General features: G+C 72.0%; 79 protein-coding genes, 1 pseudogene and 2 riboswitches. Of the genes and pseudogenes, 33 read left to right on the top strand and 47 right to left on the bottom strand.

Annotated features, from left to right (window positions below):
- Positions 1-224: 224 nt before the first annotated feature.
- Positions 225-743 (bottom strand): serine hydrolase, encoded by a 519-nt coding sequence (locus AB0I59_RS39380; RefSeq protein ID WP_358141616.1) that lies wholly within the window; start codon positions 741-743, stop codon positions 225-227.
- Positions 744-868: 125 nt separating this feature from the next.
- Between AB0I59_RS39380 and AB0I59_RS39375 the strand changes: the two genes are divergently transcribed.
- Both AB0I59_RS39375 and AB0I59_RS39370 read left to right on the top strand, forming a co-directional pair.
- Positions 869-1,399, top strand: coding sequence for a superoxide dismutase family protein (locus tag AB0I59_RS39375; RefSeq protein ID WP_061261573.1), 531 nt, complete (start codon positions 869-871; stop codon positions 1,397-1,399).
- 28 nt (positions 1,400-1,427) lie between these two features.
- A complete protein-coding gene (locus AB0I59_RS39370) occupies positions 1,428-1,550 on the top strand; it encodes a hypothetical protein (protein ID WP_358141609.1) in 123 nt (40 codons plus the stop codon).
- 102 nt (positions 1,551-1,652) lie between these two features.
- Here the strand turns inward: AB0I59_RS39370 and AB0I59_RS39365 are convergent, their stop codons facing one another.
- From AB0I59_RS39365 to AB0I59_RS39340, 6 genes are read right to left on the bottom strand one after another with little or no spacing between them, the layout of a single operon-like run.
- A complete protein-coding gene (locus AB0I59_RS39365) occupies positions 1,653-3,281 on the bottom strand; it encodes an amidohydrolase (protein WP_358141606.1) in 1,629 nt (542 codons plus the stop codon).
- A gap of 57 nt (positions 3,282-3,338) precedes the next feature.
- Positions 3,339-4,208 carry an ABC transporter permease gene (locus tag AB0I59_RS39360; RefSeq protein ID WP_358141603.1) on the bottom strand — a complete coding sequence of 290 codons (870 nt, stop codon included), beginning with the start codon at positions 4,206-4,208 and terminating at the stop codon, positions 3,339-3,341.
- Complete coding sequence (locus AB0I59_RS39355) at positions 4,205-5,140, bottom strand: ABC transporter permease (RefSeq protein ID WP_061261568.1); 936 nt, start codon at positions 5,138-5,140, stop codon at positions 4,205-4,207. The genes AB0I59_RS39360 and AB0I59_RS39355 overlap by 4 nt, the downstream gene beginning before the upstream one ends.
- A complete protein-coding gene (locus AB0I59_RS39350) occupies positions 5,137-6,291 on the bottom strand; it encodes a polyamine ABC transporter substrate-binding protein (RefSeq protein ID WP_061261567.1) in 1,155 nt (384 codons plus the stop codon). The genes AB0I59_RS39355 and AB0I59_RS39350 overlap by 4 nt, the downstream gene beginning before the upstream one ends.
- On the bottom strand, positions 6,288-7,457 hold the full coding sequence (locus tag AB0I59_RS39345) for an ABC transporter ATP-binding protein (RefSeq protein ID WP_358141598.1): 1,170 nt from the start codon (positions 7,455-7,457) through the stop codon (positions 6,288-6,290). The genes AB0I59_RS39350 and AB0I59_RS39345 overlap by 4 nt, the downstream gene beginning before the upstream one ends.
- Entirely contained in the window at positions 7,454-7,957 is a 504-nt protein-coding gene (locus tag AB0I59_RS39340; RefSeq protein WP_061261565.1) for a gluconokinase, read from the bottom strand. The genes AB0I59_RS39345 and AB0I59_RS39340 overlap by 4 nt, the downstream gene beginning before the upstream one ends.
- A gap of 141 nt (positions 7,958-8,098) precedes the next feature.
- Here AB0I59_RS39340 and AB0I59_RS39335 point away from each other — a divergent pair, with 141 nt between their 5' ends.
- The gene (locus AB0I59_RS39335; protein ID WP_358141595.1) at positions 8,099-8,839 is read left to right on the top strand and encodes a FadR/GntR family transcriptional regulator; all 741 of its coding nucleotides are present in this window, start codon (positions 8,099-8,101) and stop codon (positions 8,837-8,839) included.
- 174 nt (positions 8,840-9,013) lie between these two features.
- Here the strand turns inward: AB0I59_RS39335 and AB0I59_RS39330 are convergent, their stop codons facing one another.
- The 11 genes from AB0I59_RS39330 to AB0I59_RS39280 all read right to left on the bottom strand — a co-directional run bounded on the left by AB0I59_RS39330 (position 9,014) and on the right by AB0I59_RS39280 (position 19,367).
- Positions 9,014-10,222: an acyl-CoA dehydrogenase family protein gene (locus AB0I59_RS39330; protein ID WP_061261563.1), complete on the bottom strand. Its 1,209-nt coding sequence runs from the start codon at positions 10,220-10,222 to the stop codon at positions 9,014-9,016.
- Positions 10,219-11,406 (bottom strand): CaiB/BaiF CoA transferase family protein, encoded by a 1,188-nt coding sequence (locus AB0I59_RS39325; RefSeq protein ID WP_358141592.1) that lies wholly within the window; start codon positions 11,404-11,406, stop codon positions 10,219-10,221. Before AB0I59_RS39325 ends, AB0I59_RS39330 begins: the two co-directional genes overlap by 4 nt.
- The gene (locus AB0I59_RS39320; RefSeq protein WP_358141589.1) at positions 11,403-12,233 is read right to left on the bottom strand and encodes a gamma-glutamyl-gamma-aminobutyrate hydrolase family protein; all 831 of its coding nucleotides are present in this window, start codon (positions 12,231-12,233) and stop codon (positions 11,403-11,405) included. The genes AB0I59_RS39325 and AB0I59_RS39320 overlap by 4 nt, the downstream gene beginning before the upstream one ends.
- Positions 12,230-12,943 carry a gamma-glutamyl-gamma-aminobutyrate hydrolase family protein gene (locus AB0I59_RS39315; RefSeq protein WP_358141586.1) on the bottom strand — a complete coding sequence of 238 codons (714 nt, stop codon included), beginning with the start codon at positions 12,941-12,943 and terminating at the stop codon, positions 12,230-12,232. Before AB0I59_RS39315 ends, AB0I59_RS39320 begins: the two co-directional genes overlap by 4 nt.
- Before the next feature lie 2 nt (positions 12,944-12,945).
- Positions 12,946-13,665 carry a substrate-binding periplasmic protein gene (locus tag AB0I59_RS39310; protein WP_358141583.1) on the bottom strand — a complete coding sequence of 240 codons (720 nt, stop codon included), beginning with the start codon at positions 13,663-13,665 and terminating at the stop codon, positions 12,946-12,948.
- Positions 13,662-15,053 (bottom strand): glutamine synthetase family protein, encoded by a 1,392-nt coding sequence (locus tag AB0I59_RS39305; RefSeq protein ID WP_061261559.1) that lies wholly within the window; start codon positions 15,051-15,053, stop codon positions 13,662-13,664. The genes AB0I59_RS39310 and AB0I59_RS39305 overlap by 4 nt, the downstream gene beginning before the upstream one ends.
- A gap of 21 nt (positions 15,054-15,074) precedes the next feature.
- Entirely contained in the window at positions 15,075-16,295 is a 1,221-nt protein-coding gene (locus tag AB0I59_RS39300) for an NAD(P)/FAD-dependent oxidoreductase (RefSeq protein ID WP_358141580.1), read from the bottom strand.
- A gap of 1 nt (position 16,296) precedes the next feature.
- Positions 16,297-16,485 (bottom strand): ferredoxin, encoded by a 189-nt coding sequence (locus tag AB0I59_RS39295; RefSeq protein ID WP_358141577.1) that lies wholly within the window; start codon positions 16,483-16,485, stop codon positions 16,297-16,299.
- A 26-nt stretch (positions 16,486-16,511) separates the two neighbouring features.
- Positions 16,512-17,714, bottom strand: a complete 1,203-nt coding sequence (locus tag AB0I59_RS39290) for a cytochrome P450 (protein WP_358141574.1) — start codon at positions 17,712-17,714, stop codon at positions 16,512-16,514.
- A 143-nt stretch (positions 17,715-17,857) separates the two neighbouring features.
- The gene (locus tag AB0I59_RS39285; RefSeq protein WP_358141572.1) at positions 17,858-18,607 is read right to left on the bottom strand and encodes a cache domain-containing protein; all 750 of its coding nucleotides are present in this window, start codon (positions 18,605-18,607) and stop codon (positions 17,858-17,860) included.
- Positions 18,597-19,367: a FadR/GntR family transcriptional regulator gene (locus AB0I59_RS39280; RefSeq protein WP_061261554.1), complete on the bottom strand. Its 771-nt coding sequence runs from the start codon at positions 19,365-19,367 to the stop codon at positions 18,597-18,599. Before AB0I59_RS39280 ends, AB0I59_RS39285 begins: the two co-directional genes overlap by 11 nt.
- Before the next feature lie 204 nt (positions 19,368-19,571).
- On the opposite strand from AB0I59_RS39280, the gene AB0I59_RS39275 reads away from it, so the two are divergent.
- The 3 genes from AB0I59_RS39275 to AB0I59_RS39265 all read left to right on the top strand — a co-directional run bounded on the left by AB0I59_RS39275 (position 19,572) and on the right by AB0I59_RS39265 (position 22,454).
- Complete coding sequence (locus AB0I59_RS39275) at positions 19,572-21,056, top strand: APC family permease (RefSeq protein WP_061261553.1); 1,485 nt, start codon at positions 19,572-19,574, stop codon at positions 21,054-21,056.
- Between the two features lie 249 nt (positions 21,057-21,305).
- Positions 21,306-21,647: a hypothetical protein gene (locus tag AB0I59_RS39270; RefSeq protein ID WP_061261552.1), complete on the top strand. Its 342-nt coding sequence runs from the start codon at positions 21,306-21,308 to the stop codon at positions 21,645-21,647.
- A gap of 546 nt (positions 21,648-22,193) precedes the next feature.
- Complete coding sequence (locus tag AB0I59_RS39265; protein WP_358141567.1) at positions 22,194-22,454, top strand: hypothetical protein; 261 nt, start codon at positions 22,194-22,196, stop codon at positions 22,452-22,454.
- A gap of 44 nt (positions 22,455-22,498) precedes the next feature.
- Here the strand turns inward: AB0I59_RS39265 and AB0I59_RS39260 are convergent, their stop codons facing one another.
- Positions 22,499-23,512, bottom strand: a complete 1,014-nt coding sequence (locus AB0I59_RS39260) for a nucleoside hydrolase (RefSeq protein WP_358141564.1) — start codon at positions 23,510-23,512, stop codon at positions 22,499-22,501.
- A 118-nt stretch (positions 23,513-23,630) separates the two neighbouring features.
- Here AB0I59_RS39260 and AB0I59_RS39255 point away from each other — a divergent pair, with 118 nt between their 5' ends.
- The 6 genes from AB0I59_RS39255 (at position 23,631) to AB0I59_RS39230 (ending at position 30,020) form a co-directional block, all read left to right on the top strand.
- Positions 23,631-24,158 carry an RNA polymerase sigma factor gene (locus AB0I59_RS39255; protein ID WP_061261549.1) on the top strand — a complete coding sequence of 176 codons (528 nt, stop codon included), beginning with the start codon at positions 23,631-23,633 and terminating at the stop codon, positions 24,156-24,158.
- On the top strand, positions 24,155-24,970 hold the full coding sequence (locus AB0I59_RS39250; RefSeq protein WP_358141561.1) for a zf-HC2 domain-containing protein: 816 nt from the start codon (positions 24,155-24,157) through the stop codon (positions 24,968-24,970). The genes AB0I59_RS39255 and AB0I59_RS39250 overlap by 4 nt, the downstream gene beginning before the upstream one ends.
- Entirely contained in the window at positions 24,967-25,809 is an 843-nt protein-coding gene (locus AB0I59_RS39245) for an ATP-binding cassette domain-containing protein (protein WP_358141558.1), read from the top strand. The genes AB0I59_RS39250 and AB0I59_RS39245 overlap by 4 nt, the downstream gene beginning before the upstream one ends.
- Positions 25,810-25,835: 26 nt before the next feature.
- On the top strand, positions 25,836-27,962 hold the full coding sequence (locus tag AB0I59_RS39240; RefSeq protein WP_358141555.1) for a histidine kinase: 2,127 nt from the start codon (positions 25,836-25,838) through the stop codon (positions 27,960-27,962).
- Positions 27,959-28,612 carry a response regulator gene (locus AB0I59_RS39235; protein ID WP_061261271.1) on the top strand — a complete coding sequence of 218 codons (654 nt, stop codon included), beginning with the start codon at positions 27,959-27,961 and terminating at the stop codon, positions 28,610-28,612. Before AB0I59_RS39240 ends, AB0I59_RS39235 begins: the two co-directional genes overlap by 4 nt.
- 109 nt (positions 28,613-28,721) lie before the next feature.
- Entirely contained in the window at positions 28,722-30,020 is a 1,299-nt protein-coding gene (locus tag AB0I59_RS39230) for an alpha/beta fold hydrolase (RefSeq protein ID WP_358141552.1), read from the top strand.
- A 39-nt stretch (positions 30,021-30,059) separates the two neighbouring features.
- On the opposite strand, the gene AB0I59_RS39225 is transcribed toward AB0I59_RS39230, so the two are convergent.
- From AB0I59_RS39225 to AB0I59_RS39200, 6 genes are read right to left on the bottom strand one after another with little or no spacing between them, the layout of a single operon-like run.
- On the bottom strand, positions 30,060-30,992 hold the full coding sequence (locus AB0I59_RS39225) for a S66 peptidase family protein (protein WP_358141549.1): 933 nt from the start codon (positions 30,990-30,992) through the stop codon (positions 30,060-30,062).
- A gap of 14 nt (positions 30,993-31,006) precedes the next feature.
- Entirely contained in the window at positions 31,007-31,960 is a 954-nt protein-coding gene (locus AB0I59_RS39220) for an ABC transporter ATP-binding protein (RefSeq protein WP_435831183.1), read from the bottom strand.
- Complete coding sequence (locus tag AB0I59_RS39215; protein ID WP_358141546.1) at positions 31,957-32,985, bottom strand: ABC transporter ATP-binding protein; 1,029 nt, start codon at positions 32,983-32,985, stop codon at positions 31,957-31,959. Before AB0I59_RS39215 ends, AB0I59_RS39220 begins: the two co-directional genes overlap by 4 nt.
- Positions 32,982-33,884 carry an ABC transporter permease gene (locus AB0I59_RS39210; RefSeq protein WP_061261276.1) on the bottom strand — a complete coding sequence of 301 codons (903 nt, stop codon included), beginning with the start codon at positions 33,882-33,884 and terminating at the stop codon, positions 32,982-32,984. The genes AB0I59_RS39215 and AB0I59_RS39210 overlap by 4 nt, the downstream gene beginning before the upstream one ends.
- Before the next feature lie 25 nt (positions 33,885-33,909).
- A complete protein-coding gene (locus AB0I59_RS39205) occupies positions 33,910-34,950 on the bottom strand; it encodes an ABC transporter permease (protein ID WP_061261277.1) in 1,041 nt (346 codons plus the stop codon).
- Positions 34,943-36,805: an ABC transporter substrate-binding protein gene (locus AB0I59_RS39200; RefSeq protein WP_358141542.1), complete on the bottom strand. Its 1,863-nt coding sequence runs from the start codon at positions 36,803-36,805 to the stop codon at positions 34,943-34,945. Before AB0I59_RS39200 ends, AB0I59_RS39205 begins: the two co-directional genes overlap by 8 nt.
- A gap of 380 nt (positions 36,806-37,185) precedes the next feature.
- On the opposite strand from AB0I59_RS39200, the gene AB0I59_RS39195 reads away from it, so the two are divergent.
- From AB0I59_RS39195 to AB0I59_RS39180, 4 genes are all read left to right on the top strand, one after another.
- Complete coding sequence (locus AB0I59_RS39195) at positions 37,186-37,587, top strand: putative zinc-binding protein (protein WP_358141539.1); 402 nt, start codon at positions 37,186-37,188, stop codon at positions 37,585-37,587.
- A gap of 167 nt (positions 37,588-37,754) precedes the next feature.
- Positions 37,755-39,896: an alpha-galactosidase gene (locus AB0I59_RS39190; protein ID WP_358141536.1), complete on the top strand. Its 2,142-nt coding sequence runs from the start codon at positions 37,755-37,757 to the stop codon at positions 39,894-39,896.
- Positions 39,893-41,152, top strand: coding sequence for an MFS transporter (locus tag AB0I59_RS39185; protein ID WP_358141533.1), 1,260 nt, complete (start codon positions 39,893-39,895; stop codon positions 41,150-41,152). The genes AB0I59_RS39190 and AB0I59_RS39185 overlap by 4 nt, the downstream gene beginning before the upstream one ends.
- Positions 41,149-42,912, top strand: a complete 1,764-nt coding sequence (locus AB0I59_RS39180) for a sulfatase family protein (RefSeq protein ID WP_358141530.1) — start codon at positions 41,149-41,151, stop codon at positions 42,910-42,912. Before AB0I59_RS39185 ends, AB0I59_RS39180 begins: the two co-directional genes overlap by 4 nt.
- 31 nt (positions 42,913-42,943) lie before the next feature.
- Here AB0I59_RS39180 and AB0I59_RS39175 read toward each other — a convergent pair whose 3' ends face one another.
- On the bottom strand, positions 42,944-44,377 hold the full coding sequence (locus tag AB0I59_RS39175) for a lipase maturation factor family protein (protein ID WP_358141527.1): 1,434 nt from the start codon (positions 44,375-44,377) through the stop codon (positions 42,944-42,946).
- A gap of 3 nt (positions 44,378-44,380) precedes the next feature.
- Positions 44,381-45,850, bottom strand: a complete 1,470-nt coding sequence (locus AB0I59_RS39170; protein WP_358141524.1) for a phytoene desaturase family protein — start codon at positions 45,848-45,850, stop codon at positions 44,381-44,383.
- Between the two features lie 92 nt (positions 45,851-45,942).
- Between AB0I59_RS39170 and AB0I59_RS39165 the strand changes: the two genes are divergently transcribed.
- On the top strand, positions 45,943-46,257 hold the full coding sequence (locus tag AB0I59_RS39165; protein WP_358141521.1) for a hypothetical protein: 315 nt from the start codon (positions 45,943-45,945) through the stop codon (positions 46,255-46,257).
- Here AB0I59_RS39165 and AB0I59_RS39160 read toward each other — a convergent pair.
- Positions 46,234-46,386 (bottom strand): hypothetical protein, encoded by a 153-nt coding sequence (locus tag AB0I59_RS39160; protein WP_358141518.1) that lies wholly within the window; start codon positions 46,384-46,386, stop codon positions 46,234-46,236. The genes AB0I59_RS39165 and AB0I59_RS39160 overlap by 24 nt on opposite strands.
- Positions 46,387-46,637: 251 nt before the next feature.
- On the opposite strand from AB0I59_RS39160, the gene AB0I59_RS39155 reads away from it, so the two are divergent.
- Complete coding sequence (locus AB0I59_RS39155) at positions 46,638-46,820, top strand: hypothetical protein (RefSeq protein ID WP_358141515.1); 183 nt, start codon at positions 46,638-46,640, stop codon at positions 46,818-46,820.
- The gene (locus AB0I59_RS39150; protein WP_358141512.1) at positions 46,813-47,229 is read left to right on the top strand and encodes a hypothetical protein; all 417 of its coding nucleotides are present in this window, start codon (positions 46,813-46,815) and stop codon (positions 47,227-47,229) included. Before AB0I59_RS39155 ends, AB0I59_RS39150 begins: the two co-directional genes overlap by 8 nt.
- A 147-nt stretch (positions 47,230-47,376) precedes the next feature.
- Here AB0I59_RS39150 and AB0I59_RS39145 read toward each other — a convergent pair whose 3' ends face one another.
- From AB0I59_RS39145 to AB0I59_RS39135, 3 genes are all read right to left on the bottom strand, one after another.
- On the bottom strand, positions 47,377-50,064 hold the full coding sequence (locus AB0I59_RS39145; protein ID WP_358141509.1) for a glycoside hydrolase family 3 N-terminal domain-containing protein: 2,688 nt from the start codon (positions 50,062-50,064) through the stop codon (positions 47,377-47,379).
- A gap of 278 nt (positions 50,065-50,342) precedes the next feature.
- Positions 50,343-52,397 (bottom strand): catalase, encoded by a 2,055-nt coding sequence (locus AB0I59_RS39140; protein ID WP_358141506.1) that lies wholly within the window; start codon positions 52,395-52,397, stop codon positions 50,343-50,345.
- A 94-nt stretch (positions 52,398-52,491) separates the two neighbouring features.
- Complete coding sequence (locus AB0I59_RS39135) at positions 52,492-57,720, bottom strand: ThuA domain-containing protein (protein ID WP_358141503.1); 5,229 nt, start codon at positions 57,718-57,720, stop codon at positions 52,492-52,494.
- A 344-nt stretch (positions 57,721-58,064) separates the two neighbouring features.
- Between AB0I59_RS39135 and AB0I59_RS39130 the strand changes: the two genes are divergently transcribed.
- On the top strand, positions 58,065-59,282 hold the full coding sequence (locus AB0I59_RS39130) for an ROK family protein (RefSeq protein WP_061261287.1): 1,218 nt from the start codon (positions 58,065-58,067) through the stop codon (positions 59,280-59,282).
- Between the two features lie 172 nt (positions 59,283-59,454).
- Complete coding sequence (locus AB0I59_RS39125; protein ID WP_061261288.1) at positions 59,455-60,603, top strand: sugar phosphate isomerase/epimerase family protein; 1,149 nt, start codon at positions 59,455-59,457, stop codon at positions 60,601-60,603.
- 28 nt (positions 60,604-60,631) lie between these two features.
- On the opposite strand, the gene AB0I59_RS39120 is transcribed toward AB0I59_RS39125, so the two are convergent.
- Positions 60,632-61,639 (bottom strand): TerC family protein, encoded by a 1,008-nt coding sequence (locus AB0I59_RS39120; protein WP_358141497.1) that lies wholly within the window; start codon positions 61,637-61,639, stop codon positions 60,632-60,634.
- Positions 61,640-61,794: 155 nt separating this feature from the next.
- On the bottom strand, positions 61,795-62,286 hold the full coding sequence (locus AB0I59_RS39115; RefSeq protein ID WP_358141494.1) for an Ldh family oxidoreductase: 492 nt from the start codon (positions 62,284-62,286) through the stop codon (positions 61,795-61,797).
- 207 nt (positions 62,287-62,493) lie between these two features.
- Here AB0I59_RS39115 and AB0I59_RS39110 point away from each other — a divergent pair, with 207 nt between their 5' ends.
- The 4 genes from AB0I59_RS39110 (at position 62,494) to cobM (ending at position 65,599) form a co-directional block, all read left to right on the top strand.
- Positions 62,494-62,937 (top strand): NUDIX hydrolase, encoded by a 444-nt coding sequence (locus tag AB0I59_RS39110; protein ID WP_358141491.1) that lies wholly within the window; start codon positions 62,494-62,496, stop codon positions 62,935-62,937.
- A gap of 190 nt (positions 62,938-63,127) precedes the next feature.
- The gene (locus tag AB0I59_RS39105) at positions 63,128-63,544 is read left to right on the top strand and encodes a pyridoxamine 5'-phosphate oxidase family protein (RefSeq protein ID WP_061261291.1); all 417 of its coding nucleotides are present in this window, start codon (positions 63,128-63,130) and stop codon (positions 63,542-63,544) included.
- Positions 63,537-64,853, top strand: a complete 1,317-nt coding sequence (gene cbiE / locus AB0I59_RS39100) for a precorrin-6y C5,15-methyltransferase (decarboxylating) subunit CbiE (RefSeq protein ID WP_358141488.1) — start codon at positions 63,537-63,539, stop codon at positions 64,851-64,853. The genes AB0I59_RS39105 and cbiE overlap by 8 nt, the downstream gene beginning before the upstream one ends.
- Entirely contained in the window at positions 64,850-65,599 is a 750-nt protein-coding gene (cobM, locus tag AB0I59_RS39095; protein ID WP_358141485.1) for a precorrin-4 C(11)-methyltransferase, read from the top strand. Before cbiE ends, cobM begins: the two co-directional genes overlap by 4 nt.
- Here the strand turns inward: cobM and AB0I59_RS39090 are convergent.
- Positions 65,572-66,678 (bottom strand): cobalt-precorrin-5B (C(1))-methyltransferase, encoded by a 1,107-nt coding sequence (locus AB0I59_RS39090; RefSeq protein WP_358141482.1) that lies wholly within the window; start codon positions 66,676-66,678, stop codon positions 65,572-65,574. The two genes, cobM and AB0I59_RS39090, sit on opposite strands and share 28 nt — an antisense overlap.
- A gap of 44 nt (positions 66,679-66,722) precedes the next feature.
- On the opposite strand from AB0I59_RS39090, the gene AB0I59_RS39085 reads away from it, so the two are divergent.
- Positions 66,723-67,481: a cobalt-precorrin-6A reductase gene (locus AB0I59_RS39085; protein ID WP_358141479.1), complete on the top strand. Its 759-nt coding sequence runs from the start codon at positions 66,723-66,725 to the stop codon at positions 67,479-67,481.
- Here AB0I59_RS39085 and AB0I59_RS39080 read toward each other — a convergent pair.
- From AB0I59_RS39080 to AB0I59_RS39070, 3 genes are read right to left on the bottom strand one after another with little or no spacing between them, the layout of a single operon-like run.
- The gene (locus AB0I59_RS39080; RefSeq protein ID WP_061261295.1) at positions 67,469-68,983 is read right to left on the bottom strand and encodes a precorrin-2 C(20)-methyltransferase; all 1,515 of its coding nucleotides are present in this window, start codon (positions 68,981-68,983) and stop codon (positions 67,469-67,471) included. The genes AB0I59_RS39085 and AB0I59_RS39080 overlap by 13 nt on opposite strands.
- A 5-nt stretch (positions 68,984-68,988) precedes the next feature.
- Positions 68,989-69,615 carry a precorrin-8X methylmutase gene (locus tag AB0I59_RS39075; RefSeq protein ID WP_061261296.1) on the bottom strand — a complete coding sequence of 209 codons (627 nt, stop codon included), beginning with the start codon at positions 69,613-69,615 and terminating at the stop codon, positions 68,989-68,991.
- Positions 69,612-70,970, bottom strand: a complete 1,359-nt coding sequence (locus AB0I59_RS39070) for a ferredoxin-like domain-containing protein (RefSeq protein ID WP_358141475.1) — start codon at positions 70,968-70,970, stop codon at positions 69,612-69,614. The genes AB0I59_RS39075 and AB0I59_RS39070 overlap by 4 nt, the downstream gene beginning before the upstream one ends.
- Before the next feature lie 19 nt (positions 70,971-70,989).
- A riboswitch (cobalamin riboswitch) is annotated at positions 70,990-71,191 on the top strand.
- Between the two features lie 32 nt (positions 71,192-71,223).
- Between AB0I59_RS39070 and cobN the strand changes: the two genes are divergently transcribed.
- Positions 71,224-74,835 carry a cobaltochelatase subunit CobN gene (gene cobN, locus AB0I59_RS39065; RefSeq protein ID WP_358141472.1) on the top strand — a complete coding sequence of 1,204 codons (3,612 nt, stop codon included), beginning with the start codon at positions 71,224-71,226 and terminating at the stop codon, positions 74,833-74,835.
- Here the strand turns inward: cobN and AB0I59_RS39060 are convergent.
- Positions 74,832-75,008 carry a hypothetical protein gene (locus AB0I59_RS39060; protein ID WP_358141469.1) on the bottom strand — a complete coding sequence of 59 codons (177 nt, stop codon included), beginning with the start codon at positions 75,006-75,008 and terminating at the stop codon, positions 74,832-74,834. The genes cobN and AB0I59_RS39060 overlap by 4 nt on opposite strands.
- Positions 74,989-75,714, bottom strand: a pseudogene (locus AB0I59_RS39055) (LysR family transcriptional regulator); the annotation flags it as partial. The pseudogene AB0I59_RS39055 and the gene AB0I59_RS39060, both read right to left, overlap by 20 nt.
- Positions 75,715-75,800: 86 nt before the next feature.
- Here AB0I59_RS39055 and AB0I59_RS39050 point away from each other — a divergent pair.
- Positions 75,801-77,156 (top strand): aspartate aminotransferase family protein, encoded by a 1,356-nt coding sequence (locus AB0I59_RS39050; RefSeq protein ID WP_061261299.1) that lies wholly within the window; start codon positions 75,801-75,803, stop codon positions 77,154-77,156.
- Between the two features lie 9 nt (positions 77,157-77,165).
- On the opposite strand, the gene AB0I59_RS39045 is transcribed toward AB0I59_RS39050, so the two are convergent.
- From AB0I59_RS39045 to AB0I59_RS39035, 3 genes are read right to left on the bottom strand one after another with little or no spacing between them, the layout of a single operon-like run.
- Positions 77,166-78,530 (bottom strand): cobyrinic acid a,c-diamide synthase CobB, encoded by a 1,365-nt coding sequence (locus AB0I59_RS39045; RefSeq protein WP_358141466.1) that lies wholly within the window; start codon positions 78,528-78,530, stop codon positions 77,166-77,168.
- On the bottom strand, positions 78,524-79,126 hold the full coding sequence (gene cobO / locus AB0I59_RS39040; RefSeq protein WP_061261301.1) for a cob(I)yrinic acid a,c-diamide adenosyltransferase: 603 nt from the start codon (positions 79,124-79,126) through the stop codon (positions 78,524-78,526). Before cobO ends, AB0I59_RS39045 begins: the two co-directional genes overlap by 7 nt.
- Before the next feature lies 1 nt (position 79,127).
- Positions 79,128-81,164, bottom strand: coding sequence for a putative cobaltochelatase (locus AB0I59_RS39035; protein ID WP_435831185.1), 2,037 nt, complete (start codon positions 81,162-81,164; stop codon positions 79,128-79,130).
- Between the two features lie 599 nt (positions 81,165-81,763).
- Positions 81,764-81,981, top strand: a riboswitch (cobalamin riboswitch).
- 8 nt (positions 81,982-81,989) lie between these two features.
- On the opposite strand from AB0I59_RS39035, the gene AB0I59_RS39030 reads away from it, so the two are divergent.
- The 4 genes from AB0I59_RS39030 to AB0I59_RS39015 all read left to right on the top strand — a co-directional run bounded on the left by AB0I59_RS39030 (position 81,990) and on the right by AB0I59_RS39015 (position 84,769).
- Complete coding sequence (locus AB0I59_RS39030; protein ID WP_228649031.1) at positions 81,990-82,691, top strand: energy-coupling factor ABC transporter permease; 702 nt, start codon at positions 81,990-81,992, stop codon at positions 82,689-82,691.
- Positions 82,688-83,089: an energy-coupling factor ABC transporter substrate-binding protein gene (locus AB0I59_RS39025; RefSeq protein WP_358141457.1), complete on the top strand. Its 402-nt coding sequence runs from the start codon at positions 82,688-82,690 to the stop codon at positions 83,087-83,089. Before AB0I59_RS39030 ends, AB0I59_RS39025 begins: the two co-directional genes overlap by 4 nt.
- A 9-nt stretch (positions 83,090-83,098) precedes the next feature.
- Positions 83,099-83,848 carry a cobalt ECF transporter T component CbiQ gene (gene cbiQ, locus AB0I59_RS39020; RefSeq protein WP_358141453.1) on the top strand — a complete coding sequence of 250 codons (750 nt, stop codon included), beginning with the start codon at positions 83,099-83,101 and terminating at the stop codon, positions 83,846-83,848.
- Positions 83,849-83,932: 84 nt separating this feature from the next.
- Positions 83,933-84,769: an energy-coupling factor ABC transporter ATP-binding protein gene (locus AB0I59_RS39015; protein ID WP_358141450.1), complete on the top strand. Its 837-nt coding sequence runs from the start codon at positions 83,933-83,935 to the stop codon at positions 84,767-84,769.
- Positions 84,770-84,942: 173 nt separating this feature from the next.
- Here AB0I59_RS39015 and AB0I59_RS39010 read toward each other — a convergent pair whose 3' ends face one another.
- Together AB0I59_RS39010 and AB0I59_RS39005 are read right to left on the bottom strand one after the other, a co-directional pair.
- Positions 84,943-85,602: a copper resistance CopC family protein gene (locus AB0I59_RS39010; protein ID WP_358141448.1), complete on the bottom strand. Its 660-nt coding sequence runs from the start codon at positions 85,600-85,602 to the stop codon at positions 84,943-84,945.
- A gap of 204 nt (positions 85,603-85,806) precedes the next feature.
- Positions 85,807-86,454 carry a hypothetical protein gene (locus AB0I59_RS39005; RefSeq protein WP_358141445.1) on the bottom strand — a complete coding sequence of 216 codons (648 nt, stop codon included), beginning with the start codon at positions 86,452-86,454 and terminating at the stop codon, positions 85,807-85,809.
- A 149-nt stretch (positions 86,455-86,603) separates the two neighbouring features.
- Here AB0I59_RS39005 and AB0I59_RS39000 point away from each other — a divergent pair, with 149 nt between their 5' ends.
- Complete coding sequence (locus AB0I59_RS39000; RefSeq protein WP_228648826.1) at positions 86,604-86,819, top strand: hypothetical protein; 216 nt, start codon at positions 86,604-86,606, stop codon at positions 86,817-86,819.
- A 175-nt stretch (positions 86,820-86,994) separates the two neighbouring features.
- On the opposite strand, the gene AB0I59_RS38995 is transcribed toward AB0I59_RS39000, so the two are convergent.
- The 3 genes from AB0I59_RS38995 to AB0I59_RS38985 form a co-directional block, all read right to left on the bottom strand.
- Positions 86,995-87,858 carry a hypothetical protein gene (locus AB0I59_RS38995; RefSeq protein WP_358141442.1) on the bottom strand — a complete coding sequence of 288 codons (864 nt, stop codon included), beginning with the start codon at positions 87,856-87,858 and terminating at the stop codon, positions 86,995-86,997.
- Positions 87,859-87,947: 89 nt separating this feature from the next.
- Positions 87,948-90,332, bottom strand: a complete 2,385-nt coding sequence (locus AB0I59_RS38990) for a glycoside hydrolase family 65 protein (RefSeq protein ID WP_358141439.1) — start codon at positions 90,330-90,332, stop codon at positions 87,948-87,950.
- Between the two features lie 637 nt (positions 90,333-90,969).
- Positions 90,970-91,149, bottom strand: a 180-nt coding sequence (locus AB0I59_RS38985; protein WP_358141436.1) for an HNH endonuclease signature motif containing protein, incomplete at its 5' end; no start/stop codon positions are given.

Raw genomic sequence — 91,149 nt, 5'->3', positions numbered from 1 at the left:
ATGTCCTCGACGTACGATCCCGCCACCTTCACCCCCGAACGCGCCGGGCGCGCCGTCCGGGCCGGTGCCGCGGCCGTGCTCAACGGCTTGACCGGTATCGTGATCTGGCTCGACTAGGTCATATCTGACAAATCACGCCCTGCCGCGCACGGCCACCATGAGCGCCCGGCGACATCCGTCGTCGTCGCCCGAGCCTCGGGGCGTTGTGGCCCTGCGCCTGGCGTTCATGACGACGTGCAGGTGGTCCTTCTGCCGCTCCGTCTTGTCGACCTTTGCAACTTTCCGGGGCCGGGCAGACGGCGATTCGGTCTGGCCCGCCGTGGCGTCGGCCGGGCTGGGCGACGCGGGAGTGTCGGCCGGACTGGGCGACGCCGGGGTAGCGCCACCGGAGGGCGCACCGAAGATTCAGCGGACCCGCCTGGCCGCCCTGCCGCCCAGGTGCAGGAACGCGACCTCACCCGCGTCGTCTCGAAGGAAGCGGCCGACGGCACGCCGCGGGTCGGCGGCGATCGCCGGCCGCGCTCGACGAGATGCATGATCGATGTCGCGGTGACCGTCTTGGTGGTTGACCCGATCTGGAACAGTGTGTCGCCCGTCACGGGGGCCGGCGTGTCGACGCTGGTGACGCCGGTGGTGAGGATGTGGTCCGCGCCGTCGAAAAGCACGCCGACGGCGGCACCGGGGACGTGGAGGGATTTCGCCTCGCTGTCGAGCAGGCTCTGCAGGTGGTTGAGGTCAGCCATTCGTTCATCCTGCTGACAGCGAGAGCGATGGTCTTTGTCCGCCCGCGCCATTTCCGCCGCGCCCTTCGTCGAGGAGGCATGGCAAATCCCTGAAGACAACGACGTGCGCGTTGGTCGTGGCAGGCATGGCCCTGTCCACCGCGTCCGCGGCCGCGGCCGACTCCGGCCGGGAACACGGCCGCCACCAGCGGACCGTCTTCGCACGGGGGACGTTCGCTTCCCCTGCGACCGCGCGCAACGCGTTCACCTATGACCAGGACGCCGTGCCCGCGGGTGCGCGCGCTCAGGTGTTCGCGTCCTATCCCTCCAACGGCAGGACGATCGTCCGGCTGGCCGTCCACGGCCTGCTCCCGAACCGGGAGTACGGTGCGCACGCCCACGTCAACCCCTGCGGCGCCACAGGGGCCGCCGCGGGAGGCCACTTCCAGCACGTGCCGAGCGCCGACCCCTCCGCGGCCAACCCCGCCAACGAGATCTGGCTCGACTTCACCACCGACCGTCGCGGCAACGGGTTCGCCTCTGCCGTGCAGGACTGGAGGTTCGACTCCCGTTGCCCGGCTTCCGTCATCATCCATGAGCACCACACCAGCCATGGAGACCCGCCACCCCCGGGGAGCGCGGGCGCGCGGATGGCCTGTCTGACGGTTCCGTTCTAGCAAGGGGAACCATGGACGAGCACGGCGCGTGCGATACGGGCGACCTCTCCAGGCCGTCGCCGACGGCGACGAGCGCCCGGAGACGCCGCACGACGGGCACGCGCCGTCGCTCGTCCTGCGTCGCCGCCTTTCCATGGGCGAGCTGTCGTGAACCGTGGGGAAGCCGCGGCGCGACAGAGGACCGAGGAGCTATCGAGACACAGACCGTCAGGCAGAGGCGATGAACGACAAGGCGGAGTGCTCAGGGAAGCGGTCACCGCGCCCAGACGGGTTCGCCGTCGACCAGCGTCAGATCAACCCGTGTCCGGCTGATCTCGCCGAGCACGGTCTCGTCGAGGCGGCGGTCCAGGATCACCACGTCCGCTCGGGCGCCCTGCGCCAGCGTGCCCCCCTCATGATCGCGCCGGAGCGCGTGGGCGGATCCCGCCGTGGCGGCCCGCAGTGCCGACCGCAGGCTCATCGCCTCCTCGGGAGCGAACAGCGGGGCGTCCGGCTCGCCGGGGTGGGCCCGGTTGACCGCGACGTGGATCCAGTCCATCGGGTCGGGGGTGCTGACCGGCCAGTCGCTGCCGAAGGCCACGCGGACGCCCGCGTCCTCCAGCGTGCGGAAGCGGTATTGCAGCGCGGCGAGTTCGCCCGGCAGGTACGGGATCGTCAGGTCGAGCATCTGCGGGTCGGCCTGCGCCCAGTACGGCTGGACGTTCGCGATGACGTCGAGCGCGGCCATGCGCGCGACGCTGCGGTCGTCCGCGATCTGCAGATGCGCGAGCTGGTGCCTCCGGTCGCGCGGCCCGTTGGCCCGATGCGCCTCCTCCACCAGGTCGAGACACTCGCTGACCGCCCGGTCCCCGATGGCGTGGAAGTGGAGGTCGAACCCCGCCGCGTCCATCTCCGGCACCGTCCGGGCCAGGTCGGCGGGGTCGAAGAAGGTCAGGCCGGTTCCCGCGCCCGTGACGCCGACGTACGGGCGCGACAGGGCGGCCGTGTGGGTCTCGCACACACCGTCGTACATGATCTTGATCGCGGTGCAGGAGAACCGTGATCCCGACGGGCAACCGCGGCGCTGCTCGACCAGCTCGGCCAGGGTGTCCCCGGAGGCGTCGCGGGGCCACCACAGGGCACCGGTGACCCGCGCCCGCAGGCCGCCGTCGGCGGCCGCCCGCCGGTAGACGTCGTAGATGTCGGTGGTGGGGACGAACGGCCCGACGATCGCGTCCTGCCACGACGTCACACCGTAGGAGAACATCCGCCGCTGCGCCTCCAGCAGGCCGCGCAGGAGGTCGTCCTCCCCCACGGGCGGGATGAGGTCGGAGACGAGCTGCATGGCCGACTCGTGGAGCAGTCCGTTCGGCGTGCCGTCGGCGTCGCGGTCGACCCGGCCGCCGGGCGGCGGGTTCCGGAGGAGCTCCGGCGCCACCCGGTCGAGCGCGGCCGTACTGACCCAGGCGCTGTGCCCGTCGCGGTTGGCCAGGTAGGCGGGACGGGCGCCGCAGACGGCGTCGAGCTCCTCCCGGGTGGGGGGACGCTCGGCGAAGTGGGGCAGCGCCCAGCCGCGCCCGATGATCCACTCCTCCTCGGGATGGGTGCGCGCGTAGTCGGCGACCGCGGCCAGCACCTCGTCGCGGCTCTCACAGGCGGTGAGGTCGCAGCGCAGCAGCTCGACTCCGGACTCGGGCACGTGAACGTGGGAGTCGGCGAAGGCGGGCAGTACGGAGCGTCCCGCCGCGTCCAGCGTCTCCGTGCCGGCGGGGACCTCGGGGACTCCGGCCTCGGCCGGGACGACCTCGGCGATCCGGCCGTCCGCGACGCGGATCGACCACGACGCGGCCTCCCGGCCGGCCAGCGGCAGGTGGGCGTTGCGGATCAACAGGTTCGCCGCCATCGGATGCACATCTCGCTTTCTGCGGGCTGGGAACACGGGGAATGCCGGGATTGGGGGTCAGCGGACGCCGGACAGGGCGTTGACGGCGTCCTTGGACCCGCCGGCCCGGCGCAGGACGAGCGCCACGACGGCCAGCGCGGCCAGTGTCAGCAGCAGCATCACCGCCGACATCGCGGCGAGCTCCGGCCGGAGTCCCGCGCGGACCGCGCTGAACACGTACACGGGCCACGGGGTGGACCCGGAGACCTGCACGAACGCCGAGATGATCGTGTTGTCGAGGCTCAGGGTGAAGGCCATGAGCGCGCCGGCCAGAACCGACGGCATCAGGATCGGCAGGGTGATCAGACGGAAGCGGCGCAGCGGCGGCGTGTAGAGGTCGGCCGCCGCCTCCTCCAGCGAGGAGTCCATGCCCTGCATACGGGCGCGGACGAGGAAGGTCACCACCGCGGTCGCGAACAGCGAGTGCGCGACGACCAGACGGACCCACCCGCTGTTGAAGAGGCTCAGCTCCTGGTCCACCCCGAGGGAGACGAACCACGGGAGCAGCGCCACGCCGGAGACGATCTCCGGCGTCACCAGGACCAGGGCGAGCAGTGCGGTGACCAGCCGGCCGATCCGCCCGCCTGGATGGCGCGCCAGCGCGTAGCCGCACAGAGTGCCGAGGACCACGGCGATCAGCGCCGCCCCCGCTGCCGCGCGAACGGACACCGACACCGCGGAGACGATGTCCGCGTTGGACAGCGCCGCGGCGTACGCGTCGAACCCGAACCCCTCCCAGGACGCCAGCAGCCGCCCGCTGTTGAAGGAGTAGACGACGATGACGGCGATCGGCGTGAAGAGGAACGCGATCACGAGGAGGCCCCACACGTTCAGGGCCCGGTCCGCCATCGGCCGTCCGCTCATGCCGGGCCGCCTCCCGCGAGTCATGCCGGGCTCCCTTCCGCGAGGCCGGCGAGCTCGCTGCGCCGCCGGCGTGTGAGAAGCCAGGTGCACACGGCACCGGCCAGGGCCGTGGCGAGGATCGTCACGGCGATGACGAGGATCAGCACGACCGCCATCGCCGAACCGAGGGCCCAGTTCTGGGCCTGCTGGAACTGGCTGGCGACGAGCTGGCCGACCATGGTGCCGCGCGCGCCGCCGAGGACCGCCGCGGTGACGTAGTCGCCCATGAGCGGGATGAAGACGAGGAGCAGTCCCGCGGCGATGCCCGGCCGCGCGAGCGGCAGCGTGACCTGCGCCATCGTCCGCCACCGGTTGGCGCCGAGGTCCTTGCTCGCCTCGCGCAGCGAGCCGTCGATCCGGTCCAGGGCGACGTACAGCGGGAGGATCATCATGGGCAGGTAGTTGTAGACGACGCCCAGCAGTACGGCCCCTCGGGTGAAGAGCATCGAGAACGGCGCGTCGGTCACCCCGAGGCTCTGCAGCGCCCGCGAGGCGAACCCCTCCGGGGAGAGGACGACCTGCCAGCCGATCGTGCGGATCAGGAAGTTGGTCCAGAACGGCACGAGCACCAGCGCCAGCACCACGAAACGCCGGTGGGGCCTCACCTTGACCGCCAGCCAGTAGGCGAAGGGGAGGCCGATCGCCAGGCAGAGCGCGGTGCCGGCCAGGCCGATGCGCAGGGTGCCGGCGAAGCTCGTCATGAACGTGTCGCCGAGCGCCTCGCGGTAGCGGTCCAGCGTGAGCACGTCGTTGGCGTGGGTCTGGTACAGCCCCGGCTTGCGGCCGAGGGAGTACCAGAACACCAGCCCGACCGGGGCCACGAAGAACAGGGCGATCCACGCCAGCGCAGGCGTGGCGAGCAGGCCTGCGGGGGCGGCTCGCCACGCCGTACGCGGACCACGGTGGGCGGAGGTCATGCGCCGGCCTTGGCCTTCATCCTGTTGACGATGGCCATCCGCCGCTCCTGGCCCTCGTTGATGACCCCTGTGTACATCGTGGCGAGCTGCTCGGCGGACGGGAAGATCATGTCGATCTGTCCGAGCTTGAGCTTCCTGGCCTCCTCCTCGGAGCCCGTGACGCCGCTGCCGTAGCCCACGAAGTCCACCTGCTTGACGGCCACGGCGGGGTCGAGCACGTAGTTGATGAGCTCGTGGGCGGCGTCGGCGTTCTTGCTGCCCTTCACGATCGCCCAGTTGTCCATCCAGAGGTTGGTCTTCGGGCCGGGCAGGACCCACTTCCACCGGTCCTGCTCACTGCTCGCCAGGATGCCGCGCCGGGCGTCGCCGTTCCAGCAGTGCATGAGAACGTGGGTGCCCTGCGGGATCGCGCTGCTGCCGGGCGAGGAGTCGAAGGCGGCGATGTGCGGGGCGAGCGTGTCGACGAGGAACGTCTCGATCTGGTCGAGCTGGGCCTTGTCGGTGGTGCTCTGGTGCCATCCCCTGGCGAAGCACAGCATGGCGCAGATCTCGCCCGGGTCGTCGACCAGCGAGGTCTTGCCGCTGGCCTCGCGCGCGGCGGCGTCGAAGAAGTCGTCCCAGGTCGTCAGGTCACGCGTGATGACCTTGGTGTCGTAGACGAAGCCCGTGGTCCCCCAGTACTTCGTGACGGTGTACGTGTTGCCCTTGTCCCATTCCTGGTTCCGGAAGGCCGTGTCCAGGTTGGCGAGGTTGGGCAGCTTGCTGTGGTCCAGCTTCTCCAGCAGCCCGTTCGCCGCCATCTGCGGCACGAAGACGCCGGTCGGGATGACGATGTCGTAGCCGCTCGTCCCCTTGGCCGCCGCCAGCTTCGCGATCATCTCCTCGTTGGAGCTGTAGGAGTCGACCAGCACCTTGGGGCCGTACTTGGCGGCGAACTCGGCCAGCACCTTCGGATCGTCGTACGCGCTCCACGAGTAGGCGCGCAGCTCGGCGGCCGCCGAGCCCGAGCCGCCGGAACCCGAGGATCCGCCGCAGGCCGCGAGCAGGGGCGCGCCGGCCGCGGCCGCGAGGCCGGCGAGGAAGGTACGGCGGGGCAGACCGGCCACGCGCGCCGCGGGCGCGAGAAGGCGGGGGGTCTCGTTGTGGGTCACTTGGCGCTTCCAATCGGATCGCGGGTCGAGTCACGGGGAGTGGCTTCGGCGGGAAAGACATGGACGTCGGCGGGGGCCCAGGAGCACCACACCCGGGCGCCCTCGGCGAGGCGGCCGGCCTGGCGGCGCGGCACGCGGGCCAGCAGCTCGTGCCCGGCGTCGGCGTGCACGACGTACTGCAGGACGTCGCCGAGCAGGGAGACCGCGGCGACGGTGCCGGGCAGGGCGTTGGCCGGTTCGGCCGGCGGCGTCTCGGCGACCCTGACGGCCTCGGGCCGGACCGCGACGCGCACCGGGCCGGGCGTCGTGACCGGCTCTCCGGGGTGGATCGTCCCACCGTCGATCTCGATCGCCCGTCCGCCGTCGGCGGGGGTGCCGGGCAGGAAGTTCTGCTGGCCGATGAAACCGGCGACGAACGCGGTGGCCGGCCTCTCGTAGACGGTGTAGGGGTCGGCGATCTGCTCGATCCGGCCGTCCAGCATGACGGCGACCCGGTCGCTCATCGACAGGGCCTCCTCCTGGTCGTGCGTGACGAAGATGAACGTCGTGCCGAGACGGCTCTGCAGGAGCTTGAGCTCGACCTGCATGTCCTCGCGGAGCTTGCGGTCGAGGGCGCCGAGGGGCTCGTCGAGGAGCAGCACGCTGGGCCGGTTGACCAGGGCCCGGGCGAGGGCGACGCGCTGCTGCTGGCCGCCGGAGAGCCGGCTCGGCCTGCGGTCGGCGAAGCGCGTCATCTGCACCATATCGAGTGCCTCGGACACGCGGGACCGGATCTCCGCGCGGTCGATCCCGCGGCGCTGGCGCAGCCCGTACGCGATGTTCGCCGCGACGCTCATGTGCGGGAAGAGGGCGTAGGACTGGAACACGGTGTTGACGTCGCGCTTGTGGGGCGGCAGGTGCTGGACGGCCGCGCCCGAGATGAGCACCTCGCCGCTGTCGGGCTGTTCGAAGCCGGCGAGCATGCGCAGCGTGGTCGTCTTGCCGCATCCCGAGGGGCCGAGCAGGGAGAGGAACTCCCCCGGCCGCACCGAGAGGTCGAGCTCCTTGACGACGGTCACGCCGCCGAAGGACTTGCTGATCGAGCGGAGCTCGACGGAGCCGCTCCCTTCACCGGCGTCCGCCCGGCGAACGGACGTGACGGCGGGCTGGGTGGGTGAGCCGCTCATACGACCTCCTTCGTGGTTTCGGCCTGGGGCGCGTCGAGGGCGCTCAGCGCGCGCTCGACGATCCGCCCGGGGGGAAGGACGAACTCGACGGTGAGCCCGGGCTCGTCGCCGGCGAGGGGTTCGAGCGCGGCGTACTGCGCGGTGACCAGGGAGACCGGCATGAAGTGCCCCTCGCGCTCCCCGACCCGGGCGGCGGCCACATCCGCGGGGCCGGCCAGGTGGAGGAACCACACCCCCGGATCCCGCTCGCGCAGGATGTCGCGGTAGGACCTCTTGAGCGCGGAGCAGGACACGACGCCACCGGCCGGGCCGCGCGCCGCGAGCCAGTCGCCGACCGCCCCGAGCCAGGGCTCGCGGTCGGAGTCGTCGAGCGGCTCGCCGGCGCTCATCTTGGCGACGTTGCCCTCGCTGTGGAACGCGTCGGCGTCGGCGTAGTCGGCGCCGAGCGCCTCGGCCAGGGCATGTCCCACGGTCGTCTTGCCGGCGCCTGTCACGCCCATGACGACAACCAAAGGTGCTACAAATTGAGAAGAGCTCACGCGATCCGGTCCCCGATGAGATGATGTCTGAGCATCTTGAAGTAAAAGTGTGATCAAACACAAGAGATCAGCGTAAAAAGCATACTTATGAGAGGCAGGCGCATGCCCGGCGAGTCAGACAGACCGCAGCCGAGCGACCGCTCAGGAGGGCTGCACGATCGTGTGCTCGACCAACTCGGGCTGGCGATCGTCTCCGGGGAGACGCCCGAAGGCGAGGTGCTGCGGATCGAGCGGCTGGAGGAGACCCTCGGGGTGTCGCGCACGGTCATGCGCGAGGCCGTGCGCGTGCTGGAGTCCATGCAGATGGTGGCGAGCAGACGGCGCATCGGCGTCACCGTGCTGCCCCGCGCGCAGTGGAACCTCTTCGACCCGCGGATCATCCGCTGGCGGCTGGCCGGGCCCGACCGCATGACCCAGCTCGAGTCCCTGAGCCAGCTGCGCTGCGGCATCGAGCCGGTCGCCGCCTCCCTGGCGGCCACGCGGTGCACGCCCGAACAGTGCGGCACGCTCACGTCCGCCGTGATCGGCATGTCCGTGACCGCGAAACGCGGCGACCTGGACGCCTACCTGGAGCACGACATCACGTTCCACCGCACGATCCTGGAGGCGTCCGGCAACGACATGTTCTCCGGCCTCGCCCAGGTCGTGGCGGAGGTCCTGGCCGGGCGGACCCATCACAACCTGATGCCCGCCGAGCCCGAGACCGCCGCGATCCGGTTGCACGGCGACGTGGCCGAGGCCGTCCAGCTCGGACGCCCCCAGGAGGCGGAGACGGCGATGCGCGCGATCGTGCTGGAGTCGATCGAGGCCATGTCGTTGAACACCGGCCTGGGGGTCGGCTGAAGGGAGAGATCGCCACCCGGGTTCCGGTGGCCTGCCTCTCCACGCCGGGGGCCGCCGCCGGGTGCCCATACCCGGACGACGACTTCCCATGTCACGGCACTACGCCGCCGAACGGGCGAGCGCCTTTACGTTGTAGATCACAATCTCTCGTCCGCGAGACTGGGCTCGCGTTCGTCAGCGGAAGGCGGCGTGGCCGGTGAGCGCCTGGCCGATCATGAGGGTGTGCATCTCCGGAGTGCCCTCGTAGGTCAGGACGGACTCCAGGTTGTTCATGTGCCGGATCACGGGGTACTCCAGGGAGATCCCGTTCGCTCCGAGGATGGTGCGTGCGGTGCGGCAGATCTCCAGTGCCTTGTTCACGTTGTTGAGCTTGCCGAGGCTGACCTGCTCGGGGCGCAACCCGACGCTGTCCTTGCGCCGCCCGAGGTGCAGGGCGAGCAGGGTGCCGTTGGTGAGCTCCACGCACATGTCGGCGAGCTTGGCCTGGGTCAGCTGGAAGCCGCCGATCGGCCTGCCGAACTGGCTGCGCTGCGTGGAGTACTCCAACGCCGCCTGGAACGCGCTGCGCGCCGCGCCCATCGCGCCCCAGAGGATGCCGTAGCGCGCCTCGTTCAGGCAGGACAGCGGCCCCTTGAGCCCGCGGACCTCGGGGAACACCGCGTCATGCGGGAGACGGACGCCGTCAAGGACGAGCTCGCTGGTGACCGACGCGCGCAGCGACAGCTTGTGCTTGATCAACGGCGCCGAGAAACCCGGCGTGCCGGTCGGGACGACGAACCCGCGCACACCCTCGTCCGTCTGGGCCCACACGACGGCGACGTCGGCGACGGACCCGTTGGTGATCCACATCTTCGCGCCGTCGAGGATCCAGTCGGCGCGCTCGCCGGTGCCGTCGCGGCGCGCGCGGGTGCGCATGCTCCCCGGGTCCGAGCCGTGGTCGGGCTCGGTCAGCCCGAAGCAGCCGATCGCCTCCCCCGCCGCCATCCGCGGCAGCCACTCCCGCTTGTGCTCCTCGGAGCCGTGCCGCCAGATCGCGAACATCGCCAGCGACCCCTGGACGGAGACCAGGGAACGGAGGCCGGAGTCGCTGGCCTCCAGTTCGAGGCAGGCCAGTCCGTACGCGACGGCGCTCATGCCGGCGCAGCCGTACCCGTCCAGGTGCATCCCGAGGACGCCGAGGGTGCCCAGCTCCTTCGTCAGCTCGCGGATCCCCGGCAGGTCCCCGGACTCGAACCACTCGGCGACGTACGGGTCGACCAGCGCGGCGCACACCTCGCGGACAGCGCCGCGAACGTCCTTCTCTTCATCGCTGAGCAGGTCGTCGATGCCGGCGAGGTCCATCGGGTCGAGCGTGGGGCGGGGGTTGTCGTGGGCGCTGGTCATGATGGCACCTGTCCTGTGCTGGTGGGATCGAGGTCGGACAACGAGGCGGAGCCGGAGGCGAGCCAGGCCCGGATGCCGCTCCCGTGGGCTCCGAGAGGCGGCGGCGGTCCGGCGGGACGCACCAGGTCCGCCGAGTACGTCACCGCGTGGCGCACCTGCGGGGCGTGATCGGGGCCGGGTGAGACGGTCGGGCCGAGCCCGAGCCGCTCGGCCAGGGCGAATCCCTCGGCGATGTCGCCGACCCGGCCCGCGGGGACCTGCGCGGCGGTCAGCCGGGCCTCCCAGTCCGCGGCGTCCGCGGCGGCCAGACGCGCTTCGAGCGCGGCGACGAGCTCGTCCCGATGGCCGACCCGGGCGGTGTTCGTGGCGAAGCGCTCGTCGCGGGCGAGCCCGGGGTCGCCGAGGACCGTCGCCAGCCGGGCGAACTGGCCGTCGTTTCCACACGCCACCGCGAGCAGCCCGTCCCGGCACCGCAGCGTCTCGTACGGCGCGATGGACGGGTGCCGGTTGCCCATGCGGCCGGGGGCGCGACCGGTCTCCAGGAAGCCCTGCGCCTGGTTGACCAGCGAGCCGAGCAGGCTGGACAGCAGGTTCACCTCGACCCGGCAGCCGGCGCCGGTCCGCGCGCGGGCGGACAGCGCGGCGAGGACGCCGATGGTCGCGTCCTTGCCGGTCAGCACGTCCACCAGGGCGACTCCCGCCTTGGTGGGCTCACCGCCGGCGTCGCCGGTGATCGACATCAGCCCGCCCAGCGCCTGGACGATGAAGTCGTAACCCAGCCGGTCCGCGCCCGCGCCACCGCCGAAGCCGGTGATCGAGCAGTAGACGACGCCCGGGTTGCCCGCCGCGACGTCCTCGTACCCGAGGCCCTTCCTGGCCAGGGCGCCCGGCTTGAAGTTCTCGATGACCACGTCGGCGCGGCGGGCCAGCTCCCTGGCCAGGGCGAGGTCCGCCTCGTCGGCCAGGTCGAGGGCCACGCTCAGCTTGGAACGGTTGACGCTCTCGAAGTAGGTCGAGGAGGTCGCCGACCACGGCGGGCCCCAGGAGCGGGTGTCGTCACCGGCGCCGGGCCGCTCCACCTTGACCACCGTCGCGCCGAGGTCGGCCAGGGTCATCGTGCACAGCGGCCCGGCCAGCACGCGGCTGAAGTCGGCCACCAGGACGCCGTCGAGCGGCCGGGTCATGATCGTTCCTCCGATCCGGTACGGGCGACCCCGCGGGCCGCGGCGCCGACGAAGCCGCGGAAGAGGCGGTCCCGGTCGGCCGGCGGCCCGTCGGGGTCCTCGGGGTGCCACTGGACGCCCACGACCCAGTGCCGGGTGTGCTCGACCGCCTCGACCAGCCCGTCCAGGGCGCGGGCGGCGACGCGCAGGCCGTCGCCGAGCCGGTCCACCGCCTGGTGGTGGCCCGACCGCACCACCAGGTCGCGGCCGCCGGTGAGCTCCATGAGCCGGGTCCCCTCGATGACGCTCACGCGCTCGTCGAGGAACATGGGCTCCCCGGGTCCCCCGCGGTGCAGCCGGTAGTCCTCGATGTCGGGCAGGATCGTCCCGCCGAAGGCGACGTTGATCAGCTGGGAGCCCCGGCAGATGCCCAGCACCGGCCGGCCCGCCGCGACGGCGGCGTGGACGGCCGCGACGCTGTCCCGGTCGGCGCGGGCGTCGACTCCGTAGGAGTTCGGGGCCGTGACGCCGGGGCAGCCGTACATCGCGCCGTCGATGTCGCCCCCGCCGAGCAGCAGGACGCCGTCGGCCTCCGCCGCCCGCTCGGGAGACGAGGACGGCTCGGAGGTGTCGAACAGCTCGTACGTCGCGCCGGCCTCGACGAGGGTGCGCAACGCCGTACGGGTGAACCGGCGGACCAGGTCCGCGACCGGGTCCGTCAGGTCGGGGAAGTTGAGCGATACCAGGACGGCGATGTGGGCGCCTGGCCGCGCGGGCCGGGGCAGGCCGGGGTCGACCTCGCTCCTCAGCACCACCGGAGCGGCCTCGGCGTCCGTGATCGTGGTCATGCTGCGGCGTCCTTCCGGTCGCGTGCTCGGTCGATGAGGTCGGCGAACAGGGCGGCGTCCTGCGCGGAGGTCGCGAACAGGTCCTCCGGGTGCCACTGCACGGCGAGCACGTCCGCCGTGGTGTGCTCCAGGGCCTCGACGCATCCGTCGGCCGACCGGGCGGTGACGCGCAGCCCGCGCCCGAGCCGGTCGACGGCCTGGTGGTGGTAGGAGGAGACGGGGAACACGTCGGCGCCGACGACTCCCCGCAGCCGCGACCCGGACACGGCCGTGACCTCGTGCAGGGCGTCCCGGTGCGGTATGGCGCCTTCGTCGAGATGCTGGGTCAGGGTGCCGCCGCAGGCGACGTTGAGCACCTGGAGCCCGCGGCAGACGGCGAGTGTGGGGATGCCCTGCGCGATCACCGCCGCCACGACGGCCAGATCGAGGTCGTCCTGGAGCTCGTCGGGCTGCTCGGTCTCCGGCCCGCGGGCCTGGCCGTAGCGTTCCGGGCCGAGGTCGCCGCCGCCGGGAAGGACGACCCCGTCGAAGCGGCGGAGCCTCCCGGCCAGCTCGGCGGGCGCGTGCCGTACGGTCCCGTGCAACACGAGAGGCTCCCCGCCCGCGGAGAAGACCGCCTCGCACATCGCCTCGGCGGCGACGGTCCCGGTGAAGCGCAGGCCGGAGACCGTCGTGGCCCGGCGACCGATGACGGCGACGAGGGGACGCATGATCAGATCACGCCTCCCGCGGCGAACGGGTACTCCAGGTCGGGCAGCCACTCCGCCCACACCGCGGCCAGGCGGCCGTCGCCGATGACCGCGCCCAGGGCCCGGTCAAGGGAGGCCAGCGTCTCGGGCCGGCTCTTGGAGACGGCGATGCCCCAGCGGTTCCCCGTGCGTACGGTGAAGGCCAGCTCGAAGTCGGGGTGACGCCCCAGCGGGACGAACACCACGTCGTCGTCGACGACGCCGTCCACCTCGCCGGACCTGAGCGCGGCCAGCATGTCGCCGAAGACGTCGTCGGAGTCGCCGAACTCGACGGGAACGGCTCCCTCGAAGGTCTTCAGGAGCGCCATGTTCGTGCTGCCGGAGATCGCGGCCACGCGGCGGCCACGCAGGTCCTCGGGCGAGGAGATCGGATCGCCGCGGCGGACCAGCACGGACTCGTGGAAGACGGCGTACGGGCGGGTGAAGTCGGCCTGCTCCAGGCGGGAGGGGATGATCCCCTGGCCGCACAGGACGCCGTCGGCGTCTCCCCGCCGGACGGCGGGGATCATGTCGTTCCAGGGCAGGTAGACCCACTCCAGCGTGCGGCCGAGTTCCGCCGCGAGGAGCTCGCCGACCGCGGGCTCGTATCCCCGGCGTCCGTGGACCGGATCGTCCAGGAGGAACAGCGGCGGCGCGTCGGAGTCGATGCAGGCCAGTCGCAGGGTCTCGTTTCGCTCGCTCACGGCGCGTCCTCCGAGTACATCGTGTGCTCCCAGTCGGTGACGACACCGCAGAACCGGGCCCACTCGTCGGTCTTGAACCGGCTGTAGAGCTCGACGAGCTCGGAGCCGAGGGCCTCCTTGACGACCTGGTCGGCCTCGAACGCGTCGAGGGCCTCCCCGAGGGTCAGCGGAAGCCTGGCGAACCCCGTCTCGCCGGTGTAGCTGGAACCGCTCTGGGCGGGCCCCGGGTCGATCCGGTTGGCGATGCCGTCGTCGATCGCCGCCAGCAGCGCGGCGTGCGAGAGGTACGGGTTGACCATGGCGTCGGGGAGCTTGAACTCGAGGCGGCCGTTGGCGGACAGGCGGACCGTGCAGGTCTTGTTGTCCATGCCCCAGTTGATCTGCGAAGGGGCGAACTGCCCGGAGTCCCAGTAACGCTTGTACGAGTTGACGGTGGAGCCCATGATCGCCATGGAACCGGCGGCGTGCGTCAGGATGCCGCCCAGGGCGTGCCTGCCGATCTCGGTCAGGTGCAGCTCCGTGACGCCGGGGTCGGCCAGGACGTTCTGGTCGCCGCGCCAGAGGCTGAGGTTGTGGTGGCAGCCGTTGCCCATCATCCCGGTCGCGGGCTTGGGCATGAAGCTCGCCTGTACGCCCAGCTCGCGGGCCACCTGGCGGCAGATCTGCCGGTAGACGACGAGCCGGTCGGCCGTCAGGTCCGCGTGGTCGAACATCCAGTTGAGTTCGAGCTGTCCCGGGTCCTCGTAGTCGCCCTCGATCATGTCCAGGCCCAGCGCCTGCGCGTACGCGATGACCTTCTGGTAGATGGGGCGGTACCGCTCCAGGTGGTCCACGTGGTAGGCCGGGCTGGACCCCGGGCGGAACCGCGCGTCGAGGCCGGGGCCGGTCCAGGTCATCTCCGGCTCGCACCCGGAGCGCAGCTCCAGACCCGTCCGCTCGGTGAAGTCGGCGTGCAGACGGATGAGGTTACCGCGCACGTCCGTGGCGAGCGGCTGCCCTCCGACGCCGGGCCGGTGGTCCGGCTCGTACAGCCGGCAGAAGAAGCGGCCGATCGACGTGTCCCACGGAAGGACCGCGAACGTGTCGAGGTCGGGGAGTGCGGTGAACTCCGCGGCCTCGGCGCCACCTCCGAGGAGGTTGCCGGCGCGGTCGGCCTGGAGGTTCGCGACGGCCGTGCGGTGGAGCTGCACCCCCTTCTCCGCGTTGCGGGCCAGGTGCCTGGCGGGGACGACCTTGCCGACGACGCGGCCGGTGATCGTGACCGCCTGGTAGTAGAGGTACTCGACGCCGGACTCGGCGATCAGGCCGCGGATCTCGTCCAGGGCACCGGTGGCCGTGTTGCGCTGCCGGTGCAGGTCCAGTGCGGTGGAAGTGGTGATGTCCGTCATGGATGCCTCGAGGTTCGTGGGTCAGGCGGCGGAGGCGAGCACGGTGAACGCCTCGCGCAGCTCGCGTTGACGGGCGGGAGAGAGGTTGATCGCGACGGTGCCCACGTGGGCCGACCGCCGGTGGAACGTGGCGAGGAGCCCGGCTCGCACGTCGTCGAGGTCGCCCTCGTGGACGCGTACCTCGTCGGCCAGGCCGGGCGAGCCGTAACTCTGGAAGCGGAGGTCGAGCTGGTCGCTCCAGAACGACGGGATGGGCGTGAACGGTTCCGGGTCCGGCTCCGTCCCGGCCAGCAGGGCGGTCAGGGTCGCCGCCGCGCGCCTGGCCGTGTCCGTCGGGATCGACCAGTGCTCGACGCGGCGTGGCACGTCGTCGAAGAGGGGGTTGGGGAAGCGCGCGACGTCGCCGACGGCGACGGCGACGTCCGCGCCCACGACCGCCAGGCGGTTGTCGCACAGAACGCCGTCGGACAGGTCGAGTCCCGGGTTGCCGTCCAGCCACTCGACGTTGGGCGTGGAGCCGACGGCCTCGATGACGAGATCGGCTTCGAGGACGCGGCCGTCGTCGAGCTCGACACCGCTCACCGCCGCGTCGCCGAGGTAGGCGGCGGGCGCGTGGCCGATGACGAACGTCATCCCGGCGCGCTCGTGGTGCCGCTGGACCGCCTGGCCGAGCCGCTCGCCGAGCACGCGGTTCATCGGCGCGCCGGCGGGTTCGACGACGGTCACCCGGCACCCCTTGCCCAGCGCGGTCGCGGCGACCTCGCAGCCGATGAATCCGGCTCCGATCACCACGACGCGGGCGCCGGGCAGGAGCGCGGCGCGCAGGCTGACGCAGTCGTCCAGCGTACGGAGGACGAACCGGCCGGCCGCGGGACCGGGCAGGGGCAGCCGCCGCGGCCGCAGCCCGGTCGCCACCACCAGCGCGTCGAAGGTCTCCCGCGACCCGTCCCCGAGCCGGAGCACTCCCCCGGCCAGGTCGGATCCGACCACCCTCCGGCCGAGCCGGAAATCGACGTCGCCGACCGCGGCGCGGCGCCGGAACGCCACCATGCCGTGCAGCCGGTGGGGGTCTGCGTCCCCCGGGGCGGACAGCACCTCCTTGGACAGCGGCGGCCGGTTGTAGGGCGGATACGGTTCCTCGCCGAAGACCGTGACAGGTCCGACGAATCCGGCCGACCGCAGTTGCTCGGCCGCGCGCAGACCCGCCAGGGAGGCGCCGACCACGGCGACGCGGGCGGACATGTCAGTCCTCGATGAGGATGGCCTGGACGGGGCAGACGTCCGCGGCCTCCTCTACTTCGAAGCGGTAGGACTCGTCGGGGTTGCCCTCGTAGACGAGCCTGCCCTCCTCGTCCATCTGGAAGACGGCGGGGGCGGCGATGGCGCACTGGCCATGATCCTGGCACTTGGCCAGGTCGACGATGATCCGCATGGTGTGCTCCTTGGGACGTGGACGGTTCAGGGTGCCGGGGTGAAGGCGACGGGGAGGCGGATCGGGCCGGTGTTGCCGGAGTCCGGCAACCACTCGTCCCGCCCGTCGATGTGGGGGTCGCGCATCCGGCGGGCCAGGAGCGGCAACGCCTCGCTCATGTCGCTGCGCGCGACGAAGTGGCCGAGGCAGTGGTGGGCTCCGCCGCCGAACCCGACGTGCGGCTTGCGCTCGGCGGTGATGTCGAAGGCGCTCTCGCCGAAGGCCCGGGGGTCGGTGCCGGCCGACTCGCTGAAGAGGTGCACGGTGGTGCCGGCCTCGATGTCGAGGCCGGCGAAGGTGAAGTCCTCCAGGGCCTCGCGGGTGACCCAGCGAACGGTCGGGTTGACCCGCATGACCTCTTCGACCGCCTTGCCGCCGAGTTCGGGGCGCTCGGCGAGCAGCCTCCACTGGTCGGGATGCCGCATGAAGGTCTGCATGGCCAGCCCGAGCTGGTTCCGGGTGGTGTCGTAGCCGCCGAAGATGAGCAGGACCAGCGCGTCCCGCAGCTCGGCGTCGCTGAGCCTGTCGGAGTCGCGGTTGGCCTTGACCAGCGCGGAGACGAAGTCGTCGCGCTCGGCCCCGCGCCGGTCGGCGATGAGCGCGTCGGCGTACGCGTAGAGGCTCCCCAGGGCTTCCTCGATCTTGGGCAGGTCCTGGCGCAGGGTGATCCCCATCGCCAGGCCGATGGTCGCGGACTCCCGCGCGATGATCGGCCATTCGTGCTCCGGCAGGCCGAGCATGATCGCGATGACCCGGGCCGCGTACGGCTCCGCGAACTCCGAGACGAACTCGCAGCGGCCGGGCTCGGCGAACCCGTCGATGAGCTCCGTGGCCAGCGCCTGGAACCTGGGGACCAGGCCGCCGATCAGCTTGGACGAGAACGCCGGGTTCATCAGGCGGCGCAGGCGGTGGTGCTCCTCGCCCTCCTTGTTCAGCACCCAGCTCGCGAACCAGTCGGCGAACGGCCCCTCGGTGACGCCGTTGTGCGCCGGCCAGGCCGCACTGCCCTGGCGGAGCTTGGGGTGCTTGAGCAGCCGGCTGACCTCCTCGTAGCGCAGGATCGCGATCCCGTAGTTGGTCCGGGCGTACCAGCTGCGCTCCCGCGCCTCGTGGACGAGGTCCGACGTGATCGAGAAGCTCGGATCGGCGATGTCCAGCCGTGGGGCGGCATCAGGCGGTGTGACCGTCATGGACTCTCCAAACCGTTGGACGAGCAAGGTTGGCCGAAATACTCTAAAAATAGAGTCTTTATGTCAAGAGGTCGCCCACGATCGGGTCGGTAAAGGAGTCCGGGCGCGGCTCGGCCCCGGACGACGTCCGGGGCCCTGGAGGGTTACTCGTTCTCGGCGAGCGCCACGACCCAGCCGCTGTCCAGGCCCACCGGGCAGACCTCGACGAACTCCCCCTCATGGGGGCGCGGCATCGACGGCAGCCGGGAGCCGACCACCCAACGCGGGGTGTTGGCCGCGACGACCCGCCGCTCGGCGCTGACCAGCAGCGCGTCCCGCCCGGCCGAGCGGAGGGCCCGCAGCAGGGCCGGCTCGACGTCACTCATGGCCAGGTCGGCGCCGGCGACCCCGAGGAAGATTTCGTCGGACACGGGGACGGTGAGCGTGAGCACGTAGCGGTTGGCGCCCGTGTAGTCGACGTACGGGCCGAACACCGCCCGTTCCCCGCGGTCCCTGGCCGCGACGAACCAGTCCATCTGGAGGTAGTCGTACAGATCGACACTGGTCGGATCGAAGTTCAGCCGCATCCGGGCGACCGTGTCGCCCGTGCGGTGCCACCAGTGGATGTAGCGCTCGACACCGCCGATGACGTCCGGCGCGGCGAGGAAGCCCAGGCCGTCGGCCATCGGCTGCCTGGCCAGCTCCTCCTTGATGAAGGGCTCCAGCATGCCGAGGTGGGCCTCCTTCAGCCGGCGGCCCTCGTCGAGCAGGGCGCGCCGCCGCCGGACAACCTCGGCGCCGAGCTCGTCGAGAGCGTCGAACACCCCTCCGAGCAGCGCCCTGATCCGCTCGGCCACGCGCTCGGCGCCGCCGTTCTCCGGACCGCTCGGCGGTGAAAGGCTTTCAGGAGTCAATCTCGCCGCCCTCCGTTGACCCTCGTTCGGCAAGCAACAGGTGGAGCTCGGTGAGCCTGCGCAGGTTGCGTTGCACATGGCGCTCGGCGAGCAGTCTCGCCTGCTCGCCGTCCTCCTCGGCTATGGCCGTGGCGATGGCGTGATGGTCGGCGACCACGTCGCCCAGCCGCAGCTCCGTCCCGTACGGCAGCCAGAGCATGCCCGCGGTCTCGGCCTGCAGGTTGATCTCGAGGCGGGTCAGCCGTTCGGACTGGGAGGCGATGGCCACCTCGATGTGGAAGCGGCTGTCGGCGCGGATGCGCGCTCCCAGGCCGCCGGCCGAGGCGAGCTGGTCGACGAGCGTGAGCAGGCGGCGCACGCCCGCTCTCGACGCCCGTTCCGCGGCGAGCTTGGCGGACAGTCCCGACACCGCCAACTGCTCGTCCGCCAGGTCGCGCAGCGCCGAGACGGGGATCGCCTGCAACCGCTCGGCCATCTCCTCGACGGGCGGGTTGGCCGGGTGGCGTACGAAGGTGCCTCCGGTCCGGCCCCGGCGGGTCTCGACCAGGCCCTGCCGGCGCAGGATCGCCAGCGCCTCTCTCAGGGTCATGGGCGAGACCCCGAGCTGGTTGGCGAACTCCACCTCCGTGGGGAGCTGTTCGCCGTCGACCAGGAGCCCGAGCTCGATGGCCTTGCCGACCCGGTGGACGACCTCGTCGGCCCGGCCCGCGGTGGTCAGCGGGGAGAGCAGGGCCGCCCGTGGCGCAGACGCGCGCCGCACCCTCTCACTCCCTCCGTCGGCCAGAGATGAACAAGGAATTACCTCGTGACTCTTGTGCGATAACAAATGAAATTGTAGTTTTTCCGACCATCCGGCCCCACGAGGCTAGCCGCAATCATACGGACCACCTGCCGGTCCGTTTCCCCGTACCGCCGTCCGGGTCCGCCTATCGCACGCCTTCTCCGCACAGACATCGGAGCCCCCATGAGTACGTCGATCTCACCGGAGCGAAACGACAGCGACGCCGCCCACCTGGCCTCGCTCGGTTACCAATCCGAGTTCAAGCGGGACATGACGCCCTGGGCGAACTTCTCCCTCGGCTTCACCTACCTGTCCCCTGTCGTGGGGGTGTACTCCCTGTTCGCCTACGCCCTGGCGACCGGCGGACCGCCGATGATCTGGAGCTTCGTCATCGTCGGCGTCGGCCAGTTCCTCGTCGCGCTGATCTTCAGCGAGGTCGTCGCCCAGTACCCCGTCGTCGGCGGCGTCTATCCGTGGGCCCGGCGCCTGTGGGGCCGCCGGTACGCCTGGATGACCGGGTGGGTGTACCTCGTCGCCCTGCTCGTCACGATCGCCTCGGTCGTCTACGGCGCGGGCCCCTACATCGCCGCGACGTTCGGCTTCACGGCCACCGTGGACACCGCGATCATCTGTTCCCTGGCCATCCTGGCCGTCGCCACCATCGTGAACTTCATGGGCACCAAGGTCCTGGCCACCGCCGCCATCATCGGGTTCACCGCCGAGATCATCGGAGCGCTGGCGGTCGGCGGCTGGCTGCTGCTGACGCATCGCTACCACGGGCTGGACGTGCTGTTCGACTCCTTCGGCGCGGGCGGCGGCGGCAGCTACATGTGGGCCTTCGCCGCGGCGGGCCTCATCGGCGTCTACCAGTACTACGGCTTCGAGGCGTGCGGTGACGTGGCCGAGGAGGTGCCCGACCCGGGCCGCCTCATCCCCAAGGCCATGCGCCGCACGATCTACATCGGCGGCGCGGCGGCCACGTTCGTCTGCCTCGCTCTCGTACTCTCCGTCGCCGACATCCCCGCGGTGATCGCCGGCCAGGACACCGACCCGGTCTCCACCCTGCTCGACCAGGCGTTCGGACCGGTCGCCTCCAAGATCGTCCTCGCCATCGTGCTCATCTCGTTCCTCTCCTGCGCGATGAGCCTGCAGGCCGCCGCGAGCCGGCTCGCCTACAGCTACGGCCGCGACGACATGATCATGGGCAGCAGGTTCCTGAAGAAGTTCTCCCAGAAGCGCCATGTCCCGCCGTACGCGCTGCTCGTCGCGGCCGTCGTGCCCGCCGTGATCGTCATCGGGTCGAAGGTGTCGGAGAACGCGCTGGCCAAGGTGATCAGCTTCGCCGCGCTCGGCATCTACCTCGCCTTCCAGATGGTCGTCCTCGCCGCGCTGCGCGCCCGCCTCAAGGGCTGGCAGCCGAGCGGGAAGTACCGCCTCGGCCGCTGGGGCCTGCCGGTCAACATCGCGGCCCTCGTCTACGGCGTCATCGCGATGGTCAACATGTCCTGGCCCCGCACGCCGGGCGCCCCGTGGTACGACAACTACATCGTGCCGCTGTCCGGGGCGGTCGTCATCGCGATCGGCGCCGTGTACATGCTGGTGCACCGGACCTACGGCCGGAGCGACGCGCCCTACGACGACGCCATCCCCAAGAAGACGAACGTCTAGAGCCGCTTACTCGGATCACGTACGGACCCAGATCACCAGGGCTGCCACGGCCACGGTGCCGAGGTAGACGCAGGCGCGCTTGTCGCAGCGGGTGGCAACGGCTCGAAGGCTCTTCAGCCGATCGACCGCCCGCTCGACAACGTGCGCTTCCTGTCGAGGACCATCAGGCGCATCCGCCGCCAACCGCCCGGTTCGGCGGGCCGCAGCCCGCTCTTTGGCAACCGCGGCTGCGAAGGATACGAGTGGCCGGTGCTCAGTGTCCGGCCGGACGGCACGGTCAACCCGCTGGGCGAGCTGACATGGAACCGCGTGTTAGGTGGTCTGTCACCGGACGGCACAACCCTGGCCGGATGGGGCGGCTTCGACTCCTACCATGCGGTCGCCTTCTATGACGCGAGGACCGGCAGGAGGCTGCCCCGAACCGTGCCGTTGCCGGAGGAGTGGTACCTCGTGGGCTGGCAGGACGATCAGCATCTGCTGGCGACGTCCCGGGCGGGCTTCCAGATCATCGACGTGACCACCGGAGAGCACGCTCCCTACAAGCTGCTCCCAGCCGACCTCTTCCCGCTTCACCTCGGGGAACTGCGATGACCGAATCCTGGCAGACCCCGCTGTTGCGGACGGCGCTCCTGCTCACCACCTCGCAGAAGCATGCGGAGAAGCTCGTCGCCAGGGCGCTGGCGGCCAGGGGTGACAGCAAGGACGCCTACTTCACGCTCTACCGCCGCTTCCTGTCGCCGCTGCGTCCCTCGCGCGGCCGCCGTGCCATCACGGTCGCGTTGGATCACGACGGGTGGTCGGAGGGAGACGTCGCCGACCTGTTCGGCTGGTCCCAGGCCAAGGTCCTTCGTATGGCCGACGCACGGCAGCCGCCGGCGGTAGAGCCGCTTGTCCCGGATGTCTCCCGGCTGCCGACCTTGGCCAGGCGGTATCGCGCCCGGCGCGCGATCCTGCTGTCTCTCCTGATGGCGACGCCCGCCGTCCTGTCGCCGATCCTCGTAGGGAACGTCCGGGTGATCACCTGGTTCACCGGGCGGTATTCGCCCCCGACCCCCTACGAGGCCCCGCCCAGAGCGGAGGAACTCCCGCCGCTGCCCAACGACTCCATCCGGTACGCCTACCAGCTGGACGACCCCTTTGACGAGACTCGACGGCTCCATCGCGCGCACCCTCCCCTACGAGCCTTACGGAGAGGGCAGGACGTCCCCCGACGGCCAGACGATCGCCGCGCACGCGGAGAACGACAAGGTCGAACTGGTCGACACGGCGACGGGAAAGGTGAGCCGAAGCTTCCCCGTCGAGGGCCTCGACGATGTACGGGCCTGGGCAGGTCCCGATGCGGTGATCGTCAGCTCCACCTGCGGCACATGCCTGCTCGACCTGCGACCGGGACCTTGAGCCACCTGCAGTGAAGAAGGGACGCGCTGACCGGCCGCCGGCGCTCACGGAGCGGCCGGTCCGGGACTCCGGTCCGGCTCTCCGCCGTTCCGGGCAATCCCGGTGATCCCCGTGATCCGCGTGGTGTAGAGGTCCCAGAAGCGGTCCTCGTCGATGTCGAGGACGGTCGAGCCGCCGGCGTCGGTCTCGGCGTCCGGGACGATCTCCGGGCGGAGGAAGACGGCCGCGGCCACCGCGTCCCAGACGAACGTCCGGTGGCCGGGATCCGCCGCGAAGCGGGGCCCCTCGACCGCCGCGAAGAGCCGGGCGATCGGGGAGTCCCCCGCCGCGACCACCCGATCGTAGGTGTCCCGGTCCATGGTGATCCGCTCCGCCACCTCCAGCGGGACGACCAGCCTGCGCCGGAACGGCGCGTCGAACACCACGCGCGAGGCCGCCGGGTCGAACCAGCGGTTGAACTCCTCGCTCTCCGCGTCGTCGCCCAGCACGACGATCTGCCGGACCAGGGGCACCATGTCGGGGTGCTCGCGTACGGCGCGGGCCAGGTTGGTCGCCGGGCCGAGCGCGAAGACGGTCACCTCGCCGGGGTGCCGCCTCACCTGGTCGGCGATGAAGTCCGCCGCGCTCCCCCCGGCGGGTTCGGCCTTCGCGTATCCGCCGTACGGCGGGGCGGCCAGGGCGCGGTGGGACCTCGGCCGCGCCCGGTCCAGGGCGCCCCGGTAGCCCTCCCTGGGCGCGGGCGTGCCGCTCTCCCCCGTCACCACCGGGACGTCGGCCCTGCCGATCAGTTCGAGCTGGCGCAGCGCGTAGGCGGTGCCCTCCTCCGGCCAGGTGTTGCCGCCGACCGTGGTGACGCCGAGCACCTCGACGTCCGGGGTCGCGGCGAGCAGGAACAGTGCCTGGGCGTCGTCGTTGAGCTCGCCCATGTCGGCGTCGATGATGATCTTCCCGGTGCCGGGCGGCGCGTCGAGCGGTGTGCCGGCGGAGCACGATGTCACCGCGCACATCACGGACAGCGCGGACAGGACGATCAACGGGATCAGGCTTCTTCGCATCATGTCCCGCTTGTCGGTAAAAATGCCGCACCTGGTTCGTGAACCGCCGGGAACCCGGGATGCGACAAAGAGGCGTGACACCGATGGACAGGCAGACGGCCAGGCAGACGGACGGGCCCCCATGAACGAGCACGAGACCTGGACGGACGCCCGATTGGTGGACGCCGTCGCCGACCAGGACCGCCGGGCCCTCGAGGTCCTGTACGCCCGGCACGCGCCGTGGCTCGTCATCCGGCTGACCCGCCGATGCGCCGACCCCGCCCTCGTGGACGAGGCGGTGCAGGACACCTTCGTGGCCGTCTGGCGTGCGGCAGGCAAATGGAAGGGCCAGGGAGAGGTCGCCGCGTGGATCTGGGGCATCGGCATCCGCCGGCTGCTCGACCAGCTCCGCCGCCGCCCGGCCGTGCCGCTCCCCGCGTACGAGCAGGTCATGGTCTCGGCCGAGGAACAGGTGCTGCTCGGCATCGAGTACGGCGAACTCGGTCAGGCGATGAACCGGCTCTCCCCCGAACTGCGCGCGGTCGTCCAGGCGACCGTGCTGGACGGGCTGACCACCCGGGAGGCCGGGCGGCTGCTCGGCATCCCTGCGGGGACGGTCAAGACCCGGATGATGCGCGCCCGGACGATGTTGAGGGAGGAGCTGGCGTGAACGCGTGGCACATGGACGGCGAGATGGCCGTCGCATACCTGGACGGCGAGATGGGGCCGACGCCGGCCGCGTCGGTCGAGGCCCACCTGCTCGCCTGTGACCGGTGCCGCGACCTGCTCGCGCCACACGTGCCGGCGAGCCGCCTGGACCGGGTGTGGGCCGGCGTCGCCGACGCGGTGGACGCGCCGGTGCCCGGACCGTTCGAGCGGCTGCTGCGCGCGGCCGGGATGCGCGGGCACACGGCCCGGCTGCTGTCCGCCGCGTCCTCGCTGCGCCTCCCGTGGATCGCGGCCTCCTCGCTGGCGCTGTTCTTCGCCGCGCTGGCCTCAGGCGAGACCACCCGGTGGGGACTGCTCGCCTATCTGACGATCGCCCCGATCCTGCCGGTCGCCGGGGTCGCGCTGGCCTTCGGCCCGCACGGCGATCCGGCCCGCGAGATCGGCCTGGCCGCGCCGTACTCGATGTTCCGGCTGATGCTGATGCGCGCCGCGCTGGTGCTCGGCACCTCGTCGGTGCTCGCGTTCGTGACGGGATGGGCCGTGCTGGACGGCGGCCGGGCCGGGGAGTGGCGGATGGCCGCGTGGCTGCTTCCCTCGCTCGCCCTGACGGGGCTGACCCTCGCGCTGTCCAGCCGTTTCGACCCGCGCCACTCCGGAATCGCCGTGGGAGCGGTCTGGCTGGCCGGGGTGGTCGTGACCAACCTGCACGAGCCGAATCCGGTACTGTTCGGGGCCGCGAGCCAGGCCGGCTACGCGGTCGTCGCCGTCGTGTCCGTCGCCCTTCTCGTCGTACGCCGCAGGGAGTTCTCATGATCGAGGCGATCGGCCTGGTGAAGGCGTTCGGCCGCACCCGTTCCCTGGACGGGTTCACCTTCACCGCGCGCCCGGGTGTCACCGGCCTGCTCGGGCCGAACGGCGCGGGCAAGACCACGCTGATCCGGATGCTGGCGACGGTGCTCGCGCCGGACCGGGGCGAGCTGCGGCTGCTCGGCCGGGACCCGGCGAAGGATCGGCTGGAGATCCGGCGGCGGCTGGGATACCTGCCGCAGGAGCCGGGATACCAGCGAGGCTTCACTGTGTTCGAGTTCGTCGACTACGTGGCGATCCTCAAGGAGATGACCGACCGGAGGGCCCGGCACGACGAGGTGCGCCGGGTGATCGAGGAGGTCGGGCTCGCGCCGGTCAGCGGCAGGCGCATCCGTACCCTGTCGGGCGGGATGCGGCGGCGCCTCGGCATCGCGCAGGCGCTGCTCGGCGATCCCGAGCTGCTGCTGCTCGACGAGCCGACCGCCGGGCTGGACCCCGAGCAGCGGCTGCGGTTCCGCGAGCTGATCTCGACGATCGGTGCGGGCCGGACGGTCGTCCTGTCCACCCACCAGACCGAGGACGTCGCGGCCCTGTGCACCCGCGTGGTCGTGGTCAAGGCGGGCCGGTGCGAGTTCGAGGGCACTCCGGAGGACGTGCGCGCACTGGCCGAGGGTCGGGTCTGGTTCTCGGAGCAGCGGGCGGGCGTGCTCTCGTGGCGCACCGGCGACGGGCTGTTCCGCAACATCGGCTCCGCCCCGGAGGGCGCCCGGATGGGCGAACCGACCATGGAGGACGGCTACCTGCTGCTGCTCGGCGACGACGCCCGAACGGTGACCACAGGGTGACCACACGGTGACTGCGCGGTGACCGTGTGACGTCTCCGAGGCGCGGCCCGCGGCTCGGCATCCGCGCGGCGCCGGCCGTTGCCGCCAGCGTGGCCGCCGTTGTGGCCGCCGCCGCGGGCGCCGTTGTCGGAGGCGTCCGCGTCCCCGTGGCGATCGCCACCGCCGTCGTGGTGCTGTACGCGCTGGCCCGCCGCCGCACGGCGGGCGCGTCGGCGCTCGGCGTGGTCGGCGCGGCGGTCGTCACCGCGGTCGCGGTCGCCGCCGGAGGCGCCTCGCCCCGGATCACCGCCGCCGGAGCGGCGCTCGCGCTGGGCGCGGGGGCGGCGCTGTGGGCCCTCGGACGCTCACGGCGACGGCGGGCCGCCGCCCGCGAAGGCAGTGCCGAGTACGTCCTCCAGGCCGCGGCCGTGTCCCGGCAGGCCGCGCGGGCCGAGCGGTCGCGGTTCGCCGCGGAGTTGCACGACGTCGTCGCGCACCGGCTCACCGGCGTCGTCGTCTCCGCCGGTGCCGCACGGAGGCTGTCCGCGCGGAGCCCGGACGGGCCCGCCCTGCGGGACGAGGCGATCCGGCATGCCGGCGAGGCCGGGCGCGCCGCCCTGGCCGAACTCGACGCCCTCGGCGACGCCCTGGACCCGCCGCGCGCGCTCGCCGACCTGGACGCGCTCGTGGCCGCCCACCCGGGCGCCCGGTACAGGCGCGGCGTCGCCGAGGCCACCGAGGAGGCTGTGGCCCTCGCCTTCCGCGTGTCGCGCGAGGCGCTGACCAACGCCGCTCGGTACGCCTCGGGCACGCCCGTACACGTGCGGGTGTACGCCGACGGACACGATCTGGTGGTCGAGGTCCGCGACTCCGGCGGCGCGGCGGCGGGCAGCGGGCTGGGCAGCGGCACGGGCCTGGAGGCGTTGCGCCGGGCGGTGGCCGCCGCGGGCGGCGGCCTGGACGCGGGCCCGGAGGGATCCGGGTGGGCGGTCCGCGCCCGGCTGCCGCAGGCCGTACCGGCCCCGTGGTCGCCGTTACCCCGGATGCCGCTGATCTCCCGGATGTGGCGGACCGTGGCGGGCCGTACCGCGCTGGGGCCTCGGGGCACGCGCGCTCTGGACACCGCGCTCGCGCTGCTGGCGTTCGCCCTGCCGCTCGGCGCGGGTCTGATCCCCGCGGGCGGGCCGGACGTGTTCGCGACGTCCGGGCCCGGCCGGGCGCTGCTGGCCGTCCTGCTCGCCGCGCACGCCGCGCCGCTGGTGTTCCGCCGGGCGCTGCCGCGCGTCGCGCCGTTCGCGGCGAGCGTCGCCCTGCTGGCCTGGCTCGCCTGCGACCGGTCGGGGTGGACCGCGCCGCACAGCACCGACATGCTGCTGTGGTGCTGGTGGGCCGATCTGGCGCTGGTCCACTCGGCCGCCTCGAACGCCCCCGGCGGCAGGAACGCGCGCCGTACCTGGCCGGTGCCCGTGGCGGTCGCCGCCGTCGCCGGCCTGGCGCTGGTGAGCGACGGAGTGACGCACGTGCTCGCGGGCTGGGCGGTGTTCACCGGCGGCGCCGCCGTACCCGCGCTGACCGTGTGGGCTCTGGGGCTGCGCGCCGGCGCCCGGCGGCGTGCCAGGGCCGCCGCCGAGACGTCCCTCCGGGACACGGTGGAGCGGGACGCCGCCGAGGCCGCGCGGGCCGAACGGCTGCGCCTGGTCCGCGGCCTGCGCGACACCGCCGGCGCGCGGGTGGCCGCCGTGGTCGCCGCCGCGCACCGAGGCGATCTCGACGGCGTGCTGGCCGAGGCCCGCGCGGCGATGACGGCGATGCGGGAACTGCTCGCGGGACTGCGTGCGGATCCCGCGGCCGACGACGACCTGCCGCCGACCGTCGCGAGCCTCACCGCGCTCGCCGCCCGGTATCGCGCCGTCACTCGGCTGACCGGCGCCGTGCGTCCCCTCCCCGGGGCCGTCGAGGTGGCCGCCTACCGCGCCGTGGAGGCCCTGATCACGGACGAGGCGCGGGTCACGGTCCGCTTCGCCCCGGACGGCCTGGAGATCACCGTCGCCCCGCGCCGCGACCCCGGCCCGCCGCGCGCCCTGCGCGCGATGGTCGACGCGGCCGGAGGCACGCTCACGGCGACCGCCGACGGTACGGTGCGGGTGTGGCTTCCGGAGAAGATCGAGACATGATCCGCGTGACGGTCGCCGACGACCAGGCCGTCGTCCGCGCGGGCATCGCCGCCGTCCTGGGCGCCGAGCCCGACCTGACCGTGGTCGGCCAGTGCGGGGACGGCGACGCCGCGGTACGGCAGGCGCACGAGCTGCGTCCCGACGTCGCGGTCCTCGACGTCCGCATGCCCGGCCTCGACGGCATCACCGCCACCGCGCGCATCACCGCGGCGCTGCCCCGCACCAGGGTGCTGGTTCTCACCACCTTCGGGCTGGACGAGTACGTCTTCACCGCACTGCGCGCGGGCGCCTCCGGTTTCCTGCTCAAGGACGCCGAGCCGGACCGGGTCATCGACGCCGTCCGCCTGATCGCCGCCGGGGACGCGCTGCTCGATCCGGGCGTCACCCGGCGCCTGATCGACCACTACGCGGCCGCGCCCGCCGCGCTCGACGACGGCCGGCTGGCCGCCCTGACCCCGCGCGAGACCGAGGTGCTGGTCCAGGTGGCCCGGGGCGGCACCAACGCCGAGATCGCCGCGGCCCTCGGCATCAGTCCCGCCACGGTCAAGGACCACGTCGCTGTCGTGCTGGCCAAGCTGGGCGTGCGCGACCGCGTCCAGGCCACCATCGCCGCCTACGAGGGCGGTCTGGTGCGCCCCGGCGTGCCCTGACCCGCCACCCGGCGGGGGCGCTCCCCCGCCGCGGGAGGGGTGCCGGCCGCCGGAGAAACCGTCAGCACGCAGGAGGAACGCCGCCGGGCGCGTTCCTAGTGTGATCACTATGGCACGTACCGTTCTCCGCCGCGTCGGCGGCGTCCTCCTCCTGTTCCTGTCCCTGGCCGCGGGCCTCGTCGCGGCGGTGGCCGGGTTCCTCGGCGCGGCCGGCGTGACCGCCGTGGTCCCGGCTCTGGCCGCGACCATGCTTGCCGCCTTCGGCGTCGCGGTGTTCCCGCTCGCCTGGGGCGCGTTCGCTCTCCTCGCCCTGCGCCGCGCCCGCCGGACGGCCACGATCACCGCGTCGGCCGCCACCGTGGTGCTCGCCGTCCTGGCCGGGGTGACCGTGTTCCGTCCGATGCCGGCCCCCGGCGATCCTGCCGCCGGACCCGACGTCCGGTACTGGAACCTGCCGACCGGATCGCGCATCGCCTACAGCCACGTCCCCGCGTCCGGCGCCGCGCGTCCCACCCCCGTGGTGTTCCTGCACGGCGGCCCCGGCACCGCCAACGACGGGGTCTCCGACGCCGGGAAGGCCCTGGCCGCCGACGGGTTCGACGTGTACGCCTACGACCAGCTCGGCGCCGGGCGCTCCAGCAGGCTCTCCGACGTGACCGGCTATACGGTGGCGCGGCAGGTCGCCGACCTGGACGCGATCCGCCGGGCGATCGGCGCCGAAAAGATCATCGTGGTCGGGCAGTCCTGGGGCGGCGCCCTGGCCGCCCACTACATGGCCGCGTACCCCGGGCATGTCGCCAAGGCCGTGCTGAGTTCGCCCGGCGTTCTGTGGTACGGCGCCTTCCCCGGCCAGAGCACCGGAGAGTTGTGGGACCGCCTCACCGCCGGGCAACGGACGCGCATCGAAGATCTGGCCTCCGGCCCGCGCATGCTCGCGCTCGACCTGCTCGCGGGGATCAATCCGGAGGCCGCGCACGCCCTGGTCGGCGACCGGGAGGCGGACACGCGCTTCCGGGAGATCCTCGCCGTGTCGCTGCCCGCCGCCCAGTGCCCCGGCCGGCCGCCGGCGCGGCTCCCGGCCAACCGGCAGGGCTACTACGTCAACCAGTTCACGATCGACGACGCCAGGACCCTGCCCGACCCGCGCCCGCGACTGCGCGGAGTCCGGGTACCCACCCTGGTGATGCGGGGCGAGTGCGACTACAAGAAGTGGGAGGTCACCGACGACTACCGGCGCACCCTGCCGGACTCCACGCTGGTGTACGTGCCGCGGGCCGGACACGCCATCGCCATGGACCAGCCGAAGACGTATCTGGCGACGCTGCGCGCCTACCTCCTCGACCGGCCCCTGCCGCTGCCGCCGTACACCGGATCGGCCTCGCCCGGTCCCGCCCCCAGCGGGAGCTGAGACCGGCTCGGGGCGGGAGTGGATCCGTCAGCGGAGATATCAGGACGTGAGCACCGGCTCCAGGAAGCGCAACCTGCCCGCTTCCGTGTCGAGCCGGGCCCGGACACCGATGGGGTAGGTCTGCATCGAGATGCCGTGCCCGATGTCCGCCCCGGCGAGGACCGGCACTCCGAGGTCGCTCAGCCGCTCCACCAGCATGCGCTCCACGTCGCGCGGCTCGCCGCAGTTGGTGAACGTGCCGAGCAGGATGCCGGCCACGCCGTCGCTGTAGCTGGCCCGGCGGAGCTGGGTGATGTAGCGGTCCATCCGGAACAGCTCCTCGTCCACGTCTTCGAGGAAGAGGATCGCCCCCCGGGCGGGCAGGGACGTGTCGGTGCCGAGGGAGGCGGCCAGCAGCGTGGCCGTGCCGCCGAGCGTGTGGCCCTCCGCGACGCCGGGCACGACGGTCCTGGCGTCGGGGAAGACCAGTTCGGTCACCGTCTCCGGGTGGAACAGCAGCTTCATCAGCTCGTCGAAGTCGTACTCGCCGGGTCCCTGGTAGAAGCCGTCGCAGGCGACCATGGGCCCGAAGAGGGACGCCCAGCCGAGCTTGACCGCGATCGCCTCCAGCAGCGCGGTCACGTCGGAGTAGCCCACCACGACCTTCGGTCTGGCCGCGTCGATCTTCGACCAGTCGACCAGTTCGAGGGTGCGCTGCATGCCGTACCCGCCGCCGGCGCAGAAGACCGCGTCGAAGGCCGGGTCGCCGAGCGCCTTGGTCAGGTCGGCCGCCCGGAGGGCGTCGCCGCCCGCCAGGTAGTCGTACTCGGTCCCGCCGACCCGCGAGGAGGCGAACACCTCGGGCTTGAGGCCGACCTCTTCCATCGCCGCCAGGCCGCGGTCCAGGTTGGCCTGGTTCGGCGGGCTGCTGGCGGCGATGACGGCGACACGGGCGCCGGGTCGCAGGGCGGGCGGACGGAGGAAAGCGGTCACAGAGGGAGTCTCCTTCACTGGACGAGGTGGCAGGCGGCGAGGCTGGACGCCGACGGGTCGCCGGTCAGGACGGGCAGGTCCTCACCGTCGCACCGCAGGTCCTGCTCGGCCGCCCTGAGCGGGCATCGGGGGTGGAAGCGGCAGCCGCCGGGTACGGAGGTCGGGTCCGGCGGCTCGCCGGTGAGCAGCACGGGCGGCTCGCCCGAGTCGGGCAGCACCGACAGCAGCGCCCTGGTGTAGGGGTGCTTGGGGCGGAGCAGGACCTCCTCGACCGTACCTGTCTCGACGATCCTGCCGAGATACATGACGGCGACCCTGTCCGCGATGTTCCAGGCGAGGCCGAGATCGTGGCTGACGACGAGCGCGGACAGGCCGAGCGAGTCGCGCAGCTCAAGGATCAGCTTGAGGATCTCGCCCCTGACCGAGGCGTCGAGCGAGGCCACCGGCTCGTCGGCGACGATCACCGAAGGTTCGAGCGCGAGCGCCCCCGCGATGACGACGCGCTGCTGCTGGCCGCCGGACATCTCGTGCGGGAAACGGCCCGCGAACTGCTCGGGCGGCCGCAGCCCGGCCTTGGCGAGCGCGGTGTGCACGCGCTCGTCGAGCCGGTCGGTCAGGCCGTGCAGCCTGGGCCCTTCGGCGACGGCGTCGAAGACGTTCTGCCTGGGGTTGAGCGCGCCACCCGGGTCCTGCAGGACGAGCTGGGTGTGGCGGCGGTAGGCCTTCAGCGCTGCGGCGGAGTAGCCGAGCGGCTCGCCGTCGCTCAGCACCTGGCCGCCGGTCGGCTTCACCAGCCCGACCAGGGCTCTGGCGAGCGTGGACTTGCCGCATCCCGACTCGCCGACGAGCGCGACGATCTCGCCCTGCCGTACCCGCAGGTTCACCCCGTCGACGGCGCGCGCGGGCGCGGCTCCCCTGCGCGCCGGATAGGTGACCGTCAGGTCGCGGACTTCGAGCACGGGTTTCACGTCCCGCTCCCTTCCAGCACGCGCAGGCACGCGGCCTCGCGCCGCGGACCGCTCGGCCACAGCTCCACGGTGTCGGTACGGCAGGCGTCCATGGCCTCGGAGCAGCGCGGCGCGAACGCGCAGCCCCTGCCCTCACTGAGCCTGGCCAGCTCGGACGGCGTGGGCGGGTCGCCGGGGAGCCCGGCGGGCGCGAGCCGTGAGGCCGGGTCGCCGATCGTCGGGAAGGCCCGGCCCAGCGCCCGCGTGTAGGGGTGCCGGGGCTCGGCGATGAGCCGCTTGGACGGGCCGATCTCGGTGATCCGTCCGGCGTACATGACGGCGAGCCGTTCGCACATGTGCGACAGCACCGACAGGTCGTGGCTGATCATGATGACGCCGATGCCCGCCTCGCGTACCAGCTCGCCGAGCAGGTTCAGCACCTGTGCCTGGACCATGACGTCGAGCGCGGTGGTCGGCTCGTCGGCGATGATCAGGTCCGGACGGCAGGCCAGTGCCATCGCGATCATGATGCGCTGGCGCTGGCCGCCGGAGAACTCGTGCGGGTAGGACTCGAGCCGCCGCGAGGGCACGCCCACGCTGTCGAGCAGCTCGGCGGCGCGCTCGCGTGCCGCCCTCTGGCCGATCTTGTCGTGCAGCAGGATGGGCTCGCGGATCTGCTCGCCGATCGTGCGCACCGGGTTGAGGGCGCTCATCGCACCCTGGAACACGACGGAGGCCGCCGACCAGCGCACCGCGCGCAGCCGCGCCCACTTGGCGGTCAGCAGGTCCTCTCCCTTGAACAGGACCTCGCCGCTCACCTGGGCTGAGGCGGGCAGCAGCCGCAGCAGGCTGAGCGCCATCGTGGACTTGCCCGAACCGGACTCCCCCGCGATGCCGAGGGTCTGGCCGCGGTCGAGGGTGAAGCTCACGCCGCGTACGGCGGGCACGGTCTGCTCGCCACTCCGGTAGCTCACCCGCAGGTCACGGACGTCGAGCATGGGGGCGGCCTGTCCCTCCGGTGCCGTGGTCCGCTCGTGCGCCGTCATCGGCCCACCACCATCCTCGGGTTGAGCACGTGCTCGACGGCGCGGCCGACGAGCGTGAAACCGAGCACGACGATGAGGATCGCGATGCCCGGCGGCATCAGATACCACCACGCGCCCGCCGTGACCGCGCCGCCCAGGAACGCCGCCTCGAGCATCGAGCCCCAGGTCACGCTGGTCGGGTCGCCGAGGCCGAGGAAGGTCAGCGTGGCCTCCGACAGGATCGCCGAGGCGACGGTGAGTGTGCTGGAGACGAGGATCAGCGGCATGACGTTGGGCAGCACATGCCTGATCATGATCTGCGTGTTGCCCGCGCCCAGCACCTTCGCCCGTTCGATGAAGGGCCGCGCCTCGACGGCGAGCGTCTGGGCGCGTACGAGGCGGGCGGTCGCGGTCCACGAGGTGACCGCGATGGCGATCGTGATCGACGCCGCGCCCTGGCCGAGCACCGCGGAGAGCGAGATGGCCAGCGGCAGGCTGGGCAGCGCGATGAACCAGTCGGTCACGTGCATAAGAATCTTGCCGACCCAGCCCTGGTAGTGCCCGGCCAGCAGGCCGACCGCGCTACCGAGGACCACGGTGAGCGCGGTGGCGATGAGGCCGATGCTGAGCGACTCGCGCGCGCCCCAGATGACCAGCAGCAAGATCGAGCGCCCCGCCTGATCGGTGCCGAGCGGGTACCCGTCGACGGGCGGCGAGAGCTGCGGGCCGTCCACCTTGATCACGTTGAGCTGGTCGTCGCCGATGAACAGCGGCGCCGCCAGGGCGAGCGCGCCGAAGGCGATGAGCAGGCCGAGCCCGGCCAGCCCGGCGGGCCGCTTGGCGTAGGCGCGGCAGAACCGGCTGAACGCGTGACGGCGCGGGGCCTTGGGAGCGGCCGAGGTGTACGTGGCTGCGGTCATCGGGCACCGCCTCGGTCATGGCGCTTCATTGGGCCCGCACTCTCGGGTCGAGGAAGCGGTAGACCACGTCCGCCAGGAGGTTCATGATGATCACACTCGCGCTGAAGACGATGAAGGTGCCCTGGAGCAGGGGCAGGTCGGGGATCCTGAGCGCCTCGTAGGTCAGGTAGCCGAGGCCGGGCCAGGAGTAGACGGACTCGACCGTGATCGCGCCGCTGACCAGGATGCCGAGATGCATGAAGATCATGGTCACCGAGGGCAGCAGCGCGTTCGGCACCGCGTGGCGCCGCCGTACGGCGTCGTCGGTCAGGCCCTTGGCTCTCGCGGTCAGCAGGTAGGGGCTGCCCATCTCGTCGATGATCGAGGTGCGCATCACCGTGACGTACTGGGCGAAGACCACCAGAACCATGGTCAGGCAGGGCAGCACCAGGTGCTTGGCGACGTCGACGACGTGGGCCCAGCCCTCCTGCGGCAGCGACGGGTCGCTCATCCCGCCCGCGGGGAGCAGGCTCGGGATCGGGCCGACGCCCACGCTGAAGGCGACCAGCAGGATCATGCCGAGCCAGAACGTCGGCACCGACCACAGGGCGAGCGAGGTGCTGGACGCGATCCGGTCGAACAGGCTGCCGTGCCGCCAGCCGCTGCGGATGCCGAGCCACAGGCCGAGCGCGATCGACAGGGCCGCGGCCGTGCCCATGAGGAGCAGGGTCGGCCCGATCCGGTCCGCCACCAGTGACGAGACCGACTGCTGGAACTGCCAGGAGTAGCCGAGCTCGCCCTTGAGCGTGTTGCCGACGAAGGTGAGGAACCGCTCCCAGATCGGGTCGTCCAGACCGAGCTGGACGCGGATCTGGACGAGCTGGGCCTCGCTGGTGGGACGGCCCCTGGTCAGGGTGCGCACCGGGTCGGCCGGCATCAGGCTGAAGATCACGAAGCCGATGACCAGTGTGACGAGGAAGCTGACCAGGGCCGCGGCCAGCTTCCCGCCCAGATAGGGCAGGAAGTCCGACCGCTTGACCCCCTGCGCCTTGACCTTGGCCGGGCTCGTGGTGGTGAGACTACTCACGGTCGTCCGCGCCCGAACGGCGCTTGAGCACGATCACGCCGCCGACGAGGGCGAGGAGCAGGACGGCGCCGCCGATCCACACCAGGCTGCCGCCGCCTTCCTCCTTCGCCGAGGTCGCCGCCGTCTTGGCGGTGGCCGGCGTGGCCTTGAGGTAGCCCCAGAACGAGTAGCTCTGCGCCGGGTACATGCCCTGCGCGTCCGGCTTCCCGGTGATCAGGCCGGTCACGGTGTCGGTGCGGGCCACGTCGAGCGTGTTGGCGTAGAAGTGCATCTGGTTGACGTCGGCCTTGTAGAGGATGCTCTGCATCTCACCGACGAGCTTGGCGCGCTCGTCCTGGTCGAACGTGGTGAGCTGCTTCGTGAACAGCTCGTCGTAGGCCTTGTCGCAGAAGAAGGAGTCGGTGTTGCCCGCGGTGCCGTCGTCCTTGGGCAGCGCGGCGCAGGTCTGGATGCCGAGCAGGAACGTCGGGTCGGGACCCGTGGTCCAGCCGTCCATCAGCAGGTCCCAGTCGCCCTTGGCCAGGTCGCTGTTGAGCGCGCTCATGCTCAATGTCTGGATCTCGAGCTTGATGCCGACCGTCTCCAGCCAGCCCTTGAGGTAGTTGGAGATGCCCGCGTCGATCGCGTCGTCGGAGTGGATGCCGAGGCGCAGCTCCAGCGGCTTGCCGCTCTTGGGGTCGACGCGGACGCCGCCGGCGCCCTTGGTGTAGCCGGCGTCGTCGAGGACCTTGTTCGCCTGGGCGAGGTCGAACGGCGTCTCCTCACCCGCGGCCGGCTTCCAGCTCCACTGCGGCCAGGCCGGGGGCAGGTAGCCGGAGCCGACCACGCCCAGGCCGTTGATCACCTTGTCGACCAGCGTCTTCCTGTCGGTGGCCAGCGCGATCGCATGGCGCAGCACCGGGTCGCCCAGCGCGGGGTGGCCGGTGCCGATCTTCTTGCCGGTACGGGTGCGGGCGTTGTGGTTGATCTCGAGCCCGGTCCAGCCGTTGCCGACCTCCTGGACGGTCAGCAGGCTCTTGTCCGCCTGCAGGGCGGTGAACTGGGTCGCGTTCACGCCGTTGATGTAGTCGAGCTGGCCGCTGCGCAGCGCGGCGACGGCGGCGTCGACCGACTTGAAGCTCTGCTGGATCATGTGGTCGAAGCCCGGCTTGCCGAGGATGAAGTCCTTGTTGGCGTCGAACTTCGCGTACTGCTCGGGCTTGTAGTCCGTGAGCGTCCACGGGCCGTAGCCGACGATGGGGAAGGTGTCGTTCTTGACGTCCTTGAGGTCCTTGGCCCGGGACTCCCAGATGTGCTTCGGCACGATCGGGATGCCGCTGCGCGGGATGCTCACGTAGGTGACGTTGGCCTGCGGCTCCTTGGTCGTGACGACCAGCGTCGTGGGATCGGGTGCGCTGACCGACTCGAAGTTGCTGACCAGCGAGCCGTTGGCGGTGCCCGCGACCGCGTCGGTCATGATCAGGTTCAGTGTCCAGGCGGCGTCGTCAGCGGTGATCGGCGTGCCGTCACTCCATTTCAGGCCGTCCCTGAGCGTGAAGGTCCACGTGAGCTTGTCCTCAGACTGCGTCCACGACTCGGCCAGATAGGGGCCCGGCTTGCCGTATTCGTCCAGCGAGTTCAGCGTGGGATAGATCCCGGCGAAAATGTCGTAGGCGCCGTCGAAGAAGGCGAGGAACGGGTTGAGCGTGTCGACGCCCGAGCCCGACATCTTCACTCTCAGTGTGGTCTCCTGCGGCGCGGACGCGGCCGATGCCGCGGCGGGCGCGGCGAAGGCGGCGGCACCGGCCACCGGCGAAAGGCTCAGCGCGCAGACGGCCAGAGCCGCCAGCCCGCGCCGCGAGTTGCCTGTCCCCATTGGTTGTCTCCTGGGTCGTTCGGCATGCATTGTGTGGAGGGAATGCTGACGATCACAAAGCACAACCCCAATATCCGTGACGCTTTACGGCCCTGAGCATCGAAAACGACGACGGCCCCTTGCCATGTCTCCGGAGGCGGTCCGGACGCGACGGCCGCCGACCGCGAGCCGCCATACCGGCAGGTCAAGCGGGGTCGTCGCGGGCGGAGCCGGCATCGCCTCGCCCCGTTCCGGGTGCCGCCGTCCCCGGCACTCCGGTCCGCGGCGGCAACGGCCCTTCGCCCCGGAGATTCGGGCTGAAGGTCCCGCGTGCGGACCTCGGCTCCTGTGACAGCGTGGATCATGCTCACCACGTTGCCCGTACGAAGGGGATGAGGATCGTGCCCAGGCCCAGAAGAGCGCAGTTACCGCTCGTCTACTCCTGCTCCGGCTGTTCGAGCGCCGCGCAGATGGCCAATGACCTGGCCCTCCGCCTGGACCGCGAAGGGCTCGCGGAGATGTCGTGCATCGCCGGGGTCGGCGGGGACGTCAGCTCCCTGGTCCGGGTCGCCACCTCCGGCCGGCCGATCCTGGCGCTGGACGGTTGCCCCCTCACCTGCGTGCTCGCCGCGTTGCGCCGCCACGACGTGACTCCCGACGAGCACGTGCGGCTCGATCTGTACGGCGTGCGCAAGCGGAAGCACGCCGACTACGACCACGACGACGCCGAGCGCCTGATGCCCATCGTGACCGAGGCGGCCGCACGCGCCGCGTCGAGTGCGGAACTCTTCGACACGCGCTGAGTTCGGCGAAGCGCCGATGCCCAATCGTGCCTTGACTGGCCGCCCACGCTCCGCAATAACATGAGCCCCAATCACCTTTTGGTGCGACCGCGGACCGCGGTGCCGTGGGGGCGGCGCGCGCCGGGGACAGCGGTTCGACCGGGATTCGACAACGTAAGGATCCGCCGATGCCCGTCCTTCGCGCCGGTACGCGGCCCGACACCTGGGCCGTCGTCACCGGGACCACGGCGTACGTGGTCGCCGTCGAGAGCGACCCGGCGACCGGGGAGGCCCGGGTGCTCCAGCGTTACTGGGGGCCGCGGCTGCCCGGCGACGCACTGGCCGCTCCCCTGCCCCCGGCTCCACCCCGGGTGGACAGCAGCTTCTTCGACCCCCGGGACACCGCGGAGTTGCTGCCGGTGGAGGGGGGCACCCGCTGGGGCGTGCCGTCCCTGCAGGTGACCTATCCCGGCGACATCCGCTCGGTCGAGTTCCGCTACACGTCGGCGCGGATGGACGGCGAGCGCCTCACCGTCACGTTGCGTGACGACGCCTTCGGCCTGGAGGCGGACCTGCACGTCGAGGCGGTCGGCGAGGTGATCGAACGCTGGACCACCCTGCGGCTCGACGCCTCCGCGCCCGGCGCCGTGGCCGTGGGCCGGCTGGACTCGGGCAACTGGGAGATCCCGGAGCGGGACGCGTACCGCTACACGGGCGTGTACGGCGCGCAGCTGCTGGAGAACCAGGTCCAGCGGGGCGAGCTGCCGGTCGGCGAGACGACGTTCACCAGCAGGAGCGGCACGACGAGCCACCGCGCCAACCCGTGGATCATGATCGACGCCGGCGACGCCACCGAGGAGCACGGCGAGGTCTGGAGCGTCGCGCTCGCCTGGAGCGGCTCGTGGCGGTTGACCGCGCAGCACCGGCCCGAGGGCGACCTGGCGGTGACCGCCGGATTCGGCCACGACGGCCCACGCTGGCGGCTGGCGCCGGGCGAGTCCCTGGAGACCCCGCGCGTGCTCGGCCTCCATACGACCGGAGGGTTCGGCGCGGCGAGCCGGGCCTGGCACGCGTACACGCGCGAGCACGTGTCGCCGGCGCCGCGTGAGGACCGGCCCGTCCTCTACAACTCGTGGGAGGCCACGGCCTTCGACGTCACCGAGGAGGGGCAGCTCGATCTGGCCCGCCGCGCGGCCGCGATCGGCGTCGAGCTGTTCGTCGTGGACGACGGCTGGTTCCACCGCCGCGACTCCGACATCCGGGGGCTGGGCGACTGGTGGCCCGACCGCGCCAAGTTCCCCGAGGGGATGACCCGCCTGTTCGACCGCGTACGGGATCTGGGCATGGCGGCCGGTCTGTGGGTGGAACCCGAGATGGTCAATCCCGACAGCGAGCTCTACCGGGCGCGTCCCGACTGGGTGCTGCACTATCCCGGCCGGCGTCGCGACACCCTGCGCGACCAGCTGGTCCTGAACTTCGCCCGCGAGGACGTACGCGACTGGGCGCTCGGCTGGCTGGACCGGCTGGTCGGCGAGCACCGCCTGGCCTTCCTCAAGTGGGACATGAACCGCAGCTTCACGCAGGCGGGCCAGCCGGGTGAGCGCTCGGACATGCTCTGGATCGAGCACACCCGAGGGGTCTACGCGGTGCTCGACGAGCTGCGGCGGCGCCACCCCGGCCTGCGGGTCGAGTCCTGCTCGGGCGGCGGCGGCCGGGTGGATCTCGGCATACTGCGCCGCGCCGACCAGGTGTGGACGTCCGACAACACCGACGCGCGGGACCGTCAGGGCATCCAGCACGGCATGTCGCACGTCTATCCCGCGAACGTCATGGCGGCCTGGGTGACCGACGCACCGAACCCGATCACGATGCGGGAGGTGCCGCTGCGCTACCGCTTCCATGTGGCCATGGCGGGAGTCCTCGCGGTCGGCGCGGACGTGCGGCGGTGGAGCGAGGAGGACGCGGACGAGGCCCGCGAGCTGGTCGCCCGGTACAAGGCGATCCGGCCGGTCGTCCAGCACGGGACCCTGCACCGGCTGACCGGTGACCCGGGCGTGACCCGGTCCGCCCTGCAGTACACGCTGGACGACCTGGTGGTGGTCCTCGCCTACAACCCGTACGCGACCGGGAAGCGCGGGCCGCGGCGGCTGCGCCTCGCGGGTCTCGACCCGGACGCCGTCTACGAGGTCGTGGAGGGAGACGACCCGCTCAAGGGGGCACGCTGGCACGGCGCGGCCCTGATGGCGGTCGGCGTCGCCGTCCCCTCCTGGTTCATCGTCGGCCCGGACTACCGCAGCGACCTCGTCGTCTTCAGGAAGGTGCCGTCATGAGCGATGTCCTGGCCGACCCGGGAGAGCCTTCCGCGCCTTCCGGAGAAGCGCCGGCGGTCACCGCGGAGCCTCAGACGCCGGTCGGCAAGGGGTGGATCTGGACCTTCGCGCTGGCCTGGTTCGGCTACTGGCTGACGGTGATGTTGCCGCCCCAGTTCCTGACGCCGCAGCTCATCGAGACGGTGGCGCCGGAGCACAAGGTGGACGTGCTGTCCTTCCTGCTCATCGAGGGCGCGGTCGTCTCCCTCGTCTGCATCCCGTTCGCCGGGATGGCCTGCGACCGGACGCGGAGCAGGTTCGGCCGCCGCAGGCCGTGGGCCCTCGGCGGGCTGCTGCTCACCGGGTCGGCGCTCTCGCTGATCGGCCTGCAGACGGACTGGCGGGCGGTCGCCGCGCTGATGGCCCTGGTGGCGGCGGGCAACGCGATGACGCTGGTGGCCCTGAGCGCGGTGATCGCGGACCAGGTGCCGCCCGGCCAGCGGGGCGCCGCGTCGGCGGCGATGGGCGTGCCGCAGGTGGTCTCCCTCGCGGTCGGCATGGTCGTCGTCACGATGCTGATCGAGTCGATGCCGGCGCGCTGGGCGGTGACCGGGCTCGTCGGCGTGGTCTGCGCCCTGCCGTTCCTGCTCGGCCGGGCCGAGCCGCCCGCGGCCGACGTGCCCGTACGCGGCACGCGCCTGCCGATCCCCCGCCCGCGCAGCCATCCGGACTATTACTGGGCGCTGTTCTGCCGGGTGGCGGTCAACGCGGGGAACGCGGCGGGTACGGCGTATCTGCTCTACTTCCTCTCCGACGTGCTGCACCGCCCGCGGCCGGATGAGGCTCTGCTCGTCCTGACCCTGGTGTACCTGGTCTTCTGTTCGGCCTTCGGGTTCCTCGGGGGCGTCCTGTCGGACCGGCTGGCCCGGCGGCGCGTACTGGTGGCGGTGTCCGGCGGGCTGCAGGCGCTGTCCGCCCTGCTGCTCGCGTTCGCGCCGAGCTGGCCCGCCGCCATCGTCGCGGCGGCGCTGCTCGGCATGGGGTACGGCGCGTTCCTCTCGGTGGACCAGGCGCTGGTCACCGACGTCCTGCCGGACCGGCGCAGCCGCGCCCGCGACGTGGGGATCATCAACGCGGCGCAGAACGTCCCCATCGCGCCGATGCTGGGGTGGCTCGTCCTGACCACGGTCGCCAGCTACCGCGTCCTGTACGCCGTGGCGGCGCTCATCATGCTGGTCGGCTCGGCCGCCGTGTACCGGATCAAGGGGGTCCGATGAGATCGATCATGGTGATGTTCGACAGCCTCAACCGGCGGTTCCTGCCGCCGTACGGCGCCTCCTGGACCCACGCGCCGAACTTCCGGCGGCTCGCCGAGCGGACCGCGACGTTCGACACCTGTTACGGCGGCAGCATGCCGTGCATGCCGGCCCGGCGGGAGATGCACACCGGCCGCTACAACTTCCTGCACCGCGCCTGGGGCCCGCTGGAGCCGTTCGACGACTCGGCGCCCGAGATGCTGAAGCGGGAGGGCGTCTACACGCACCTGGTCACCGACCACCAGCACTACTGGGGGGACGGCGGCGCGACCTACCATCCGCGGTTCAACACATTCGAGTTCTTCCGCGGCCAGGAAGGCGACGAGTGGAAGGGGCACGTCGCCGACCCCGTCGTCCCCGACACCGTCGCGTACGCGACGAACGCGGACCTGCGGCGGCAGGACTGGATCAACCGGCGTTACATGGCCGAGGAGGCCGACCACCCGCAGACGCTCACGTTCGACGCGGGGCTGCACTTCATGCGGACGAACCACGCGGAGGACCGATGGTTCCTGCAGATCGAGACCTTCGACCCGCACGAGCCGTTCTTCTCGTACGAGGACTATCGCAAGCTCTATCCCGACGACTACGACGGGCCGCATTTCGACTGGCCGGACTACAAGCAGGTGACCGAGACGCCGGCCCAGGTCGAGCATCTCCGCAACCGGTACGCCGCGCTGCTGTCCATGTGCGACCGCTCGCTCGGACGGGTGCTCGACCTGATGGACGAGCTGGCGATGTGGGACGACACCATGCTGATCGTCTGCACGGACCACGGCCTGCTGCTGGGCGAGCACGACTGGTGGGGGAAGAACGCGCCCCCCTTCTACGACGAGACGATCCACCTCCCGCTGTTCGTCTGGGACCCCCGCAGCCGGGTCGCCGGGGAACGCCGCGGCAGCCTGGTGCAGACCATCGACCTCGCGCCGACCCTGCTGGAGTTCTTCGGGGTGGACCGCACGCCCGACATGCGGGGGGTGCCGCTGCGGGAGACGATCGCCGCGGACACGCCGGTTCGCCGTGCCGGGCTGTTCGGCCTGTTCGGCGGGCACGTCAGCGTGACCGACGGCCGCTACGTCTACATGCGCGCCTGCGCGGAACCCGGGAACCGGCCGCTGGCGGAGTACACGCTCATGCCCACGCTGATGCGCGGCCGGTTCCCCGCGGAGACGTTGCGTGAGGCGGTGCTCGCCACGCCGTTCTCGTTCACCAAGGGCGTCTCCACGCTCCGCGTGCCCGGTCACGCCTACACCGACCCGTACGCCTTCGGCAGCCTGCTGTACGACCTGGAGAGCGATCCGGACCAGCGGAACCCGCTGATCGACGACGCGCTGGAGACCCGCATGGCGGAGCTCATGGTGGAGCTGCTGCGCGCGTCGGACGCCCCTCCGGAGCAGTACGAGCGGCTCGGCCTCACCGGTGACGGCCCGCCCCGGCTGCTGGTGCGGGAGCAGTGGGCGCAGGTCGAGGCGGCGGCGCTCCCGTCGCCGCGCCGGGACGACTTCCCCGACGCGCGCCTCTCCGTGGACACGCCCGTCGGAGAGCTGATCGCCGAGCCGGCCGCCGAGGCGGTCCTGCGGGCGCACCTCGGCCCGCTGATGGACAGCCCGCTGCTCCCGGAGGCGCTGCCCCTGTCGCTGCTGGAGATCGCGAACCTGGCGTACGGGCTCATCGCCCGGGAGACGCTGCGCGCCATCGCCGCCGATCTCGCCCGTCTGTAGCCGGATGTGCCGCTCGCCGGAATGCGGAGAACTAGTGACGGGAGCCCATCCTGACCGGCGGGAGGTACTCCTCCACCAGTTCGCGCTCCCACCACGCGCCGGTCGCGCGCCGCTCCCGCCGCGTGGTGAAGCTGTAGCGGTAGAGGAGGGCACGGACGAAGGTCGGCGGGGCGTCCGGGAACGGGTCGTCCCGCAGCAGCCGCAGCGTCGCCCGGTCGTTCCTCAGCAGCTTGCGGACGAACGGCATGAACCACGGGTGCGCGTACGCCGCGGACAAGGCGGCGAACCACATCAGCCAGTCCAGCCGCAGGTGGTAGGGCGCGAACTGGGGCGGCCGCCGCCGGGGATCACCCGGTTTGCCCTTGAAGTCGTACTCCCGCCACACGGTCTCCGGCGTGACCTCCGGATCACGGGTGCCCTCGATCACCACCTCGTAGCGGGTCCTGGTCACACTGCCGAACGCGCCGTACGTGTTGACCAGGTGGAACGGGTTGAAGCTGGCGTTCATCATCTGGTGCCGCGACACGAGGTTGCGGGCCGGCCAGTAGCTGAGCGCGACGATCAGCGCGGTCGCGGCCAGCACCACTGCCACGAACCACGTGGGCGCGTCGCCGTGGTGCGGCGGCGGCGCGAATCCCAGCAGGACGGCCAGGTCCCCCCAGGACACCACCGACGCGGCGAGCACCACGGTGATCCAGTTCAGCCAGGCGAAGTTCCCGGACAGGATCAGCCACAACTGGGTGGCGATCATGACGCCCGCCGCCACGCTCGCGTACGGCTGGGGGGCGAACAGCCCGAACGGCGCGACGAGCTGGGCGACATGGTTGCCCGCGACCTCCACCCGGTGCACCGGTCCGGGCAGCCGGTGGAAGTACCAGCTCAGCGGGCCCGGCATCGGCTGGGTCTCGTGGTGGTAATGGAGGCAGGTCAGGTCCCGCCAGCAGCGGTCGCCGCGCATCTTGATGAGACCGGCGCCGAACTCCAGCCGGAACAGCAGCCAGCGCAGCAGCCACAGCACGAGCACGGGCGGGGCGGTGCCCGCGTTGCCCAGGAAGATCGCGAGGAACCCGGCCTCGCACAGCAGCGACTCCCAGCCGAAGGAGTACCACACCTGGCCCACGTTCACGATGGACAGGTAGAGGACCCACAGGAACGCCCACATCAGCATCGCGCCCCATAACGGGACCAGGTCGGCGAGCCCGGCCAGGAGGGCGGCGGACATGAGCGCGCCGCTTCCCGCGACCAGGGCGAAGAGCCGGTCGGAGTAGCGGAGGTGGAAGACGCTCGGCGCGCGGCGGAACGGCACCCGGCGCAGGAAAGCGGGCACCGGTGTCAGCCCGTTCGCGCCGAGCAGCGCGGGGAACTGGTTCAGGGCGACGAGGAACCCGACCAGATAGATCGCGGCCAGGCCCCGCTGGAAGACCAGCCGGCTCAGCCAGTAGTCGGGTGCGGTGAACCAGTCCATGACCTACTCCGTGACCCCGAAGACCCGGCGCAGCGCGGTGCGCGCCGCGTGATGCCCGCACATGCCGTGCACCCCCGGCCCCGGTGGCGTGGCCGACGAGCACAGGTAGATCGCCGGATCCGGGGTGGCGTACGGCACCCGGGCCAGGACGGGGCGGAACATCAGCCGCAGCCGGTCGCACCGGCCGCCCGCGATGTCGCCGCCGATGTTGTTGCGGTCGCGGGCCTCGATCTCGGCGGGGCCCGCGGTGGCACGGGCCAGGACGTGCTCGCGGAAGCCGGGGGCGAAGCGCTCGATCTGGCGCTCGACCGCCTCGGTGAGGTCGCCGCGCCAGCCGTTCGGCACGTGCCCGTAGACCCACAGAACGTGCCGGTTCTCCGGCGCCCTGGTCGGGTCGAACAGGCTGGGCTGCGCGGCGATGAGGAACGGCGTGCGCGGCGCCGAGCCGCGGCAGGCGGCGCGCAGGGCCGCGCCGATCTCCTCGATCGACGGGCCGAGATGTACGGTGCCGGCGCGTGCGCAGTCCTCGGCCGTCCATGGCACCGGCCCGTACAGCGCGTAGTCGATCTTGAAGACGGCCGGGCCGTGCCGGTAGCGGCGCAGGCGGGCCGCGTACCGCTCCGGCAGCCGGTCACCGGCCAGGGCGGCGAGATCCTCGGGCATGACATCGAGCAGGTAGGCGCGGGCGGGTGGCAGTTCGGCGAGGCTCCCGACCGGACGCCCGGTCTCGATCCGGCCGCCGAGCGCACGCAGGTAGCCGGCCAGCGCGTCCGCCAACGCCTGTGAACCGCCGCGCGGGAAGGGCCAGCCCACGTCGTGCGCGGCGAGCGCGAACAGCAGCGCGACCCCGCCCGTGGCGGGCGAGCCGAGCGGCGCGATGGCGTGCGCGGCCAGCCCGGCGATCAGGCCGCGGGCGCGCTCGCCGCGGAAGACGCGGGCGAGCAGCGCGGCGGGCGCCGCCGCGGGAGGGCCGAAGCGGGCGAGCAGCCCCGGGTGGCGGGGCAGCCCGTCGAGCGGGGCGCGCAGCACGTCCGGCGCGAGGTCGGCCCACCGGCCCAGGAACGGCTCCACCAGGGAGTGGTAGGCGTCGCCGTCCTCGCTGAGCGAGGCCGCGGTCTCCTCCACCGAGCGGGCCAGCGTCGCCGCCGACCCGTCGGGGAACGGATGGGCGAGCGGGAGCGGCGCCTCCACCCAGGTCAGGCCGTACTCGGCCAGCGGCAGCGCGCCGAGCGCGGGCGAACCCGCGCCCAGCGGATGGACCGCCGAGCAGATGTCGTGCCGGAAGCCGGGCAGCGTCAGCTCGCCGGTCCGCGCCCCGCCGCCGACGGTCGCCGCCGCCTCGTACACGCGTACGGACAGACCGGCACGGGCGAGGGTGACCGCCGCCGTCAGCCCGTTCGGCCCGGACCCCACCACCACCGCGTCGATCTCGGCCCCGGCTCCGGGCCCGGTTCCGGCCTCGGTTCCGGCCATAGTCCGTGACTGCCCACGGCGGCGATCCTTAGTGGTCACCCCCGGAAGTTGCTCGCAAAGGCCGTGAACCAGGGCGCGGCCGGCCCTCCCGGGTGACCGACGGCACCAAGCAAAATCGAAATAGCGACCATCCGCCTTACAAAAAGTCGGAACTTCCTGACAAACTGAACCCGCCTCGACTAGATCAACTCGGTTCGGTGGTGGGCATGCTCTACGGGCGCGTCGCTGAGATGGCGGAGATCGACCGGATGCTGGCCGATGTCCGCGTAGTCGAGCAGGGCGGACTTGCCGATCCCGACCTCGCCTCTGATGACCAGAACCCGGCTTCCGCCCGCGCGGACGGGCCGCCCTCCTCGACGAGGCGCGGGGGAATCCGCTGGCGCTCATCGAACTGCCCGGCACCCTGACGCCGGAGCGGCGCGCACCGCGGTCGTGGTCCGTACCGCGACCGCGACCGTGTCGTGGATGTAGTAGCGGGTGGCCTCGACCTTGGCCGTCGTCTTGTCGAGCCGCAGCACTTCCTGGCCAACAACCACAACGGCACCGGCGAGCTCGCCGTCAACGCGGCGACCCAGCAGGTGTCCCAGCGCCGCTACAAGCCCTTCGGGCAGCTACCCCGCACCCGGCAAGCCCAAGCCGCACGGGCTCGCCACGGTCACCCAGACCGGGGGCGCCGGGGCCCGCACGGAGACCTACGACTACGACGCCACCGGCAACACCACCGGCCGCCGTAGCGGGCGGCGCGTACCTCGGAGCGTCGGTCGGCGCCGCGGCCTGCAGCCCGGGAGTGGTCCTCGCCGCGGTGTGCGGCGCGATCGGCGCGTACGTCGGCGGCGCGGTGGGCGGACTGGTCGGGGACACCGCGATCGCGGCCTACGACAAGCTGCGGCAGCCCGTCGCGAACACCGTCAAGTCGATAGGCTCGGGAATCGGCCGCGGATTCAAGAAACTGGGTGGTCTCTTTGGCTGACACCACCATCACCACCGCGCTGGCGGGATACCCGCACGCGCCCGTGTGGGCGGTGCTCGTCACCGCCCTCGCGGCGGCCTTCGCGATCGTCAACCACGTCCGGTTCACCCGCGCGGGCGCGCGGAGCTTCTGGGCGGAGCGATACTTCGACGAGGACGCGCCCAAGGAGTGGCGCAACCTGCCCTTCGCCCAGTTGCCCGGCGGGATCATGCTCGCGATGTGGGCGGTGATGCTGGCCTACACCCGGTTCTCCGGCGACGAGACGCTGGACGCGCTCATGGGCGTGTTCCTGTTCGCTTCCTTCGCGTTCGGCGTCGTGGCCGTCACGCGCATGTACCGGCCACCGCGGAAGGCCAAGCCGCGATGGCTGGCCGAGGAGGAGGAACGGCGGCGCGCCCGGAGCGGATGACGCGCCCCCGGATCGAGAGTTCCACGAGCGCGAGCGGTGACGGCGCTCGACCGCCCGATCAGGGCGCCCCGGAAGCGCGCTGCTTCCGGGGCGCCCTCCCGCCGTCGGAGCCGATCGGGCTGACGACGGCCGGGCCGGGCGGGCGGGTCAGGTGAGCCCGGAACAGGTCTGTGCGTCGGCGTCCTTGGCGGCGCCGGGCACCCAGCGGACGTTCGCGAACGACGCGGAGAACGCCCCGTCCGTGTAGACGAGGAACGGTGTGTTGACCACCTCCAGGTCGAGCCCGGCCTCCGCGAAGCAGGCGATCGGCACCTTGACCGTCGCCTTGGTCCCCGCGGGCAGCCGCTGGAACAGCGACGTCGCCGCCACCTCGGACATGCACGGGTAGACGCAGTGCACGCCGAGCACGGTCCGCGCCGCCGGCGCCTGGTGCACGATCACGTCGAAGACGAGCGCGGCGTCGGCGTTCAGGTAGCCGCGCAGGTCGGTGCCGCCCGCCGGGTCCTGCATGTAGATCTGCGCGGGCCCGCCTCCGGTCCAGGTCACCTTCAGGCCGTCCTGCTGCACGTTGACGTCGGCCGGAACCACGTTGATCACGGAGTGCGCGGCCTCGCCGTCCACGCCGATCTCGGTGCCGCCCCAGTTGTCGGCGGAGCCGATGAAACTCCTGTACGGCGCGACGTCGGTCCGGTTATGGATCTCCAGGTCCTCGGTCGCGGTGCCGCCGCCGTTGCCGGAGCATCCGGCCGCGGGCGCGGTCTCGTCGAGCGTCCCGACGGAGCCCGCCTGCCCGTCGCGCAGGCCGTACCCGAGCGGGAAGAGCGGGTCGTACCCCTCGTCACCCGCGTTGAGCGGGGTCTGGCACGCGGTTTTCGGCCAGGAGTACGGAAGGGCGCCGGTGAATCCGCCGCCGGGCCTTCCCCCGCCCTGTCCCAAGCTCTGCCGGGACCGGACGAGCAGGTCGGCCACGCCGCCGCCCTCGGTGCCGGGCAGCCACGCGACGACGAACGCGTCCGAGCGGTTCAGCTCCTTGTTGACCCACAGCGGGCGGCCGGTGACATACACGGTGATGACGGGAACGCCCTTGCCGCCGACCTTGTCCAGGACAGCGAGGTCGCCCGGATAGAGCTTCGCCGCCTCCAGCGAGCGCCGCCCGATGTCCCCGACCCCCTCGGCGTACGGCGTCTCGCCGATCACCGCGATGACCGCGTCGAACGCGGTGGGATCGACGCCGTCCGCCGTCTCGGCGAAGGTCACCTTCGCGGCGCCGAGCGCCTCGCGCAGCCCGCCGAGGATCGTCGTGCCCCCCGGGAAGTCGGCGTTGGTGTTGCCGGTGCCCTGCCAGGTGAGTGTCCAGCCGCCGGTCTGGTTCTGCAGGCTGTCCGCGCTCTTCCCGACGACCAGGACCTTCGAGCCCGCGGCCAGCGGCAGCACCCCGCCGTTGTTCTTGAGCAGGACCTGCGACTCGCGCACGGCCTTCCTGGCCAGCGCCTTCGCCTCCAGCGCCGACGCCGACCCGGCCCCGGCGCGGGCGGACGGCTTCGGCGCGTCGAACAGGCCGGCCCGCAGCTTCACCCGCAGGATGCGGGTCACCGCGTCGTCGATCCGCGCCATCGGGATGTCACCGGCCTCGACCTGCGCGACGGTGTTCGTGATGAACGCCTTCCAGTCGTTCGGCACCATCACGACGTCGATGCCGGCGTTGATCGCCCGCGCGCAGCTCGCGTTGGTGCACCCGGCCACCTGGCCGATGCCGTTCCAGTCGGAGACGACGACGCCGTCGAAGCCCATCTTGCTCTTGAGGATGCCGGTCAGCGCCCGCTCGCTGCCGTGCAGCTTGCCCTCGTCGATGCCGAGGTCGGCGTTGGTCCAGCTGTTGAAGGACGCCATCACGGTCTGGGCGCCCGCGGCCAGCGCGCCGTAGTAGCCCTGCCCGTGAATGTTGATCATCTCGGCCTCGGACGACGGGTTGACGCCCTGGTCCTGTCCCTTGAGGGTGCCGCCGTCGCCGATGAAGTGCTTGGCGGTGGCGATGACGCCGCGCTCGCCGATGCGGCGCGGGTGGTCGCCCTGCAGCCCGCTGACCATCTCGTACCCGTAGGCCCGGGTGATCCGGGGGTCCTCGCTGAAGCCCTCGTACGTCCGGCCCCATCGATCGTCCCTGACGACGGCGAGCGTGGGCGCGAACGCCCAGTCCTGGCCGGTCGCCCGGATCTGCGCGGCGGTCGCCGCCCCGATGTCCCTGACCAGGCAGGGATCGTGCGCCGCGCCGAGCCCGATGTTGTGCGGGAAGACCGTCGCGCCGTAGACGTTGTTGTTGCCGTGCACGGCGTCGATGCCCCAGATGACCGGGATCCTGGTCCGGGTGCCGACGGACGCCGCCCAGTACGCGTCGGCGAGGTCGAGCCAGGCCCGCGTGGACGCGTGCTTGTCCCGGCCGGGCCAGGAGCCGCCGCCGTTGAGCACCGAGCCGATGCCGTACTGGCGGACCTCCTCGGGGGTGACGGCGCCGATCTCCGGCTGGGTCATCTGCCCGACCTTCTCGGCGAGCGTCATGCTCGCGAGGATCTTCGCCACCCGCTTCTCGTCGGCGGGGTTCCGCTTGATCCGGCTGGTGACCTTCGGCCAGTCGGCGAGCGTTGAGAGGTTCCCGTCGACGCGGGCGCATCCATCGCGGCCCAGGGCGGGCGCTCCGACGACCGGCTGGGCGGGGCCCTTGCCCGCCCCGGCGCTCGCGCCGGGCACTCCGGCGAGGCTCCCCGCGAGTACGGCGAAGCCCGCCAGAACCGCGGAGGTGCGTCGACGCGCCCGTAACCGGGCGAACGGTCTGCTCATGGGGGGTCCGTTCTCAAGAGGCGGCAACGGCGATCGTGGCGGCCCTGCCGGGCCGTCGCGTTGCGCAGATCCTGACCCCGGCGAGGCCGCCGGTCAAGAGCCTGAGAGCGCTCTCTCAACGGCACCCTCGTTCACCTGGGAAACGGCGACCTCATGGGGAACGGCACGGGAGAGCGTTTTCTCGCTGCCGCGCGGCCAGGGCGGGGCGGCGGGGCGGCGGGGCGCTCCCGGGGTGCCCCGCCGCATCGCCGCGCCCACATGCCGGGCTCGAAACCGGCTCACGCCGAGAACGCGGCCACGTCCCGGTCGAAGTGCCGGTGGACCCTGATCGCGTCGGCGAACGTCTGGACGAACGTGTCGCCCGACGCCTCCGGCCCGACCACCCCCTGCGTCCCGGGCACCCGGGAGGCCTCCAGCAGCGCGGCGCCGCCCGCCAGCGCGCCGATGGCCTTGCCGTGCTTGTACGCCTCGCGGACGAAGTGGACGGCGTGCCCGTTCTCGGCGAGCACGCCGCCGTCCGCGAGCAGGACCGCGTCGTAGAGGACGGAGTTCGCCGCGGTGAGCTGGCGGTCCACGGGCAGTGAGGCGACCGTCCCCTCGTGCGGCGCGAGCAGCTCGCAGATCGCGCCCTGGCCTTCCAGCGCCTCCTTGACCGGCGTGAGGGCACCCGCGTCGGTGGCGTCGGTGACCAGAACCGCGATCTTCCTGGTGGCGATCGAGTCACGCGCCGAGTTGGCCTGGCTCAGCGCGGGCGAGGACCTGCCGTGGTTGGGCGGGCCGGCCGCGGGCACCGGCATGCCGAGACCGATGGCGACCTGGGTGGCGAGCTCCAGGTCGATCTGGACGAGGTGGCCGACGACCTTCTCCTTGATGTACCGCCGCTCCACATGCCCGAGCTCGAAGAGGAACGCGCTCACGATGTGCCGCTTCTCCCAGAAGGACATGCTGTTCCAGAACAGCGTGGCCTGGCTGTAGTGGTCCTCGAAGCTGGGGCTCCGCTTGCGGATCTTCCGGCCGTCCACCCGCTCCTGGTAGTGCTGGAACACCCCGGACATGTCGCCGCTCAGGATCCCGGACATCGGGCAGCCGCCGCTGATGGAGTTGATGGAGTAGCTGGTCCGGCTCTGGTGGATCATCCGCTGGTTGTAACCGTCGCGCTGGTCGTTGTGCACCGGGGCGACCGGCCGGTTCACCGGGATCTGCGGGAAGTTGGGGCCGCCCAGCCGGATGAGCTGGGTGTCCAGGTAGGAGAAGTTCCTGGCCTGCAGCAGCGGGTCGTTGCTGAAGTCGATGCCGGGAACGACGTTCGCGGTGCAGAAGGCCACCTGCTCGGTCTCGGCGAAGAAGTTCTCCGGGTTGCGGTTGAGCGCCATCCGGCCGACCGGACGCACCGGCACGATCTCCTCAGGAATGATCTTCGTCGGGTCGAGCAGGTCGAAGTCGAAGGCGTGCTCGTCCGACTCGGGCACGAGCTGCAGGCCCAGCTCCCACTCGGGGAAGGCGCCGCGCTCGATCGCCTCCCACAGGTCACGCCGGTTGAAGTCGGGGTCGTTGCCCTGGATCCGCAGCACCTCGTCCCAGAGCAGCGAGTGCGTCCCGAGGAGGGGCTTCCAATGGAACTTCACGAACGTGGCACGCCCCTCGGCGTTCACCAGCCGGAAGCTGTGCACGCCGAACCCCTGCATCATCCGGAAGCTGCGCGGGATCGCCCGGTCCGACATCAGCCACATGACGAAGTGCAGGGTCTCCGGCTGGGCCTGCACGAAGTCCCAGAACGTGTCGTGCGCCGACTGCGCCTGCGGGATCTCGTTGTGCGGCTCCGGCTTGACCGAGTGCACGAAGTCCGGGAACTTGATGCCGTCCTGGATGGGGAAGACCGGCATGTTGTTCGCGACCAGGTCGTAATTGCCCTGGCGGGTGTAGAACTTGGTCGCGAACCCCCGTACGTCCCGCACCGTGTCGGCCGAGCCGCGCGAGCCGGCGACCGTGGAGAAGCGCACGAACGTCGGTGTGACCAGCGACGGGTCACACAGGAAATCGGCCACCGTGTACTCGGCGAGCGACTCGTACACGCGGAACTGGCCGTACGCGCCGGAGCCGCGGGCGTGGACCACGCGTTCCGGGATGCGCTCGTGGTCGAATCGGGTGATCTTCTCCCGGAAGTGGAAGTCCTCCAGGAGGGTCGGCCCCCGTTCCCCGGGCCGGAGCGAGTTGTCGGTGTCGTCGATCAGCACGCCCTGGTCGGTGGTGAGCCGGGTGCCCTCCAGGTCGACGCGGTACTGGTCGAGTTGACGCTGCTTGTCGTCCTTCTCGACGGCGTCCTCGTTGTGCACGGGTCCCCCTTCACGGTTCGTCGCTCTGTCCGTTCGGGGGGACCTTCGGGTCTATACCCTCGTGCACCACATCGGCTAAACAGGGTTCACGCCGTCAGCGCAGCCCCGCGATCAGCGCCTCCGCGTCCCGGACGAGGACCGCGCGGGCGGTCTCGTCGGCCACCTCGGCGGCCCTGTCCCTGAACTTCTCCAGATGGTGGATCGCCTGCTCGGGGTGCTGCTTGACGTCCTGGTGGTTCGCCGACTTCAGGAAGTTGCCGAGCTGCGCCCGCAGCGGGCCGTCGACGGAGAACGTGTCCAGCAGGGTCTCCAGGTCGCCGAACGACGCGCTCACCGTCAGCGTCCTGACCCGCTCGGCGGTGTTGCCCGCCTTGTCGGTCGCGGTCACCTTCACGGTGTGCTCGCCGAGCGCCAGCGTGTGCAGGTCGAGCCGCTCGTCCAGCTTCAGCTCCGCACCGTCGAGAGTGGCCGTCACCGTGTCGATCCCGGAGCCCTCGTCCGCGCCTTCGGCGGTGACGGTGATCCCGGCGGCGTCGCCGTACTTCCCGTCGTCGTTCAGCCCTGCGACGGTCAGCGCGGGCGCGGTGGCGTCCAGCTTCAGCGTGATCTTCTTGGCCTCCTCCTTGTTGCCGGCCTTGTCCGTGGAGCGGAACGACACGGTGTGCGTCCCGTCCTTCTTGACGGTGAACGGCTCGGTGTAGGCGGTCCAGTCGCCGTCACCGACGCGGTATTCGGTCGTCGCGACCCCCGAGCCCTCGTCCGTGGCCGTCAGGGTGACGGTCACCGGCGCGGTGTGCCAGCCGCTCGGCCGCTCCTGCGGGTCCAGCGCGGCGGCGGTCACCGGGGCCGCCTTGTCCGCGGCCGCGCGGGTCAGGGTGAAGTCGTCCACGTCGAAGTCCGCCCCGGTGAAGACCAGGTAGAGCTTCGCGTTCCCCGAGGGGAGGTCCGTGAGCGTGGTGGAGACGTCGGCGTACGACTCCCAGCCGCCGGTGTTCGGCACGGTGACCCGGCCGTGCACAGGACCGGTCGGAGAGCCGGTACGGATCTCGAAGCCGCCGGTCGGGTTGGGCGAGGCGACCCTGGCGGTGAAGCCGGTGACCCCGGTCAGGTCGACGTCGTCGTAGGCGGCCCAGTCACCCGGGTTGACGTAGCCCAGCACGGTCCCGCCGTGGGCGGGGGCGTGCGGGTAGGTCTGGACGCCGTTGGCCTGCGACCAGTTCTCCGCCTGGACGGTGACGTCGCCCGTCGCCGGCCCGAGCTCCTTGATCCGGATGTTGCGGAACGCCACCTCGTCGCCCGCGCCGTGGTTCTGGATGCCCACGTACCCCTGCTGGAGCGAGCGGGCGGGGTCGGTGTTGGTGAAGTCGTTGATCTGGGTGCCGTTGAGGAAGATCCGCAGGCGCTCCCCCTCCACCCGGATCTCGTACGTGTTCCACTGGCCGGGCGGGTTCAGCGCGGCGTCGCGGGCCGCGAGATCGGCGGACTTGAAGCCGTAGACGGACCCGGTCGTCTTCTCCGGGGCGTCGGTGGCGTCGATCTGGATCTCGTAGCCGTTGTTCACCGCGGACCACGGGTCGTCGGAGGCGGGGAAGCCGACGAACACGCCCGAGTTGTCGTCACCCTTCATCTTCCAGTCGAGCTTCAGCGAGTAGGAGTGGTACTCCTTCGCCTTGTACCAGAACAGCCCCATGCCGCCCTGGGAGGTCAGCGTGCCGTCGGCGTTGGTGAAGCTTCCGGGCCCCGCCTGCTCCCAGCCGGTCGTGGCGCCGTTGTAGATCGGCGTGTAGCCGCTCTCCGGCCGGCAGTCCGCCTTGGCGTCGCCCATGGCGTACGCGATGCCGCCGCGCAGGTGCTCGCGGAACGCGGGCTCGGCGAAGGAGGCCGCGGTGTGCCCGCCGCCGGTGTAGAAGGACCGGCCCCCGTCGTACGGCTTGCACCAGGCGATGGGGTGGTCGGCGCCCATGGTCCCGCCCGAGTAGGTCGACTCGTCCAGCGTGGCCAGCACGTGGGCCGTGGTCCTGGCGTTGGACCGGTAGTCGTACCACTCGTCGGTCCGGCTCCAGGCCGGGCCGAGGTGCGCGGTGGCCGGGTGCGCCCGGTCCTCCACCTTGACCGTGGCCTGCTGGACCGCCGGGTGGGAGGCGAACCAGGCTCCGACCAGGCTGCCGTACCACGGCCAGTCGTATTCGGTGTCGGCGGCGGCGTGCACGCCGACGTAGCCGCCTCCGCCCTTGATGTAGGACTCGAACGCCGCCTGCTGGGTGGCGTCGAGCACGTCGCCGGTGGTGCTGAGGAAGACGACGGCCTTGTACTTCGCCAGGTTGGCGGTGGTGAAGGCGCCCGGGTCCTCGGTCGCGGTGACGGTGAAGCCCATGTCCTTGATCGCCTGGATGCCCGCCGGGATCGAGTCGTGCCGGAAGCCCGCCGTACGGGAGAAGACGAGCACGTCGCCGGAGCCGCCGGTGCCGCCCGAGGCCGGCAGGACGAACTTCTGGGCGGCGCCGCCGTCACAGGTCCTGATGACGAGCTGGCCGGTGTCGGCGCCGTCGAGGCACCTGCCGGACTGCGGGTTCTTCAGCGAGCCGTTCGGCCCGGCGGTCCACTGCTGGGCGCCGGTGTTGTTGCAGGTGTAGATCTGCACCTTGGTGCCGTCGGCCGTGGCGCCGCCCGCGATGTCCAGGCACTTGCCCAGCGCCTTGACGGTCGTCCCCTCGAGCGTCCAGACCTGCGCGCCTGTGCCGTTGCAGGTGTAGAGCTGCACCTTGGTGCCGTTGGCGCTGTTGGCCCCCGCGACGTCGACGCACAGGCCGCCGGGGCCGGTGATCGGGCCGATGGCCGGTCCGGTGCCCGGCGGGGGCTCCTTCAGGAGGGTGAAGTCGTCCACGTCGAACAGCGCGCCGGAGCCGCCGGTGAAGACCAGGAAGAGCTCGGTCGTGCCGGCCGGGGCGCCCGCCAGCGGGGCTGAGACGTCGATGAACGTCTCCCAGCCGCCGGTCACGGGTACGGCCACCTTGCCGAGCAGGGTGCCGGTCGCCGAGCCCGCGCGGACCTCGATCGTGCCGCCCACGCCGCCGGAGGAGACGCGCGCGGTGACGCCCTTGGCGCCGCTCAGCTCGTACGGCTTGAACGAGATCCAGTCGCCGTTGTTGACGTCACCGACGGTCTTGCCGCCGTGCGCGGGCGCCTTGCTGATCTGCGAGACGCCGGACATCGCCGAGTAGTGCTCGGCCTGGCGGTGGCGCGGCTGCAGGATGTGCTGGGTGTGGGTGGTCAGGCCGCCCTTGTCGGTGTACTCGGCGTCGAACACCGCGAAGATGTTGGCCGCGTCGTCGTGCTCGCCGTCGGAGGGGATGGTCAGCTCGCCCGAGCAGCCGTTCTTGGACGTGATCTGGTGGCCGTGGCTGTCGTGGCCGAGCACGTACGTCATCGTGACCTTGGCGCAGTCGACGTCCCCGTCCTCGGGGTCGGTCACCTTGATCGTGAACGGCACGGTGTCGCCCCAGTCGAACAGCCGGCCGGGACCGGGCTGCTCGATGGTGACGGTCGGCGCGGTGTTACCCACCGTGATCTTGATGCTGGCCCGCCCCGCGTTGCCGCCCGGGTCCTTCACCGTGAGCGTGGCGGTGTACTCCCCGTCCTCGGTGTAGGTCGTGGTCGGGTTCGCGTCCGTGGAGGACGTCCCGTCGCCGAAGTCCCAGGCGTAGGTGATCGGCTCGCCCTCGGGGTCGGCGGAGCCCGCCGAGGAGAAGGCGACGGTCAGCGGCGTCCTGCCGGACGTCTTGTCGGCCTTGGCCACCGCGACCGGCGCGCGGTCACGCCCCTTGATGTACTCGATGCGGTACAGCGCGGAGTTCGCGTCGCCGCCGAAGTAGCCCGAGCCGTAGTCGAGCACGTACAGCGCGCCGTCGGGACCGAAGGCCAGGTCCATCACCTGCGTGCCGGTCCAGGGGAAGTTCGCGATCTCGCCGCGGGTCCCGTCGGCGGCCACGTCGATCGCCTTGATCCAGCGGCGGCCGAACTCTCCGGCGAAGAAGTGGCCGTCCAGCTCGGCGGGGAACTTGACCTGCGAGTCCAGGGCGGCGTCGTAGCGGTAGAGCGGGCCGCCCATCGGCGACTCCGATCCTCCGCCGAACTCCGGCGGGGAGCCCTCGTCACCGCCGTACTTGATCCACGAGGGCAGCGCGGGCGGCAGCTTGTCCATGCCGGTGTTGCGGAAGGAGTTGTTGGCCGGGCCGCCCGCCGCGCAGTCGTACTTCTGCCCCGAGGGCCCGGACGGGAAGGTGAACTCGTTGTAGGTCTCGGCCAGGGTGTTCGTGCCCGTGCAGTACGGCCAGCCATAGTTGCCCGGCTTGGTGACGCGGTCGAACTCGACCTGGCCGCTCGGGCCCCGGTTCGGGTCGGAGCTGCCCGCGTCGGGGCCGTAGTCGCCGACGTAGACGACGCCGGTGGCCTTGTCGACGCTCATCCGGAACGGGTTGCGAAAGCCCATCGCGTAGATCTCGGGCCGGGTCTTGGGAGTGCCCGGCGGGAACAGGTTGCCGTCGGGGATCTCGTAGGTCCCGTCCGGCTTGACCTTGATCCGAAGGATCTTGCCGCGCAGGTCGTTGGTGTTGCCGGCGCTGCGCTGGGCGTCGTACGCCGGGTTGCGGTCGGACCGCTCGTCGAGCGGCGCGTAGCCCGCCGAGTCGAAGGGGTTGGAGTCGTCGCCCGTGGACAGGTAGAGGTTGCCCTGGGCGTCGAAGTCGATGTCGCCGCCGACGTGGCAGCACATGCCGCGGTCGGCGGCCACGTCGAGCACCTTCACCTCGCTGGCCGTGTCCAGCGTCCAATCGGGCTTGACGGTGAACCTGGAGAGCCGGTTCACGCCCTGCCAGGCGGAGAAGTCGGTGCCCGTCACCGGGGCGTCCCCGGCCGGGGTGTTCAGACGGGGCGCGTAGTAGAGGTAGACGAATCGGTTGGTGGCGAAGCCGGGGTCGGCCGCCACCCCCTGCAGGCCCTCCTCGTCGTGGGTGTAGACGTTCAGCGCGCCCACCACGGCGGTGTTCCCGGTCGCGTCGGTACGGCGCAGCGTCCCGTCACGTGAGGTGTGCAGCACGGACAGGTCGGGGAGCACGGCCATCGTCATGGGCTCGCCCATCTCGGCGACGCCCTTGGCCAGCTCGATCCGCTGGTAGTCGGCGGGATCGATGGCCGCGTGGGCCTGTGCGGGGGTGGCCGTGCCGATCGTCACGGTGAGCACGGTCAGGCTCGTGAGAGCCAGGAGTAAGGCGCAGGTCTGCGCGACCCATCGGGTGGCGCGCGTGGTTCGCCGCCTGGAGGGCATGGCGGAGTTTCCCTTCACTCGGGGGGTGAGTCGCGTCCCGGCGCGGGAGTCAGGCGCGGGACGGAGACGGGATGGCGGAGGGATGGCGGGGGGAACGCGGGGGGCGCTGGGACAGGGATGGGTGGAGCCCGGGTGGCACTCGCCCGCCCCGCCGTCTCGGCGCGACGGCGGAACGGACGACCGGGCCCGCTGCACGGAACGGCTGGAGCACTACCGGTACACGCGATGCGGCGACACTCGTTTTATGTCGTCCATATTTCGCGACGCTAAGCCCGACTTATGCCGACTGTCAACAAAAGGTAGTGATCTGCTGATGTAACATCACGATGAAGCATCGGGTTCTGATGTCCGTTGAGGGAGAAGCGTTGGCGCACGGCACACTGAGCGAAGCCGGCGGCCCTGCCGCGGGCGCGGGCGCCCTGCTCGCGATCCTCAGGGACGGGCAGGCCCGGACCCGCGCCGAGCTGGCCCAGCTCACCGGCCTGGCCAGGTCCACCGTGTCTCAGCGGCTCGACGTGCTGATCAACCACGACTGGATCGTCCCCTCCGAGGACACCATCTCCTCCGGCGGACGCCCGGCCACCGCGTTCGCGTTCAACCGGGGCGCCCGCATCGTGCTGTCCGCCGACCTGGGCGCGACGCACGCGCGGCTGGCGGTCACCGACCTCGGCATGGCGGTGCTGGCCGAGCGCGCGGCCGAGCTGCCGATCGAGCGCGGCCCGGAGCCGACCCTGTCCTGGCTGGTCACCGCGTTCGAGGAGATGCTGGCCGAGACGGGGCACCCGCTCTCCCAGATCTGCGGCATCGGGATCGGCCTGCCCGGACCGGTCGAGCACACGTCCGGCCGGCCGGTGAACCCGCCGATCATGCCCGGCTGGGACGACTTTCCCGTCCCCGAGTGGCTCGGCGAGCGGCTCGGCGCCCCCGTCCTCGTCGACAACGACGTGAACATCATGGCCCTGGGCGAGCACTGGATCGCCAGCCCGGAGGTCGACCACCTGCTCTTCGTGAAGATCGGCACCGGCATCGGCTGCGGCATCATCGCCGACCGGCGGCTGCACCGCGGCTCGCAGGGCGCGGCGGGTGACATCGGACACATCCGGGTCACCTCGGCGGGCGACGCGCTGTGCCGGTGCGGCAACTCCGGCTGCCTCGAAGCGGTCGCCAGTGGCGCCGCGATGGCCGCCACGCTGCGCGCCGCGGGCATCGACGCCGCGGGCAGCCGCGACGTCGTAGGGCTGATCCGCGGAGGCAGCGCCCAGGCCGCCCAGGTCATCCGGCAGGCCGGGCGGGACATCGGCGGCGTGCTCGCGGCCATCGTCAACTTCTTCAACCCGTCGGTCATCGTCGTCGGCGGCGACATCGCCGAGGCGGGCGAGCACGTCCTCGCCGGCGTACGCGAGGCGATCTACAGCCGCTCCCTGCCCCTGGCCACCCAGCACCTGAACATCCGGGCCAGCGAGCTCGGCGACCGGGCGGGCGTCATCGGCGCCGCGGTCATGGTGGTCGAGCACGTGCTGGCGCCGGGCACCGTCGACCAGGCGGTCACCGCGCCGGCCTGAACGCCCGGCCTGAACGCCCGCGCCGCCGGTACATTGACCGATCGGCGATCGCGCCGTAACAATGAGAGCGCCTTGATCCTCGGGTGACGGTGGCACGTCACAGGGACCGACCGGCACCACCGCACTCCCGACGTGTTCGGCGCACGCGTCCTTGCCGAAGAGGACGGCAGCGATGACCGCACACGAAGAATCCATCGAGACCTCCGACGCCCTGCGCCGCGCGCTCGGCCTGAGCCGGCGCCGCTTCCTCGCCGCCACGACGGGCGTCACGGCGGCGGCCGCCCTGACCGGGGTGGGTCCGCTCGCGTCGGCCGCCCGGGCCGCCGCCGGCGCGGCAGGAGGCAACGGCGTGCTGGTGCCGCCGGGCAAGCGCGGCATCATCCTCTACACCGTGCGCGACGCGATCGGGCGCGACCCCGGCTCGACGCCCCTCGCCTCCGGCTTCCGCCGGGTGTTCGAGGAGTTGTCCCGGATCGGCTACAAGCAGGTGGAGTTCGCCGGGTACGGCCAGCATCCCAACGCCGAGGGCGGGGGCAACCTGGAGTCCGTCGAGGGCGCCCGGCTGCTGCGCCGGTGGCTGGACGACAACGGCCTGCAGGCGGAGGGCAACCACGGCTTCATCCCCGGCTCGTGGCCGCTCACGCCGTCCGACCTCGACCGGTTCAAGCTGCATCTGGAGATCGCCGGCATCCTCGGCCTCGGGCACATGGGCACCGGCGGCGACCCCACCGGCAGCGCGTACAAGGGCGACTGGGACGTGGCCGCCGAGAAGTGGAACCACCTGGGCTCGCTGGCCTCCGCCGCCGGGATCAAGCTGTACACCCACAACCACGACGCGGCGTACAACTTCCTCCTCGACAGCGGACCGCTCGACGCGGCCGGGCGGCCGACCCGGTCCTCGGGCATCCGCAAACTGGAGTACTTCCTCACGATCACGGACCCCAAGGACGTCTACCTGGAGATGGACATCTTCTGGGCACACGTGGCCCAGTTCAAGTTCCGGACGTACACCGCGCCCGACGGCTCGGCGCAGACCGGCGTCTTCGACCCCCTCGCCGTGGTGCGGGCGCAGACGAAGCGGTTCCCGCTGTTCCACGCCAAGGACGGCAAGTCCAACCCGGCCAGCGGCAACGGCTACGACATGGTGCCGTTCGGCACCGGTGACATCGACTACGCCGCCTTCTTCGCGAACATGGGGGCCAAGGGCTACCACAACCCGATGTACGAGCAGGACAACGCCCCGGGGGACGCCTCCGACCCGGGCCGCTCCCTGAGGTATGCCGAGCTGAGCTACGCCAACATGGCCGCCCTGCGCGGCTGATCCGGGCGACCGTCCCCGTCTCCCGCGCTCACTCCTCGCCCGGCTCCGCCTCCGGCTCGGCCGGGGCACGCAGGGTGCCGGCGTGCGCGCGGGCGGCGGGGTCGCGGCGCGACTTCAGCAGGCTCGCCACGGTGGTGACGGCCAGAATGACGACGATCACCGCCAGCGAGAGGGGGGTCGGGATCTCCGGCACCCCGTCGCTCAGGCCGTGCGCCCAGTGCAACACCAGCTTGACGCCGATGAACGCCAGAATCAGCGCCAGCCCGGTGGACAGGTAGACCAGCCGGTCCAGCAGTCCCTTGACGAGGAAGAACAGCGCGCGCAACCCCAGCAGGGCGAACACGTTGGCCACGAGGACGATGTACGGCTCCTCCGTCACGCCGAACACCGCCGGGATCGAGTCCAGCGCGAACAGCAGGTCGGTGCTGCCGATGGCGACGAGCACCACGAACAGCGGTGTGACCACGCGGCGCCCGCCCACCCGGGCGATCATCTTGCCGCCGACGTACTCGGAGGACACCGGCAGCACGCGGCGGGTGAGCCGCACGAGCGCGTTGTCGTCGGCGCTCGGGTCCTCGTCGCGGTGCCGGTAGAGCTGCACGGCGGTCCAGATCAGCAGCAGCCCGAAGACCAGGAACATGAACGAGAACAGCGACAGCAGGGCGGCGCCGAGCACGATGAAGACGACCCGCAGCACGAGCGCGATCAGGATGCCGAGGGTCAGCGCCTTGCGCTGGTACTCGCCGGGCACCGCGAACGTGCTCATGATGATCACGAAGACGAAGAGGTTGTCGACCGACAGGCTCTTCTCGACGACGTACCCGGCGAAGTACTCGGCGCCGTACTCCCATCCCGCGTAGGAGGCGAAGACCAGGCCGAAGACCACGGCGACCGCGATGTAGAACACCGACCAGCCGACGGCCTCGCGGAAGCCCACCGTGTGCGGCCGTACGATGCCGAGCGTCAGATCGAGTGCGAACAGCACGACGATCACTCCGATGGTCAGCGCCCAGCCGACCGCGGTTACCTCCAGCACAGGATGACCTCCACCACGTCCGCGACGATTCGCACGGGCCGACTCGGCGCCGCCGCCCGGCATGCCACGACATGGGGCCGGGTGAGCGGAAATACCCGTGCTTGCTCGTCCGCCTAACGCGCGTGGGGCCGCTCGGGTTCCGGGCGGCCCGGATATCAGCGCGCCCGGGCCATCCCGGCGAGGATGCGGGTCATCGCGCCTTCGAGGTGACCGCGCAGCGCGGCCACGGCGCCGCCGATCGCGGGCATCAGCGGGCGGGTGTTGGCGGCGGCGATCCCGACGCATCCCTCGCGCGCCGCCGCCTCGACGTACCGGAACGCCCCGCCGAAGTGGAAGGCGCGGCGGACGGTGACCGCTCCGATGCCGAATTCCCGCGCCTTGCGCACGGCGAGGGCCATGGCCTGGTCGCCGGTGAGCTGGCCGAGCGCGTGTCCCGCGTCGAGCACCGCGACGGCGCCCTTGTCGACGAGGACCTCGGCCTGCTCGCGACGGCTGACGGATCCGGCCGACACCCTGTCGATGTACATCGGCACGAGCATGGTGCCGTGCGAGGCCACGCCGCGCATGTCCGCCTCGAACACCGCGCCGACCGCGTCCCGAAGCCAGTACGCGGGCACGACTCCGTCGCCACCCGTCGAAGCAATCACCCGAAACCTCCCAAAAGTCCGCGCTCTTGGAAGAGGGTCGTCAAGTATCTGATATCAAATGTCAAGTATCAGGATTGATGACTCTCCGTCGATCATTGATCACGACGTACGGCCCGGGTCCGGGGACTGACGGCCGCCGGACGATCCCCGTGCGGGATGATCAGGCGGACGGGGACGCTCCCGTACGGGCGAGAGGGGCGAGGTCCCATGGCTGACGATCGACCGGCCGCGCGGGTGTTGTGCGTGGACGAGGACGGATGCGTGCTGCTGCTGCGCTGGCGGGACCCGGTCGCCGGCCGTACCTTCTGGGAGCCCCCCGGCGGCGGGATCGAGCCGGGTGAGACACCCCTCGACGCGGCGCGGCGCGAATTGACCGAGGAGACCGGCCTGCACGGCTCCGCCGTGGCCGACCGGTCGGTGCCCGTCGACCGCGACTACATGTGGCTGGGCGTTCACTACGTCAAGACGGAGCCGTTCTACCTGGCGAGGTTCGGCACGCGCCCCGAGGTCACGCCGTCGGTGCTGACGTCGGAGGAGAGCGACACCTATCTCGGGTTCGGGTGGTTCTCCCCCGCCGAGCTCACCGCGCTGGACGAGCCCGTCGAGCCGCCGCTCCTCGCCGCCGTTCTGGAGCGACTCGCCGCACCGTGACATCGCCGTGACGCCGTCGTGAAGGGCATCGCCATGAAGGGCGTGCCGGGCGCTCCCGTAAACTGGCGCCCCGCGACGGCAGGCCGTCGGAGGCGGTTCATCCTGCGCCGCACCGCATGGCGACCCACTGACGATCCCTGACGACTACCGACGACCACTGACGACCACTGACGACTGTTCGAGGTGAACGATGCCGGCGGGAGCCGCACTGCCCGACCTGACGGGACTCGGCGAGGGGTTCGGCGCCTTCTGGCGTGAGCGGCACCTGTGCACGCTGACCACCGTGCGCCCCGACGGAACGCCGCACGTGGTGCCGGTCGGGGTGACACTCGACCCCGGCGCGGCGGTCGCCCGGGTGATCACCTCGCGGGGTTCGCGGAAGGCCCGGCTGGTGGCCGCGGCCGGGCCCGACGGCGCGGCGGTCGCCGTCTGCCAGGTGGACGGCCGCCGATGGTCGACCCTGGAGGGGCGTGCCGTGATCCGGGACACCCCGGAGGAGGTCGCCGACGCCGAGCGGCGGTACGCGGCGCGCTACCGGCCGCCACGGGAGAACCCCCAGCGGGTGGTGATCGAGATCCGGGTCGCCCGGGTGCTCGGCAATGTCTGAGCCGGACGACCGGATCACCGTCGTCGGCATCGGGACCGACGGCTGGAGCGGCCTCGGCCCGGCGGCGCGTGACGCCCTGCTGGCCGCCGACGTCCTCATGGGCAGCGTGAGGCAACTCGCCCTGGTCTCCGAGGCCCGCGTCTCCGGGATCGGCGCGGAACGGGTGACCTGGCCGTCCCCGCTGCTCCCCGCGCTGCCCGGTCTGCTCTCCGCGCACCGGGGCCGTGCCGTGTGCGTGCTCGCCAGCGGCGATCCCCTGTTCTTCGGCGTCGGCTCCACGCTGGTCCGCCTCATCGGCCCCGACCGGGTGCGGGTGATCCCGCACCTGTCGTCGCTGTCGCTCGCCTGCGCCCGGATGGGCTGGACGGTCCAGGAGACCGAGGTGGTGAGCCTGGTCGGCCGCCCCGACGAGCTGCTCCACCCGGCGATCCTGCCGGGACGCCGGGTGCTGGTACTCGGCGCGGGCAGGACCGCGCCCGCGCGGGTCGCCGCGCTGCTCGCCGCTCGCGGGTACGGCGGAAGCCCGGTGACGGTGCTCTCCGATCTCGGCGGCCCCGGCGAGAGCCGGATCTCCGGTACGGCGGAGCGGTGGGACCTGCCCGGACGGCCCGGTCCCTCCCCGTTGAGCGTGATCGCGGTGGAATGCCGGGCGGATCCCGGAGTGACGCCGCTTCCCCGCGTCCCGGGACTGCCGGATGACGCGTTCGAGCACGACGGGCAGCTCACCAAGCGGGAGGTGCGCGCGGTCACCCTGTCCCGGCTCGCGCCCGTACCCGGCGAGCTGCTGTGGGACGTGGGCGCGGGCGCGGGCAGCATCGCGATCGAGTGGATGCGCAGCCATCCGGCCTGCCGCGCGATCGCGGTGGAGAGCCGCCGGGAGCGCGCGGATCGGGCGGCCCGCAACGCGGCGGCGCTGGGCGTGCCCGACCTGGAGATCGTCGTCGGAGCCGCCCCGGACGCGCTCGCCGGCCTGGCCGTTCCCGACGCCATCTTCGTCGGGGGCGGAGCGACGGCCCCCGGCCTGCTGGACGCCTGCTGGGCCGCGCTCAGACCCGGCGGCAGGCTGGTGGTCAACGCCGTCACCCTGGAGTCCGAGGCGGTCGTGACCGGCTGGTACGGCAGGCTCGGCGGAGACCTGGTGCGCCTCGCGGTCAACCGCGCGGCCCCCGTCGGCGGCTTCACCGGCTGGCGGGCCATGATGCCGGTGACCGTGTGGTCGGCGGTGAAGACAGCGGTGAAGACGGCGGCGCGAACAGCGCCGGGCGTAGTGGCGCGAACAGTGGAATCGGGTGCGGAGGAGCGGTCGTGACGGGCGTGGTGCACTTCATCGGGGCGGGACCTGGTGCCGCCGACCTCATCACGGTCCGCGGCCTGCGGGTGATCGCCTCGTCCCCGGTGTGCCTGTACGCCGGGTCGCTGGTGCCCCGGGAACTGCTGGACGACTGCCCGCCGGGGGCGCGGCTGGTGGACACCTCCCAGCTCAATCTGGACGAGATCGTCGCCGAGATGTCGGCCGCGCACGCCGCCGGGCTGGACGTGGCCCGGCTGCATTCGGGCGACCCGTCCGTGTTCAGCGCGATGGCGGAGCAGATGCGGCGGCTGGACGTTCTCGGCGTGCCGTATGACGTGGTGCCGGGCGTCCCCGCCTTCGCGGCCGCGGCGGCGGCGCTGAGGCGGGAGTTCACCGTGCCCGGGGTCGGGCAGTCGATCATCCTCACCCGTACGTCGGCGCGGGCGACGCCGATGCCGGAGGGCGAGGACCTGGCCACGCTGGCCGCGAGCCGGGCGACCATGGTGCTGCATCTGGCGGTGCAGCGGATCGAGGCGGTCGTCGAGGAACTGCTCCCCGCCTACGGGGCGGACTGCCCGGTCGCGGTGGTGGCGCGGGCGAGCAGGGACGACGAGGTGATCCTGCGCGGCACCCTGGCCGACATCGCCGAGCGGGTCCGCTCCGCCGGGGTCGTGCGGACCGCCGTGATCGTGGTGGGCAGGGTGCTGACGGCGTCGGCGTTCCCCGACAGCCACCTCTACTCGGCGGACCGGTGCCGCGACTGACCGGCGCCGCCCGCGCGGCCGACGATCACACCCGACCTGTCGATGACCACGACGTCCACCTCGACCGGCGCGCCGCGCAACACCTGAAGCGCGGTCCCGAGTGCCCCTTCGGCGACCAGGTCGCCCAGCGGCAGGTCCGCCTCCTGGCAGAGCCGCAGCGCGTGCAGCGCCGTGTTCGCTCCGCGTACCCGCTCGGCCAGGGCCGGGTCGCCTCCGGCGCCGAGCACGAGCGCGGCGAGCAGATCGGGGTTGACCTGGGAGCGGCCGGAGTGCAGGTCGAGGTGCCCGTCGGCGAGCTTGGACAGCTTGCCGATCCCACCGGCCACCGTGAGCCGGGGCACCGGGTGGCGGCGCAGATACTTCAGCACGGCTCCGGCGAAGTCGCCCATGTCGAGCAGGGCGTCCTCCGGGAGCCCGTGGAGCTCGGCGGCGACCCGCTCGGAGGTGCTGCCGGTGCAGCCCGCCACGTGCGTACGGCCGGCCGCCCGTGCGACGTCCACGCCGCGCCGGATGCTGTCGATCCACGCCGAACACGAGTAGGGCACCACGACTCCGGTCGTGCCCAGGATGGACAGGCCGCCCAGGATGCCGAGCCTCGGGTTCCAGGTGCGGCGGGCCAGCTCCTCACCGCCCTCGACGGAGATCTCCACGATCACGTCGCCGGTCCCGCCGCGGCGGGCGGCCACGTCGGCGACGTGCTCGCGCATCATCCGCCGGGGTACGGGGTTGATGGCGGGCTCGCCCACGTCGAGCGGCAGTCCCGGCTTGGTCACGGTGCCGACCCCCGGCCCGGCCAGGAACGTCACACCGCTGCCCGGGGCGCCGTGCCGCACGGTCACGGAGATGAGCGCGCCGTGCGTGACGTCGGGATCGTCGCCCGCGTCCTTGACCACCGCGGCGGTCGCCTCCCCGTCGCCCAGCCGCTCGCGTGCCAGGGCGAACGCGGGCCGCTGCCCCTTGGGGAGCACGATCTCCACCGGGTCGGGGAAGGCGCCGGTGAGCAGCGCCGTGTAGGCCGCGGTCGTCGCGGCGGTGGCGCAGGCGCCGGTGGTCCATCCGTGGCGCAGTGGCGTGTTCATGGGGACGGCCTGACGGAGCTGGATGAGATGACGGAGGTGACGGGATGACGAGGCGGCTTCTGATCCTGGGCGGCACCGCGGAGGCCAGGGGCCTCGCCGAGCGGGTGGTCGGCGTTCCCGGACTGCGGGTGGTGTCGTCGCTGGCGGGCCGGGTGACCGACCCCCGGCTCCCTGTCGGAGAGGTGCGCGAGGGCGGTTTCGGCGGGCCCGACGGGCTCGCCGACTGGTTGCGTGAGCACGCGATCGACGCGGTCGTGGACGCCACCCATCCCTTCGCCGCGCGGATGACCGCCTCGGCCGTCACCGCCGCGTCCCGTACCGGGGTGCCGCTGCTGGTGCTGCGCCGTCCGGGCTGGCGTCAGGGGCCCGGCGACGACTGGCACTGGGCGCCCACGCTGGAGGCCGCCGCCGGACTGCTGCCCGGCCTGCTGGCCGGCCGGGGCGAGCGGGTGTTCCTCACGACCGGCCGCCGTAGCCTGGCCGTCTTCGCGGACCTGGACGACCTGTGGTTCCTGGCCAGGTCGGTCGACCCGCCCGGCCCGCCGATGCCGCGCCGCACGCTGGTGGTCCTCTCCCGCGGGCCGTACACCGTGCCGGGAGAGCTGGCGCTCATGCGCGAGCACCGCGTCGATGTGCTGGTCACCAAGGACAGCGGCGGCGAGATGACCACGGCCAAGCTGGCCGCCGCGCGCGAGCTGGGACTTCCCGTGGTCGTCGTACGGCGGCCGGCGCCGCCCGACGGGGTCCCCCAGGTGGACACCGTCGAGGCGGCCGCGGCCTGGGTCGGATCTCACGCCGGGTAGCGGCGCGGGGTGTAGACGACGGGCCGCCCGCCGCGATCGGCGATCCGCGTCGTGGACGAACCCACGATCAGCAGGCAGCGCATGTCGACCTCGGCCGGATCGAGCGCGCCCAGCTCCACGACCCGCACGCTCTCCTCCGGACCTCCGACGTCACGCCCGATGACGACGGGCGTGTCCGGGGCCCGGTGTTCGAGCAGCAGGTCCCGCGCGGCGGCCACCTGCCAGGTACGGCTCCGCGACGCCGGGTTGTAGATCGCCAGCACGAGGTCGGCCTTCGCCGCGGCGCTGATCCGCTCCGCGACGACCTCCCACGGCTTGAGCAGGTCCGACAGCGACAGCACGCAGTAGTCGTGACCGAGCGGGGCACCGGCCCGGCTCGCCACGGCCTGCGCGGCGGTCAGGCCGGGCACGATCCGGACGGCGACACCGGCGAACCTCGGCTCGGCCGCCGCCTCCAGCACCGCGCTGGCCATGGCGAACACCCCGGGATCCCCCGAGGAGACCACGGCCACCCGCGAGCCCGCGGCGGCGAGTTCCAGCGCGTGCGCGGCCCGCTCGGCCTCGACCCGGTTGTCGGTGGGATGGCGGCGCTGGCGCGGGTTGGGCGGCACCCGGTCCAGGTAGGGCCCGTAGCCGACCAGCTCGTCGGCGGCGGCGAGGGCGTCCTGCGCCTCGGGGGTCAGCCACGGCCGTCCCGCCGGGCCCAGCCCGACGACGACCACCTCGCCCGTACGTTCGGTCGTACGAGCGGATTCCGCCGGGCTGCCCGCCGCCGGGGTGAGGGGGCTGGGCAGCAGCGCGAGCGAGAAGTAGGGGACCGTGGCCGGATCGACGTCGGCGAGCGGCTCGATTCGCTGCTTGTCCGTCGTGGCCCGCTCGACGTACCAGGCGTCGTCGAGGCGCCCGGCCTCGGCGAGAGCCGTACGCACCTTCTCGAAGGTCCGGCCGAGCTTCAGCACCGCGGCGGAGTCGGTGGCGGCCAGCCGCTCGGCCAGGACGTCCGCCGGGAGGGTGCCCGGCAGCACGGTCAGCGTCTCGTCCCGCTCGACCAGCGGGCGGCCCAGCACCGCCGACGCCCCGCTGACGGAGGTCACGCCGGGCACCACCTCGGTCGGGTACCGGTGCGCGAGCCGCTTGTGCATGTGCATGTACGAGCCGTAGAAGAGGGGGTCGCCCTCGCACAGCACGACCACGTCCCGCCCCGCGTCCAGATGCGCGGCGAGGCGGGCGGCGCACTCGACGTAGAAGTCGTCCAGCGCGCCCTGGTATCCCCCGGGATGGTCGGTGGTCTCGGTGGTGACCGGATAGATCAGCGCTTCTTCGATCTGGTCGCCCCGCAGGTACGGCAGGGCCACCGACCTGGCGATGCTGCGCCCGTGCCTGGCGCTGTGGTAGGCGATCACGTCGGCCGCGCCGAGGAGCCGCGCCGCCTTCACGGTCACGAGTTCCGGGTCACCGGGCCCCAGCCCCACCCCGTACAGGTGGCCGGACTCTCCGCTCATCCCGTTCACTCCTCCTCGCTCGCGATCGCGTTGACGGCGGCCGCGGCCATCGCGCTGCCGCCCCTGCGCCCGTGGACCACCAGGTGGTCCAGGCCGGACGGATGCTCGGCCAGGGCCAGCTTGGACTCGGCGGCCCCGATGAAACCGACCGGGACACCGAGCACGGCCGCCGGGCGGCCCGCCCCCTCCTCGACCAGCTCGAGCAGGCGGAACAGCGCGGTCGGCGCGTTGCCGATCGCGACCACCGCGTTGTCGAGCCGGTCGCGCCACAACTCCAGCGCCGCGGCGCTGCGGGTGGTGCCCAGCCGTTCCGCCAGCTCGGGAACCCGCGGGTCGCCGAGCGTGCAGAGCACCTCGTTGTCCGCCGGAAGGCGGCGCCTGGTCACGCCGGAGGCCACCATCATGGCGTCGCACAGCACGGGCGCGCCGTTCCGCAGCGCCTCGCGCGCCGCCGTCACGACCCCGGGCGACCAGGCGAGGTCGTTCACCAGGTCGACCATGCCGCAGGCGTGCACCATGCGGACGGCGACCTGGGCGACGCCCGGCGGCATGCCGCTCAGGTCGGTCTCGGCGCGGATGGTGGCGAAGGACCGGCGGTAGATCTCCGCCCCGTCCCGGATGTAGTCGATCACGTTCCCTCTCTGGTCGCCGCGACGGCGGCGCTCGTCTGCTCGGCGTCGGCGAACGTACGGCTGACGCCGTCCAGCTCGACGCGGTACCCGTCCTCGGTGGCGATCACGTCCACGACCCGGCCGCGCGGCCGTCCGCACCGCCGCTCGCAGCCCGCCCAGTGCACGGGAAGCAGGTCCCCCTTACCGGTCGGTGAGCGTACGGCATCGCCCGAGAGGTCCGCACTCCCCCCGGCGCCGACGTCGGTGTGGACGTGGGTGTGGACGTGGGTGTGGACGTCGGCGAGTGCCTTGGCGCATCCGGGGCGGCCGGTGCAGGCGGTCAGGCCGAGCCACGGCGACGCGGGGTCGCCGACCAGGCCCGCGTCCGTGAGCGATGCCCGCAGCTCGCCGACCGCAGGCGGCGGCAGATCGGGTACGACGATCGCCCGCCAGGGCGTCACCCGCACCTCTCCCCCGCCGTTCTCGGCCGCCCGGGCGAGCGCCTCCACCTGGGCCGCCGTGAGCCGCCCGAGCGGAGCGAGGACCATGAGGGCGCACCTCCCGTCCCGCTGCGCGACCGTTCCGACCATGCCGGCCGTCCCCGTGGCCCGAGCCGCCGCCGCACCCGCCGGCCGTACGGCGGAGGCGGACAGGCGGAGACGCGGCTCCGCGCTCGCGGCGCGGGCCGCGACCCGGGCGGGACCGTCGGCGATCTCGGCGAGCCGCCACGCGCCCGACCCCTGTTCCGCGCGTTCGGCCAGGAACGCCTCCGCGACGGCGAGCAGGCCCGCGACCGCGGAACCGGCGGGCACGCGCAACCCGCGGTCGGCACCGGCGAGCAGCAACGCCACGTCCGGCACGTCCGGCAGCAGCGTGACGTCGGCGCCGAGGACCGGCATGTCGCCGGACCCGTCGTCGAGGGCGAACAGGAACCGTCCGGGCAGGTCGGCGAGCATGGGCCGGGCGCACAGCTCGCGGTCCAGCTCGGCCACCAGAGGGCGCACGTCGAGCCTGCTCTCCGGTCCGCGACCGGCCAGGGGCGAGGCCACGATGTTGCGCACCCGCTCGTGCGTGGCCGAGGGCAGCAGGCCGGCCGCGGCCATCCGCGCGGCGAAGTCCGGCGCCCCGGAAGGCCCCTGGTCCCCGGCCCGGACTTCCCGGAGGCCGCGCACCTGGAGGTTGGCCCGGGAGGTCAGCTCGATCACGCCGGACCCGAGCTCGCGGGCGGCGGCGGCGACCACGCGGAGCTGGTGCGCCGTGACCGCGCCGCCGGGGATGCGGATCCGTGCCAGGCCGCCGTCGGCGGCGGCGTGCACCTGAAGGGCTCCGGGGCACGCGTCGGACCGCGACCGTCCGGAAAGGTCACCGATGAACACGCTGAGGATGGTAACGCCCCGTTTCCCAGCGGATGTCGGCCTGGCATAGTGTGATCCCAGGCGACGGCACAGGGAGGAAGCCGGTGTGAAACCGGCGCGGTCCCGCCACTGTAACCGGGGAGCGACCCCCACCGAAGGCCACTGTCCGGCGACGGACGGGAAGGCCGGGGTGAGCATCGATCCGGGAGCCAGGAGACTCCTGCCGTCGTGACGACCACGACCCGGGGCGAGGACCCCGAGGGAGGACTTTCTCGTGCGCTCTGTGCCGTCTCCTGGCATCCTCCTGCTGTCGACCTCCGACACCGACCTGCTCAGTGCCCGGGAGAGCGGGGCGGGCTACCGGCTGGGCAACCCGGCCAGGCTCACGGTCCCGGACCTGCCCGCCCTGGTGGAGGGCGCCGACCTCGTCCTCGTACGGCTCCTCGGCGGGCGCCGGGCCTGGGAGGACGGGCTGGACGCGCTGCTCGCCGGCCCCCGGCCGGTCGTGGTGCTCGGCGGCGAGCAGGCGCCCGACGCCGAGCTGATGGAGCTGTCCACGGTGCCGGGCGGGGTGTGCGCCGAGGCGCACGCGTACCTCGCGCACGGCGGCCCGGCGAACCTGGCCCAGCTGCACGCCTTCCTCTCCGACACGGTGCTGCTCACCGGGAACGGCTTCGCTCCGCCCGAGCCGCTGCCCACGTGGGGACCCCTGGAGCGTGTCGCCCGGCGCGCGGACGGACCGGTCATCGGCGTGCTCTACTACCGCGCCCACCATGTCGCCGGGAACACCGCGTTCGTCGAGACGCTGTGCCGGGCCGTCGAGGACGCGGGCGGGCAGGCGGTGCCCGTCTACTGCGGTTCGCTGCGCACCGCCGAGCCCGAGCTGCTGGCCACCCTGCGGCGCGTGGACGCCCTGGTCGTCACCGTGCTCGCGGCGGGCGGCACCCGTCCGGCGACCGCGTCGGCCGGAGGCGACGACGCGGCGTGGGACGTCGGCGCGCTCGCGGAGCTCGACGTGCCGATCCTGCAGGGCCTGTGCCTGACCACGGGACGTGACGCGTGGCGCGAGGACGACGACGGCCTGTCCCCGCTCGACGCCGCGTCCCAGGTGGCGATCCCGGAGTTCGACGGGCGGATCATCACCGTGCCGTTCTCGTTCAAGGAGGTCGACGGCGACGGCCTGACCGTCTACGCGGCCGATCCCGAGCGTGCGGCGCGGGTCGCCGGCATCGCGGTACGGCACGGCCTGCTGCGGCACGTCCCGGCGCCGGAGCGTCGGATCGCGGTGATGCTGTCCGCCTATCCGACGAAGCACTCGCGGATCGGCAACGCGGTCGGCCTCGACACCCCCGCCAGCGTGGTCCGGCTGCTCGCGGCCATGAAGGAGACGGGCTACGACCTCGGAGCGGGCTTCCCCGGTGTGGCGGAGCAGGACGGCGACGCGCTGATCCACGCGCTCATCGCGGCGGGCGGTCAGGACCAGGACTGGCTCACCGAGGAGCAGCTGGCGGCCAACCCGGTGCGGATCCCGGCCGCGCGGTACCGCGCCTGGTTCGAGACACTGCCCGCGGACCTGCGCGCGGACGTCGAGGGCCACTGGGGGCCGCCGCCCGGCGAGCTGTTCGTCGACCGGTCCCGCGACCCCGCCGGGGAGATCGTGCTGGCCGCCCTGCGCGCGGGGAACCTCGTGGTGATGGTGCAGCCGCCGCGCGGGTTCGGGGAGAACCCGATCGCGATCTACCACGACCCCGACATGCCGCCGAGCCATCACTACCTGGCCGCCTACCGGTGGCTGGCCGACGAGTTCGGCGCGCACGCGATCGTGCACGTCGGAAAGCACGGCAACCTGGAGTGGCTGCCCGGCAAGTCCGCGGGGATGTCGGCGTCCTGCGGGCCCGACGCGGCACTCGGCGACCTCCCGCTGGTCTATCCGTTCCTGGTGAACGATCCGGGCGAGGGAACCCAGGCCAAGCGGCGGGCGCACGCCGTACTGGTCGATCACCTGGTGCCGCCGATGGCCCGCGCGGAGACGTACGGCGACATCGCCAGGCTGGAGCAGCTGCTGGACGAGCACGCCTCGATCGCGGCCATGGACCCGGCCAAGCTTCCCGCGATCCGAGCGCAGATCTGGACGCTGATCCAGGCCGCCCGGCTCGATCACGACCTGGGCATCGCCGACCGGCCGCACGACACCGAGTTCGACGACTTCCTGTTGCACGTGGACGGCTGGTTGTGCGAGGTCAAGGACGCCCAGATCCGCGACGGCCTGCACGTGCTCGGCGTCGCCCCCGAGGGGAAGGTCCGGGTGGACCTCGTCCTGGCCATGCTGCGGGCCCGCCAGATCTGGGCCGGTCAGGAGGCGCTGCCCGGCCTGCGTGAGGCTCTCGGCCTGGCGGAGGACGGCGCCGCCTCCCGCGTGACCGTGGACGAGGCCGAGGCCCTGGCCCGCGCCCTCGTCGAGGGCATGGAGGAGCACGGCTGGGAGCCGTCCGCCGTCCGTCCCGTGACCACCTCCGTCCTCGGCGCCTCCGAGGTCGCGGCGGCCGTGGAGCGGATCCTCGGGTTCGCGGCGGAGGAGATCGTGCCCCGGCTCGCCCGGACCACGGACGAGATCGGCGCGCTGCTCCACGCGCTCGACGGCGGCTACGTCCCGGCGGGGCCGAGCGGCTCGCCGCTGCGCGGGCTGGTCAACGTGCTGCCGACCGGGCGGAACTTCTACTCCGTCGACCCGAGGGCGGTGCCGAGCCGGCTGGCCTGGGAGACCGGGCAGGCGATGGCTGACTCGCTGCTCGACAGGTACCGGAGCGACACCGGCGAGTGGCCGCGTTCCGTCGGCCTGTCCGTCTGGGGCACCAGCGCCATGCGCACCTCGGGTGACGACGTGGCCGAGGTGCTCGCGCTCCTCGGCGTACGACCGGTCTGGGACGAGGCGTCCCGGAGGGTCGGCGGCCTCGAACCGATCCCGCTGCCCGAGCTCGGCAGGCCGCGCGTCGACGTGACCGTACGCGTCAGCGGGTTCTTCAGGGACGCGTTCCCCCATGTCGTCACGATGCTGGACGACGCGGTACGACTGGTGGCGGGCCTGGACGAAACCGCCGAGGACAACTACGTACGTGCGCACGCCGAGGCCGACCGCGCGGCCCACGGCGACGAGCGGCGCGCCACGCTGCGGATCTTCGGCTCCCGGCCGGGCGCGTACGGCGCCGGTCTGCTCCCGCTCATCGACAGCCGCAACTGGCGCGACGACGCCGACCTGGCCGAGGTGTACGCCGTGTGGGGCGGCTACGCCTACGGTCGCGACCTCGACGGGGTGCCCGCCCGGCAGGACATGGAGAGCGCGTACCGGCGGATCGCGGTGGCCGCCAAGAACATCGACACCCGCGAGCACGACATCGCCGACTCCGACGACTACTTCCAGTACCACGGCGGGATGATCGCCACCGTACGCGCCCTGACCGGCCGGGCGCCCGCCGCGTACGTGGGAGACAGCACCCGCCCGGACGCGGTCCGCACCAGGACCCTGCACGAGGAGACCGCGCGGGTCTTCCGCGCCCGGGTGGTCAATCCCAACTGGCTGGCGGCGATGCGCCGCCACGGCTACAAGGGCGCGTTCGAGCTGGCCGCCACCGTGGACTACCTGTTCGGGTACGACGCGACGACCGGTGTGGTGGCCGACTGGATGTATGACCGGCTGGCCGCCGCGTACGTCCTCGACCCGGAGAACCGGGCGTTCATGACCGAGTCGAACCCGTGGGCCCTGCACGGCATCGCCGAGCGCCTGCTCGAAGCGGCCGACCGCGAGATGTGGCAGCACCCCGACCCGGAGGTCCTGGACGCGCTGCGCGAGGTCTACCTCACGGTGGAGGGCGACCTGGAGGATCGTTAGGTCCTGTCCGGGCCGCGCCGCAGGACGTCGAGGACGACGTTGACGGCAGGGCGGGAGTTCTTCCTGATGGCGGCGGTGATGTTGCGTTCGACCGGGAACCTCAGCGACCGCGTCAGCACCCGGTAGCGCCGCGAGTCCGGGCAGGAGGGCGATGGAGTGTCCGGCTTCCACATGCTGCAGCGTGATCATGTAGTTGTTGAACCGGCACACCACCCGGGGCTCGAAACCCGCCTGGCGGCAGAGCCTGGTCGCGAGGTTCGACAGATAGGAGCCGGGCATGTCGAAGGCCCAGTCCTCGTCTGCGCACGCGGTGATGTCCACCGACTCCCTGGCCGCCGCGGGATGGTCGGGCGGCAGGACCAGGACGACGGGATCGGTGGCCAGGGGGATGATGTCGATGTCCGGGTCGATGGGCGACTCCACATAGTCCGTGGTCGTGATGATGATGTCCACGTCGCCGCCGCGCAGCGCGCCCATGCTCGCGTGCGGTTCGAGTTCGTGGAGTTCGACGTCGATGTGCGGATGAGAGCCCGCGAGCCGGGTCACGGCCGGGACGGCGAGAGAGTGGATCGCGCTCTGGAAGGCCGCGAGCCGCACCACCCCCACCGGCTCCTGCGCCAGGCCGCGCAGCTCGGCCTCGACCGCCGCCATCTGGTCGAGGATGACCCTGGCCCGCCGCGCCAGGATGAGACCGGCCGGCGTCAGCCTGACGCGGCGCCCCGTGCGTTCGAGCAGCCGCGCGCGCGTTTCGGCCTCGAGCACGGAAAGCTGCTGGGAGACGCTCGACGGGCTCGTGTTGACGGCCTGGGCCACGGCCCGGATGGTGCCCAGCGTGTCCAGCTGGCTCAGCAACCGCAACCGCCAGGGGTTCAGGGTCATGCCCGACATCCTTGTGCAGCATTGCTTCACAGTGAAGCCAGATTTGTGAGATGGACATGATGCTCGCGCGTTCATATCGTCGCCGCATGGCCAGCTCGATCAATACCCCACCGTCAAGCGCCGACGTCACCGCGAAGTTCTGGGACGACGCCGACCGGCATCTCGTCCGCTATTCCGGCGCCGGCCGGTTCACCCGCGAGATCATCGACCACGCGGCCGGGAGCTTCCTGTTCACGGAGGACGGCCGGAGGATCCTCGACTTCACGTCCGGGCAGATGAGCTCGATCCTGGGCCATTCGCATCCCGAGATCGTGGCCACGGTGAAGCGGCAGATCTCCTCACTCGACCACCTGTACAGCGGGATGCTGAGCCGACCCGTCGTCGATCTCGCCCGGAGGCTGGCCGGCACCCTGCCCGCCCAGCTGGAGAAGGCGCTGCTGCTGACGACCGGCGCCGAGTCCAACGAGGCGGCCATCCGGATGGCCAAGCTCGTCACCGGAAAGCACGAGATCGTGTCCTTCGCCCGGTCCTGGCACGGCATGACGCAGGCCGCCGCGAACGCCACCTACAGTTCCGGCCGCAAGGGATACGGCCCCACCGCTCCCGGCAACTTCGCCATCCCCACGCCCAACCCGTACCGGCCCGACTTCACGACGCCGGACGGTGAGCTGGACTGGCGGCGGCAGCTGGACTTCTCCTTCGAGCTCATCGACGCGCAGTCGACCGGGAGCCTGGCCGCCTGCATCGTCGAGCCCATCCTCAGCTCCGGCGGGATCATCGAGCCGCCCCCGGGCTATCTCGCCGCGCTCAAGGAGAAGTGCCGGGAACGCGGCATGCTGCTGATCCTCGACGAAGCGCAGACCGGCCTCTGCCGTACCGGAAACTGGTACGCCTTCGAACGCGACGGTGTCGTCCCCGACATCCTGACGCTGTCCAAGACCCTCGGCGCCGGCCTGCCGCTGGCCGCGGTGATCACGAGTGCCGAGATCGAGCGGGAGGCGCACGAGCGCGGCTTCCTCTTCTTCACCACCCACGTCTCGGACCCGCTCGTCGCCGCGGTCGGCAACACCGTGCTCGATGTGCTGGAACGTGAGCACATGGACGCCCGCGCCGCGGAGCTCGGCGCCTTCCTCCGCCAGGGACTCGACGAGATCGGCGAGCGTCACGACGTGGTCGGGGACATCCGGGGCCGGGGCCTGCTGGTGGGGCTCGAACTCGTCCTCGACCGGGAGACGAAGCAGACGTCCGACGCGCTCGGCGCGCAGGTCACCCAGCGCTGCCTCGAACTCGGCCTGCACATGAACATCGTGCAACTCCCCGGCATGGGCGGTGTCTTCCGCATCGCGCCCGCCCTCACGTCCACGAAGGACGAGATCTCGCTGGGCCTGGCGATCCTCGACCAGGCGATCGGCGAGGTCGCCCCCTTCCACACCACCCGGTAGCACCGGTCCTCAGCCGGAACGCCGGCCGCCGCTCTCCGCCACCGGGTGACGGCAGGCCGCGACCAGGCGGGCGGCCAGCCCGGGGCTGCCGGCCCAGTGCAGGTGGAGATAGGACGCGGACAGGAGGGGCTCGCCGAACCCGTCGGCCGAGCCCCGCCACCGGAACAGCGGCCGCTCCGCGTGCCCCGGGTCGGTGGCCGTGCGGTGGAACTCGTGGCCGCGATAGCGCTCACCCTCGCGGGTGAGCACGGAATCGGCGGTCGCCACCGCGTCGCGATAGCCGAGCGTGAGCCTGCCCGTCATCGTCGCGGTGATCTGGAGCCGCCCGCACATCGGATGGCCGTCCAGCTCGCGCGCCAAGTAGAGAAGCCCCGCGCACTCGGCCACGATCGGCCCGCCGAAAGCCGCCACCTCGCGGCGCAGCGGTTCGTTGGCGGACAACTCCGCCGCGTACATCTCGGGGAAGCCGCCGCCGATGACGATCGCCCCGGCGCCCTCCGGAAGGCGTTCCTCCCTGAGCGGGTCGAACGTCACCACGTCGGCGCCGGCGGCGGCCAGCAGCTCGACCTGCTCGGCGTACCCGAAGGTGAACGCCGAGCCGCCCGCCACGGCCACGACCGGCCGCGAGCCGGTGGGCGGATGCTGTTCGAACAACGGCGGACTCCAGGGCGAGCCCGGAAGCGGCGGCGCCGAACGGGCCAGCGCCACCAACTCGTCGAGGTCGCAGGACTCGGCGATCAGCGCGCTCATCCGGTCGACCGCCGCCACCGCGTCCGCACGGCGTTCGGCGGCGGGGATCAGGCCGAGATGGCGGGACGGGGTCGCCACACCGTCCACCCGGGGGATCACGCCGAGCACCGGCACGCCGCTCTCCGCCAGCGCGGCCCGGCAGATCTCCTCGTGCCGCTCGGAGCCGACCCGGTTGAGGATCACCCCCGCCAGCCGTACCCGCGTGTCGAACGAGACGAAGCCCTGCACCAGCGCGGCGACGGAACGGCCCTGCCTCGCGGCGTCCACCACCAGGACCACGGGCGCGCCGATCAGCCGCGCGACGTGCGCGGTGGAGGCGAACTCCTCCAGCCCGGCCCCGTCGTACAGGCCCATGACACCCTCGACCACGGCGAGGTCGGCGTCCCGCGCACCGTGCAGGAACAGCGGCGCGACCAGTTCCTCACCGGTCAGCCAGGGGTCCAGGTTGCGGCCGGGACGGCCGGTGGCGAGAGCGTGGTAGCCGGGGTCGATGTAGTCCGGCCCGACCTTGTGCGGCGAGACCCGCAGCCCCCGCGCGCGCAGCGCCGCCATCAGGCCCGTCGCGACCGTGGTCTTCCCGCTGCCCGAGGACGGCGCGGCGATCACCAGGCGCGGGATCACCATTCGATGCCCTTCTGGCCCTTCTGCCCGGCGTCCATGGGATGCCTGATCTTGCCCATCTCGGTCACCAGGTCGGCGGCCTCGACCAGTCTCGGGTCGGCGTCCCTGCCGGTGATCACGACGTGCTGGACGCCCGGTCGCGCCGCCAGGGTGTCGACCACCTCGGCGACGTCCAGCCAGCCCCATTTCAGGGGATAGGTGAATTCGTCCAGCACGTAGAAACGGTAGGTCTCGGCGGCCAGGTCACGCTTGATCTGCTCCCAGCCCTCGCGGGCGTCGGCGGCGTGGTCCTCCTCGCTGCCCGGCCTCTGGATCCACGACCAGCCCTCGCCCATCTTGTGCCAGGTCACCGGGCCGCCCTCGCCGGATTCACCGAGCACCCGCAGCGCGCGCTCCTCGCCGATGCGCCACTTGGCCGACTTGACGAACTGGAACACCCCGACGGGCCACCCCTGGTTCCAGGCGCGCAGCGCCATCCCGAACGCGGCGGTGGACTTGCCCTTCCCCGGCCCCGTGTGCACGATCAGCAACGGCCGGGTACGGCGCTGCCGCGTGGTGAGGCCGTCGTCCGGCACGATCGCCGGCTTGCCCTGCGGCATCTCAGACCGCCCTCCTGTAGTCGTTCCGCGGCTCGCCTCTTCGTCCGTCCCTCTGCTCGCGGACCAGCGCGCCGAGGCCACCGGCCGCCAGCGCGTCAAGCCGTACGGCGGGCGCGCCCAGCCGGGCGGCGAGGTCGAGAGCCAGGCCCAGCCGTACCGGACCGCTCTCGCAGTCCACCACGACACCGGCGGTACCGGCGAGCCGGGCGACCGCCCCGGCCACGTCGGACCCGGAGGTGGCCCGGCCGTCCGTGACCACCACCAGCAACGGCCGCCTGGCGGGATCACGCAGCCGTTCCACGCGCAGCACCTCGGCCGCGCGGCGCAACCCGGCGGCCAGCGGGGTACGGCCGCCGGTCGGCAGCTCCCGCAACCGCGCCGCACCCGCCTCGACCGAGGAGGTCGGCGGCAACACCAGATCGGCACCGGACCCCCTGAAGGTGATCAGCCCGACCTTGTCCCGCCGCTGGTAGGCGTCCAGGAGCAGGCTCAGCACCGCCGCCTTGACCTCGCGCATGCGCCTGCGCGCCGCCATCGAGCCGCTCGCGTCCACCACGAACAGCACGAGATTGCCCTCCCTGCCTTCGCGTATCGCCTCGCGCAGGTCGGTGTCGCGGACCAGCAGGCCGGGCCCGGTACGGCCGCGCTCACGCTGGTACGGCGCGGCGGCGCGCAGGGTCGCGGCCAGATGCGGCCGCTGGAGCCGCCCGGCCGGAACGCGCGAGCCGGTGGTGCGGCCGTTCGGGGTACGCGCCCGCGACCGCCGGCCGGAGGCGCCGTCTCCCAGGCCCGGCACCTGGAAGGCGCGCACCCGGTACGGCTCCGCCGCGGCGATCACCCGCTCGGCCGGCGGACCGTCCGGCGACCCGCCGTCCTCCCGTGGGGAATCCGACCCGAGTGAGCCGCCACCGGGACCGTCCGCACCGGGGCCGTCCGGACCACCGGGGCCGCCTGGACCGTCCGGGTCGTCGTCCGGATCCGGGTCATGGTCCCCGTTGTGGGAGTCACCGTGCTGGGAGTCACCGTGCTGGGAGAGGAGGTCGTCGAGGTGGGACTCGTCCAAACCGGGCGCGTCGAACGGATCACGCCGCCGGCGGTGCGGCAGGGAGAGCCGGGCGGCCTCGCGTACGTCCTCGGTCGTCACCTCGGTACGGCCCCGCCAGGCCGCGTGCGCGATGGCGGCGTTGGCGGTGACCAGGTCGGCGCGCAGCCCGTCGACCTCGAACGCTGCGCACACCGCCGCGATCTGGCGTAGCCGGGCGTCGGGCAGGACGACCTCCGCGACCCGTTCCCTGGCCTGGAGGATCCGCCGGGCCAGCGCCGCCTCCTCGGCCTCCCACCTCGCCGCGAACGCTCCGGGGTCGGCGTCGAAGGCCAGGCGGCGCCGTACGACCTCGGCACGTTCGGCCGGATCCCGGGACGCCCGCACCTCGACGGTCAGCCCGAACCGGTCCAGGAGCTGGGGCCGCAACTCGCCCTCCTCGGGGTTCATGGTGCCCACGAGCAGGAACCGCGCCGCGTGCCGTACCGACACGGACTCGCGCTCGACGAAGCAGGTGCCGAGCGCGGCGGCGTCGAGCAACAGGTCCACGAGGTGGTCGTGCAGCAGGTTGACCTCGTCGACGTAGAGAACGCCCCGGTGAGCGGCGGCGAGAAGACCGGGTTCGAACGCCTTGACCCCTTCGGTGAGCGCCCGTTCGATGTCGAGCGCGCCCACCAGCCGGTCCTCCGAGGCGCCGACGGGCAGTTCCACCAGCGCGGCCGGTCGTGCCCGCCACCCCTCGTCGACACCATGCGGCCCGTCGGGGCAGGACGGGTCGGGAGCGGAGGGGTCACAGGCGAACCGACATCCGGCGACTACCTCGACAGGCGGCAGCTGCGCGGCCAGCGCGCGGACGATGGTGGACTTGGCCGTTCCCTTCTCTCCACGCACCAGTACGCCGCCCACCCGAGGAGAGACCGCGTTGAGGATCAAGGCCAGCTTGAGATCGTCGAGCCCCACGACGGCGCTGAACGGATAGGCGGTGATCACAAAGATCCCTTCTGGATGGTCCTGTCCTCGCGCGCGGAGGCGGGCGGGTGGAAGTGCGGCAGGAGAGCGCGGCGGACTCGGGGATTTGTGGACGTACGGCCGGAGTGCTTGACACGGAGGCGGGGGCACCACCAGGCATCCACCGGACGCGCGCAGCCTGTGACGGGGGTCAGGACACGGGCCGGCGACGGGGGACGGCGGGTGGGGAGACCGTCGCGAGCCGTCGTCCCCGGACGGAGAAGGGACGGGGATGCGAGGTCGTCGGCTCGCTCATCGATGCCTCCTTGGGATGACGCGTCCCGCCAGATGAGGACGCGGCGGCCAAGTGACCTGGCTCCCGGAACTCGCGTTCCGGATACAGTGGCGCGACCGCACCGGCATCTCACCGGACTTCCCTCGGACCACCGCGAATCCTCGGGAACGTATCCCGCGGGGCTCGCGATCGTCAACTTCGCGGTGACCGGGTGGCGAGCGGCCTCGACCGGACCGGCAAGGGCTTCCAGCACCCGTGACGCTCCCCTGACCGAGCACACCGGCTCGTAGGGGCCGCTCCCACCGGTCGGCCCGTACCTGCGAGTTATAGGCAGATACCCCGCCTTGTCGCTAAATGGAGATCAGGCTTACGCTGAGTCCGCCTCGGCAAACGGGAAGTCCGGTGCGCGCCCCAGTCGGGACGCAAGTCCGGCGCGGCCCTCGCCACTGTGATCGGGAATCGTCTCACTCATCCGCGTACGCGGAAGCCACTGGGCGCCAGCCGCCTGGGAAGGCGAGCGAGATGTGCCAACCCGTCAGCCAGGAGACCGGCCAAGGCACGGAAACACCATCCACGAGGTGCTGGAAAGGTCGGGTTTCACCATGCACATCGCCGAGGGATTCCTCCCTCCCTTGCACGCGGCGGCCTGGACGGTCGCCGCCGCTCCCTTCGTCGTCCACGGTGTCGTTCGCCTCAATCGTCAGATCAAGGAGAACCCCGAGGCGAAGCTGCTCTTGGGGGCGTCGGGCGCCTTCTGCTTCGTCCTGTCCGCGCTGAAGATCCCCTCGGTCACCGGCAGTTGCTCGCACCCCACGGGCACCGGCCTGGGGGCCATCCTGTTCCGGCCGCCGGTGATGACCGTGCTGGGCACGATCACCCTGCTGTTCCAGGCGTTGCTGCTGGCCCACGGCGGGATCACCACGCTCGGGGCCAACGCGTTCTCCATGGCGATCGTCGGACCGTGGGCCGGTTACGGCGCGTACACGCTGGTCCGGCGCCTGGGCGGAGGGCTGCTCGGCGCGGTCTTCGCCGGGGCCTTCGTCGCCGACCTGGTGACGTACTGCGTGACGTCGGCCCAGCTGGCGCTCGCCTTCCCGGACCCGGCCGGCGGCTTCACCGGCGCTCTGACCAAGTTCGGCGCGATCTTCGCGGTGACCCAGATCCCGCTCGCCGTCAGCGAGGGGCTGCTCACCGTGCTCGTCGTGCGCCTGCTCCGCTCCACCAGCGCGGCCGAGCTGATCCGGCTCCGCGTCCTGAAGGAAGGCCAGGTGGCGTCGTGAAGCGCAACGTCCTCATCAACCTGCTCCTACTGGCCGCCGTCGCCGCGCTCGCCGTACTGCCGCTGGCGATCGGATCGGGTGAGGGGAAGGAGGAGCCGTTCACCGGCGCGGACACGCAGGCGGAGACGGCGATCACCGAGCTCGCGCCGGACTACGAGCCGTGGTTCTCCTCGCTGTACGAGCCTCCGTCGGGGGAGATCGAGTCCGCGCTGTTCGCGTTGCAGGCGGCGATCGGCGCCGGTTTCCTCGGTTACTACTTCGGCGTCGCGCGTACCCGCAACAAGCTGCGGCCCGCATCAGCGGGTCACACAGCGCCGGGCCGCACAGCCGCGGGTCACGCGGTGCCGGGTTCGGCGGCAGGTCTCGACGCCGCCGGGCCCGGCGCGCCTACCTCCTGAGCCGGGCACGTGCTCGCCATCGACGTCGCCGCCTATCGGAGTCCGTGGCGGCGGCGCCATCCCGCGGCCAAGGCGGTACTGGCGGGAGGGCTGCTCCTGAGTGCCCTGCTGTTGCCGCCCTGGCCGGGTGCTCCCATCACGGCGGTGATCACTCTCGTGGTCGCGCTGGGCTGGGCCCGCGTACCGCCGCGCGCGTTCCTGCGCTCGGCGCGCGCCCCGCTGGCGTTCATCGTCACCGGCTCGGTTACCTTCCTGATCAGCGTCGACACGTCCGGGCTCGCCTGGGCACCCGGCGGCGCGGTCCGGGCGGGCGAGGTGATCGGCCGTTGCGTGGCCGCCGTCTTCTGCCAGCTCCTGTTCGCCATGACGACCCCACTGGCCGACGTACTGCCCCGGATCGCGCGCCGGCCCGGCCTGTCCGGTCTCGCGGAGGTGGCCGGGCTGGTCTACCGCATGCTGTCCGTGGTGCTGGAGACGGTCAACGCCATCCGACGCGCCCAGGCGGACCGGCTGGGCACCCGGTCGTGGCGGACCCGGTGGAGATCGGTCATCGGGCTGGCCGCCCAGGTCTTCGTCCTGTCCTTCGACCGGGCACGCCGTCTGGAGGCCGGACTGAGCGACCGCGGCTACACGGGAAGCCTCGCTGTCAGCGTCGACAGCCTCCCTCTGACCGGCCGCTTTCTGGCGCTGGCCCCGCTTCCCGGTCTCGTTTCTGCCGGGTTGACCCTCGCGCTGACCTCCGCGTGCACCGTCGCCTGAGCTCTACCCGGAGCATTACTCGAAGCATTACTCGAAGCACTGACCGGAGCACTGACCGAAGCTCTGGCTGAAAGGGGTGGCCGTATGACCGTAGTGCTCGCCGCCGACCGGCTCTCGTACTCGTATCCGGGATCACCCCCGGTCTTCTCGGAACTCAGCATGGAGGTGTCCCAGGGCACCGCGCTCGCCGTTCTCGGGCCCAACGGGGGTGGGAAGACCACGCTGCTGCGCCTCCTCTGCGGGGGCCTCCGCCCGGCGGCGGGCCGGATCATGCTGCACGGCCGGCCCCTCGGTTACGGGCGGACGGCCTTGAGCGAGTTCCGTACCCAGGTCCAGTTCGTGCACCAGGATCCGGACGACCAGCTCTTCGCCGCCACCGTCAGCCAGGACGTCTCCTTCGGCCCGCTGAACCTCGGGCTGCCGCCGGCCACCGTGGCGGCGCGGGTGACCGCGGCGCTGGAGGACATGGAGATCGTCCCGCTGACGGAACAGCCCACCCATCTGCTGTCCTTCGGCCAGCGCAAGCGAGTCGCCATCGCCGGGGCGCTCGCCCTGCGCCCGCTGGTGCTCATCCTGGACGAGCCCACTGCCGGGCTCGATCCGGCGGGCGCCGAGGCGCTGCTGGCGACCCTTCGGCGGCTGAGCGCGGGCGGGACCACGATCATCGCGTCCACACACGACGTCGACTTCGCCCACCGATGGGCCGACGAGGCCGCGATCATCTCGCGAGGAAGGCTCCGTACCGGCGCGGCGGACAGCCTGCTCACCGACTCGGCTCTGCTGCGCGACGCCTCGCTCCGTCCCGCGTGGGGTCCCGCGGTGGGACGGGTGCTGCGCGCCGTCGGTGGCCTGCCCGCCGACGCGCCCGATCCGCGCACCCCCGAGGAGGTGCTCCGCCTGGAGCCGGGAACACGGCCCTGACGGCAGGCACCGGGAAGCGTGCGACTGATCAGCCGTACCTGTGGCTCGTCCTGTCACTCGTGCCGTCGCTCGTGCCGTGGCCGGTCGCGCTTCCCCGCCCCCTCTGCCCCTCTCGCCGTCCCTCCACGCTGCCGTCGTGGTCTTCTTCGTGAGCGCGTGACGCCGTGACCGCCCTATGCCCGGCTCTGCTCCTCCGGCTGGCCGGGGGGATTGCCACGGCTGTTGCGCAGCCAGACGAACAGCCCGACCACCGCGAGGGCGACCAGTCCGCCCCAGATCCACCCGCCGGGGCCGCGCGACGCCCCTCCCGCGCCCACCGCCGAGGCGGACGCCTGTACGGGCGCGGCGACCGAGGGCGAGGGCTCAGGCGAGGCCGCGGCACTCGAAGCGGAGATGGAGGTCGTCGGGACGGGGGATACAGAACTTCCCGAGCCAGAGCTTCCCGAGCCAGAGCCTCCCGAACCGGTCACGGTGAACGGGATCTCCCCCTCGATGGGATGGCCGTCCGAGGAGACGACACGCCAGGCGATCACGTAGCCGCCCGGCGACAGCGAGGCGGTGACGTCGGCGAGAACCTTGGACCCGTCGACCCGCGCTGTGCCGATCGCGACCGCCTTCCCGGCACCGTCGCGCATGACGACGACGGGGAACCGGACCTGGGCGCTGTAGTCGAGCTCGATCTCCTTGAGGTCGTCGACCTGGGCGTTCCGGGCGGGGGAACTGCTCTTCAGGCTGTCGTGGGCGTGCGCGGCGTTAGCCGTCAGGGTGAGGAAGAACCCGCAGCCGAGCGCGGCCACGAGGCCGCCGCGGAACAACCGTGGCAACAATGCCATCACTGACTCCATACCGGGAATCCCGGACCATACCGGGCAAGCTGAAACGCTCCCGCCGCATCGCGGAGCGTACGATCACCAGGCGCGCCGGCCCTCAGCCGTTGGACATGTCCAGCCGCGCGGCGGCCATCGCCCCCTGAAACAGATCACAGCGGATCGCTGCGGATCGCTGCGGATCTCCAGGGGGTTCGGCGGCTACGCCGTTCAGCGACTCATAACCGACGCGAGGCACGGCGGCGGACCGCGCCGATGGATCGCCGCCGCGACCTCCCTGCCGACGTACGGCCCGGGCTCGGACGGCGTTACCGGCCGGGCCGGAGGCGCGAAGGTGCCAGTCGATGCAGCGCGGATCCAGCGCAACACGGCCAACGGCGCCGCGCCCCACAGGCGCAACATGAGCCACACCGCGCTCTCACCGCGATACAGCCACCAGCCCGTCGAGACCGCGAGCACGAGGTGCGCCAGCGACATTCCCAGGCCGGGATGGCCGCCGTGTCCGGCATCGGACAGCGCGACCGGCATGGCCTGCATGCCCTGCGTAGGCGGCATCTCAGACGTCGTCGACATATCGGAGATCTCGGACACCGCCGACGTCACGGGCGCGGATAATGCGAACAACTCGTGCAGCAGGACCTGCGCGCCGATCGTCGCCGTCAGCACCACCTCGGGACCGCGCTCGCGACCGTTGAGCGCGTACGCCAACGCCAGGGCACCCAGGGCGCCGAGCGCCATCACATCGGGCGGAACCGGGCCGCCGCCCGCGAGGACGTGTCCGCCCGCGGAGACCCCGACGCACACCGCCGCGAAGACGGTGGCTCGTGGCAGGCGCAGGGCCGGCTCCTCGGGAGACACGACCAGCATCCTTCCAGCCGGGTACCTCGGTGAGAAGTGCGGCCCGCCTGTCAACGGTGGCGGCACCCCGAGGTGCGTGTCCGGCGGGACAGAGGGTTCCGACCTTCACGATCCTGTACGGCCGGGCATCCCCTTCTTACGTTGAATGCATGTGCGATCTGAATTCTGAGGAAACCCGGCACATCGTCGGAGCCCTGGGAGCGATCGACTCCCTGGCCGAGAAGGTGAGAACACATTCGTCGTCGATCAACGAGACGGCCTACATGGACCACGAGGTCCTGGCCGACCTGCTGGCGACGCTGCGGGACAGCGCCGACGCGGCCCAGCGGTGGGTGGAGGCGAAGCCGCAACAGCACGCCATGTGACACGGCGCTGCCCGCCCCCTGGGACCGGCAGGGCCGGAACCGGGGCCGGGGGCAACGTCACCGCTACTCCGGCTGACGAGGACGCCACCTCCGACCGGAGACGAAAGAGTCCGGGTCGAATCTCGCGACCGTGACTCCCCCGGTGCGAGCCGAGATCCGCGGCCGGAGCCGGACGTCACACCTGCTGCTCAAGCGCATCGGGGACGACGATCAGGCCGAGGGCGGCCAGGTCCTCGATCGGCTCGGCGATGTCGCAGGTGCCGTACGAGAGGAACATCCGGCGCACCCGGTCGACGTCATCCGCGGTGAACGCGCGGATCAGGTCGGCGACGGCCGCACCGTCACGCAGGGCGAGCAGCTCCGCGACGTCCGCCTCGGAGGCACCGGACGCGCCGGGCACTCCGGACACGCCGTCCGTCGCCGCGCGGGTGGCGAGCAGGACGTTGAGGAACCCGTGATGCTCGAATCCGGTGTCCGGCGCGGTGTGCCGCACCGCGTGGTGCAGTCCCGCGGTGCACTTGAACGGCAGCCCCCGGGCCGCGCATCCGACGACCGCCTCCGCGAGCTCGGCCTCCGAAGGGAAGGCCGACGCGACGGTGCCGCCGGTACGGAACTTGGCGAAGAACTCCGTTCCCGCCAGCACGTCGAGAACGGCGGGCCTCGACGCGCCACGCGGTACCTCGACGAACCCGGCGCTCCCCTCAGGACGGCTCGCGCGAAGGGCGGCCACGGCCGCCTCGGCGTCCGCCGCGGTCTCGACGCCGGGCACCTCGAGGGCGGCCGCGTGCGGCAGCGGGCCGAGCCCGGCGATCGCCGCCGCGCCTCCGGTCACCACGACGCTGACCGCGACGTCGGCGGGCACCTCGGCGAGCCGTGTGTCCGCGCAGACGAAGGGGCCCACGAAATCGGCGTACCACGACGTGCGATGACGGCGGTGCCCCGGAATCGCCGCGCTCATCGGCGCGTTCCCCGGCGGGAACAGCGCGGCGTCATCGAACAGCGCGGCGAACAACGCCACCGGTACGGCAGAACCTGTCATGAGATGCTCCTCACCACCACGTCCAGACATAGCCGGATCCTCGCATCCGGCCTCGCAGTACCCAACCCCGGCATGGCGCCGGTCTCCGGCTAAAGACATTCAGCCGCCGGGAGCGTCTCATCCGGCAGAGGGAAGGCGCGGCTCTCGCGGCGTCCCAGCCTGGTGGATCGGCCGTGTACGGTCACGGCCACGGTGTCCGGACCGTCGTCGGCTCGGCCGATCCGGATCTCACCGGAATCGGCCCGGATCGACAACTCCGCACCCCGATAGCGGATCCGCAGCGAGAGCCCGGCCAGCCGGTCGGGCAGCAGCGGGTTCAGATGCAGTCCGTCATGACGGATCTCCAGCCCCAGATAACAGCGTTGGAGCAGGTCGAGCGTGCCCGCCATCGCGCCCAGGTGCACACCTTCGGCCGTCGTGCCGCCCTGGACGTCGATCACGTCGGCGGTGAGCGTCTCCGTGAAGAACTGCCAGGATCCCGACCGGTCGCACCGCGCCAGCACCCAGCCGTGCACGACCGCGCTCAACGTCGATCCATGGCAGGTACGGGCGAGGTAGTAGTGGACCGTACGGAGGATCATGCCGGGCTCGGTCCGGTAGCCGAGCCGGTCGAGAATCTCCTCCAGTTCCTTGGAGGTGAGCAGGTAGAACAGCATGAGCACGTCAGCCTGCTTGGACGCCTGGTAGCGGTTGACGCTGTCGCCCTCGGCCTCAAGCTCGCGGTCGAGCCGGCGCACGCCGCGGTAACGCGCCCAGTCGAGTTCGAGCAGGCCGGAGTAGCCGGTGAACTGGCTGATCACTCCGTCGTGGAAGTCCACTCGCATTCCGCGAGTGATGTCCTCCCAGCGCTCCGTCTCGGTGGCGTCGAGGCCGAGCCGCGCGACGAGTTCCTCGTAGGACCGCCGAGGCAACAACCGGAGCGTCTCCTCCGCCCGGAGCAGCAGCCAGACCGTCATGACGTTCGTGTACGCGTTGTTGTCCAGCCCCGGCAAGGCGGCGCCCGGGTAGGCGTCGTGGTACTCGTCCGGTCCCATCACGCCGTGGATCTCGTACCTGCCGGATCCGGGGTCGAGTCGCGCCATCGAGGCGAAGAACCGGGCGATCTCGATCAGTAGCTCGGCCCCGAAGTCGGCGAGGAACTCCAGGTCACCGGTGACCAGGTAGTGCTGCCACACGTTGTAGGCGATCGCCAGCCCGACATGGCGCTGCAGGCGCGAATGATCCGGCAGCCACCGGCCGGACCGGGGGTTGAGGTGCAGGGACTGCGTCTCCTCCCGCCCGTCGCCGCCGCTCTGCCAGGGGAACATCGCCCCTGACAGGCCCACGGCGGACGCGGCGGCCCGGGCCTCGGGCAAGCGCCGCCAGCGGTAGCGCAGCAGGCCGCGTGCGATCTCGGGGAAGCGCAGGTTCAGCCAGGGCAGTACGAAAAGCTCGTCCCAGAACACGTGCCCCCGGTACGCCTCTCCATGGAGGCCGCGCGCGGGCACCCCCACATCGAGGTCGGCGGTGTGCGGCGACAACGTCTGCAGCACGTGGAAGACGTTCAACCGGACATTGCGCTGCGCCTTCGGAGCATCGACGTCCAGCCGGGCCCGCCCCCACAACCCGACCCAGGCGAGGCGGTGCCGTTCAAGCAGCGGCTCGAACCCCGGCGCGAGCCGTACCCGCCGGACCGCCGTCTCGGAGGGACCGGCGACGGCATGGTCGCGGGACGTCACGAGCGCGACCGTCTTCACCACCAGCGTCGGACGGCCGCGCACCAGTTCCAGGGTGTGCTCCCGCGCGATCATCTCCGGGTCCCGCTCGACCTCGTGCCCCGGCGACCCGGCCTCCACCCGCGCGGCGAGCGCGATCACGACCGCCGACGAGCGAGTACGGGCGCGCAGCCAGAGGATGTCCCCGTCCGCCCCGGTGGCGTGGGCGGTCAGGTGATCGCCGCGCAGGTCGCGGTACCGCGGTACGCCGCTGTTGGTCACCCGCCCGTCGAGCGCGGCACGTACGAGCAGAGGTCCCGACCAGTTCTCAGCGGTGAAGGTCGTCTCCAGCGCGGCCAACTGCGGGTCGGCCATGGAGACCAGGCGGCGCTGCCGTACGACGGTGATCCGGCCGTCCTCGTCCCGGAACCGGATCAGCCGGCGGAGGATGGCATGGCGCAGGTCCAGTTCCTGCCGGTACTCCAGCAGGTCGGTGGTGCGTGGCGAGAACCACCCGGAGCCAGGAGTGGCGAAGGTCAGGGGCAACCAGTTGGGCGCGTTGACCATGTCTTCGTTCGTCACGTCATATCCGGCGACGGACGAGACGAGCCGGTCGTAGCAGCCGGCGATGTAGGTTCCGGGATAGTGCACCTCGTCGACCTCGGCCTCCGGCGCCGCCCCCCGGGTGGCGAAGCGACCGTTGCCCAGGGTGCAGAGGGCCTCGCGCAACCCCTCCTCGTTCGGGTCAAAGCCCTCGTAGGCCAGCGTCCAGGGATCCATCACGCTCCCGTCCGGGCAATGGTGCGATCGACAACAGCGAGGCCGATCACACCGGGACCAACGGTGGTTCCCGTGGTGGTTCCCGTGATGTTTTGCGTGATGGTTCGTGCTGTGGCGCTCATGCCCACAGCGCTCACGCCTCCAGCACTCGTGCCGATGGCGCGCATGCCTCCGGTTCTCATGCCCGTGGCGTTCATGTCTGGGGCTTACCTCTGGTGGTTACGGCTGTAACCGCGAGACTTCCGGTGGTGAGGTCTGTAGCGGTGAGGCTGATGACGGGCACGCCGGAGCCCTTCCCTCATCATCAGACGGTATGCCCCACCGCGCTGATCCGTCCGCACGGCGGACCATCGCGATCCGTCCGCACGGCGGACCATAGGGCCAGGCCACATAGCCGCACCACATAGCCCCAACCACATGCCCAGCCCCCGCGAGCCCTCGGCACGAGATCAGAGCACGTGGGCACGTGGGCAGGGGCACCAGGCCAGACCGGAAGGACGGATCACAAGCCCGCGAGGCACAGCGGCGTCTCGGCCGCGAAGAGCAGCGGGAAGCGTATGGGGCGAGACTTGCCTATTGTTACCAATCGATAACATGGAGTAGCCAATCCGGCTAAGTGATGTCGACGTTGATGTGATCATGCACTCCTGGCTGCCCGGGGGCCGGTGTAGGTGAAGGCCCATCGTTTGCCGTCTCCCCGGCGGAGCTGGTAGCGGTCGGGATTTCGGTAGCGGTCGCGGTTGTGGAACTGGCAGGTGGGTCCGAGTTTGTCCAGGTCGGTGGCGCCGCCGTCGCTCCAGTTGTCGATGTGGTCGAT

It is taken from the genome of Microtetraspora glauca (assembly GCF_040656155.1).
Classification (GTDB): domain Bacteria; phylum Actinomycetota; class Actinomycetes; order Streptosporangiales; family Streptosporangiaceae; genus Microtetraspora; species Microtetraspora glauca.
The sequence above is the reverse complement of the archived record's forward strand: the minus strand, read 5'-3'. Positions and strand labels throughout refer to the sequence as shown.

Coding starts and splice junctions, on each gene's coding strand:
- AB0I59_RS39175 (WP_358141527.1), bottom strand. CDS start 44,377: ATGGACTGGTTCACCGCACCCGACTACTGGCTGAGCCGGCTGGTCTTC.
- AB0I59_RS39105 (WP_061261291.1), top strand. CDS start 63,128: ATGCCGGCGGGAGCCGCACTGCCCGACCTGACGGGACTCGGCGAGGGG.
- AB0I59_RS39045 (WP_358141466.1), bottom strand. CDS start 78,530: ATGGTGATCCCGCGCCTGGTGATCGCCGCGCCGTCCTCGGGCAGCGGG.
- AB0I59_RS39110 (WP_358141491.1), top strand. CDS start 62,494: ATGGCTGACGATCGACCGGCCGCGCGGGTGTTGTGCGTGGACGAGGAC.
- AB0I59_RS39090 (WP_358141482.1), bottom strand. CDS start 66,678: ATGAACACGCCACTGCGCCACGGATGGACCACCGGCGCCTGCGCCACC.
- AB0I59_RS39080 (WP_061261295.1), bottom strand. CDS start 68,983: ATGAGCGGAGAGTCCGGCCACCTGTACGGGGTGGGGCTGGGGCCCGGT.
- AB0I59_RS38995 (WP_358141442.1), bottom strand. CDS start 87,858: ATGACAGGTTCTGCCGTACCGGTGGCGTTGTTCGCCGCGCTGTTCGAT.
- AB0I59_RS39010 (WP_358141448.1), bottom strand. CDS start 85,602: ATGGCATTGTTGCCACGGTTGTTCCGCGGCGGCCTCGTGGCCGCGCTC.
- AB0I59_RS39255 (WP_061261549.1), top strand. CDS start 23,631: ATGAACGAGCACGAGACCTGGACGGACGCCCGATTGGTGGACGCCGTC.
- AB0I59_RS39335 (WP_358141595.1), top strand. CDS start 8,099: ATGCCCGGCGAGTCAGACAGACCGCAGCCGAGCGACCGCTCAGGAGGG.
- AB0I59_RS39060 (WP_358141469.1), bottom strand. CDS start 75,008: ATGTGGAAGCCGGACACTCCATCGCCCTCCTGCCCGGACTCGCGGCGC.
- AB0I59_RS39130 (WP_061261287.1), top strand. CDS start 58,065: ATGTCCGTTGAGGGAGAAGCGTTGGCGCACGGCACACTGAGCGAAGCC.
- cbiE (WP_358141488.1), top strand. CDS start 63,537: ATGTCTGAGCCGGACGACCGGATCACCGTCGTCGGCATCGGGACCGAC.
- AB0I59_RS39050 (WP_061261299.1), top strand. CDS start 75,801: ATGGCCAGCTCGATCAATACCCCACCGTCAAGCGCCGACGTCACCGCG.
- AB0I59_RS39245 (WP_358141558.1), top strand. CDS start 24,967: ATGATCGAGGCGATCGGCCTGGTGAAGGCGTTCGGCCGCACCCGTTCC.
- AB0I59_RS39190 (WP_358141536.1), top strand. CDS start 37,755: ATGCCCGTCCTTCGCGCCGGTACGCGGCCCGACACCTGGGCCGTCGTC.
- AB0I59_RS39135 (WP_358141503.1), bottom strand. CDS start 57,720: ATGCCCTCCAGGCGGCGAACCACGCGCGCCACCCGATGGGTCGCGCAG.
- AB0I59_RS39235 (WP_061261271.1), top strand. CDS start 27,959: ATGATCCGCGTGACGGTCGCCGACGACCAGGCCGTCGTCCGCGCGGGC.
- AB0I59_RS39185 (WP_358141533.1), top strand. CDS start 39,893: ATGAGCGATGTCCTGGCCGACCCGGGAGAGCCTTCCGCGCCTTCCGGA.
- AB0I59_RS39180 (WP_358141530.1), top strand. CDS start 41,149: ATGAGATCGATCATGGTGATGTTCGACAGCCTCAACCGGCGGTTCCTG.
- AB0I59_RS39170 (WP_358141524.1), bottom strand. CDS start 45,850: ATGGCCGGAACCGAGGCCGGAACCGGGCCCGGAGCCGGGGCCGAGATC.
- AB0I59_RS39365 (WP_358141606.1), bottom strand. CDS start 3,281: ATGGCGGCGAACCTGTTGATCCGCAACGCCCACCTGCCGCTGGCCGGC.
- AB0I59_RS39355 (WP_061261568.1), bottom strand. CDS start 5,140: ATGACCTCCGCCCACCGTGGTCCGCGTACGGCGTGGCGAGCCGCCCCC.
- AB0I59_RS39345 (WP_358141598.1), bottom strand. CDS start 7,457: ATGAGCGGCTCACCCACCCAGCCCGCCGTCACGTCCGTTCGCCGGGCG.
- AB0I59_RS39330 (WP_061261563.1), bottom strand. CDS start 10,222: ATGACCAGCGCCCACGACAACCCCCGCCCCACGCTCGACCCGATGGAC.
- AB0I59_RS39015 (WP_358141450.1), top strand. CDS start 83,933: ATGACCGTAGTGCTCGCCGCCGACCGGCTCTCGTACTCGTATCCGGGA.
- AB0I59_RS38990 (WP_358141439.1), bottom strand. CDS start 90,332: ATGGATCCCTGGACGCTGGCCTACGAGGGCTTTGACCCGAACGAGGAG.
- AB0I59_RS39230 (WP_358141552.1), top strand. CDS start 28,722: ATGGCACGTACCGTTCTCCGCCGCGTCGGCGGCGTCCTCCTCCTGTTC.
- AB0I59_RS39360 (WP_358141603.1), bottom strand. CDS start 4,208: ATGACTCGCGGGAGGCGGCCCGGCATGAGCGGACGGCCGATGGCGGAC.
- AB0I59_RS39125 (WP_061261288.1), top strand. CDS start 59,455: ATGACCGCACACGAAGAATCCATCGAGACCTCCGACGCCCTGCGCCGC.
- AB0I59_RS39000 (WP_228648826.1), top strand. CDS start 86,604: ATGTGCGATCTGAATTCTGAGGAAACCCGGCACATCGTCGGAGCCCTG.
- AB0I59_RS39300 (WP_358141580.1), bottom strand. CDS start 16,295: ATGTCCGCCCGCGTCGCCGTGGTCGGCGCCTCCCTGGCGGGTCTGCGC.
- AB0I59_RS39260 (WP_358141564.1), bottom strand. CDS start 23,512: ATGATGCGAAGAAGCCTGATCCCGTTGATCGTCCTGTCCGCGCTGTCC.
- AB0I59_RS39340 (WP_061261565.1), bottom strand. CDS start 7,957: ATGGGCGTGACAGGCGCCGGCAAGACGACCGTGGGACATGCCCTGGCC.
- AB0I59_RS39325 (WP_358141592.1), bottom strand. CDS start 11,406: ATGACCCGGCCGCTCGACGGCGTCCTGGTGGCCGACTTCAGCCGCGTG.
- AB0I59_RS39200 (WP_358141542.1), bottom strand. CDS start 36,805: ATGGGGACAGGCAACTCGCGGCGCGGGCTGGCGGCTCTGGCCGTCTGC.
- AB0I59_RS39275 (WP_061261553.1), top strand. CDS start 19,572: ATGAGTACGTCGATCTCACCGGAGCGAAACGACAGCGACGCCGCCCAC.
- AB0I59_RS39215 (WP_358141546.1), bottom strand. CDS start 32,985: ATGACGGCGCACGAGCGGACCACGGCACCGGAGGGACAGGCCGCCCCC.
- AB0I59_RS39295 (WP_358141577.1), bottom strand. CDS start 16,485: ATGCGGATCATCGTCGACCTGGCCAAGTGCCAGGATCATGGCCAGTGC.
- AB0I59_RS39290 (WP_358141574.1), bottom strand. CDS start 17,714: ATGACGGTCACACCGCCTGATGCCGCCCCACGGCTGGACATCGCCGAT.
- AB0I59_RS39320 (WP_358141589.1), bottom strand. CDS start 12,233: ATGACCACGATCACGGACGCCGAGGCCGCTCCGGTGGTGCTGAGGAGC.
- AB0I59_RS39085 (WP_358141479.1), top strand. CDS start 66,723: ATGACGAGGCGGCTTCTGATCCTGGGCGGCACCGCGGAGGCCAGGGGC.
- AB0I59_RS39315 (WP_358141586.1), bottom strand. CDS start 12,943: ATGCGTCCCCTCGTCGCCGTCATCGGTCGCCGGGCCACGACGGTCTCC.
- cobO (WP_061261301.1), bottom strand. CDS start 79,126: ATGCCGCAGGGCAAGCCGGCGATCGTGCCGGACGACGGCCTCACCACG.
- AB0I59_RS39380 (WP_358141616.1), bottom strand. CDS start 743: ATGGCTGACCTCAACCACCTGCAGAGCCTGCTCGACAGCGAGGCGAAA.
- AB0I59_RS39210 (WP_061261276.1), bottom strand. CDS start 33,884: ATGACCGCAGCCACGTACACCTCGGCCGCTCCCAAGGCCCCGCGCCGT.
- AB0I59_RS39375 (WP_061261573.1), top strand. CDS start 869: ATGGCCCTGTCCACCGCGTCCGCGGCCGCGGCCGACTCCGGCCGGGAA.
- AB0I59_RS39145 (WP_358141509.1), bottom strand. CDS start 50,064: ATGAGCAGACCGTTCGCCCGGTTACGGGCGCGTCGACGCACCTCCGCG.
- AB0I59_RS39305 (WP_061261559.1), bottom strand. CDS start 15,053: ATGACGGACATCACCACTTCCACCGCACTGGACCTGCACCGGCAGCGC.